Origin of the sequence: Streptomyces sp. NPDC006259, assembly GCF_042870975.1 — a bacterium.
Lineage (GTDB): Bacteria > Actinomycetota > Actinomycetes > Streptomycetales > Streptomycetaceae > Streptomyces.
Genome location: NZ_JBIAHY010000006.1, coordinates 227107 through 341149, shown reverse-complemented (window position 1 = coordinate 341149; position 114043 = coordinate 227107). Strand labels below are relative to the sequence as shown.

The window sequence follows — 114043 nt, the reverse complement described above, 5'->3', positions numbered from 1 at the left end:
GCGCGGACTGGTGGTGGGCGAGGTCGGCCGGGGAACCTTCGTGCGGGCGGCACCGTCCCTCCCCCAGGGGCGTGCCCTGGTCGAACCGGCCACCGCCGCGCCGGTCAACCTCGAACTCAACTACCCGACCGCGCCGGGGCAGTCGGAGCTGCTCGCGTCCGGACTCGCGCCGCTGCTGCGGGCCGACGTGCTGTCCGAGGCGATGCGCCCCGCCGCGGCCGACGGCACCGCCGTCGCCCGCGCCGCCGCGGCCCGGCTGCTCGCCGTTCCCGGCTGGCGCCCGGAGCCCGCCCAGCTCTTCTTCACGGGCAACGCCCGCCAGGCCATCGCCGCAGCGCTCGCCTCCCTGGCCCGGCCCGGTGGCCGCGTCGGCGTGGAGGAGCTGACGTATCCGCTGGTCAAGGAGATCGCCGGGCGGCTGGGGATCGTGCTCGTGCCGGTCGCCGGCGACGGCGAGGGGCTGCGGCCGGACGCCCTGCGCGCCGCGCACCGCGCCGCTCCCCTCTCCGCCCTGTACGTCCAGCCGGTCCTGCACAACCCGACCTCGCTGACCATGACCGGGACCCGCGCGCACGAACTGGCCCGTACGGTGGTGGACCTGGCGCTGCCCGTCGTCGAGGACCGCATCTGGTCCTTCCTCCGGCCGGACGCCACCCCGCTCGCCGCCCACGCGCCCGGCCTGGCCCACGTCGTCGACGGCCTGTCCAAGCGGGTCGCGCCGGGGCTGACGGCCGGCTTCCTCGTCGTACCGCCGGACCGGGTGGAGGCGGTGGCCGACGCCGTGCGGTCCGGGGGGTGGAGCGCGGGGAGGTTCGCGCTGGAGGCGGCCGTGCGGTGGGCCGGGGACGGGACGGTGGAGCGGCTGGTGGCGGCGAAGCGGGCGGACGCCGCCCGGCGGCAGCGGATCCTCGCGGCCCACCTGGGCGGGTTCTCCCTACGGACCGACCCGCACGCCTATTTCGCCTGGTGGGAACTGCCGGCACCGTGGCGGGCCGACACCTTCACGGCCGCTGCCGCCGCGCACGGCATCGCCGTCACCCCCGGCACCGCCTTCACCGTCGACCCGCACCGCACCCCGGACGCGGTCAGACTCGGCCTGGCGTCCGCGGCGGAGGGGGAGTTGGAGCGGGCGCTGCGGCGACTGGCGTGGCTGGCAGGGGAGTCGGAGCCGCCCGGCGGCGGATCAGGCGGCCCACCCGCACGTACCGGGTGAGCCACATCCCCGCGGCCACCGCCAGGCCGACGCCCAGCAGGAACCAGGACGCCGTGCGCAGGGTGGCCGTCAGGGCGTCGTAGACGGCGGCCGCGGCGGGGCGGCGGGACGGGTCGCGCAGGTCCGTGAGGGTGAGGTGGCGGGCGACGGCGATCGCGAGGCCGAGGAACGCGCCGCCCAGGGCCGTGCCCAGTGCCGCCGCGGTGAGGGCGCGGCGGCGGCACGCCGCGACGGCGATGCCGGACACGGCCAGGACGACGGCGGCCAGGGGCAGCCAGAAACCGGCGAGGTCGAGCACGTGACAGCCCTTCCGGAGGGTGGCCAGTTCATCGGCCGGGAGCAGTGCGACGCGGGTGTGCGCGAGCGGGACCCGGTCGGCGAACGGCACCCGGTCGGCGACCAGCTGGGCGCGGACACGGGCGGCCACCGGTGCCAGGTCGACGGTGACCTCGTGGGCGCGGTCGTCGCGCAGGGCCGACATCACGGCGGTGTGCGCGGCCTCGTTGCCCGCGTCCCACGCGGTGCGGTAGGCGCGGGTGTGGGTGAAGGAGCGCAGCGCGTCCCGCACGAAGGGGGCGATCTCGGGCGGCAGCGGGCCGCGTTCGACCGCCGCCCTGCGCAGGATGCCGTCGCCGACCGTGTCGACCACGGCGTCCCGTACGGCCGGGTCGGCGGCGAGCGGCGCCATGGCGGTGACGTACCGGCCGGTGTCCGTGAGGCCGTACGCCGCCCACGCCGCCAGTGCGCCGAAGGGCATCAGGAGGCAGGACAGGGCGATCAGGGCGGCCGACACGGCGGTCCGCGGACGTCGGGACACGCCTCCAGGCAAGGGCGTACGGGCCGGACGCGCGAGCGGGGACGGCCAGTCGGGTGGCGGTGGGCGGGCGGGTGGCGATGGCCAGTCGGGTGGCGATGGGCGGGCGGGCCGAGTGGGGACGGTCAGTGGGGTGGTGGTGGGCGGGCGGGCCGAGCGGGACGGTCGGTCGGGTGGTGGTGGGCGGGCGGGGCCCGGATGTTCCGGGATCAGGAGAGCCGTGGGCCCCGGCGACCATCGCCGGGGCCCACGCGCGGCAGGGGGCGGAGCTACCCGGCGCGGTGTCCCGCCGCTTCACCGTGCGTGGAGTAGCGGTAGAACATCGCCGCGAAGAGGCCCGCCGCGGCCGCCAGCGAGACGCTCGCGGAGTACAGCACGCTCGCCCCGCTCTGGTTGACGAGGAAACCGATCGCGCAGCCGGCGAACAGCGCCCACAGCAGGGCGTGCGCTTCCCGCCGCAGACGCGGGGCCACCGCGCGGATCGCGACGTACAGCGCGGCGAACGCGAGCGCCGCCACGAAGCCGAACAGGATGTTCCAGCCGGTGACGGGACCGCCGCTGCGCCGGTTGGCAGCCGCCCAGTAGCCGTAGACGAGCCCGAGCGTGACGGGCACCGCCCACCTCGCGACCAGGTGGGTCCGTTCGTCGAAGACGTCGGGCAGGTGGTCCGTACCGGATCCGGTCAGGGCCGGTGTCCGCATGCCCGGTGTGGGTGCCGCGTGAGCCATGGGAGCACTCCTCTCTCCTCGACCCCCGCTTCCAGGGCACACCTGGCCACGGGCGGCGGCAAGTCGGTGGGGGGTGGCCCGTGCGGGGCGTGGACCGGGATGCGGCCCGTGTGCGGGCGTGTTTGGCTGGGACGGTGAGCGACCGAGGGGGCCAGGGGCTGCTCGCGCGAGACCCGCGCGCCCGGCGCCGGGACGTGCCGGAGCGCCAGAAGCTGCTTCAGTTCCGCGGCCACAGCGTGACCTGGCTGGTGCCGCTGCTGACGCTGGTCACCATCGCCGTCGTCGACTTCAACACCAGCGGAGAGTTCCGCATCGTCTCCTGGTGCGTGTTCGTCGCCGCGCTCGCCGCGGCGCTGTGCGGGGTGTGGGTGACGGTCCTGTTCGCCGTGCTGGCGCTCGTCACCTACGTCGGCGCGGACGCCGCCTGGCCCTCGCAGTACCGGGAGGGTCCGGCCGACTTCGTCCTCGTCCTGGTCGGCGGGGTGCTCTCCGTCCTGGCCGCCGCGCTCCGGGTGCGCGGCGAGCGGCGGATGCTGCACATGCGGCACATCGCCGAGACCACCCGCCGCACGGTGCTGCGTCCGCTGCCGCCCGGCTGGGGCGGCCTCGACCACGCCGCGGTCTACCTGGCCGCCGACGCCGACGCCCGCGTCGGCGGCGACTTCTACGACATCCAGCCCGGACCGCACGGCACCCGCGTGCTCCTCGGCGACGTACAGGGCAAGGGGCTGGGCGCGGTGGAGGCGGCGGCCGCGCTCCTCGGCACCTTCCGGGAGGCCGCCTACCACGAGGCGGACCTCGCGACGGTCGCCGAACGGCTGGAGATCCGCATGCGGCGCCACCGCGTCCACACCGTCGCCCTCGGCCGCGCCGACGGGGACCGGTTCGCCACGGCGGTCCTGCTGGGCTTCCCCGACGGCGGGAACGGGGTGGTCGAGGTCGTCGGGTTCGGACACGAGGCGCCGCTCGCCGTCGGTCCGGGCGGGGTACGGGCGCTGCCGCACGGCGGCGGACTCCCGCTCGGCCTCGCCGAACTCGCCCCCGGCGGCCCGCCGCCGGTGCTGCGCGCCGCCGTCGGCCCCGAGGAGACGCTGCTGCTCGTCACCGACGGCGTCACCGAGGCGCGGGACTGCGCCGGCGTCTTCTATCCGCTCGCCGACGACGTCGCCGACGGCCTGGCCCGCGACCCGCGCATCGTCGAACCCGGCCGCCTGGTCGGATACGTCCGGGACCGCACCCTGCGGCACTGCGACGGCCGCCTCATCGACGACACGACGGTCTTCGCGGTACGGCGGCGGCGGGCGGGGAGCGGGTGGAGCGCCGCCGGGAGTGCCGGTGGCGCGGGGCGTGCGGAGGGCGGGACGTGCGCAGGGCGGGACCGGCCCGGACGGGACCGGCCCGGACGGTGACGAAGGGCCCGTACGGGGACGTTTGCGGGCCTGAGGTCCCCGTCCGCGGCGGCAGCGGTTACCGTGCTGACGTACGTGATCGACAGGGGGAGGGACCATGCCCGGAACCGTGCTGCTCCTCGCGGCCTCACCCGTGGGCAAGGGGTGCCTGGTGGACGCGGCCTCCGTGCTCCCCGTGCTCGCAGCCGTGCCGCCCGCCGTCCTGGCCGGCACCGACACGGCGAACGTCGTCGAACTCGCCGATCCGCTGGAGCCGCAGGCCGTGCTGACCCGGCTGCGGGCCGCCGCGGCGGCCCCCGGACCGCTGACCGTGTTCATCACCGGTCAGGTCCAGCTCGACCGCAAGCAGCGGCTGCCGCATCTGGCGCTGGCCCGCACGACCCCGTCGACCGTCCGCTACACCGGTTTCCCCTGGCACTGGTTCCGTGAGGAGCTGCGGCTGCGGGCCGCCGGGACGACGACGCTGCTGCTCGACCTGCACGCGGACGCCGAGGCGTGGGGGTGGCTGCGCGGGCGGGGGCTGGAGTGCGGGGCGGGGGTCGCCGTGTACGGGCGGATCGCGCCTCCGGTGGGGCGGCGGCGGATGGCGGCGCCCACGTACATGAAGGCGGTCGCGACCGTGTTGCGGAGCGGGGGACGGCCGGGGCTGGAGCAGTTGCATCAGATGGCGCTGGCGCGGATCGCGGGAGAGGGGGAGGTGGGGGATCTGGTGCTGTCGGGTGCGGGTGCGGGTGCGGGTGCCGGTGCCGGTGCCCGTGTCGGGGATGTGCGCTCGGGTGCCGGTGTGACCGGTGTGACCGGTGTGACCGGTGTGACCGGTGTGACCGGTGTGGCCGGTGTGGCCGGTGTGCCGCTGGGTGCTGGGGCCCCGAGGGGTTTCGTCCCCGCCGCTCCCTTCCCTCCCCTCCCTCCCGCCCCCGGTGGTGCCCCAGGGCCCCCGCTCGTGGCCCCGGACGGGCCTCGTCCGCAGGCTCCCCGGCAGCGGGCGCACCAGGACGGGCGGGCGGACGACCCCCACGCGAGTATCACGGCGGCCGTCCAGGCCGGTGATCACCGCGCCGCCGACGCTCTCGCCGCCCGCTGGGAGCAGGCCGCGCTGGTCGCCCACGGGGACGGGTCGGAGGAGGCCCTGCACTGGTCCGAGGTGCGGGCGGACCTGGCGATGTTCGCGGGGGACGCCGAGCGCAGCTGCCGTACGTGGATGGCGGTCGCGGCGGCCCGGCTGGCCGCGGGGCAACCGGTCGACGCGGTGCCGGTCGAGGCGGCCGTGGACCGGGCCCACCACCAGTGGGGGCGCATCGCGGACCGGAGCAGGGCCCGCGATCTCGGGCCGGCGCTCGCGGATCTGCGCGGCCGGGTCCCGGGCCGTCGGCAGGGCGCCCTGGACCACGTCCGCGAGCAGCTCCGCCAACTCCAGACGCAGGGCTGAGGGTCGTCCCGTCATCCCTGCCGGGGCCGGTCCCGCGATCCCTGCCGGGCCATGGCACAACCCTCAGGGTCTCCCGTCCCCGCCTCGGGGCGCCCGGCCGTCCGGCGCGCGCCCGCCCGTCACCGGCCGGTCCGCTCCACGCCGGCCGACGGGCGGGGGGTGTCCGTGGCGCGGGCCGGGACCGCGTTGGCGGCGGTGATCAGCGCCGCCACCGCGATGACGGCCGCCGTCACGGCTCTCGCGTACCGCGGGGAGGGGCGCCCGTAGGGTGCGGATGGGCGTTCCTGCACGGCGACCTCGCAACGTTCGGCGGCGACAGCGGTCCGAAGTGACGGCGGACACGGAATGACGGTGGACACGGAATGACGGTGGACGCGATGACACTGGACCCGAAGTGACACTGGACCCGAAGTGACACTGGACCCGAAGTGACACTGGACCCGAAGTGACAGTGGACAAAAAGCGACAACGTCGGCGGCCATGACGTCAACGGTGTATTAAGCATGCTTAACACGCCGTTTAACCTAGAGGCTCCGCGAGCCGAACGGCAAGGGGCTCAGGGGGAGTTGGGGTGTTGCGGGCCGTGGGTGAGCGGGACGAACCGGAGGTCATCGGGCGCCGGGTGCAGCGGATGCGGACGGAACAGGGGCTGACCCAGCGCCAGTTGGCCGAGCCGACCTACACCCCCGCCTATGTCTCGACCCTGGAGGCCGGCCGGGTGCGGCCCTCCGATGAGGCGCTCAAGCACATCGCGGAGCGGCTCGGCGTGGACTTCGAGGAGCTGGCCACCGGCCGCTCCGCCCGGCTCGTCACCGCTCTGCGGCTACGCCTCACCGAGGCCCAGCGTGCCCTGGCCACCGGGGAGGCCGAGCAGGCGGCACGGCAGTACGCGGAGCTGCTCGCGGAGGCCGAGGAACACGGCCTCGTGGAGGAGCAGGCCACCGCCCTGCTGGGGCTCGGGGAGTGCGGCATCGACACCGGTGAGCTGGAGACGGCCCGCCGGCACTTCGAGCGGGCGGAGCGGTGCCTCGCGCACGCGCCGCTCCCGGCCCGCGTCCCCGCCCTCCGCGGCCGGGCCGTCGCCCACTACCTCACGGGAGAACTCCGGTACGCCGTCTACCTGCTGGAGTCCACCCTCGACGAGCTGAACCGCGGTGGCCTGCACGACCCCGACGCGCTCCTGCTGCTCTACGCCTCCGTCATCGGCCCCTACATGGACATGGGTGCCCAGGCCCGTGCCGCCCAGGCCGCCGAGTTCGCCCTCGCCCTCGCGCCCCAGGTCGGCGATCCGGCTCTCGTCGCCCGGATGCACCGCTCGGTGGCCCGCACCCTCCTCGCGGAGGGCCGCCTCGCCGAGGCCGACGCCTCCCTCGCCAAGGCCGCCGAGCTGTACCGCCAGCTCCATCTGCGCACCGAACTCGCCAACTGCCACTGGATGCGCGGGTACGTCTACGCCCAGAACAACCAACTGGAGCGTGCCGAGGACGAGTTGCGGCAGGCCCAGGCCATGCTCTCGGCCCAGCGCGCTGCCCTCTACATCAGCCAGGTCGCCGTCGAGCTGGCCGACGTCCTGCACCGCCGCGGCAAGTCCGAGGAGGCCGCCGCCCTGCTGCACGGGGTGCTCGGCGACCTCTCCTCGGAGCGCGGCGCCATGCACGCGGCCGGCGCCCACCGCCTGCTCGGCATCATCGCCGAGGACGCCCGCGACACCGACTCCGCCGAGGAGCACTACGTCCGGGCCCTGAGCCTGCTGGAGCGTGCGGGCGCCGTCGGCGACCTCGCCGACCTGTGCCGCCTCCTCGGCGACCTGCTGCGCCGCACCGGCCGGGTGGAGGCCGCGCTGGACGCGTACCGCACGGGCCTGGGCCACCGTACGGCGCCGGGTACGACGACCCTGGGGCCGGCACCCGCGCAGCCACCGCTGTAGCGGCCACCGTTTCAGCGGCCGCGTGGGGCGTGGGACCGGCCTCGTCACCCACGCCGCCGACGGCACCTGGTGTGTCACCCGGCTCGCCGGCTCGCCCGACCCGCGGCCGACGGCGCCGCCGGGGCCGGGATCGGCCGGGGGCCGGGTCCGCGAGGCGTACCCGTCGCCCGCCGACACGCGGGCGACGGTGACCGGCCTCCGGCTCCCCGAAGGGCCCCCGGCCCGCGGATTCGGGCCGGCCGTCGGTTCCGGACGCGCTGACGGTCCCGCGGGCCGAGCAGCCCGCGGGCCCGTACGAGAAGGCGTGGGCCCGGCCGGTTTCCGGTGGCCGCGAGGGCGGTACCCGGCGGGCCAGGAGGGATCCGACACCCGCGGACGGAGGTGATCGCCATGACCGACCGGAACCGGGAACGGGCTGCCGAGGTGATCGCCCAGGAAGTGCGCGGGGCGGAACCCCGGGACGTACCCGAGCGGCTGTGCTCGGCGGCGGTACGGCTGCTGCCGGTGATCGGCGCCAGCGTGTCGCTGCGCGGCGAGGGGATGCCCGTACCGGTGAGCGCGAGCAGCGAGCGGGCCGCGCACCTGATGGAGATGCAGGCCACCCTGGGTGACGGACCCTGCCTGTGGGCCGCGGAGACGGGTGCGCCGGTGTTCGCGGCCGACCTCACGGCGGGCCGGGACGCGTCGCGCTGGCCGGTGTTCGCCCAGCAGGCGGCCGCCGCCGGGGTCCGGGCGGTGTACGCGCTGCCGCTGGGCGACCGGGCGGTGTGCGTGGGCACCCTGGACCTCTACCGGGACGTCCCCGGGGAGCTGGCCGCCGACGACGTCCGCACGGCACGGCTGGTGGCGGACGTGGTGACGGTGGCCATCATGGCCCTGCCCCGCGGCGAGGACGCCGGCCGGTACGGCGACGACGTCTGGCTGAGCCCGCTGGCCACCGGCCACGACGGCGTGCACCAGGCGATCGGCATGGTCATGGCCCAGCGGGGAGTCCACCCCGACGAGGCCCTCGCCCTCCTCCGCGCCCACGCCTTCGCGGAGGGGCGCACGGTCACGGACATGGCCCGGGAGATCGTCGGCGGCACGACCCGGTTCGACCCGGACTGAAGAACACCCGCCGCCCCTCTCCGAGCGCCCCCGAACCACCACGACCGACCCACCCCGGCCCCCGCCCTCCCTGCGACCACCCGGCCGGGCAGGGGGGGCGAGGCGGGGCCTCCGTCGTGGTCGCCACCCTCGGATGGGCTTCCCGCCCCCGGACGGAACCGGCCGCCCGCCTCCGCCCCTGGGTCACCCGCCCGGCGGGGCGCGTGACCGGGCAGGGGCGCGTGACCCGTCGAAGCGTCGGGCGGGGCGTGGTCGCCCGCCCCGGCCCTGGCGGCGGGCCGGCGCGAGGTCGGCCGACCGGCCGCGTCCCTACACCTGCACCCGCCCCTGCTTGCGTACCTCCGTGAGGCGTTGCACGCCCAGTTGGACCGCTGCCTGGGTGGCCTCGTTGGGGACGTCGGTGAGGCCGCCGTTGGTGAGGGTGAAGGTGTCCTGGCCCGCGCGGACGGTGGCGACGTCGAGGGCGAGGGCCACCGGGTCGCCGTCGGTGTTCCAGTTGGTGAGGACGACGCGCAGGCCCTGGCGGACGTCGCCCACCTCGGGCAGCGGCTGCTCGGTGACGGTGGCGTCGAGGACCGTGCCGTCCGGGGCCTTGGCGGTGAAGCGGGCGCACTCGCGCGGCAGCGTCTTCAGCCAGGCGAGGGTGCGGTCGACGTCGGCGGGCCGCCGGTCGGTGAGCTGGTAGCGGAGCTGGGCGCCGGTGTCGGCGTCGTCGAGGGCGACGACCGCGCGGGGCGGGGCGCCGAGCAGTTCGTCGCTGTAGAGGCCGTCGAGGAGTTTCTGGCAGTCCGCGATCGTCGCGGTGGCCTTGAGCATGCCGTCCCGCCAGGTGGCGAGGGAGCGGGTCGGGGTCCAGGGTTCGCCGAGGTCGGTGTCGGTGATGAGCGCGGCGTGCGCCTGCGCGTCGGTGAGGACGGGGGAGGCGACCGGCGCGGTGGGCCGGGCCGAGGACCGCTCGACGGTGGGCGGGGCGGGCCGGGCGGTCGGCGGGTGCTCCAGTCCGAGGGTGGCGCAGGAGCTGGCGGCGACCAGTCCGGTGACGGCGAGGGCGGAGGCGAGGAGGGGACGGCGGGTCATCGGAGGTGCCTCCTGGAGTGGCCGGTGCGCACCGGATCGGGTCCGCGGGGCGGGGTGCGGCCGGGTGCGAGGGCGTCCCGGATCCCGGCACCGCGGAGGTGCGTGCTCCCTCTCACGGCACCACCGCCACCGCCGGCCGACCAGCGCGGCGGTCCGTCCGGGTTAATCGCCACCCCGCCGGCCCTGCCCACCGGGCCGCGCGGCCGGTGCCGTACCAGGCGGTGATCGGGGAGCGGGAGGCGGAGGGCGCGGTGGTGGCCGTACGGCTGCGGGGCGGGAGGCGTCCGGGGGCGGTGCCGGTGGCGGAGCTGCTGGACCGGATCGCCGCCCGTGCCGCGGATCACGGAGCCGAACTGTGGCCCGCTGCGTAAGGTCACAGAAGCAACAGCCCGCACAGACGCAGAGGAGCGCCGCCGTGACCGGTCAGCCCATCCCGGTGATCATCGACTGCGACACCGGGGTCGACGACGCCCTGGCCCTGCTGTTCGCCGTACGGCATCCGGGGCTGGACGTGCGGGCGATCACCTGCGTGGCCGGGAACACCGACGTGGACGGTGTCGTCCGCAACACCCTGACCGTGCTGGAGCAGGCCGGCGCCGGTGACATCCCGGTGGCGCGGGGTGCCGAGCGCCCGCTGATCGAGCCGGTGCGCACGGCACGGCATGTGCACGGGCAGGACGGGATGGGCGACCTCGGGCTGCCCGCGCCCACCCGCCGTCCGGTCGACGTGGACGCGGTGACCCTGCTGCGCCGGGAGATCCTCGCCTCGCCGAGGCCGGTGACCCTGATCCCGATGGCGCCCCTGACGAACATCGCCCTGTTGCTGCGCACGCACCCGGAGGTGGTGGGCAACATCGAGCGGATCGTGTTCATGGGCGGCGCGGTGGCGACCGGCAACGCGACGGCGGTCGCGGAGTTCAACGTGTGGCACGACCCGGAGGCGGCCGCGATCCTCCTCACGGCCGGGGTGCCGATCACGATGTACGGCCTGGACGTCTTCAAGGAGGTCCTGGTGCCGGCCGCCGACGTCCAGCGGCTGCGGGCCAGTTCGGAGCCGCGCCTGCGGCTGGCGGGCGAACTCCTCGCCCACCGTGATCCGGCGACCTCGGGCGACCCCACCCCCACGGGCGGCCTCGGGGACGCGGGCGCGGTCTGCGCGGTCGTCGACCCGGACGGCCTGACCACCGAACGCCTCCCGGTCGAGGTGAGCCTGGCCCCGGGAGCCACCCGGGGCCAGACCGTCGTCGACCGCCGCCCCCGCCCCGGCGAGTCCGAGATCCACCACGGTCCGCGCGAGCAGGCCCTGGTGGACGTCGGACTGGGGGTCGACGTGGAGCGGTACGTGAGCCTGTGGCTGACGACGGTGGAGAAGCCGTAGCCGATCCCCCGCGCGGGTGACGACGGCTCACCGGGCCCTCGACCCCCGCGCGGCTGGCACGCCCCTACGAGGCTGGGCGCCGCTACGACGCCTGGCCGCCCCTGCGGCGCCGGGTCGCGACGACGATCGCCGCGCCGCCCAGCAGCAGAGCCGCCGCGCCGCCCGCGATGACGGGCGTGTTGCTGTCGGCGCCGGTCTCGGCGAGGTCGCCGCCGCCACCGCCGTGGGGGGTGGGGGCCGCGGCCGGGGTGGACCGGGAGGCGGAGGGGGCCGGGGCGGAGGTCGACGGGGCCGCCGCGGGAGTGGTTTCGGAGGGGCTCTCCGGCGGCGCCTCGGTGGACGGCGTCGAGGAGGTCTCCGACGGAGTGGACGGGGAGGCCGGGGGCTGCTCGGCCGGCGGCTGCTCGGCGGGGGGCTGTTCGGCCGGCGGCTGCTCGGCCGGGGTACAGTCCTTCGCGCCGCCGTTCCAGGCGGCGATCAGCTTGTCCTTGATGACCGGGCGGTCCGGCCCCTTGGGCAGGTCGCCGTGGTCGAAGCCGTCCTGGGCGTCGAGCCTGCCGTCGAACTTCACGGCGCCCCGGTAGAGGTCGAGCTGCGCGTAGCAGCCCGCGTCGGGCACGGCGATGTCGAGGGTGTCGGTCGCGCCGGGCCTGACCGTCACGGTGTCGAAGTCGACGAAGACCTGCTCGCCCGAGGTCCGGAAGTCGGGGCCGTGCGCCAGGTAGGAGGCGAGCGAGGCGGTGCAGGTGGTGGCCTTGTCGGCGGTCCGCACGGTGAGGTGGATCCGGCCGTCGGCGGTCGGCTTCAAGTTCTGGTCGTCGATCCTGACGGAGCCCTGGAAGTGCGTGCCGTCGAGCGAGAACTGGCAGCCGTCGGTCTCCGTCTCGGTGCCCGCCCCGGTGCCCGGCTGGTACTGGCCGCCGGACTTCCAGCCGTCTCCGCCGGGTGTTCCGGTGCCGGCCCAGGCCCCGGAGGCGGCGGCGACGGACGCGGCGCACAGGGCGAGTGACGCGGTGCCCGTCCCCAGCAGGCGGCGTACGGAAACACGTCTCGCTATGGACATGCGATTCCCATCTTGGCGAGTGCGAGTGCGAGTGCCCATCACGGCGGCGTCGCGACATGGCGATGCCCGGGTGATGGTGCGGTTCAGAAGAGACACCGGGCCCATTGGTCACGTGCGCCACGGTGCGGGCTCATCGTGGTTCGACAGGCAGATACCTGTCAACCTGCGGCGAAACCAAGGGAGTTCAAGATCCCGTCACATCTCGCCCACGTGCGGAATGATCCCTTCCGGAAGGTGCGGACGTTCCCCTTCCCGGCAAAGTGGACAAGCTTGTGTGCGTGACCGACTTCGTGCCCGCATCCGAGACAGACCAGCCGTCCGCCCCCGACTTCTCCACCCGCGACCCCGACTGGTGGCGGCAGGCCGTCGTCTACCAGATCTATCCGCGCAGCTTCGCCGACGCCGACGGCGACGGCCTCGGCGACCTGAGGGGGATCACCGAGCGCCTCCCGTACCTCGGCGCGCTCGGCGTCGACGCCCTCTGGCTGAGCCCCTTCTACCCGTCCGAGCTGGCCGACGGCGGCTACGACGTCATCGACCCCCGTGACGTCGACCCGCGCCTGGGCAGCCTGCGCGACGTCGACGCGCTGGTCGCCGAAGCGCACCGCCTCGGACTGAAGGTGATCGTCGACATCGTCCCCAACCACACCTCGCACCGCCACGTGTGGTTCGAGGAGGCCCTGGCCGCCGGCCCCGGCTCCCCGGCCCGCGACCGCTACGTCTTCCGGGACGGACGCGGCGCGCACGGCGAACTCCCGCCCACCGACTGGCAGTCGGTGTTCGGCGGCAGCGCCTGGCAGCGCGTCGCGGACGGCCAGTGGTACCTCCATCTCTTCGCCCGCGAGCAGCCGGACCTGAACTGGGACCACGACGAGGTCCGTGAGGACTTCCGCACCACGTTGCGTTTCTGGTCCGACCGGGGCGTGGACGGTTTCCGCGTGGACGTGGCCCACGCCCTGGTCAAGGACCTGAGCGAGCCGCTGCGCGACCTCGGCGCGGTGGGGCTGAGCGGTGAGGACGCGCTCACCGCCCTCGCCCCCGGCACCCACCCCTTCTACGACCGCGACGAGGTCCACGAGATCTACCGCGACTGGCGCCGTCTGCTGGACGCCTACACCCCGCCCCGGACGGCGGTCGCCGAGGCGTGGGTGCCGGGCGCCCGCCGCGCGCTGTACGCCCGCCCGGACGAACTGAACCAGGCCTTCAACTTCGAGTACCTGCAAGCGCCGTGGGACACCGAGGCGATCCGCGAGGTCATCACGGCGTCCCTGGCCACGGCCCGCGCCGTCGGCGCCTCCGCCACCTGGGTGCTCTCCAACCACGACGTCGTACGCCACGCCTCCCGCCTGATGCTTCCGCCCGGCACGGACCAGAACGCCTGGCTGCTGTCCGACGGCCACGCCCCGCACGTCGACGGGGAGGCCGGCCTGCGCCGGGCCCGCGCCGCCACGCTGCTGATGCTGGCGCTGCCGGGATCGTCGTACGTCTACCAGGGCGAGGAACTCGGCCTGCCGGAGGTCGCCGACCTGCCCGTGGAGGTCCTCCAGGACCCGCTGTGGGAACAGACGGGCCGGGTCCGCAAGGGCCGCGACGGCTGCCGGGTGCCGCTGCCGTGGACGACCACGGGCCCGTCGTACGGCTTCGGCGCGGGCGGCGCGTGGCTGCCGCAGCCGGAGTCCTTCGCGCGGTACGCCGTCGAGGCGCAGGACGGCACGGACGCCTCGACCCTGGAGCTGTACCGCACGGCCCTGCGCCTGCGCCGCAAGCTGCTGGACGGTGAGGACCTCACCTGGGCGCAGGACACCCCGCCCGGTGTGCTGGCCTTCGCCCGCTCGGACGGCTGGCGGTGTGTCGCCAACCTGTCGGACGCGCCGGTGCCGCGCCCGCCGGGCGAGGTGCTGCTGAGCAGCGCCCCGCTGGACGGCGACGGCCGGATCGGCCCGGACACGACGGTCTGGCTGGCGTAGCGAACGCCTCGGGGCGGCCGGACTCACCCCGTCGGCGTGGGGGCGGGTGCCGGAGCGGGCCCGCCTCCCGCCGCCGCGGCGTCGATGTCCACAGGTGTGGACGTGGCGGTGGGCGGCGGGGTGAGGACGACCAGCGGCTGCCCCACGGGCGGGGGCGGCGGGGTCAGGTCCGACTGGGGGAGCTTCGGCGGAGTGGTCTGCTGGAAGAGCGTCTGGTCGAAGTCGACCATGCCGGTCTTCTCCATCACCGTGATGTGGTCCAGGACGGTGTCGTTGGCCTGGTCGGCCAGGGCCCGGATGAGGGTGTTCTTGGTGGTGGAGCGGACCTTCGCGATGGTGTTGAAGATCGAACCGTGCGTCATGCGGAGGATGTTCGCGAACTCGACGTCGAAGTCCTTGCCCGTCTTCGCGTTGATCGTGTTGACGAACGCCACCTGCTGCGGGCTGGCCACGTTGGGCAGGGTGATGTTCAGCATGGGCGCGAGTTTGCGGCAGGTCGTGTCGAGGGAGGCGTGACCGTCGATCAGGTGCTCGCTGGCGGTCTTGACCGCCGGACTCTGCCCCTTCTGAAGACCGATCACGCCGAGGGGGTACTCCCAGAGCCCGGCCGCCCGCACCTTGACCACGAAGTCGCGGTCGCCCTCCGTCAAGGGCCCCCATTGGGTGTTGGCGATGATCCGGTCGTTCGAGGTGGACACCGTGTCCAGTCCCAGCATCGACGGATAGGCCAGAGCCGCGAGGGTCAAGCTCAGGGCGCCGCCCACGAAGGCAGTTCCCATCGCGTTCCGCGAAAAGCGCACCGTTCCTCCTGCCTGATCGGGGACACCGCCCGTGCTCGTCCGTGCCCGGCGGGGTCCAACACACAGGAGTACGGACGAACGCCCGCCGCAACTCATCACGTGCGGCAAAACTTGTCGTATCAGCTGACGGGGCAAGACGGGGGAAGGGGAACCGCGGTGTCGGAACGGGCGAGGGTCACGGAGCTGACGTACTACCCGGTGAAGGGTTGCGCCGGAATCACGGTGCCGGAGGCGCGGATCACGCCCGACGGGCTGCCGCACGACCGGGCGTACGTGATCGTCGACGAGGCGGGGGAGCTGCGCTGGCAGTGGGGCGACCCCGGCCTGGCGCTGATCACCCCCCACTCGGTGGGCCACCGGGGGGACTTGACCCTGCGGGCGCCGGACCGGGACGACCTGAGGGTGGCCGGGAAGGAGGAGGCCCAGGAGGTCATGGACCTGCCGGGACAGCCGTACGGCGCCGTCGACCAGGGCGAGGCGGCCGCCGCGTGGGTGACGGGGGTTCTGGGCCGCCCGAGCCGGCTGCTGCGCGTACGCAAGACCCCCGGCGGCACGGCGGCCAACCACAGCCGCCTGCACGTGGTCTCACGAGCGAGCCTGGACCGGCTCAACGGCCACCTGACCGAACGGGGCGTCGCCCCGCTCCCCGTGAACCGCTTCCGCCCCAACATCGTCGTGGACGGCTGGGACACCCCCCACACCGAGGACACGGCCGCCCGCCTGTCGGTCGGCTCCACGGAACTCGCCCTCACCGAACCGACGGTCCGCTGCGCGATCACGATGGTCGACCAGGAGACGGGCCGCCGGGCGGGCCCCGAACCGCTGCGCACCCTGGCGGACTACCGCAAGGCGCAGGACGGAATCGTGTTCGGCGCGTACTTCACCGTCGTACGGGAGGGGAAGGTGACGGTGGGAGACGGGGTGGAGGTCGTGGAGGCCGTGGACGTCTGACCCACACGCTCGAAAAACGGTGGAGGTGCGCCGCCCCGCACCACTACCGTGCTCCCGGACCACGCCCCCCAGCCAAGGACATGCCGTTGTACACCGTGTGAGACCCCCCGAGCGCTGAATCGTCGCGCGTCGCGCCTGTCGCGCCGCGCTCCTTCTTGCTGCGGACTTCTCACACTGGAACCGGTGTATCTCTGTGCTGCTCGAAAACTGGGTGGTCGCTCCCACCTGCCTGCCCGTCGTTCTCCGCCGCTGCCACACGTGCGCGTCCGAGCGCTTCCGGGCCAACGGCAAATTCCGCGTCAACGCCCATCACAAGCTCCTCGACGCCTGGCTCCTCGTCCTCTGCACCGCCTGCGGGGCGACGGCGAAGCTCACGGTCCTGGAGCGGATGAACGTGCGCTCCGTACGGCCCGAGCTGCTGGACCGGCTGCACGACAACGACCCCGGTCTGGCGGCCGAGTTGCTCCAGGACCCGGCCCTACGGCGCCGTAACCGCATCGCCCTCGACTGGGACGACGCCTGGCGTCTCTCCACGGGCGGCTCGGATCACCTCGACCGCGAGGTGATCGACATCTCGGTCCGCTTCACGGCACGGATACCCGTCCGTCCGGTGCGGCTGATCGCTGAGGGATGCGGCCTTTCGCGGGCCGAGGTCGAGAAACTGATCGAGGAGGGGAAGCTCGTCTCGGCGGTCCGCCTGACCGGCAAGGTCACCGGCGACTTCACCTTCACGCTCAAACGCTGATCGCTCCGCGGGATCGGGGGCCTGCCCGGCTGGACCCATCTGGGCAGGCCCTGCCCCGGCCGCCCCGCGGGCCCCTCCCTCAGAGAACGTGGGCGCGTATGGCGTCGAGGAGGTGGGTGAGGGGGGCGGGGGTGGTGGTGAGGACGGTGGCGGGGGTGTCGCTCTCACGGAGGTGGAGGGTGGTGGGGGTGGAGGCGAGTTCGAGGCAGTTGGAGCCGTCCCCGCCGCCGGAGAAGGATGACTTCTGCCAGGTGTCGGGGGTGGTCATTGGCTGCCTCACAGTTCCTTAGCAAGTCGGTGGATGAAGTCACGCGAACGGTCGGGCGTGAGTGATGCTGCCTCGATTTTACGGAAGAGCGTTCTAAAGGAACTGAGTTGAGCCTCGGAGTCCACGAAGGCTGTGCCGTTGGCGGTGACGTCGCGCACGACCGTGTCCAGCTTGGGGACCGGGCCACCGGCATACATCATCGTGCTCCACGCGCCGCCGAATCCATCGAGGTCGAAGGGGATGACGCGGACGGTGACGTTGTCGGCTTCCGACAGTTCCAGGAGACGGGTGAGTTGAGCGCGTGCGGCAGCGCGGTCGCCGACTCTGATACGAAGAGCGGCCTCGTGAATCACCGCCTCGTACGGGATGGGTGCGGATCCTTCGAGGACCGCTCTGCGCTGCATGCGGTGCTGCACGCGCAACTCCGTCTCCTGCGCTGGGAGTTCAGGGACCCGGTACGAGAACACCGCCTGAGCGTAGTTCTCGGTTTGGAGAAGTCCTGGGATGTTCAGGAACTCCATGTCCAGCCGGTACGCCGCGTGGTGTTCCAGTTCGGCGATATCGAGAAACGGAGTCGGTAGCTTGCCTCTGTACTCCTCCCACCAGCCAACAGTCCGATCTGTGGCCATGGCCACCAGCGCTTCGATCAGAGCGTTGTCCGTGCACGAGTAGTGCGCTGCAAGCCGTCGTACGCGGGCCTCGCTGACTCCTGCGGTCCCGAACTCGATCTGACTCATCTGGGCAGAGTCCGTGCCGAGGAGGGCGGCGGCCTCACGTCCTTTCAGCCCGGCGGCTTCGCGAAGCTTCCGTAGCTCAGCACCCAATCGGGCCTGGCGGGCAGTTACATGGGATCTGCGGGCCACGACTTCCTCCTTGCCTCGTTCGGGGAGCAGATTACGCAACGGCTTGCGCGGTCCCAAATTGTGGCTCTACCGTCGGTGATGCGTTGAACACCCTGCGGAAGCGCACCGCACCGTCCTGCCATGGCGGTCGCGGCAATGCCACCGCGCCTTCACTCACCCACCCCCCACCTGGAGCTGACGCATGCCCGAATCCACTTCCGGCGCCTGGGAGTACTCCCTCTCCCTGCCCAACGACCTCAGAGCCGTCCCGATCTGCCGTCGCACCCTGCGTCTGATCCTGACCATGTACGGGCTCATCCACCTGGTGGACACCGCGGAGCTGATCGCTTCGGAGCTGGTGTCCAACGCCGTTCTGCACACCAAGGGGCCGGCGGTCCTGCGTGTCAGCTGGGCGGACGGGGTTCTGCGGATCGGCGCGTGGGACGCGAACCCGGCACCTCCCGACCCGCCGGACGACCTGGCGGATCTCGCGAACGCCGAGAACGGGCGCGGCACCGCCCTGGTCCGGGCCTGCGCCGACGTGTGGGGCTGGCACCCGCTGTCCCGGTTCGGGCACCGGGGCAAGTACGTGTGGTGCGACCTGGCGGCGGCGTGAGGCGGGCGGAGCCGTGCGACGCCGGCCGGACTTCGCGGTGCGCGGTGAGGGAGTGATGCCGCGGTCGGGCCGGGCGTACGGCTCAGCGGGGGGTCAGCCCGTGCAGCAGGACGCGGACCAGGTCGTCGGTCATGGCGAGGACCGCCGTCTCGTCGAGCATGCCGCCCGCCGTCAGGGCGGCGAGGCCGTGGAGGGCGGCGCCCGTGAAGAGGGTGAGCTGCTCCGGGTCGCCGTCGATGATCTCGCCGTGCCGCTGCGCGTCCGCGATGACCCGCTCCAGGGCGCCCACCGTACGGTCCACCCCGGCGGCCATCTGCTCGGCGGCCTCGGGTTCGTGCTTGCGGGCGTACATCAGGGCCAGGAGTTCGGCGTTCTCGGTGGCGAAGGTGAGGTAGGCGCGGGCGAGGGCGGTGAGGCGGGGCTGGAGCGGGAGCGCGGGGGCGTGGGCGGTGTCCAGGGCCTTGGCCATCCGGTCGTAGCCGACCAGGGCCAGGGCGTCGAGCAGGGCCTGCTTGTCCTTGAAGTGACGGCCGGGGGCGGCATGGCTGACGCCGGTCTCACGCGCCAGTTCGCGCAGCGACAGGGAGCCGACACCCTTCTCCCGCAGGGTGCGCTCGGCGCTCTCCAGGAGGGCGGCGCGCAGGTCACCGTGGTGGTAGGGGCGGCTTTCGGGCATGGCGGTCATCGTATCCCGATGTTGTCGCTGCCACTTTTGTTGGCAGCGACACCATTGTAGGCATTGTCATCATTGTTGGCGGCGTCTACATTGAGGTCATGGCAACTGACGTGAACAAGCGAGGGAACGCGACCCGCCTGCCCGACCTCACCGGCCGCACGGCCGTCGTGACCGGCGCCAACAGCGGCATCGGGCTCACCGCGGCGGACGCCCTGGCCCGCGCGGGCGCACACGTGGTGTTCGCCGTGCGGGACCTGGACCGCGGCCGTGCGGCGGCGGCGACCCTCACCGGCAGCACGGAGGTGCGCCGCCTCGACCTGGCGGACCTGTCCTCCGTGCGCGACTTCGCGGACGCCTGGCAGGGCCGCCCGCTGGACCTGCTGATCAACAACGCCGGCGTGATGATGCTCCCGCGGCGACGCACGCGGGACGGCTTCGAGATGCAGTTCGGCACCAACCACCTCGGCCACTTCGCGCTGACGAACCTGCTCCTGCCGTACGTCACCGACCGCGTCGTCACCGTCTCCTCCGGTGCGCATCGCTGGGGCAGGGCGACGATCCGCTTCGACGACCTGAACCTGGACGCGGACTACACGCCGCGCGCCGCCTACGCGCAGTCCAAACTGGCCAACCTCCTCTTCACCCTCGAACTCCAGCGCCGCCTCACGGAGTCGGGCTCCCGCGTCCGCGCCCTGGCCGCCCACCCGGGATACGCGGCCACCAACCTCCAGAGCCACGCGGCGAACCCCGTCGCCCGCGCCTTCATGCGCCTCGGCAACCGGTTCGTCGCCCAGGACGACCGGGCGGGCGCGCTGCCCACCCTGTACGCGGCGACGGCGGACCTCCCCGGCGCCGGCTACGTCGGCCCCGACGGCACGGCGGAGCTGCGGGGCGGCCCGACGCTGGTGGGACGTACGGCGGCGGCGAGCGACCCGGAGGCGGCGCGGCGGCTGTGGACGGTGTCGGAGGAACTGACGAAGGTCACCTTCCCGGCGGTACCCGCGGCTCGCTGACCGGGCGGGGCGCGAGCGTCGGCCCCGGCGGGGTCACCCGCCCGAGCCGACACCGGGATCCGACCTCAGTGGTACTGGCCCACCACGTAGTCCCCCGCCGGCTGCCGCGTCATCACGTTGCCGCGGTTGAAGGCGTTGATGAGGGCGATCTGGGCGACCAGCACGGCGAGTTGCTCCTCGTCGTAGTGCTTGGCGGCATTGGCCCAGACCTCGTCGGGGACGCCACCGGCCGCGTCGGCGATGCGCGTGCCCTCCTCCGCCAGTTCGAGGGCCGCGCGCTCGGCCTCCGTGAAGACCTTCGCCTCGCGCCAGGCCGCCACCAGGTGGAGGCGCTGCGCGGTCTCCCCGGCCGCCGCGGCGTCCTTGGTGTGCATGTCGATGCAGCCGGCGCAGCCGTTGATCTGGCTGGCGCGGAGCATCACCAGTTCGCGGGTCGCGGCGGGCACCGTCGACTCCCCGAGGGTCATGGCGGCGGCGACGATGTGCTTCATGACCTTGGCCGTGACGGGGCTGGCCATGAGGTTCAACCGGGCTTCCATGGTGGGCTCCTGTGTCGTCATGGGTGCGGTGCGTGTGCCCGCACCTCCTTGACCGGACAGCCCCCGCGATCCTGACATCAGGGACCGTGACCTAGGTCACCCGGTACGGAACGTGCGCCGGTACGTGTCCGGCGGGACGCCGATCGTGCGGTTGAAGTGCCGTCGCAGGGTCGCCGCCGTGCCCATGCCGGTGGCGGCGGCGATGGCGTCGACGCCGTGGTCCGTGGTCTCCAGCAACTCCTGGGCGCGTCGGATGCGTTGGGTGAGGAGCCACTGCAACGGGCTGGTGCCGGTCGCCGTACGGAAGTGCCGGCCGAGGTGCCGGGAACTCATCCCGGCCTGGCGGGCCAGGTCCTCCACGGTGAGCGGCCGGTCGAGGCGGTCGACGATCCAGGGGAGCAGCGCGGAGAGGGGATGGTCGTCCCGGTCGGGCACGGGCGCGGCGACGAACTGGGCCTGGCCGCCCGCCCGGTGGGGCGGTACGACGAGCCGGCGGGCCACCGAGTTGGCGACCGACGAGCCGTGGTCGAGGCGGACCAGGTGCAGGCACAGGTCGAGCGCGGCGGCCTTGCCGGCGGAGGTGAGGACGGTGCCGTTGTCGACGTAGAGGACGTCCGGGTCGACCTCGACCCGCGGGTGACGGGCGGCGAGGACGTCGGTGTGCGCCCAGTGGGTCGTGGCCCGCCTGCCGTCCAGGAGACCGGCCGCGGCCAGCACGAACGCCCCCGTGCACAGGGAGGCCACACGGGCCCCGGCCTCGTGGGCGGACCGCACCGCGTCGACCAGTTCCGCGGGCGGGGCCACGTCGACGTCCGCCCAGCCGGGCACGATCACGAGATCGGCGTACGGCAGCCGGTCGAGGCCCGCGTCGGGATCCAGCCGGAACCGGCCGACCCGCACCGCGTCCGTTCCGCACACCGAGAGGTCGTACCAGGGGACGGTCACGTCGACGGGCGCGAAGCCGAACACCTCGTAGGCGATGGCGACCTCGAAGTGCAGCATGCCGTCGGTGACGGCCAGCGCGACGGTGCCGCCGGGCCGCGACGCCTTCCCCACGTCCATGTCCGGAAGTGTACGGGGTGTGTCGTTCCGGACACTCGTGCGCCGGTCACCCGCGGGCGACGATGTGGGCACGGCACGGGGCGACGCGGAGAACGCCGCGGAGAACGGGGAGACTCATGGGATCGGCTCACACGGTGACGGTGTTCGGGGCGTACGGACACACCGGGCGGTTCGTGGTGGCGGAGCTGCTGGACCGGGGCTTCGTCCCGGTGCTCGCCGGCCGGGACGCCGCCAGGCTGCGGGAACTGGCGGCCTCGTCGCCCACCGGACTCGAGGTCCGCCCCGCCTCCGCCGAGGACCCGGCCTCGCTCGACCGCGCGCTGGCCGGTGCGGCGGCCGTCGTCAACTGCGCCGGGCCGTTCGCCACGACCGCCGGGCCGGTCGTCGAGGCGGCCCTGCGCGCAGGCGTCCCCTACGTCGACGTGGCGGCGGAGATCGAGGCCAACGTGGACACCTTCGCGCGGTACGGGGACCGCGCCCGCGCCGAGGGAGCGGTGATCCTCCCCGCGATGGCCTTCTTCGGCGGCCTCGGCGACCTGCTCGCCACCACCGCCATGGGCGACTGGACGGAGGCCGACGAGGCGCGCGTCGCCTACGGCCTCAGCGACTGGCACCCCACCGCCGGCACCCGCACCGCCGGGCAGGTCTCCCGTGCGCGCCGCGACGGCCGCCACGTCCGCTTCACGGGCGGGAGGCTGGAGTACCACGACGATGAACAGCCCTTGCTGGACTGGGAGTTCCCCGCCCCACTGGGGCGAAGGACCGTCGTCGACGAGTTCACCATGGCCGACGTCGTCACCCTCCCCAGCCACCTCCGCATCCCCGAGGTGCGCACCGCGATGGCGCTGGACGCGGCCAGGGACCTGGCGTCCCCGGACACCCCGGCGCCGACCGCCGTCGACGAGCGCGGCCGGTCCGCGCAGACCTTCCTCGTCGACGTCGTCGTCCGCTCCGGCACCACCGAGCGGCGGGCCGTGGCGGGCGGCCAGGACATCTACGCCGTCACCGCCCCGCTCGTGGTGGAGGCGGTGCACCGCATCCTCACCGGCCGCACCAGGACGACCGGCGTCGCCTCCGCCGGCGCCCTCTTCGACGCCGCCGACCTGCTGCGATCCCTGTCGGCGCACCTCACCCTCGACGTGGGCGAGAGGGCCGTGCCCGCCACGGGCCAGGTCCGCGTCGCCGGGCGCGCCCAGGGAGAGTGGTGAACGCGCCGGACAGGCGTTCGTCGAGGACCGGGACCAGCACGGTCGCTTCCGGGGCGGCAGGTGGCGGCCGGTCAGCCCGGGGCGGGAGGTGGCGGCCGGTGGGCTCGCGGCGGCAGGTGGCGGCCGGTCAGCCCGGGGCGGCCGGTGGGCTCGCGGCGGGAAGTGGCGGCCGGGCGGCCGGTGAGCCCGGGACGCGACGTGGCGGCCGGTCAGTCCGCAGCGGCAAGTGGCGGCCGGTGGGCTTGCGGCGGGAGGTGGCCGGTCAGCGCAGCAGCAGGTCGATCACGCCCGTCAGGCCCTCCTCGCCGCTGCCCTGGGCCAGACGGCGCCGCATCAGCTCGAAGTAGGGGCTGAGCAGTTCCGCGCTGACCCCCTGCTGCTCCGCGGTGCTCAGGAAGGTCGGAATGCCGGCCACCTGCATGCCGAGGTGGGAGACGACACCCTCGGTGTAGTCACCGCTGCGCAGTTGGCCGGCGGTCTGGTGAACGGCCGGAGCCATCGCGGTGAGCCAGTCGCCGAGCAGCGAGGCGAACGCCGCGGGGTCGATGTCCTCCTTGCGGATCAGGGCGAAGGCGTGCGCGGACCCGGCGAACATCCCGTACATGGCGCTGAGCAGGGCCACGTCGTGCAGGGCCGCGAAACCCGCGTCCTCGCCGACGTAGGTGGTGCCGACCGGGACGCCCAGGGTCCGCCGGTGCCGCTCGAACAGCTCCGGCGATCCGCTGTAGAGGATGTGGCCGCCGGCCTCCGGGACTCCGACCATCACAGGCACGGCCATGATCCCGCCGTCCAGGTAGCGGGCGCCGCGCTCCCGGGCCCACTCGGCGCGGGCGCGGGCCTGGGCGGGGGTGCTGGTGGTCAGGTTGACCAGGTCCCGGCCGGTCAGGTCGGCGTCGGCCAGCACATCGCCGACCGAGGCGTCGTCCAACAGACAGACGACTACCAGGGTGTTCGCCGCGACCGCCTCAGCGGCGGTGTCCGCGGCCACGGCCCCCTCGGCGGCGAGCGCCGTGGCGCGGGCCGGGGTGCGGTTCCAGACGGTGAGCGGGTGGCCGGCGGCAAGCCAGGTACGGGCCAGGGCGGTCCCCATCGCGCCGAGCCCCAGCAGGGTGACGGGGGTCTTCTCAACAGTGTCGTGTGCCATGTCGCTTAGGCTGGTCACCAGTCCGGGGATGATCAAGTACGCACTTGGCAGTGGGTGGTTACCCCCGGGTGAGTGAGCACGTCGGGAGGGTGGGGCATGACGACGCTGAACCGACCGGGCACATCGGACGGACACGTCTGCGGGATCGACACCGCGATGGAGGTGATCGGCGGCAAGTGGAAGGTGCTGATCCTCTGGGCGCTCCACGAGCACCCCTGCCGTCGCTTCGGCGAGCTGCGCCGGCTGGTGCCGGGGATCACCGAGAAGGTGCTGGCCTCCCACCTGCGTGAGCTGGAGGCGGACGGTGTCGTGCACCGCGTCTCCTACGACGAGGTACCGCCCCGCGTCGAGTACTCACTGACCGAGGACGGCAAGCGCCTCAACGACGCGCTCCAGCCGCTGGCCGACTGGGGTCGCGAGCGGCCGACCGGTCCCGGACGGGAGCGGGAGGCAGGCCGGGGCCTGTCGTGAACGTGCCGGCCACGGCCGTTCGCCGAGGGCCGCGACCACCGCGCGTCCGTCAGGCCTGCACGAGCCGCGGCGCCCGACCGTCCACACCCAGGATCCACTGGCAGAACTGACCTCAGGCCATCCAGCCGACCTCAGGCCATCCAGAAGAAGACGGCCGTCATCCGCTTCTCCTCCAGGGTCGTCCCGCAGTAACCGGTGGCGCTGTGCACGAGGTTGGCGTTGTAGAGCAGCAGCCGGTTGTACCTGTGCGGCACGCGTACGTCCTCCTCGAAGGCGTCGGGTGCGACGAAGCGGGTGCCGAGCGCGTCGACGAGGCTGTTGTGCGGGGCCCCCACGACGTTCCCGCCGAGCCGGCCGCCGGGCAGGGACTGGCGGTAGAAGCTGGTCCCGCAGTCCTTGGGGGCGGCCGGGTTCAGATACAGCACGGCGGCGTACCGGCACAGGGAGCGGGAGTCGGTGTGCGGACGGGGCGTGCTCTCGCCCTCCCCCACGACCTGCACGCAGTTGTGGTTGAGGGTGCCACCGCCGGGCGTGCGCCGCACCCACAGTTCCCTGGCGCCGGTCGCCTCCCTCACCGCCCGTTCCACGCGGGCGAGTTCGGCCGGTTCGAGGCCCGGCATGGCCCGCAGTCCCGGCCAGGCCTGCGAGGTGTACGGATACCCCCGCACCCAGTCGTCCTTGCCCAGGCACCGCTCACGCACGGCGTCGACGTCGGGCAGGACGTCGTCGATCAGCCAGTAGTCGCGCCCCTTGACGGGCTTGCGGTAGGGCAGCACGGGAAGCGGGGCCCGCACGGGCTGTGCCGGCCGCTGTGGCATGGACATGCACCCGAATCTAGGCCGGGTCCGGGTCAGGACTCGCCCGCGAAGCGGTATGGACTGAGACGGCAACCGGTCAACGCGCGGTCAACGACCAGGGGTGCGCCGAGACGCCTCAGTACCGCACCGCCCGCGCCACCTCCGCCTTCACCTCGCCCGGGAGCCGGTGGCCGCTGCGGGCCGTCGCCGTACCGGATGCTCCGGCCGGGACGTCGGAGACGGTGACGAGGACGGTGTCCAGCCGTGTGCCGTCCTGGTCGGTGAAATCGACCTGGACGGAGAAGGACCTCGTCGTGGAGTCGGTGTTGGTGGCGGTCACCTCGGTCGTGGTGCGGTCGCCGTCCGTCTTCGCTCCACCAACCTTCACGTCGTCCGCCGCCTCGGTCCCGCCCTTGATCCCGTCGAGCCTGCGGCCCGCCTCCGCGGTCGCCGAGGCCAAGCCCTCCGTGGCCCGCGAGGCGAGGGAGGACGCGGCGGCGGTGGCCCGGTCGCGGGCCGATTCCGCCGCGGACGCGGCCCGGCTCGCCACGCCCGACGGGCTGTCCCCGTCCGAGCAGCCGGTGAGAAGGGTGAGAGCGACGAGCGCGGCGGCACAAGCCGTGGCCGGCACGGCTGCTCCGGACGGGCGGGTGCGGTGGACGGGCATGGTGCCTCCGGCATCGGGGGTCTGGGCTCGGCGGTCAGGGCGTCTGGCTCGGCGGTCAGGGGCAGGTCGGGGGCGGGAGAAGTCGGGTGCCGGGGATCGGCGGGTCCTGCCTCCAGTGAAGGTGCGTCCGTCGGGCCGCGCACGCCGGCTCACCCGCACGGCCCAGTTCCCGTGGTGGTGACCGTCATCCGGACGGAAGGTCGGAGGAACGCAACACTCGGCAGAGAGGCGGGGTACGGACATGACTGACGCGTCGCAGCCCGGTAATCGGGAGGGCTCCCCCGTCTGGGACCCCTCGCACCAGGGCACCGGCCCCTCCCGTCCGGCCGGCCGGTCACCGGGACCATCCGCCCACGGCGGCTGGGTCGCCGGCGGAACCACCTTCGCGGGCGTGCTGATGCTGGTCAACGGCATCCTCGCCATCCTCCAGGGCATCGCCGCGATCTCCGAGGACGACGTGTACGGCCGGATCGGCGACTACGTCTACAAGATCAACCTGACCGGCTGGGGCTGGATCCTGCTGATCGTCGGAGTGGTGGCCGCGGTGGCCGGCTGGGGCATCCTCCAGGGTGCGGCCTGGGCCCGTGTCACCGGCATCCTCCTCGCCTCCGTCAGCCTCATCCTCCAGTTCCTGTTCCTGCCGTACGCCCCCGTCTGGTCGATCGTCCTGATCGCGATCGACGTCTTCGTCATCTGGGCCCTGGCGGCACACCGGCCGACGGCCGCGGAGCACGGGGCGTGACGGAGGTCCCGGCGGTCGCGGGGCCGTGGCGCGCCCTTCTCCCGCGTACGGCCGACGGGCGGGCACGGCGGCGGCGGCCGTCACCCGCCGACCTCGACCGACTTCCTCCGCAGCCACGGCAGGGGTGACACCGCCGACCCCATGTACGGCGTGATGCGCACCTCGAAGTGGAGGTGGGGGCCGGTGACGTTCCCGGTCGCGCCGGCGAGGCCGAGGCGCTGTCCCGCCGCGACCCGTCCGCCCTTGCGGACGTCGATGCGGGACAGGTGGGCGTACTGCGTGAAGTAACCGTCGGGGTGGCGCACGACGACCTGGTTGCCGAAGCCGTCGCCGCAGGTCGTGGCGCGGACGGTGCCGGGTCCGACGGCGTACACGGGGGTCCCGCTGGGCACGGCGAAGTCCTGGCCGGTGTGCCGGTGGGACCAGTGCGCGCCGCGCGCCGCGTAGCCGGCGGAGAGCCGGTAGCGGCGGGTCGGCGCCGTCCAGACCCCGCCGCGGCCCTCGGGCGCGCGGGCGCGGGCGCGGGCGGCCGGGCAGCGGCCCGCGCGTCCGAAGGGGTCGACGGCGACGGGATCGCCCGCGTCCCGGGCCACCGCCCACAGGGCGTCCCACAGCCCGGCGCGGATGGCTTTGCGGCGGCGTTCGGCGGCTCTGACCTCGGTGGAACGGGCGTCCCGCGCGCGCAGCCGGTCGACGCGGGCACGGGCCTTCTCATGGGCCCGGACGGCCCGAGCGGTCTCCTTGCGGAACGCGTCGCTCCGGGCCCTGGCGGGGGTCGCGGAGTGCAGGTGGGTGTGGTTCCCGGCCCTGGCGGGGGTCGCGGTGTGCGGATGGGCACGGTTCCCGGCTCCGGCGGGTGTCGCGGTGTTCGGATGGGTCCGGTTCCCGGCTCCGGCGGGCATCGCCGTGAGCGCGACCAGTACGCCCGCGATCAGTACCGCCGCCAGGGCGGAGGGGAGGGCGGCCAAGGACTTCCGCGCGGGAGCGAGGCACGTCCGCGGGAGGCGCGCGTGGTGTTCTCGTCGCATCCTGGGATCATCGGACCGGCGGTCGCGGCAGCCGGGACGGCACGCCCGGGGCAGAGCCGGTTCAGCCGAACGGACCTGCCACCACCGGGCCACCGCCCTGGGCTACCACCAGGCCACCACCCCGGGCTACCACCGGGCCACCGCTTTGGGCTACCACCGGCCGACCACCCCGGCCCCCCGCCCTGAGCCACTACCGGGCCCCCTGGCCCACCGCTCAGGCCACCGCCCCCGGTGGAGGGGACCTGCCGCCGCACCACCGCCGTCCGGTGAACCGCCGGCCCGCTACCGTGCGACGGCCGCCCGGTAGACGGCCGACGCCCGCGGGTTGTCCCGGCACCGCCACACGCCGTGCGGGCAGTAGTCGGTGATGGTCTGGTACAGCGGCCGCTGCCGTGCGAACCAGCCGAGCATGCCCCGCACATAGGCGGCGTTGTCGCCGTTGCGGAACAGCCCCCACTCCGGGTACGACACCGGCTTGGCGTGTTCCGCCGCGAACCGCACGTGCGCCGCGAGCCCGTACGGCTCGGCGACCTGCTCCTCGAACGACATGCCCGCGGGCTGGTCGTAGGCGTCCATGCCGACGATGTCGACGTGGGCGTCACCGGGGTAGCAGTCCGGCCACGGGACGGCGTCGCGCCCCCGGCTCGGCGTGAACTCGAACCGGAACCGCTGCCCCGGCACCGACCGCATCGCCGTCACGATCCGCGCCCAGTACGCCTTCCAGGCGCCGGGATCGGGCCCGCAGCGGTGGGTGTAGGTGATCCCGTTCATCTCCCAGCCGACGACGAGCACCGTGTCCGGCACGCCGAGGCCGACCAGCCGTCGCCCGAGCGCCCGGAAGTGGCCGTCGTACGCGCCGCGCGCACCCGCGCGCAGCTCCTCCCGCACGACGCCGTCGGGCAGACGCTCCTCGGTGCGCTCCAGCATCGGCACGTTCAGCACGAACATCCGGTCCGCGCGGTCCGTCCGCCACCGCGCCCAGTGGTCCAGATATCCGGGCGCCCCCTCGATGTTGCTCCAGCGGTCCCCGGGCAGGTACGCCCGCCCGACCCGGGGCGTCGCGGCCCCCAGCCACCCGTCCAGTCCCGCGATCCGCCGCACCCCGCCGGCGTCGTACCCGACGTACGCCCCGAACGCCCCCACGGGCACCGGCGGCCCGCCCCCGAGCGGCACGCAGGCGGGCCAGGCGACCAGAGCGACGGCGGTGAGGACCGCGCCGAGAACCACACGAAGGAGCCGAGACACCGGCTCATGATGACGACCGCGGCCGCACCGGCGGGCGGAACCCGCCACGCGGCACCCGGACGGGGACGGAGCCGGAGAGCAGTTCGGGCGTCAGCGCCGGATCCCGGCCGGCTCCCGCACCAGGAACACGTCGACGGCATCCTCCCGCTCCAGCACGAACCCGTGCCGCTCGTAGAGCCGGCGGGCCGGGCTGCCCCGCAGGACGTCGAGGCGCAGCCGGACGGAGTCACGGTCGGCCTCGCCGAGGAACCGGCCGAGCACGGCCGAACCGATACCGCGTCCCTGCGCGTGCGGCGCGAGATAGAAGTGCTCCAGCCGGCGCGCGTCGCCCTCCGGCCGCAACGCCACACACCCGGCGAAGACGCCATCGACCTCGATGACCCACGTGTGCGCGGCGACGAACCCGTCCCGCAACCGCCGGCGCACCCGCCGCTCGTCGAACCGCCCCAGCCGCTCCAGATCCGCCCGCAACACCACGGCCCGCAACTCGGCGACGGCCTCGACATCCGCCCGGACGGCGGGCCGCAGACTCCACTCGTGCACACGCCGATGCTATGACCGCCCCGGTGACCGGGTGATCCGCAGCTCACCCGGCGGCGCCCGGCGGGCGTGCGGCACCGCCCGCCCTCGCGGGGGCCTTTCCGGGGGATCGCCCCTCAGTGCGCCTTTCGGCACTACAGTTCCCCCTGCGATGCACTGTGTCGCACGTCACGCAGGTGGGGCGTGGTGGGCGGGCGAAAGGGCTTTCGAGCGCTCGCCGCCCGTGGGCTGGGGGGTTTCATGCACGAGATGGTCAAAGGCGCCAACGTAGGGCTGTCGGCGCTCAGCGAGGACGTCGACGCGGTGATCGTGAGCCTGGGGTGGGCGAGCCCGACCGGCGAAGGGGACGCGGACGTGTCGGTCCTCCTGCTCGACGGGCACGGGAAGGTCCGCAGCGACGCCGACTTCTACTTCTACAACAACCCCGTCGCCGCGGACGGAAGCGTGCAGTTGCTGGGCAAGGCGCCGGCCGGTGAGGGCAGCGAGGACCGGATCGGCTTCGACCTGACGGCGATCCCGGCCGACGTGGAACGGGTCGTCGTCGCCGCGAGCCGCTACGAGGGCGCCCGCTTCGGCGAGCTGGACGACCTCCGGGTCATCCTGACCGACGGGTCCGGGGAGCACCTCCTCCGGTTCGCGATCGACGACGCCGGCTCGGTGAGCGCGTTCATCTTCGGAGAGCTGTACCGGCGCGCGGAGGAATGGAAGTTCCGGGCGGTCGGACAGGGCTACGACTCCGGGCTGGCCGGGCTCGCGGCCGACTTCGGCGTCGACATCGACGACGCCTCCGACGACGCCCTCGATGAGGCCTCCGACGACGACGCCGCCGACCGGGACGCGGCCGACGAGGTCCCCGACGGCGCGACGGCGACCGGCGTGGCCCCGGCCGCTCCGGCCGCCCCGGCCCTCCCGGTCGCCGTCGAGAGGGTGCCGGATACCGATACCGCCCTCCCCGCGGTGCCCGCTCCGCGCCGGGCCGCGGACGACGCGGAGCCGGGCAAGGCCCTCGCGCGGCCCCGTACGGCCAAGAAGAAGGTCACGCTGCCGAAGGCGGTGAAAAAGTCCCTCGCGGAGAACGAGTCCTGGAAGCAGGCCCGCCTCTTCCCGGTGTCCGCGCTCAAGAGCGACCGCGACCGTGAGACGCGGGCGACGTCCGTGCTGCTCTCGGTGATGGCGCAGGTTCCGGAGTTCGGCAGACGCCTCACCGCGGGCTTCGGCGCCCCGGCCGGCCGCATGGAGACGTTCACCGAGGTGTCGCTGCCGCACGGCGACAACCCGCGCCGCCCGGACGGCGTGATCAGGGTCGAGCGGGCGGGCAGGCTCTGGACCGCGCTGGTCGAGACGAAGACCAACGGCAACGCGCTCAGGTCCGAACAGGTGCAGGCCTACATGGACATCGCCGCGCGGCGCGGCTACGAGGCCGTCATCACGCTCTCCAACGACGTCGCGCTCGAAGGCAGCCCGCTGGTGGACGTCAAGATCGACGGACGGCGTAAGCACAAGGTGGCGCTCCGCCATCTCTCCTGGGCCGAGGTGGCCCACCACGCACAGCTGCTCATCCGGCACGAGGGTGTCGGCAACAGGGCGCACGCCTGGCTTCTCGAGGAGCTGCTGCACTACCTCCAGCACGACAACTCGGGCTGCCACGGCTTCCAGAACATGGGCTCGGCCTGGGTGCCCGTACGCAGGGGCATCGACGACGAGACCCTCTGCCAGGGCGACCCGCGGGCGCTGGAGGTCGTGGAGAGCTGGGAGCGGCTGATCCGCCAGGTGTCGCTGGGGCTCGGCGGCGACCTGGGCCAGAAGGTGCTGCCCGTCCAGCGCGCCCGGCGCGGCACCGACCCCGCGGACCGGCGGGCCAGGATGGCCGAACAGCTCTGCGCAGAGGGGAAGTTGGAGGCGGAGCTGCGCATCGAGGAGGCGCCGGGGGCGCTGGTCGTCGGCGCCGACCTGCGGACCGGCAGGCTGCGCACGTCCATCGAGGTCCCGGCGCCCACGCAGGGCTATCCGCTGACCTGGGCCAAGCGGCTCGTGCGGCGGATGGCGGAGGCACCGGCCGACCTCCATGTGGAGACCCTGGTCGAGGACGGGGCGGGCGGCCCACGCGGCACCCTGGAGAAGCTCCGCCCGGAACCGGCGGACCTCCTGCCCAGGAACGGCGCGAAGATCACCGGCTTCCGCCTCACCCTCATCAAGAGCATGGGCAGCGGGCGCGGCAACGCGGAGTCCGGCTTCATCCGCAGTGTCGACGACGCCGTGCAGCGCTTCCACGGCACGGTCGTCGTCCACCTGGAACGCCCGGCCTCGCGTACGGCCCCCGCGACGGAGGGCGCGGTCACGGGCTGACCGGGCGACCGGACGAGCCGAAGGGAGAGGTCGACAGGCCGACGGGTCGACAGGTCGGATGGGACGGACAGACGGACTGACCCAACCGACGGACCGGCCGGGCAGGTCCGGAAGGTCGCCGGTCCGGCCGGTCGCCGGTTCGGGTGAAGTTCCGATCAACAGGCAACCTGCGTAACGGGTTTACCTCTCTCACAGGGTGCTCACAGGCTTTCCCGGGACGCGTGGGGTGCGTTCGCACGGTGGGTGGGCCCGCGGGTTGTCCAGTCCGATGCCACTGACCATGGCACTCGCAGACGAGGAACCGATGACCAGTCAGCCAGACCGCAGGAATCTGAAGCGCGCGGCGTTCGCCGCGGGGGCCGCGCTCGCCGTCGTCGCCGTCGCCGGGGCCGCTCCCGGCGCCGGCGCCGCACCGCAGGCGAAGCCCGGGGTGCCGCAGCTCAAGCTGATCGCCGCGTCGAAGTCCGTGACGCTCGACCGGTGGGACTGGGAGGGGGAGCCCCCCGGGGTCCACCTGGACCTGGGCACCTACATCCAGGTGGAGAACGCGCCGCTGGAACTCAAGGTGACGCGCAAGTCGTACAGCACGCCCGTCGTGGCGCAGCAGATCCTGCGCGACGGGACGAAGGTGACGACCAAGGCGCTGCCCGCCGGGCTCGTGCAGGACTTCAGCGGGCTGCCCGGCTTCCTGGAGGTGTCCGTCACGGACGCCGCGGGGAAGGAGGTGGTCGCCACCAAGGGCAACTTCTGCCCCAACAACGCCTCCGGCCGGGTCCGTCCGGACGCCCCGGCCACCTCGCACTATCCGGAGAGCTGCCCCACCAACCCCTTCACCCTGGGATCGGTGTGGGGTGTCGAGAAGGGCTGGGCCGCCAACTCCAGCACCGTCGACTACGACAAGCCCGTCGACCTCCCGGCGGGCGAGTACACCGCCAAGGTGGCGGTGGCGAAGAAGTACAGGGACCTGTTCGGCATCCCCGACGAGCGGCCGACCGTGAAGGTGACGGTCCGCCAGCAGACCGGCGGGGGCGGTGAGGGCGGCGGCGCCGGGCTGCGGTCCTCCGCCGCACACGGGCAGCACTCCGGGCACGGGGGAGACTCCGCGCACGGGGAGCACGCGGCCCACGCCTCCGGCGGGCACCACTACGGTCCCCGCGGCGCCGACGCCCCCACCCCGCCCGCCCTCTCCCACGCCATGGAGGACCGGGGCCTCGCCCACCACCTCGGTGACGGCGCCGGACACACCGACGGCTCCCGTGTCGCGCCCGCGCTCACGCCCAACGCCAAGGCGCCCACCGGCCGCGCGAGCGTCCCGGCGAACGTGCCCAAGCCCGACCTGCGCTCCCTGCCGGCCTGGGACATCGCCGTCACCGACGGCGAGGACGGCGACGTGGCGGGCAAGGACTACCTCGCCTTCAGCGCGAACGTCTGGAACGCCGGGCCCGCCCCGCTCGTCGTCGACGGCTTCCGCAGCCCCGGCGAGGACCTCATGGACGCCTACCAGTACTTCTACGACGCCGACGGCAAGCAGGTCGGCTACACCCCCACCGGCACCATGGAGTGGGACCCGCGCATCGGCCACGAGCACTGGCACTTCACCGACTTCGCCAGCTACCGGCTGCTCAGCGCGGACAGGTCCAAGGAGGTCCGCAGCGGCAAGGAGGCGTTCTGCCTCGCCAACACCGACGCCGTCGACTACACGGTGAAGAACGCCAACTGGCACCCCTTCAACACCGACCTGTCGACCGCCTGCGGCCAGCAGAACTCCATCTCCGTGCGCGAGGTCCTCGACGTCGGCTCCGGTGACACGTACACCCAGTACCGTCCCGGCCAGTCCTTCGACATCACCGACCTGGCGAACGGCACGTACTACATCGAGGTCCTCGCCAACCCGGCCAACCGCCTCCAGGAGACGAACCTCAAGAACAACGTCTCCCTGCGCAAGGTCGTCCTCGGCGGTACCCCCGGCGCCCGCACGGTGTCGGTCCCGCCGTACGAGCTGATCAACACCCCGTAGCCGAAAAGGCGTTGGCGGTCGCTCCCCCGTGATGGGCATGATCCGGTCATGAGCCTGACCCGGGGGACCACGACACCATGACGACCGCCACACCTGGCGTCGGCGCCTACGACCGGCCGCCCTACCGCCTGCCCGACGCCCCGGCCCGTGCGAACGGGCCGGGAGCGTGGGCGCTCGACGTGCTCCTGCCGTGGCGCCTCGCCCAGCGGATCTACGGACCGTTCCGCGTGTTCCGCTTCAGCGCGGCCGACGCCGTCGGGCTCGCCGCACCCGGTCAGCCGGTCGCCACCGTCCTGGCCGAGCAGGCCGCCGACCCGCTCATCGAGCGGCTGATGCTGCCACGCGCGCTGCTCGGCCTGGGCGCCCTCTTCCTCGTCATCCGCCTGTTCACCGGGGGCGGTCTCTTCGAACCGCTCGGGCAGGCCCTCGGCGACAGCGTGCTGATGCTGGCCACCGGCCCCGTCGCCCTGCTCCTGGCCTGCGTGCCGCTCGTCGCCGTCGCCCACCCCGGCACCCGCCTGACGGTGGCACGCCTGTGCGCCCGGCCCCTGCTGACCGCGCTCGTCACGACCGCCTTCTGCGGCCTCTTCGTGCTCTGGGCGGTCCACGGCTACGACTACCGACCGGACCGGACCGGCTGGCTGGTCCTGGCGGTGCTGTTCGGACCGTGGCTGACGGTGTTCTTCGGTTCCGTGCTCTTCCTGATCCACCGCAACGCCTTCGGCGTCGGCGGCCATCCCCTCGTCCGCCCCCTGACCTGCGTGCCGCTCGTCTGGCTCACGGCGATCGCGCACTCCGTCCTCATCGACGCCGTCGAGGCCTACCCGGGCGCCCGGCCCACCCCGGCCTACCTCGTCGCCCTGTTCGCGGGCCCGGTCGGCGTGACCGTCACCGCCGCCGTCGAGGTCGTCCTGCTGCGCCGCCGCCACGGGGTCGGCTTCCGCGGCCCCCTCCCGCACCGGCGGCCCCCGGCGCCGCGCCCGCCCACGCTCCCCCCGGCCCTCGTCGCCCGGCTGCGGGCCGACCTGACGCACGGCCTCGCCCACCACTGGCCGCGGTACGTCGACCGCGAAGGCGTCGTCTGGGCCCTGACGCCGGCCGTGCACGAGGGCCATCGGGTGCTGTGGCCGTACGTGCCCGCCTTCACCGAGCGGACCCGGCCCGCGCCCTGGCCGGAGGTCGAGGCCGCGGCGGGGCCGCTGCGGCCGAGGTGACACCGCCGGCCGCGTTCACCGCCCGTCCGCATCCCGTCCGCGTCGGAGGACCCCGGCGCGGGGGCCGGGGCGCGGGGGCCGGGGCGCTCCTGGGCGGGCCGCGCGAGTCCTCCGCGAGCGGGAGGCAGCCCCGCCGCCTCGGACTCGGCGACCCTGAGATCCGCGCCCGCCGGAGCGCTCAGGTGCGGCTCGCGGCCGTTCGGACGGCGACCGGTATCACCCTTCCGGAAAGGGGAGTTACCCGGCGAGCGGGCCGGGGCCGAGGTGATCGCCGCGCCGGACCGGGCCGGTTGACCAGGGCAGGCCGACTCCGCCCGCGCCGTCGACGACCAACGCGCCCCGCGGGCACCGCGATACCGGCCCCTCACAAGTCCACGGTCCACGGCTGCCGTGGCCGGCCGACCGCCGCACTCACGGGGACTGCCGGGCGACGGGCACGTCGGCCACGTCGGGCAGGACGGGCAACCCTTGGGCCCTCCCGTGAGTCTGGTGAGTCGTCAGGGGTCTCCGGGACGTATGTCTACCTGCATGTAGGGTTTCGTCGTCCACGGACGATCCAGCACCGGACGATCCGAGCACGGTGTACGGGGTGAAGAACGGCCGAGGCGGAGGCGAGCGCCGGTGAGCGGGACGAGAAGGCGTGGACGTACTCCGGTGGAGGCGACCGGCCGCGGTGGCAGGGTGAGGCAGGGCGGCGGCAGGGGCGGAGCCCCCGGCAGGACGCGGCTCACACGGCGCGGACGGTTCCTCGTCTGGGGCGCCGGGGTGACCTCCGTGGTCGTCCTCGGCATCGGCGGTGTCGGCGCCTGGGTCTACAACGACCTGAACAACAACATCGACTCCGCCGACGTGGACGACAAGCTGGGCGGCGACCGGCCGGAGAACCTCAGTCCGGGTTCGAAGAACATCATGGTCGTCGGCTCCGACAGCCGGGACGGCGCGAACGCCAAGTACGGCAAGGACCTGACCACCATGCAGTCGGACACGCTGATGGTGCTGCACATCCCGGCCAACCGGAAATGGGCCGCGGTGGTGTCCTTCCCGCGCGACTCCTGGGTGGACATACCCTCCTGCGAGATGGGCGACGGCAAGACGTCCACCCCGCACAAGGCCAAGATCAACGAGGCGTTCGCCATCGGCGGCAGCAGCGGCAAGGTCGCCGAGGCCGCCGCGTGCAGCATCAAGACCGTCGAGGCCCACACCGGCCTGCGCATCGACCACTTCATGTCGGTCGACTTCTCCGGCTTCAAGGGCATGGTCGACGCCCTGGGCGGCATCGAGGTCTGCCCGAAGGAGCCCATCAAGTCCGACAAGGCCAAGCTGGAGATGGACGCCGGCTGCCAGAACGTCGGCGGCGAGAAGGCCCTCGGCTACGTCCGCGTCCGCTACGGCGTGGGCGACAACTCCGACATCGGCCGCATCGGCCGCCAGCAGGAGTTCATGAACGCCCTCGCGGAGAAGGCGCAGTCGAAGCTGACCAGCCCCGACGCCCTGTACGGCTTCCTCCAGTCCGCCACCAAGTCGCTGACCACGGACCCGGATCTGGCGGGCATCAAGCAGATCTACGGGCTGGCCGACGAACTCAAGGGCATCCCCAGCGACCGGCTGGCCTTCCTCACCGTGCCCAACTACCCGCGTGAGGCGGACGTCCCCGCGGACCGGGCCAACGTCGTCTGGCAGTACCCGCAGGCCGCGAACCTGTTCACCGCCCTGGCCAGGGACAAGGAGACGACCAAGGCCCAGCTCCAGGCCGCCGCCAAGGATCTGGTCTACGCCTCCCAGGTCAGCGTCCGGGTGCTCAACGGCACGGGACGGTCCGGGCGCGCCGCCGCCGTCGCCGAGAAACTGCGCACCATGGGCTTCACGGTGAGCGGTACCGGCAACGCCCCGGCCACGGTGACCAGTACGTCCGTCAGCTACCCGGCCGGGCTGGAGAAGCAGGCGGCGGTACTGTCCTCACGGCTGCCGAAGACACGGTCGGCCGCGGCGGCGGACGCGCAGGCGGGTGTCGTCACGCTGGTCGTCGGACCGGACCTGGACGTCGACGAGATGGGCTGACGGAGCCCGCACCGGGCCGAGTTGGCGAGGCGCGGGTCTCCGTGTAGCATTGATCTTGAGCTGGTCGCCACAACAGCGGCGAATCGGTTCTGCGTTGGTCGTCCAAGGAAAGACGCCCCACTTCCTGTGGGGAGATGCAGGTGCAAGGCCTGCCCGGCGCTCCAGCGAACGAGTCCCATCCCGCGTCGAGCGGGGTGGGACTCGTTCTTTTGCCGGCCTGATGTCGGCCTGCCGTCGGCCGAGAAGAGGATCGGGGCGGGCGCCCGCGAGGTGGCCGCCCCCTACGCCGCTCCCAACGCCGTCCGGAAGCGCTCCGCCGGCGCTCGTCGGCCGCCGGACCCGCTCCCCGCGACGCCCGCTCGCCCGCTCGCCCGCCGAGGCGCCGTACGCCGCCGCCGGGGGCGAACGGAGTGAACCGGGCCTCCCCGCCCCGCCGGGACGGAGCACCCACCCTCCGCCGGCCACCCGCGCCCCCTCGGCGCACGGTGTCCACACCCTGTGGACGAGCGAGGCCGCGGCCCCCGACCCGAACGGGCGACCGCCCGCCCGCCCCGCGCGGCGCCCTGGAGGCCGTCCCGCGCCTTCCCGCCCACGCCTCGCCGCCCGCTCTCCCCGCCCCGCGCGGCGCTCCGGAGGCCGTCCCGCGCCTCCCCGTCCCGCGTCCCCCGGCCCCGCGTCCCCCGGCCCCGCGTCCCAGGCCGGTGGGCACGCGTCGCGCCCGGCAGCGGGCGGGGCGGGTGTCGCCGTGACCGGCCGACGGCCGGCCGACGTGGCGCTGTCGGCTTCCACGGTTGTTCGACGCCGATTACCTCATCGTCGAACGCGCGGAAATCTATGGTGGCCGGAGTAGACATTGGGTCGTGGGGTGGTTATGGTTTCTCTCGTAGCCAAGAGGAACCGAAGGGCCCGGCAGACATGAACTGCCGGGCGGCAGTACCGCAGTTGCAGTGCGCAGGACGGTTCGGTGGTGGAGTTTCGAAGCCAGGCTTGTTGCAGGACGGCGACGGGACTGACGACCGGACCGGGTGGCCCGCAGTGATCAGGGGCCGCCGTGAGCAGGACCGCGATGGACGCGGTGCAGTACCCAGCAGTGAAGTGAGTGAGCGGTACCTCGGTGAAGGCGTCGGCTGCGGGCGCGCGCACCGGGAGGTCCGGCAGTGGGGTTCCAAGCCAGAGCAGACGCAGGACGGGCGACGGGGCTGGCTGTCGGAGAGTAAAAGTGGCGCTGTCACAGGCCACCAGCGGTTCGCAGTACAAGAAGTACCAGCAGTACGCATCACCAGCAGTTCGCATCACCAGCAGTTCGCAGTACAGCAGTACCAGCAGTACGCAGTCCCCCGTTTGGCAAGTAGTTGATCACTGAGGGATGAACGGAGGAGCCGAAGCGCCATCAGGATCGCCCGGGGCGGAAGTACAGGACCCGGGTACCGCAGGACATCGATAGTGAGGTGGTCTCCGGTCGAGCAACCGCGATCCCAGCATCCCCGACAGCATTCCGGTCGGGTCTGCGGAAACAGAAGGCCGGCGCAGCATGAGGGCCGGCAGATGGTGTAGTAGTTCCTTCGGGCCCTGGCGCCGCACGGCGCCAGGGCCCTCCACGCGTTCCGTAGAGAGGTGCAAGTGACAGCAGACGATTCGTACGACCGTCTCGACGACGACGACTATCCCGCCTACACCATGGGCCGGGCCGCCGAGATGCTCGGCACCACCCAGGGCTTCCTGCGCGCCATCGGGGAAGCCCGCCTCATCACCCCGCTGCGCTCCGCGGGCGGACACCGCCGCTACTCCCGGTACCAGCTGCGCATCGCCGCCCGCGCCCGGGAACTCGTCGACCGCGGCACCCCCATCGAGGCCGCCTGCCGCATCATCATCCTCGAGGACCAGCTCGAAGACGCCCAGCGCATCAACGCCGAATACCGCCGCACCGCATCCCGGCACGCGGCGGGCATCTGACGCACAGGCCGCGGCGCCGCGCCGGGCCGCCATCCACCGCCGAGACCCCAGAATACGAGCGCATGATCGCCGAAGATTCTCAGCCGCCGTCACCAGGACGGGAGTCCCAGACCCGCTCCGGCACCACCTCCGCCCCCGCGCACGCCCCGGCGGACGATGTGCCCGCCGGCACGACCGGCCGGCTGACCGCGGCGGCCGGCCTGGAGAGCGGGGTGGAGCGCGCGGCGGCCGCGCTGAAGCCGAGGATGCGCGGCTGGCTGCACGCCGGCGTGTTCCCCCTCGCGCTGGTCGGTGGCATCGTCCTGATCGCCCTCTCCCGCTCGACCGCGGCGGTGCTGGCCTGCTCGGTGTACGCGGTCTCGGCCTGCCTGCTGTTCGGCACCAGCGCGGTCTACCACCGCGGAACGTGGGGGCCGCGCGGTGAGGCGGTCCTGCGGCGGATGGACCACGCCAACATCTTCCTGATCATCGCCGGCACCTACACCCCGCTGGCGGTACTGCTGCTGTCCGCGGGCCAGCAACGGCTCCTGTTGGCCGCGGTGTGGGCCGGGGCACTGGCCGGCATCGCCTTCCGCATCCTGTGGATCGGGGCCCCCCGGTGGCTGTACACCCCCTGCTACATCGCGCTGGGCTGGGTGGCCGTCTTCTACCTGCCCGAGTTCGCCCGCACCGGCGGCACCGCGGTCGCCGTACTCGTCATCGCCGGCGGTCTGCTCTACACCGCGGGCGCCGTCGTCTACGGACTCAAGCGCCCCGACCCCTCACCGGCCTGGTTCGGCTTCCACGAGGTCTTCCACGCCATGACCATCGCCGCCTTCGCCGCGCACTACACGGCCATCCTCCTGGCGGCCGGCTGACCGCGTCCAGGGCCTGAGCGCGGGACGCGGCGCGCCGCGTCGCCCGTCCCGCGCCGCCCACGTCCGGGGAGGGACATGACCGCCCACCGAAGCGGGACCGAGCTCGGCCACAGCGGCCCCGACGGCACGGTCCGGACCGCCGGCGCGGGCCGCCGTACGGGCCCCGCCCGCCGTGTCCTCGCGCCACTGCTGGTGAACCTGCTCATCGGCGTACCGACAGCCGTCCTCGTGGCCTGCGCCCGCTGGTACGCCGAGCACGGGCACTGCGAGTACGCGGACCTGGGCCGCCGCGACCTGGACCAGTGCACGTACGACCAGATCGAGAGCAGTGGCTTCGTGCTGTTCGGCCTGATCACCTCGGCCCTGCTGGTGGTGGGCCTGATCGTGGTCCTCGACGTGGTGAGACCACTGACGGCCGGCCGCCCGGTCACGTACCGCCTGCTGACCCTCCCCGCGGCGCTGCTGCCGTACGCGCTGCTCCTGACGGCCGCATGAGCGGGCCGGGTCCGGCCGGCCGGCCGCCGGGATATAACCGAACGATGATCTATCACCTCGTGCCGAAGGCGGTCTGGGACGTCCGCCCCGACCGCCCCTACGCGCCCGCCTCCCTCGACCAGGACGGCTTCACGCACTGTTCGCCCGACGAGGAGACGACGCTGGCCGTCGCCAACGCCTTCTACCGCACGGCCCCCCGGCCGCTGCTGGCGATCCTCCTCGACGAGAACCGCCTGACCGCCCGCTGCGCGTGGGAGGCGGCGGCCCCGGCCCCGCCCCCCGGCGTCCCCGACTCCACCCTGTTCCCCCACGTCTACGGCCCCCTCGACCGCACCGCGGTCACCCGGGTCCTGGAGGTCCACTGGGACGAGGACGGCCGGGCGAGGGGACTGGCCCCGTCGGAAACGCGCCCCTGAGCACCGCGGGCACGCCCGGCGCCACCACCCACGGCACCGGCGTCCCGCCGGTGCCCCGAACGCCCTCCGCGGGGCGGGACGTCGGCTCGACGCAGCCGTGTCTCAGCGGTCGTGCGGATCGTCGCGCGGCACCAGCGTGACGCGGTGCAGGTTGCACGTGGAGGGGGACGGCGCGGGGGCAAGGACCGGGCCCTGGGACAGGTGGGCCTTGAGGGCGACGCTGACCAGGCTCATCAGCAGGTCCACGTCGGTGTCGCAGTCGAGGTGGACGGTGACCCAGCGGGAACCGGGCACCACCCGCACCGCGGTCGACTCCATCAGGTCCGCGTGGATCCGCCGGATGGCCGGGACGGTCAGGTGCAGGTCCGCGTCCCGGCCGGAGTGGAAGTGGAGTATCTCGCTGTGGGCGGAGCGCAACGCCCGTCCCGCGCCGCAACTGGCCTGCCCCGTGCTGAGGTCGGGCCAGACTTCCAGTCGCTCCATGGCGCGCTCGGCCAGAGTCATGCGGCCATGGTCGCTCGCACACCGCCCGGCCACCAGGGGTTGAGGGAAACGTAACCGGGGCGTGAGAAGACCCCCGCGCGCCGTACGTTCCCTGTGACGCTCCGTCACCCCAGGTGCGCCGACCGACCGCCGGTACGCGCCGGCCGCGACCCGGACGGCACCCTCGCCGACCGTGTCGGACGCGCCGGAGGGTTCCTCGGGGACGCGCTCCGGCTCGGGGGGACCCAGGACCTCCGGGGCCCGCCGGGGACGGACACCTGGGAACGGCGGCCGCCCGGCAGGACGGCGGCCGGGAGCGTGACGTGACCGGACGGCGCGCCGGACCCGCGCGAGCGGTCGCGACGCCCCCTGGACGGGCCGCCGCCCCCGGCGGTGACCCCGCTCGCCGGGATCGCGGCGGCCGGAGACCGAGGCGACCCGGCCGCGCCACGCGGGACCCCGCACTGGTGCGGCACGCGCCGCCGCGGCCCACCGCCCCGGCCGGTCCGCCGGCCGCCCCGCCCGATCCCTTCCCACGGGAGGCGCGGGTGCGGGCGGCCACCGGCCCGCGTACGCCGGGCGGCGCCAGCCTCCGGGACACCCTCGCGGGCGAACCGGGCGAACCGGGCGAACCGGGCGACAAGGTGCGGAAGGCGGTGGACGGGGCGGAGGCGGTGGACGCGGTGGAGGCGTGACGAGGGGAGCGGGCGACAGGCGCCAGGGGGCCTGCCGCCTCTCACCACGTCCTCACTGGTCCGAATACCCGATGTCCCCGACCGTCCACGCGCTCACGTCCTCCAGGGCGACGCGGTACATGCCGCCCGTGTCGGGGATGCCGAAGTTCCCCTGGAGGATCCGTGCGACGTGGAAATGCAGATGGGTGGGCCGGCCGGCCCGCGGTTCGGGTGGTGTGCCGGTGTCCTCCGGGCGGGTGAACACCGAGGAGAACGCCCCGAGTTGATCGGAGGCCTCGAGTACCTCCGCAACCCTCTGCTTCCACAGCGTCTCCGGTGCGAGCCGGCCCGTGATCACGGCTCCGGGAATCACCACGGTGAGGGACATCCGACTGTTGTGCTCCGACTCCACCCTTGCGGCGATGTCGACGAGCAGGTCATCAGCGTGCGCCATGAGTGAGGAGCCTACTCGGTGCCGGCTCCGCTCTGCCCGGGAGCCGCCTGCTGGACCACCTCGAAGGACCACAGCGTGGCACCCGAAGCGGCTGGTTTCGGCCGTTCGGCGCCCTCTGCACCGCCGCCTCCGTGAGCCGCCCGCCCCTGTCCGGACACCCAGTTCTGGAAGTCCTCCTCGGTGCGCCAGCGCGTGTAGACGAGGTAGGTGTCGGTGCCCTCCACCGGGCGCAGCAGCTCGAACCACTCGAACCCGTCCGAGTTCTCGACCGCGCCCGCCCGCGCGGCGAACCGCTTCTCCAACGTCTCGCGCTGCTCCTCGGGGACGGTCAGCACATTGATCTTGACGATGCTCATGCGCCCATTGTCCGCCGTCCACGGAGTGGACGCGCACCGGCCGGACGACCCCGGCCGGTCACGGAAGCGACACCGTCTTCGTACGGCTGCGGCGGCTCAGGGGCCGGCCTGCGCCTGGAACTGCTCGTGCCGATGATCACGGAGGTCGTGGCACCGCCGTACCACCGGGCCCTCCGCGACGGCACCGACTCCCGCCGGCCTCGGACGTCACCGGCCGCGTCCTCGCCGACGAACGGACAGCGCCACGTGCCCTTCCGCTGCGAGCGGCCGCGCACCTGCCGCGCGGAGCCGCCCCGCCCGACCCGGCGCGCCCCGTGATGGCGTCCCGGCGGCTGCTCCCGCTCGCGGCCTCGCTGGTCGTCGCCGCCGACCGAGGGCCGGGACTGCGCCGGCTCGGCCTCGGACACCGGCGCTTCGTGGCGGACGTCATGGCCCCACCCGACGAGGTGGTCTGCGCGGTGCTCGCACCGGTCAGCCGGAACCCCGGCCCGAACCGGAACCCGCGTGCGAAGCCGCGTGGGAGTCCCCGCGGGAATGCGCGCGGGAGTGGGCAGGCGCATCCGCGGGCGAACCGGCATACGCATCCGCAGCCGAACCCGCCGGGGAGTCCGGCACATCGCTCGCGGCCCGGCGGAACTCGGCGTTGATCCGCCGGGCCTCCTCGAGCTGGTCCTCCAGGATGACGATGCGGCACGCGGCATCGATCGGGGTGCCCTTGTCGACCAGCTCGCGGGCGCGGGCGGCGATCCGCAGCTGGTAGCGCGAGTACCGGCGGTGCCCGCCCTCCGAGCGGAGCGGACTGATCAGGCGGGCCTCCCCGATGGCCCGGAGGAAACCGGGGGTGGTGCCGAGCATCTCGGCCGCCCGGCCCATCGAGTACGCCGGGTAGTCGTCGTCGTCCAGACGACCGCTGAGCGGGTTGTCTGCTGTCATGTCACCTCGTTGATCGCGCGTAGCGGGGACCCTGCCGCCGTCCGGCACCCGGGCCCCTGAGGAGATTCAACACTGTCCGCGGGTGTTCCCGCCGTCCCGGTCCGCCGTTACGGGTACCCCGCCCGCCTGTCGCCCGCGTCGCACCACCCCCGGCCCGGCATGCGGAAGGGCCCCGCCGGCATCCGTCGACGGGGCCCTTCTTCCCAGGTGGGGGGCGGTTTCCCGACCCCCACCCGGACACGCTTCGGAGCGTGGTCCTGCCGGGTTCGCTAGGCCGCCGAACCGAAAGCGGTGCGACGCTGGGTACGGCCGCGCGAGGACGAGGCGTCACCGCTGGAACGGCCGCGCTCGCCGCCGCGCTCACTCCGCTCGCCACCGCCACCGCCGCCACCGCGACCACGGCGGCCGCGGGAGGACGAGCCGCCGGAGGAGGCGGAGCGCCTGGGGCGCTCAGTGACCGGCGCGGTGATCACGACGGGCACACCGGACGGGGCCTGGGCGCCGGTGATGCGGGTCAGCTCCTCCTCGCCCGAGCGGACCGAGGTGACCTGCGCGGTGACACCGGCCGCGGCCGTCAGCCGGCTCATGGCGCGGCGCTGGTCGGGGGTGACGAGGGTGACGACACTGCCGGACTCGCCCGCACGGGCCGTACGGCCGCCGCGGTGCAGGTAGTCCTTGGGGTCGGTCGGCGGGTCCACGTTGACCACCAGGTCGAGGCTGTCGACGTGGATGCCGCGCGCGGCCACGTTGGTCGCGACGAGCACGGTCACATGGCCCGTCTTGAACTGGTCCAGCGTCCGGGTGCGCTGCGGCTGGGACTTGCCGCCGTGCAGGGCCCCGGCGCGCACGCCGTTGTTCAGCAGGTGCTTGGTCAGCCGGTCCACCGCGTGCTTGGTGTCCAGGAACATGATCACGCGGCCTTCGCGGGCCGCGATCTCCGTGGTCGTGCGCTGCTTGTCCGTGTCCTGCACGTGCAGGACGTGGTGCTCCATCGTGGTGACCGCGCCGGCCGACGGGTCGACGGAGTGGACGACCGGGTCGGAGAGGTAGCGGCGGACCAGCCGGTCCACGTTGCGGTCCAGGGTGGCCGAGAACAGCATGCGCTGCCCGTCCGGCTTGACCTGGTCGAGCAGCGCGGTGACCTGGGGCATGAAGCCCATGTCGGCCATCTGGTCGGCCTCGTCGAGGACGGTGATGCGGACCTCGTCGAGGCGGCAGTCGCCCCGGTCGATGAGGTCCTTCAGGCGTCCCGGCGTGGCGACGACGACCTCGGCGCCGCCCCGCAGGGCGCTCGCCTGACGGCCGATCGACATGCCGCCGACCACCGTGGCCAGCCGCAGCCGCACGGCGCGGGCGTACGGCGTCAGCGCGTCGGTGACCTGCTGGGCCAGCTCGCGGGTCGGCACCAGGACGAGCGCGAGAGGCTGACGCGGCTCGGCCCGCAGGCCCGCCGTGCGGGCCAGGACGGCGAGACCGAACGCGAGGGTCTTGCCGGAGCCGGTACGGCCACGCCCGAGGACGTCACGGCCGGCCAGGGAGTTCGGCAGGGTCGCGCCCTGGATCGGGAACGGGACACTCATGCCCTCGCTGACCAGCGCGGCCGACAGCGGCGCGGGCAGGCCCAGGTCGCCGAAGGACTCGACGGCGGGCAGCGGCGGCGTGATCGTCTCCGGCAGCGCGAACTCGCCCTGCTGCGCCATCGGCCGGCGGCCGGAGCCGCCCTGCGAACGACGGGGCGCGGAGGAGCGGTTGCCGGAGGAGCGCTGCGGGGCGCCGCCTCCGGAGCGACCGTACGAGCGGGCGCTGGAACGTGCATGGTTCATGTGGGGACCTTCCTTGATGCGGCACGTATCAAGGAATTCCCGGAGCACATGAAAGGCGCGGAGAATTGCGAGAACGAGCCGGAGTGGGTGGGGCCGAAACAGGTGGACGGGAATCACGTCACCGTCCTGCGGGAAATCAGGTCATCCCGCGCGGCACCCGGAAAAGCGGCGAAGCCGAGGCCCGCACCCCATGGTGCGGGCCCCGGCTGCGACGTTACGCGTCAGGCAGGGTCAGGCGGGAACGATGTTCTCCGCCGTCGGGCCCTTCTGGCCCTGAGCGATGTCGAACGACACCTTCTGGCCTTCCTGGAGCTCACGGAAGCCCTGGGTCGCAATGTTCGAGTAGTGAGCGAAGACGTCGGGACCGCCGCCGTCCTGCTCAATGAAGCCGAAACCCTTTTCGGCGTTGAACCACTTCACGGTGCCACTGGCCATTTTATTCTCCTTCGAGGAACGGTTCGGAGTCACCCTGTGTGCCTCCGGTCGCCGTGATGATCACCCCGACGGAAAAACCTTCTGGCAACCACAACTGCAACTGATGAAGACAGTAGCACGGTGCGTTCGGCCGAGTGCGCTGGACTATTTCGCCTGGTGAGCCGGTTGCGGGAATATTCATCGGGGGCTGCGGCAATTTCTCACCTGACGACCACAGATATTGCTCCGCGGACGCTTCCGCATTCCTGCCGGAGTCACCGACCACACCTCCGTGACCTCGTGTGACGGCGCTCGGACGCCTCTCCCCGCACGAAACCCGCGAAGGCCCGAAACGGTTCCACTGCGACGTAGGACACATCGCGGAGGAACACGCGTCCGACGGTGCGGCCCGTCCGTCCCGTAGTCCCACCGGTGGATACGGGGCGCCGCCGTACTGCGTTCTCAGTAGGGCGGATCGACGGCAGGCGAACGACGACAGCCGGGGGGTGGCACGGCGAGTCTGGGCGGACAGTCGGCATCAGATGCGGAGACCTCCTGTCGTGGCTACTTTCCTCTATCGCGTGGGCCGCCTGGCCTTCCGGCGGCGCTGGTACGTCGCCCTGGTCTGGGCGGCGGTCCTCGCCGCCGTCGGGCTGGGCGCCCTCAAGGCCCCCGGCGCGGCCGACGAGCAGTTCTCGATGCCGGGAATCGAGTCCCAGAAGGCGTTCGACTTGATGGAGCAGCGCTTCCCCGGGGCCTCGGCCGACGGCGCCACCGCGCGGGTCGTCTTCGTGGCGCCGGGCGGCCAGAAGGTGACCGCGGCGCAGAACAGGCGGGCCGTCGAGGACACGGTCGCCGAACTGGCCGACGGACCGCAGGTGGCGAGCGCCGCCGACCCGTTCCGGACCCGGGCGGTGAGCGAGGACGGCTCGACGGCGTACGCGACCGTCACCTACAAGGTCGCGGCGAGCGACCTCACCGACGACAGCAGGTCCCGGCTGGAACGGGCGCTCGCGGACGCCCGCGGCGCCGGGCTGACCGTCGAGGTCGGCGGGAACACCCTGGAGGGCGGTGGCGGGCCGGGCGGCGTCGCCGAGATCATCGGCATCTCGATCGCCGCGGTCGTCCTGCTCGTCACCTTCGGTTCCCTGGCCGCCGCCGGGTTGCCGCTGCTGACCGCGATCATCGGCATCGGCGTCAGCATGGCCACGATCATGGCGCTCTCCGACGCCCTCGGCCTGTCGACCACGACCGGCACCCTGGCGATGATGCTCGGCCTGGCCGTCGGCATCGACTACGCCCTGTTCGTCGTCTCCCGCTACCGGGAGGAACGGGCCCGCGGCCGTACGCCCGAGGAGGCGACCGGTCTCGCGGTCGGCACCGCCGGGTCCGCGGTCGTCTTCGCGGGCCTCACCGTCGTCATCGCCCTGGCCGGACTCGCCGTCGTCGGCATCCCGATGCTCACCAAGATGGGCCTCGCCGCGGCGGGCGCGGTCGTCGTCGCCGTACTGATCGCGCTGACGCTGGTGCCGGCGTTCCTCGGGTTCTGGCCGAACGCCGTGCTGGCGCGCAGGACACGCAGGAGCGGCCGGGTGGCCGAGGGCGCCGGGGACAACGGCGGCACCCGCTGGGCCCGGTTCGTGCTGCGCCGCCCGCTGCCCGTGCTGCTGCTCGGCGTGGTGGGCCTCGGCGCCCTCGCGCTGCCGGTGGCCGATCTGCGACTGGGCATGCCCGGTGCCGAGGCGAAACCCACCTCCACCACCGAACGCCGGGCCTACGACGCGCTCGCCGACGGCTTCGGTCCCGGCTTCAACGGGCCGCTCACCATCGTCGTCGACGCGCGGGGCGACTCCGACCCGAAGGCGGCCACGCGGGCCGTCGCCGACGAGATCGGCGGCACCGAAGGTGTCGTCTCCGTCTCCCCGGCCCGCTTCAACGAGGCCGGTGACACCGCCGTCTTCTCGGTCGTGCCGTCCACCGCGCCGACCGACGAGCGCACCAAGGACCTGGTGAAGACGATCCGGGGCGAGCGGCCCGGCGTCGAGGCCGCGACCGGTGCGACCTTCGAGGTCACCGGCAGCACCGCGCTGAACATCGACCTCTCCGGGAAGGTCCAGGCCGCGCTGATCCCGTACCTGGTCGTCGTGGTCGGCCTGGCCATCCTGCTGCTGATGGTGGTGTTCCGGTCGCTGCTCGTCCCGCTGAAGGCGGCTCTGGGGTTCCTGCTGTCGGTGCTGGCCTCCCTCGGCGCGGTCGTCGTGGTCTTCCAGCAGGGCCACGGCGCCGATCTCCTCGGTGTGGAACAGACCGGTCCGATCATGAGCCTGATGCCGATCTTCCTGGTGGGCATCGTGTTCGGCCTGGCCATGGACTACGAGGTCTTCCTGGTCTCCCGGATGCGCGAGGCGTACGTCCACGGCGAGCGGCCCGGCCAGGCGGTCACGTCCGGCTTCCGGCACAGCGCACGGGTGGTCGTGGCCGCCGCTCTGATCATGATCGCGGTCTTCGCCGGGTTCATCGGCGAGAGCGACTCCATGATCAAGATGATCGGGTTCGGGCTGGCCGGAGCCGTCCTCTTCGACGCCTTCGTGGTCCGGATGGCGATCGTGCCGGCCGTGCTCGCGCTGCTCGGCGACAAGGCCTGGTGGCTGCCGAAGTGGCTGGACCGGATCCTGCCGCGCGTCGACGTGGAGGGTGAGGCGCTCACCCGGCGGGCCGGTCCCGAGGACCGGCAGCGGGTCGGCGAGCCGGACAGGGCCGATCTGGAGCCGACCCGCACCTGAGCCGGTCCCGCCCCCGCCGACGGGGACCGTCCGTGGTGAACGACACGGGCGGTCCCCGTCGCCCGTCCAGGGCGCGGACGTCACGATGGACCCAGCACCACCGACCGGGGAGCCGATGCCCGATGAGCAGCAACCTCGAGCGCTACGCGGACCGTCTCGAGAAGTATTCGGAACGCGTCGAGCAGTACGCGGACCGTCATCCGCGCCTCATCGACCTGGCGGTGATCCCTACGCTGATGGGCTGCGTGCTTCTCGGCAGCTCCCTCACCCTGCCCGGCGTCGCCCCGCCCGACCACGGGGGGACCGGCGCCGCCCTCATGGGCGTCTCCTGCCTGGCCCTGCTGACGTATCGCAGCCACCCGCGCACCGCGGTCGTGGTGACCGCGCTCTGCACGGTGATCGCGGTCGTGCTGGGGTACCTGGTGACGCCGCTGCTGCTGGCCCCGGTCATGGCGGCGCTCTACTGGCTGGCCACGATCACCGACCCCGCGACCACGCGCCTCTTCGGTGCCACCGCGATCGTGGCGGTGGTGGCCGCGTCCGTCCTCGCCGACAGCATGGGCGACCTCTCGCTGCTGATCCGGACGATCGGCCCGGTCTTCTGGCTGATGCTGCCGATCGTCGGCGGCAGCATGGCCCGGCTGCGCCGCGCCTACCTCCGGGCGGTCCAGGCCCGCGCCGAGCACGCCGAACGCACCAGGGAGGAGGAGGCCCGGCTGCGCGTCACGGAGGAGCGCATGCGCATCGCCCGCGAACTGCACGACGTCGTCGCACACCACCTGGCGCTGGCCAACGCCCAGGCGGGCACCGCCGCCCATCTCGCTCTCACCCGTCCGGAGCAGACGAAGAGGATCCTGACCGACCTGACCGGCACCACGTCCTCCGCGCTGCGCGAGCTGAAGGCCACGCTGGGGCTGCTGCGCCAGAACGACGACCCGACCGCCGACCCGCTGGAACCGGCCCCGGGCCTGGCCCGCCTGCCCGAGCTGGTCGCGGCCTGCGAGTCCGCCGGGCTCGGCGTCTCGGTGACCACCGAGGGGGAGCCCCGGCCGCTGTCACCGGGAGCGGATCTGACCGCGTTCCGGATCGTGCAGGAGGCGCTCACCAACGTCACCAAGCACGCGGGCAGCCATTACGCGCGCGTACGGCTGGTGTACTCCGGCTCCCGGCTGGTGATCACGGTCAGCGACGACGGCCCGGCCACCACGCCGCCGCCCGCGGCGGCGCCGGGCCGCGGCTTCGGCATCCTGGGCATGCGCGAACGCGCCCACTCCATCGGCGGCGAACTCCGCCTGGGCCCCCGCCCGGAGGGCGGCTTCGAGGTCACGACGGCACTGCCCCTGATCCCCGAGGCATGAGCCCTGCGGGCCTGCGGTGTGCGAGCCTGCGGCTGTTCGGGCCTGCGGCGTGCGCCACGCAGTTCTGCGGGCACGCGGGCAGGTGTACTTGAGCCAGGCGGCCCTGCGGCGTGCGGCCCTTGAGCCCTGCGGCCACGCGGTCGTGCGGCCAGGCGGTTTTGGGCCCCGCGGGCACGAGCCGGTCCACGGGGGTGGGCGGTCCGGACCCGTCAATTCCATCGGGCGGGGCGCTGCGGCCAGGCGGCCTTGAGTTCTCCGGTCACGCGGTCACGCGGGCGTGCCTTCTCCCGCCCTGCGGCCAGGCGGCCTTGAGCCCTGTGACCACGTGCCGTCCACGAGGGGTGGGCGTTCCGGACCGCTAAGCCCACTGGGCAGGGCCACGCGGCCACCCGCCCTGCGGCCAGGCGGTTTTGAGCCCTGTGGCCACCTGCCGTCCACGAGGGATGGTGGCCCAGGCCCGCTGAGTTCACTGGGCGGGGCGCTGCGGCCAGGCAGTCCTGGGCTGTCCAGCCTCGCGGCTCTGTGCTGTCAGGTCTCGCGGCCTCGCGCCACCCGCCCTGCGGCCAGGCGGTTTTGAGCCCTGCGGCCACCTGCCGTCCACGAGGGATGGCGGCCCAGGCCCGCTGAGTTCACTGGGCGGGGCCACGCGGCCAGGCAGTCCTGGGCTGTCCGGCCTCGCGGCCCTGTGCTGTCCGGCCTCGCGGCCCTGTGCTGTCAGGTCTCGCGGCCTCGCGGCCTCGCGGCCTCGCGCCCTCCGCCACCCGCCCTGTGCGGCCAGGCGGTCTTGAGCCCTGTGGCCACGTGCCGTCCACGAGGGATGGCGGCCCAGACCCGCTAAGTCCACCGGGCAGCGCCAGGCGGCCACCCGCCCTGCGACCAAGCGGTCTGGAGTCCTGTGGCCACCGACCGGATCACGAGGGGGGGCGGCCACCGCTGAGCCCACGGGGCGGAGTCTGCGGCCCAGTGGCCACGCCGCCCTGAGCGTTGCGGTCGCGTGGCTCTCAGCCCCGTCGTCCTAGAGCCCGAACTCCTGTGCCGACAGGCCGAGGACCGAGCACGCCTCGCGCAGGACCTGCTCCTCGGCCGGCGCGACATACCCGTCCGCACCCGCGACGACGAACCCCGTCTGGACGACGGCTCTGGCCTCCGTCGGCTTCTTCGCGGCCTTGGCGATCTCCTGGAGAACCTCGGCCTTGCCCTGGGGGAAGTCGAACGCCAGCCGGTCCACATGCTTGTTGAAGCGCTGGCGCAGCTGCTCGGGCGGGAAGTTCTGCAGGACGTCGTTGTTCATGATGAGCGACTCCACGTGTTGTCGCTCGGCCGGGTCGACATGTCCGTCGGCGGCGGCGACCAGCGCGCACATGGCCATGCTGGCGTCGCGGTAGGCACCGCTCTTCAACTCGGTCTTGAGCGAGGTGAGCTGGGACTTGAGCGTGCTCACCAGCTGGGCGCGTGAACCGCCCGAGCCGGTGGCGCCCGGCCGCCCGTGGCCACCGGTGCCCCGCGCTCCCTGCGCCTGCTGGAGCCCCTTGGCCTGGTCCTTGATCCGATCCCACATCGCCACGCGTGCCACCCTCGGCTTCAGCCCTGTCGTTCCGGTCCGACGCGCGTGTCGCACGCGTCATCCTGGCAACGGCTGCCGGACCGGCGAAGTTCCGCGGCTGCCCGGCCGTCGGACGGGGCTGTGCCCAGGGCGTCGGCGCCGGCGCGGGCCGTGGGGCCACGACGCCGGCGTGGTGGGTCGTCCGTCCTACAGGTCCCGGGGGGCGGGACCGCCGAGCATCTCCGACGCGGACTGCATGGGGGAGAGGGCGCCGGCGCTCACGGCCGCGGCCTCCTCGGGCAGACCGTGGCAGGTGAAGCCGAGGCGGCGCATGGCGCGGACGACCTCGCCGCTGCTGAAGTCACGGCGGTCCTGCCGGGTGACGATCTCGCCGACCTGCTTGACCGGGTAGCGGCGGCGGCCGATGGTGACGGACTCGCCGGTGACCAGCTCGGGAGTGACTCCCGCCATCGAGGCCAGCACCCCGCTCTTGGTCAGGTCGAACGGGTACCGGGCGATGACACAGCGCATGTTGCCTCACAGAGCGAAGAGAGGGGGAGTGACCCGGGAGACGGGGAACCAGGGGGGAGGGTGAGCGGTGAGGGAGTGGTGGTGCGTGCCGCATCCCCCGTATACAGCGACTGGGGCCCGCACCCCAAGGTGCGGGCCCCAGCTGCGAAGTGCGGGTCGGTGCCGGTACCGGGCGGTGACGGCAACTGAAATCGACAGTAGCACGGGCCGATCGGGCCCGGCCGGTCCGAGATTTCACCCACTCGGGCGACTGTGGGGCGGGGTGTCCACCGACCGATGATCGAATAGAAGTTCGATATTTGGAGTGGGCGGAAACGGGCTGGAGTACCGTGAAGGGGTTGGGAGTATCTCGCGCACCGGCCTCCTGCCGCTGCCGTTCCCGGTGACCGACGACGCCGGACCGGATCCGTCCGTGCCCGGAGCAGGGCTCGCCTCATGACCGTGACAGTGCCCGGCCGGCCGACGACCCCGGAGCCCGCGTGGCCCGGCGTCCACCGGTGGACCCCCGAAGCGACACCCGACCGCAGGGCGGTCCGGACACAGCGCGACCAGGACCCGTCCCCCTGGGAGGCCGACCGCGTTCGCGCGCTGAGCCGGAGTCAGGTCGAGGACCGGCTGGGGGAACTGGGCGATCTCTACGCCGACACCGCCGGCGGCAAGCCGTGCGGCCGGGAGCGGGACCGGGACGCGTTCCTGCGCGGGCTCGCCGGCGACGTACGACGGCCGGGGTTCGCGCTGCTGGTAGCCGAGACCACCCTCCTCACCGGCTGCGCCTACGGCTTTCCGGTGGACGACCGCGGGGCCTGGTGGCGGGGTGTGAGCCCCGACGGGCACCTGTCGGCGGACCTGCGCCGCCTCGCCGCCTCCGGGCAGCTGTTCGCGGTCTCCCGGATCGTCGTCCAGCCCGCCGTGCGCACCCGGCACCAGGGCCGGGACTGGAACCTGGCCCGGCGTCTCCAGCGGCGGCTGCTCGCCGACCACGACGCCGCGGCCGGGATCACGCTGGTGAGCCGTACCGACGCCGGGACGCTGAAGGCGCTGCTGTCCTGGGGGTGGCGGTACGCGGAGGGCGACGCCGGCGACGGGCCGCTTCCCGCGGCCGCCCGGCACGCGCTGATCCTCGACGCGTGAGGAGGGGCCCTCACACCTCGTCGGTGTGCGCGGGGCCCTCCGAGGACGAGGCGCTGGCCGACAGCCAGGACCGTGCGGGCCCGGCGGTCTGCGCGGTGTCGATGGTGAGGTGGAGCCGGGTGCCGCCGCCCAGGCCGGCCGGATAACTGCGCTGCTCGGCCGAGGCGAAGCAGTGGCGCAGCACCTCGGCGACGCGGCGCGCGACATCCGGCGTCGCCGCGACGATACGAACCTCCGCGAAACCCTCCGCGGGCAACGGTTCCTGATCCACCGGACCTCCTGTGCATAGCTGCCGGCCCGCTCGTCGACGTACGGCCCGCTGCTCGAAGACTATGCCCCGCTCCGCGGCCCCCGGCCCCGCGTCACACCCGTATCCACCTGGCCCCCTCTCCTCGCGGCCGGTGCGGGCTAGGATCCTGGGTCATGGTCCTGACCGTGAACGACGTGGAACGGTTCGAGACCTTCAGGCCCCGCCTGGAGGTCGTCGCCTACCGCCTGCTCGGCTCGGCGAGCGAGGCCGAGGACGCCGTACAGGAGACGTTCCTGCGTTGGCAGGCCGCCGATGTCGACCGCATCGAGGTGCCCGAGGCCTGGCTGACGAAGGTCCTCACCAACCTGTGCCTCAACCAGCTCACCTCGGCCCGCGCCCGGCGCGAGACCTACGTGGGCCAGTGGCTCCCCGAGCCGTTGCTCGCCGGGGACCCGATGCTCGGCCCCGCCGACACCGTCGAACAGCGCGAGTCGGTGTCGTACGCGGTCCTCACGCTGCTGGAGCGTCTGTCGCCCAACGAGCGCGCGGTGTACGTGCTGCGGGAGGCCTTCGACTACGCGCACCGGGAGATCGCCGACATCCTCGACATCACGGAGGCCGCCAGCCAGCAGCTGTTCCACCGCGCGAAGAAGCACGTGGCGCAGGGCCAGGCCCGCACCGAGATCGACGAGGCCGAAGCCCGGCGGATCGTCGACGAGTTCCTCGCCGCCGCCATCAGCGGCCGTACCGAGCCGCTCGTACGGCTGCTCACCGGTGACGCCGTCTCGATCGGCGACGGTGGCGGCAAGGTCCCGGCCCGTGCCAGGGCGGTCGAGGGCACGCTCGCGGTCGCGAAGTTCATGCGCGGCCTGTTCAAGCCCGGCAAGGCCAAGCGCGACCTGGTCGGCGGCACGCCCGAGATGTACGCCGCGAGCGCCAACGGCGAACCCGCGGTCGTCGTCGTCGTGGACGGCCGCGTCATCGGCGTCATGTGCCTGGAGATCACCCCCGAGGGCATCGCCGCGTTCCGCACCCAGGTCAACCCGGACAAACTCGAACGCGCGACGCGGCTGTGGGCGGCCACCGACCACGGTGAGCCGCTCGTCGTTCCGCTCTGACGCCTGTGTGAGCTGCTTCACATCGTGTTCCTGTCAGGAAACGGGAGGCCGCCCGGTTCAAGTGGCGAACCCCAAGACAGGAGCATGGAGATGGAGCACCGCATCATCGTCCTCGGAGCCGGATACGCCGGAGCCGTCGCCGCCGGGCGCCTCGCCAAGCGGCTGCACCGGGAAGACGTCGCCATCACCCTCGTCAACGCCGAGCCCGACTTCGTCGAGCGCGTGCGGATGCACCAGCTCGCGGTCGGACAGGACCTCAGGCCCCGGCCCTTCCGCGAGATGTTCGCGGGCACCGGCGTGGAGCTGAGGTTCGCGAAGGTCACCGCCGTGGACGCCGACAGCAAGACGGTCACCGTCACCGGCACCGACGCCGGCGCGGACGGTGTCGAGGAGCTGGAGTACGACACCCTCGTGTACGCCCTCGGCAGCGCCTGGAACGACCAGGGCGTCCCCGGCACCGCCGAGCACGCCCACGAGATCTCCGGCCGCCCCGGCGCACTCCGGCTGCGCGAGCGTCTGGCCCGCCTGGACGCCGGACAGCCCGTGGTCGTGATCGGCGGCGGACTCACCGGCGTGGAGGCCGCGACGGAGATCGCCGAGGCCCGCCCGGACCTGGACGTCGCCCTCGCCGCCCGCGGCACCCTCGGCGACTGGCTCTCGCCCAAGGGCCGCCGGCACCTGCGGAAGGTCTGCGACGACCTCGGCGTCACCGTGCACGAGAACGCCACCGTCACCGCCGTCGGCGCCGACCACGTCACCACCGCCGACGGCACGTCCGTACCGGCCGCCGTCACCGTGTGGACCACCGGCTTCGCCGTCCACCCCATCGCTCGGGCCACCACCCTGGAGGTCACCGACACCGGCCAAATCGTGGTCGACCGGACCATGCGCTCGACCTCCCACCCGGACGTGTACGCCATCGGCGACGCGGCCAGTGTGCCGGGCCCCGGCGACAAGCCCCTGCGCATGTCGTGCGCCTCGGGCGTGCCCACCGCCTGGCAGGCGGCCGACGCCATCGCCGCCCGCCTGACCGGCACGAAGATCCCCGAAGTGCCCATCCGCTACTTCAACCAGTGCATCTCGCTGGGCCGCAGGCAGGGCCTCATCCAGTACGTCACCGCGGACGACCGGGCCGTCCGCGCGGCCCTCACCGGACGCGCCGCCGCCCTCTACAAGGAACTGATCTGCAAGGGCGCCGCCTGGGGAGTGGCCAACCCCACCATCCTCCCGACCCGCCGCCGCCGAGTACCGAAGGACGCGGCACGGCCCGGAACCGCGCTGCGGTCGGTCGCCTGACGGCGGACCGAGCCGGTGTGACGGCGGGCCGAGCCGGTGTGACGGGGAACCGACCCGTCCTGACGGCGACCGAGCCGTCCTGACGGCGGACCCAGGCGTCTCGACCACCGCCGGCCCCCGGCAGCGGGCCGGCGGCGCCGCCTGCGGGCGGGACCGGCGAGAGTCCGCTGTGGCGGGCGGCACGCACGGGTTCGACTGTGAGGGGCGGCACCCAGGGTTCGACGGCTGGTTCGGTCGCGCCGAGGCGCCGGAGGAGACGGAGACGGGGCCCTCCCGGAGGGTGCCGGAGCCGGCGGCGGTCGGCGGCGGTCGGCGGTCGCCCCGCCGCTGAGACTGCGGCCGTCGCCCGGACGGCCTGATCCCTCCGCCGCCCGGCACTTTCCCGGCCTCGGGGGCCTGCCCCACGCACTCCGCGGCGCGCGGGCCGGTACCGGTGACACCGGCGACCGGCCCCTGCCCACGGTGCCCGCGGGTTCGCTCCACGGCGAGCACCGCGGGACGGCGTGCACCGCAGGACGGCGTGCACCGCGGGACGCGACAGCGCAACAGCTCCTCCCGAAGACTCCGCCGGAACACTCCTCGCGCGAACTCCTCCCGGAGGCTTCTCGTGCAGACACCCGCACCACTCCGAGGGAACCTGGTGGTCCGCCGTACCGCGACCGCGCGCGGACGGACCCCCAGGCTCCGGGAAGGTGCACGATGAGCGCTTCTGCCAGGGACAAGGACGACGCCGGGACCACGCCCGAGGCGGCCCGGCGTGAACGGACACTGCGGGCAGCCGTGCGGCAGGGACTCCTGGACCCGGAGTCCGCGCTGCTGGCCGCCTTCGTCGACCTCGACGGCGTGGACTCCACCGTCGCCTCCCTGCGGAGCGCGTTCCCCGACTCCCTACGGGTCCTGCACGCCTTCGCGGCCAAGGCGAACTGCCTGGTCCCGGTGCTGGAGGCACTGCGCCTGAACGGCATGGGCTGCGAGGTGGCGAGCGCCGGCGAGCTGGCCCAGGCGCTGGCGGCCGGCTTCGACCCGGCCCGCATCGTGTTCGACTCCCCGGCCAAGACCCGCGCGGAACTGGTCCGCGCACTGAGCCTGGGCGTCGCCGTGAACGCGGACGGCTTCCAGGAACTGGCGCGCATCGACGACATCCTGGCGACCCGCGCCTCCGGCTCGCGCATCGGCGTACGGATCAACCCCCAGGTCGGCGGCGGCTCGATCAGCGCCATGAGCACGGCCACGGCGACCTCGAAGTTCGGCGTCCCCCTGGCGGACGAGGGCAACCGGCGGCGCCTGCTCCAGGCGTACCGGGACCGTCCCTGGCTCACCTGGGTGCACACGCACGTCGGCTCGCAGGGCTGCCCCCTGGACCTGATCGCCGGGGGTGTCGCGAAGGCGGTGGAGTTCGCCGAGGAGGTCAACTCCCACCTCGGCCGCCGGCAGGTCACCGGCATCGACATCGGCGGCGGGCTGCCGGTCAACTTCGACAGCGACGAGACGACCCCCGGCTTCGACGCCTACGTGGACCGGCTGCGCGAGCACGCGCCCGCCCTGTTCTCCGGCGCGTACGAGATCGTCACCGAGTTCGGCCGCTCGGTTCTCGCCAAGAACGGGTTCATGGCGGCGTACGTCGAGTACACCAAGACCGTCGGCGGCCGACCCGTCGCCATCACCCACGCCGGCGCCCAGGTCGCCACCCGTACCGTGTTCGCCCCCGGCGCCTGGCCGCTGCGGATCGAGGCCCACGACCCGGACGGCGGCGCCAAGGGCGGTCCGCCCGTGGTCCAGGACATCGCGGGCCCGTGCTGCTTCGCCGGCGACCTGCTGGCCCGCGAGCGGGCGCTGCCCCTCCTGGACGCCGGTGACCTCGTCGTCGTACCGGACACCGGCGCCTACTACTTCTCCACGCCGTTCCACTACAACAGCCTCCCCGAGCCCGCCGTCCACGGCGTCCGGATCGACGCCGGCGGGCGCGTCACCTTCCGCCCGCTCCGCCCCGCCCGGACCGTCGACCCGGGCGCACCGTTCCTCACGGACCGATGACCGTCTCACCGAGACGCCATGACCAACCCGGTGCGGCCCGATGCGGCGCGGTGCGGCCCGGCGGCCCGATGCGGCGCGGAACGGCCTCGACCCTGCCCGGCGCCGCCGTTCCCCACCTGGACACCGCGGCACCGGCCGGCGCCACCCCCCTACCGGGCGCGGGTCTACGGCGAGGACGGCGACACCGCCGGGCAGACCGGCCAGGGAGCGGTCCCCGGCACCCGCCCGGCGACACCCGCCTCCAGCTGACGAGCATCGAGGTGACGATCCGTCACCCGGCTGTTCAGGGGCGCCCGTTGCTCTACATGCGGCCGGCCGTGGCGGAGCATCGGCGTTTCCTCTGCCCACCGTGATATTTCGCTCTCAATTGTCACTGGCATGCCATACGCTTCTTTCCTCGGCAGCGTCCACACACCCGTCGCGGTGTGAGGGGGGACGCGCGGCCGACTCATCTCCGCCCGGCCACCGCCGGGCTGCTTCTGTGGGGGTTCACATCACTGTGCGCAGGCGCACCATCTCGACCGCGACCGCACTCGCGGTCGTCTTCAGCTCCGCGGTCCTCGCCGTGGGCACCGCGGGACCGGCCACGGCCGACTCCGCCCACACCCTTCCGGTGAAGTCGGTCGGCGACATCGTCGTGGACGGCGCCCACCAGCGCGTCTACGTCTCCGACCCGACCGGCGGCAAGATCGTCGTCACCGACTACGCGGGCGCCGTGAAGGCGACGCTGACCGGGCTCTCCGGCGTGAGCGGCCTCGCGCTGTCCGCCGACTCCGGGCAGGTGTACGCGGCCGTGACGAACGGCGACCGGATCGTATCGGTGGAGACGGGGACGTACACCGAGACCGCGAGCTACCCGGTCGGCACGGCCCCCGGCGACCTGGAGGTGGTGGACGGCCGCGTCTGGTTCGCCCACGGCACCGACTTCGGCTCGCTCGACGTCTCCGGCGCCGAACCCGTCGTCCACCTCGCCGAGCGGGGCGACGTCGAGTTCCACGGCGCCTTCGGGATGTTCCTCGCCTCCGATCCGGCCGTCCCCGGCGTCCTGGTGGCGGGCAACGGCGGCGCGCTCGCCGTGTACGACGTCACGGCCGACGGAGCCACGCTGCGGGTCAAGGGCGACATGGACACCGCCGTGAAGCAGTTGGACCTGACGCCCGACGGCGGCCAGGTGCTCACCTCCTGGGGCAGCCCCGACTTCGGCTACGGCATCGGCGCCTACTCGACCGCCGACCTCACCGAGACGGCGGGTTACCCCACCGACGCGTACCCGAACGCCGTGCGGGTCGCCCCCAACGGCAGCGTCGCGGGCGGCAGCTTCTCCTGGTACGACCCCGACGTGCACATCCACCGGCCCGGTGACCCGACGCCGACGCGCGAGTACGACTTCCCCAACACCGGCAACAGCAGCGGCGCCGACACCCTCGTGGACGGAGCGCTCGCCTGGGCGCCGGACGCGAGCCGCGTCTTCGCCGTCTCCGTGAACACCTACGGCACGTACACCCTGCGCGCCCTGACCGACCCGACCAAGGAACTGCCCACCCTCACGGTGGCCGCCCCCGCCACGGCGGAACGGGCCAAGAAGCTCACCGCCACCGGCAGGCTGACCTCGAAGGCACCCCTCCCCGCGGGCACCGTCCTGAAGGTGATCCGCACGGACGTGGAGTCGCCGAGCGGCAAGGCCCTCGCCGCCGTGAGGACCAAGGCCGACGGCACCTTCTCCTTCACGGACGTCCCGCCCGCCGGCGGCAAGGTCACCTACAAGGTGTCCTACGCCGGCGACGCCACGCACGCCCCCGCCGCCGGCTACGACGCGGTGCAGGTGTCGCGCAAGGCGACCGCGCTCACCCTGAACAACAACGGCAAGCTGTACGCGTACGGCAAGGACGTCACCTTCACCGCGCACCTCGGCGCGACGTACAAGAACCGCACCGTCTCCCTCTACGCGGACCCCTTCGGCTCCGACAAGCCGAGGAAGCTGCTGAAGAAGGCGAAGGTCAACTCCAGCGGCAACCTGTCGGCGATCGTCGACATGACCCGTGACACCGCCGTCACCGCCGTCTTCGACGGTGACGCCCGGTACGCGTCCAAGACCGTGAAGTCGACCGCGTACGCCAACGCCAAGGTCTCCACCGCCGTCTCCAGGCACTACAAGACGGGCAAGATCGGCTCCACGACGTACTACTACTTCCACAAGAACACCGACCCGGTGTTCACCACGACGATGAACTACTACGCGGGCCGCCAGCAGCGGTTCCAGCTCCAGGTCTATTACCAGGGCTCGTGGTACGACTCCGGGTCCGAGTACTTCGCCCTGGCCACCAACGGCAAGTCGGCCGTGCGCCTGGAAGCGCCGGGCGACTCCGGCATCCGGGCCAGGATGCGCTCGTCGTACATCAACGGCTCCTCCGGCGACTCCGTCAACTCCACGACCCACGGCGCCTGGAAGTACTTCGTCTTCACCAGGTGACCTCGCGTCGCACCCTGTGGACCACACCCCCGGCTCCCTGAGCCGGGGGTGTTGCCGCTACCGGGCCTGCGCGGCCCGGCCCGTCAGGAACCCTCCGCGAGGCCGCCTCCCACGGCACTCCCCGTGGCGCCTCCCGTCCCGCCCCCGGCCTCGCCCCCGGTTTTGGCCCCGGTTTTGGCCGGCGTCCTGGCCCTGCCCGGCGTCCCGCCCTTCGTGACAGCCGCCCAGAGCCCCGAGGCCACCCGTTGTGCGAACTCGGTCGGCGGCGGCTCGTTCGGCAGCCGCGCGGGCACCGTCGCACCCTTCCCGCCGCCTGCCCGGTCGGCGAACAGCGCGACCGTCAGGGCGAGCCGGCCGTCGTACCCGGTGGCCCACACGGTCCGCCGGGCGGTCCCGCCACCCGCCCCGGCGGTGGCGAACGTCTTCCCCTGCGCCGAGCCGTCGGCGACGGGCGTCGGCTCGGCCCCCGCACGCGCGCCCACCGTCATCGCCTCCTCCTCGTCCAGCAGCCGCCGCACGTCGGGACGCGCCCGGTAGACGGTGCGGCCGTCCTGGGTGATGCGCGCGACGGTGTAGGGGGTGGCGTACCTGCCGTCCGCCGCCACCGTCGCGTACGCCGACGCCAGGTTCAGCGGAGTCGGCGCCGCCGTCCTCAGCAGTTCGCCCAGCGGCTCGCCCGCCCGCCTCACGTCGCCGAAGGGTTCGAGGGCCGTGCCCGACTCCACCGCCCCGCTCACCGCGTCGTTGAAGGGCTGTCGCGCGTAGTCCGAGCCCCCGTAGAGCAGCCGTACCGCCCCGTCGCCGGGCACCATGCCCACGACGGCGGTGTGCACCCGGACGCCCTCGCCGCCGGGATACTCCTCGACCAGTTGCGTGGCGCGGTCCTGCGCCGCCAGGTCGAACGTGGTCGTCACGCTGTAACCACCGCTCGCCAGCCGGTCCTCGGCGATGCCGAGCCGGTCGGCCGCCTCCTTGGCCGCGACGTCGATCAGATACTGCCGCTGCCCCTCCGTCTCACCCGGCGGATAGAACCGGAACGCCGGGAACCGCGCCGCGGCCCGCTGCCCGTCCGTGATGCTGCCGCTCGCCGCCATCGCGTCGAGCACCCACTCCCAGCGGTTCTCCAGCTTCGCGGTCACCCCCGGATCGGAGCCCGCCTTCTCGTAGTACGAGGGGATGTTGAGGATGGACGCCAGCGCGGCGCCCTGGGCGACCGTCAGGCTCCTCGCGTCCACCCCGAAGTAGTTGCGCGCGGCGGACTGGACGCCGGCGGCGCCCCGCCCGAAGTACACGGTGTTGAGATAGCCCTCCAGGATCTCGTCCTTGGTGCGGGTGCGGTCCAGCTTGATCGCGATGAGCGCCTCACGGACCTTGCGGGACAGCGATCGCTCCGGGCTCAGCAGCGCGTTCTTCACGTACTGCTGGGTGATGGTGGAGCCGCCCTGCGGGTCGCCGCCGGTCAGCGTCGCCAGCGTGGCCCGTGCGATGGCCTGCGGCGAGACTCCGCTGTCCGTGCGGAAGGAGCGGTTCTCCGCGGCGATCACCGCTTCCCGCACATGCGCGGGGACCGCGGACAGCGGGACGTCCTGCCGGTCGACCGGGCCCCGCCGGCCCAGATAGGCGCCGCCCGAGTCGAGGAACACGGTGCTCTGGCTGACGGTCTCCGGGTGCGGCTCCGGAACGGCCGTCAGGTGGTACGCCACGACCGCCGCCGCACAGAGCGTCGCGATCAGCGTGAGGAAGGCCTGGAACAGCCGGCGGAGGCGCCGGCCCCGGGTGCGCCGGTACCGGACCCGGAGCGGCGTACGGCTTCCGCGCCGGGACACCGACATCCCCCCCTTCCGCGATCGCCGTGCCGTTCGCGCGGGCGGTGCTGCCGGTGCCGTTCGTGCTGTTCGTGCTGTTCGTGGTGCGGTGGTCCCGTCGGTCCCGGGGTCCCCGTCGTGCGTGTGGCTCCCGTCCGTGCCGTCGTGCGGGTGCTTCTCGTCGGTCCCGTCGGTCCCGTCGGTCCGGTGCATGGCCGTCACCACTCGCTGTCCGACCGTGCGGCGAGCCTGCCGGAGGCGTCGTACACCGTGACGATCCGCTCGTCCCCTCCCGCGTCGAAGAGCATCCGCATGTCCCGCTCGGGGACCGGTGCGCTCGCGTACCAGATGCCCCAGCCCGGGCTTCCGGCCAGGACGAGGACCTTCGCGGTGGTCGTGCCGGCGCCGGCGCTCACCTCGACGCGGCCCGGCTCGCCGCTCAGGCCGTGGAAGAGACCCGACAGGAAGAAGCCGTCGTCCACGCTGTCCACCCGTACGGAGACGCCGGGCTCGTCGAGGGGGCGGTCGCTGTTGTCCCCCGGCAGATCCATGGGCACCGACCAGTGCCCACCGTCCGCCGTCAGCCACACCCGCACCCCCGGCCCGACGGTCACCCGCTCACCCGGCGCCACGACCCGTACCGGGCTCGTCGCCGAACGGGCGCCACCCCCGGTCCGCGCTCCGGCCGCTCCGTCCCGCGCACTCCCGGCCCCGGCACGGTCGACCGCGATCACGGCGACGGGCACGAGCAACGCCGCGCAGGCCGCCGAGGCCACGGTCAGCCGTCGGCGTCGCCGGACGCGGCCCCCCGCCCGGAGACCGGCCAGCGGCACCTCGGACGGGACGACGTCCTGGGCGGCACGGGCGTACGCCTCGCGCAGCCGCCCGGGATCGGCGCCGGCCGCTGCCAGACCGCGCCGGGCACGGACACGCACCGCGGCCACCGAGCAGTCCAGCAACTGGGCGATCTCCACGTCCGCCAGCCCTTCCCAGAACCGCAGCACCAGGACGGCCCGCCGCCGCGCCGCCCGCCGTCCACGCGGCCGGCGCAGGTGGCCCCGCACCAGACAGCGCAACACGTGGAAGTCCATGTCGTCGCGGGGAACGCGCCGCCACCGCGCGCACATCCGCACCAACGTCGTCCGCACCAGTCCCTCCGCCGCGCCGGCGTCGTCGGTGAGCAGCCGCGCGGTCACGATCAGCCGGGACCAGTGCGTCCGGGCGTACGTGGCGAAGTCGTGGCCGTCGGGGGGCACATCGTGGGTGGGTGGCACGTGGAGGTCCTTAGGCTCGGGAACTCGGTCGTGGCCGGACGTGCGGGCGTCCGTCCTGGTCAGGCAACTGCCGAGTCGTGCCGGTAGGTTGGGCAGCCGACGGGCCAACCCCGTGGGGGAGGGAGGGAGCCCGGAACCTCCGCGCGCCGTCTTCCCGGTGGGTTGCGCCTCGCCGGATGCGACTGGCGCGACTACGGGACCTGTACGCACGGCGGAGGCGGCCGGGTTGCAGACAAAGGACAGGAATTCCGGTGGGGGCATGACCGAGGAAGAGTTCGACGCCTTCTACGCGACGGCGTTCCCCCGACTGACCGGACAGCTCTACGCCTTCACCGGAGACCACGGCGAGGCCCAGGACGTCGTTCAGGAGGCGTTCGTACGGGCCTGGGCCCGACGACAGCGGTTCCTCGCGGACAGTGCCCCCGAGGCGTGGATCCGTACGGTGGCCATGCGGCTGGCGGTGAGCCGCTGGCGGCGCTCCAGACGCTGGCTGGAACTGATGCGGCGCACTCCACCGCCCGACTCCGTCCCGGGGCCGAGCCCTGAGTACGCCGCGCTCGTGGCCGCCCTGCGCGAACTGCCCGAAGCACAGCGAATGGCGATCGTCCTGCACCATCTGTGCGACCTGAGCGTGGAGCAGGTAGCCTCCGAAACCCGTGCGCCCGTGGGGACGGTCAAGGCGCGGCTGTCCCGGGGACGGGCGCGGCTGGCGAAGCGTCTCGCGGGCGACGAGGTCGATGGGCGGGTCGAGGAGGCCGGCGTGCGGGTCGACGACACCGGCGGGCGGGTCGACGACACCGGCGGGCGGGTCGACGACACCGGCGGTCGGGTCGAGGAGGCCGGCGGGCGGGTGGAGGAGACCGGCGGGCGGGTGGAGGAGGCCGGCGTGCGGGGCGACGCGACCGGCGGTCGGGTCAGGAAGGGGAGCGGTCGTGGCCGATGAACTCTCCGCGGCGTTGCGCGAGTTGGCCGCGGCACAGGAGACCACCCCGACCGTCGGAGGCCCCGCGACCCGTGCCCGGGCGATGCGCCGCGTGCGCCGCCGCCGTACCGCCGCCGCCCTCGGCGCGGGAACGGCGGCCCTCGCGCTGCTGGCCCTCGCCGTCGGTCTGCACCTCGGCGGGGACCGGCACCAGGACCACCCGGCCGGGCGCCGGCCCCCGGCCGTGGCCGGCCCCCACTCCGCCTCGCCGTCCACGGCCACCCCGACGCCCGTCGCCGGCACACTCGACCTGTCCGGGCGCACCCTCACCTTCGGCGGCCGGGTGATGCCGATCCTCTCGGCATCCGACGACGCCCTGCTCACATCCACGAGCCCGATGACGGTGGTCGCGAAGGCCGACCCGAGACACATGCCCCTCGGCACGTCCACCGAAGGCCCCACCATAGGCCCGACCGAGGTACGCGTCCGGTACGTCGTCGAGCTGCGCGACAGGCGGGGCCGACCGCACTACATCGGCCTCTACACCCCTCAGCTCAAGGCCCTGAGCAGCCACGACGCCGTGGCCGGCTGGATCGGCCTCGGCGCCGAGGACACCGAGTTCTTCTACGCCCAGGTCCGCGTCGGCGACACCTTCCCGGTGACGACCGACCCCGGACCGGCAGCCACCCGCTCGGCCACCGCCACGCCACCGATCGCCACGGCATCCCCGTCCCACAGGGCGGACGGCGCACCTTCCGGCGGCGCGGAGACCGCACCTTCCGGCGGGGCGGAGGCCGCACCTTCCGGCGGGGCGGAGGCCGCACCTTCCGGCGGGGCGGAGGCCGCACCTGCCGGCGGGGCGGGCGTCGCTGCTTCCGGCGGTATCCGTTTCCCGCCGTGACGGGTGGCACGTGTGATCACGGAGGTGTACTGGACCACGTGGAAGGGGCGGAGCCCTGTCGGCATCGGGCTCTGCGACGAGTTCCGCCACGGGCTGTTCCCGCTGCCGTATGGGCGGGCTACGGCGGAGACGCGTAGGGGACCGAGCGCTCACCCGGCCTGCGGCGGTCCGGTTCAGACCTGGCCGAGGTCGATCTCGACTGCGAAGGGGGCGGTGACCTTCAGGGCGCCGGTGAACACGTCCCCGTCGCGGTACGTCCTCGTCGCGGGGTCGAGAATGTATGTGTAGACCAGAGGCGTCCCCGTCGCGGCCTGCTCGATCCGCCAGTAGAAGCCGATGCCTGCCTTGGCGTACTGGTCGACCTTCACGATGCGGTCGGTGGTCTCCGAGCCCGGCGACACCACTTCGACCACCAGCAGTACGTGCTCAGGCCGGGTGGGCGTGATGTCGATCGTGTCCGCGCGGTAGACGATGACGTCGGGACGGCGATTGGTGAGCGGAACGTCCTGCAGACGGACGTCGAAATCCGTATCGGCGTTCCAGTCGGGGCCCGCGGCGGCGTCCAGGGCGTTCGCCAGGACGCGGGCGAGCCGGTTGTGCCGTTTGGACGCGCTGGGGCTCACGACGACCATTCCGTCCACGATCTCGATGCCGGCGCACTGCTCCTCGGACCACGACTCGTATTCCTCCGCCGTGATCTGCTCGTGCATCCACGCCGGGGCCACCATGTCGGCAGTCACCACATGCCTCCCGGACACTGTGCCGCGGGCCCGATCCCGCTCGGACTCAGCGTACTGTCCGCAACGCGTGGGCCGCCTCGCACGGACCTCGGCCAGTTCCGACGCTCACGGTATGCCTGAGGCGGGCGAGCGAGGTCTGTTCGACACCTGCCGGCCTGACTCACTCCGGGCGTCCCGGGGCTGTGGGCCACTCCCCGATCTCTTTCCGCGCTGCTCCTGACGCCTTTGGGCCTGCTGATACTCTCGTGCCGCTGTGCGTGGGGGGCAGTTCGGGGGGCTGGGCATTTTCAGCAGCATCGTTGACGTGCGCCTGATCGGCCGCCGCCGTTCCGTCACGCCCTCTTCTGTCGGAAGGCCCAGGAGGCAACGATGGCCCGTCGTACCACCGCCCGCACCACAGCCCGAGGCATCGCCGCATTGGCGGTCCTCGCCGTCATCGCCGGTCCCGGCCCACTCGCCGTCGCCGTCGACGCGGACGGCGGCGTCCCCGACACCGTTCTCTCGACGGAGAAGGTCTTCCAGGCGGACCGCTACATACCGCGCGGGGACCGGATCCGCACGGCCGGCCCAAGCGGCTATCTGCATGTCCAGGAGGGCCGTTCCGGCTATCTGTGGACGTCGTACGACACCGGCACGACGACCGAGCTGGGCGACCTGGCCCGAGCCGAACTCCCCGCGTACCTGGGAGCCTCGTCCGACGTCGTGACCGATGTGGTCTCGCCCACCCGGAAAGTGGTCCTCAGGGATCTGTCCGCCGGCACCACCACGGACGTCGCCCTCACCCATGGCACGTACCGGGCCACCTTCGGCACCCATGTGCTGACGCTGGCCCAGGACGTCGACGGCAACCGCGTGTTGTGGCTCTACGGCGACGGCGCTCCCGCCGACGGCACCCTTGTCGGCGGATGGCCGACCGGGATCACGACCAACTTCAGCGTGCTGGGCGGCGACAGCGGTACCGCTGTCATCGGTTACAGGCTGGGAACCGGCGAGCGGCGCCTGGCACTCGTGGACCTCGCCACCGCGACGGTCACCGGTGATGTGGCCGTCCCCGTCGCCCCGACGGGGATCGCGCTGAGCGCCGACCGGCTGGTCTGGTGGTCCGACCTCAAGACGGCCCATGTCATGGACCGAGCGGACCTCTCCGCGGCCGAGACGACCGTGACGCTGCCTGGCACGGAGGGCACCCCGTCGGTGGGCATCGCCGGGCGCTGGCTGGTGGTGGCCCGTTCCATCCCGTCGAGCGCGAGTAACTGGGGCGACAAGTCCGGCGAGCGGCTGATGGCGGTCCCCCTCACCGGCGGCGACCCGATCACCCTGCTCCGGCACGCGAACAGCTCCCTCATCCCGGCACCGGACGGCAGTCTGCTGGCCGTCGGCGGCACCGACGCCGGGCACTGGGCGGTACGCAGGGTCACCGATACAGGGTCCGGCACTCCGACGCTGACGGAGCTGACCGCCGTACCGTCGATGGCCGCGAAGATCGACCGGCTGTCGCTGCAGAACGGCACCCTGGCCACCGCCGAGCCCGACAGCAGCTTCCTGGGCGCTTACTACACCCGGCGGATCGCTCCCGACGGGACGCCGGACGCGGCGATCTGGCAGAGCTGGGACGGCCGCGGAGCGGGCCCCTACACCACCGGTGACGGAAAAACGGTGACGTTCATCGCCGACCCGGACCCCGTGGGCTCGCACGTCCAGTCCCTCGACAGCCAGTCGGGCTTCTACCTGCCCTCAGCCTCCGGGACCGTCCTCGACATCACCGGCCGCTACGCGGTCGTCAACGGGTCCTCCCCCGCCAAGCAGTACATCGGCGACCTCGGCGTCTACTCCGACCTCCAGCCTGTCCTCACTCGCTCCGTCACGGCCGCCTCCGTCTGGGGGACCAGCCTGTGGACGCCTGGTTCCGGCACCGGTGTCGTCACCGCCAAGGATCTGAAGACCGGCAAGACCACCGACACCGTCAACACCGGGGCCCCGTGCGTGCCCCAGGAGCTGCAGACGGTGGGTCGTTGGATTTACTGGTCATGCGGCCCGACCGCGACGGCGGGCGTGTACGACCGTACGGCGAAGAAGAGCATCACCGTCCCGTCCGGCGAGGCCCTGCTCGGCGACGGTTATGTCGTCCGGCACGACACCTCGGCCGGGGCGCTGCTCCTCACCGCCATCGCCGACGGCACCGCGACCACCCGCAAGATCGGCGACCTCGCGGCGGGCACCTCCAGCCTGCGCGGGGTGACCTGGACCGTGGACAAGTTCGGCGGACCCGCGGCCTACGTCGACGCCGACAAGCGGATCCACCTCGTTTCCGGCGGAGTCGCCACCCAGAGCCTCTCCGCCGTCGAGTCGGAGGTGACCGACAACGCGTGGGAGAGCAGCGCGGCGAGCAGCCCGTGGTGGCAGTGGCGCGGACTGCTCTCCAAGCCCGCCGGCTCCTGGACGGCCACGCTCACCAGCAAGACCACCGGCGCCGTGGTCCGTACGCTCTCCGGCGGCGAGGTGGAGGGCAATCTGACCGCACGCTGGGACACGCGCGACAGCAAGGGCGCGCTCGTCCCCAACGGCACGTACACCTTCAAGCTGACGGCTCGACCCGCCGACGGATCGGGGTCGGCGCTGACCGTGTCCCGGACGGTGCAGGTGTCCGTGGGAGCCGCGGTACGCCGTGACTTCACCAACGGCGGTACGTGGGCCCCCGACGGGACCGGCGACCTCCTCACTGTCAGCTCGTCCGGTGCCATCGGCTACCGGCCGGGCAACGGGACGGGCGCCTTCGGCAAGGCCATGTCCGCCTCGGGCTGGCCCTCCTCCGTTACGCCGGTCCCCTTCGGCGACCTGAACGGCGACCGCCGCAACGACATCCTCGTCCGGTTCAGCAGCGGCGAACTGCGGGCCTACCGGACCATGCGCGGGCAGGCCTTCATCACGAGCACCCCGCACACCTCGCTCGGCAAGGGCTGGAACCAGTACGACGTGCTGACCTCGCCGGGTGACGTGTCCGGCGACGGCCGCCCGGACCTGGTGGCCCGCAACTCCTCCACGGGGGCCGTCTACCTCTACATGGGGACGAGTTCGGGCAAGCTGTCGTCCCGCGTGAAGCTCTACGACAACTGGAAGACGTACAAGAAGGTCGTGGGCGTCGGGGACCTCAACGGTGACGGCATCGGTGACCTGATCGCCCAGGACAAGTCCAACAACCTGTACCGCTACACCGGCACGGGCAGGGGCACGTTCACGGCCCGAGTGAAGCTGTACTCGGCCTGGGGCGGCTCGTACAACGCAGTCGTCGGCGTCGGGGACGTCACCGGCGACGGCAAGGCGGACATCATCTCCCGCGACACCGCCGGCAACCTGTGGCGCAACAACGGGAACGGAAAGGGGTCATTCGGTTCCAGCGCGAAGATCGCCACAGGGTGGCAGGCGTACAAGCGCGTCTTCTGAGGCCCGACGCGGCACGCAGGGGCCCGGTGAGTCGTCGATCATCGTGACCCAGAGCAGCAGAAGCAGCGGCAACGCCATTTATCTCGACTGATGTGGACCCGCAGGGTGCCGGATTCGCCACCTCGGCACCAGCGGTCGGGAAGACGCTGCACTGGCTCTGGGACGCGAACCCGGCGCGTGGTACGGGTTGGCTTGGGAATCTTCTTCGTGAAGAGAGGCTTTCGGGAGCGGCCGACGCCAGAGATCACCCGAGACGGTTGCCGGTGTTGTTGTCAGTGCCCGGCCCTAGTGTGCACACGTGACATTTCGATCCGGCTTCACGCTCTGGCAACTGGTCCGGACGGCACGGGAACTCACTGAGGATGCGCGCGTCCGGGAGCGCGTCGACGCGGTGCTGCACATCATGGGTGGCCTCGGTGGGACGTACGGCAAGGGCAGGTCCCTGGTGAACGCCTTGGAGGACGTGGCGCAACAGGCCATCCTTCAGGGCGACTTCGCATTCGCCCAGCGCTTTCAGCGCTTTGCCGCCTATGCCGGAGGTGAACTGTTCCTCGACATTCTTGAGAACTACTACGACGACGAAGCCCGACAGCGCAGCGAGAAGCACATGCGCCGGATGGCTGCCTTGGGTGCGGACAGGGCGGTCGCCGCCCTGGACGTCCTGTGCCGCGACAGGCCCGACGCAAGCGCCGCCGACGCCCGTGACCTCTTTCGCGGCATAGCCCAGTCCGTCGACTACTTGGGCCTCGGGGATGGCGAGGGCGGGATCCGGCTCTCCACCAAGGAGGTGAGGCAACTCCAGAAATACGGACACATGGAGATGGTCCTCCGCACCCTGCCCCGACCCGCCTCCGCCGAGACCGCCCGGATGATGAGTGACGTCCTGGCCGATGTCGACGCCGGCATACTGGCCCAGTTGCTCGAACTGCGGGCCAGGCAAGTTGGTCTGGCGGCACTGCGTGCCGCGGTGGAGGACCCGAACAGTTCCGAGAGTGCCCTCCATGGCTGTCTGAAGAACCAGGAGTGGATCTTCGGCGGGGCCTACGTCGCCGAGCTGGCACGTCGGCAGTACACCCCGGACGCCATCCTCGACGTCCCGCTCCTGCGCGGCGACGGCTCCCTGCACGTAGTGGAACTCAAGCGCGCCAACATCAAGGACCTGGTCATACGACGTTCCGGCCACCTCATGCTGGGTGCCCCGGCGCACCGCGCGGTCTCCCAGGCGCAGAACTACCTCCGTGCAATGGACGAGAACCGCCCGAGCATCCTGGCCGAGCACGGAGTCGACACCCGCCGGGCGTCGGCGACGGTCGTGATCGGCCATCCGCGGTACGTGACCGGGGACGTCACGTCCCAGGAGATCGCGGAGACGCTGCGAACCTACAACACGCACCAGGCGCGCATAGAAGTGATCACGTACGAGACCCTGCTGGATTCAGCCTCACGCATGCTGGCTCTGTCATCGGCACGGCAGGACGCAGACCCCGACCCGGACGAGGAGTCCGCCGCATGACCGAGACACCACCCGCGATCGAACCGCTGCTGGCCCGCTTGTGCGGGGGCGAGGTCACCGACAAGGACTACGTCGGATACTTCATGAACGAATACGGAGAGGAACTCGTGTTCGCCCAGCGTCGGGGCGGGAAAACCGCTCGGCTCTGGCACAGCGACGCGGACTGGGAGATGTACCTCGTCAGCGACCATTCCATCCGGCTCGACGGCCCGATGGACGGGATGATCACCGTTGCCGACCTGATCATCAACCGCGAGGAGGCGACATGGCTGTCCTCCTGCCTCGCCGCCTCCCGCCATCTACGGCAGAGACGGACCTGACCACCTCCCTGTGCTGAGGTCTCAACGGATGGGCCTGCCTCAGGGGGGCGGCCGGGCCCCTGTACATGAGCCCTGCTCTGCCCGGATGTCCTCCGCCCCGCTGTCCGTGACTCGGTCGCCTGCGGCCGGAGTGGTCATCGTCTGCACGTACGGCATCGCGGGCAACATCGCCGAGCTTGGTCACGGGCGCGCAAAAACGGCGTGCGGCGTCAGCGTTGTAGCTGCAGTCGCCATGAGGCCGACATCGAAGCGGGCGGGAGGCCGCTCGGGTACTCTCTGGCGACCCGCTCTGATGCAGGCTCCTTCGCGGTCAAGCGCCCGCCTCCGCAAAAAATCGCATCCATTCACGACGGCGTGCAGTGTGGGGCGGGTGTCCGTTTGTCAGGGAACGGCGGGCTGAGGGCTCGAACCGCGCGAACTCTCGCTCAGCTACGTCACAGAGCAGATCAGCACCGTGCTGCGATGCGGGCGGCCTACCGCCTCGAGGAGCTGGTGCCCTCCGCGTGCCCAATCGTCGAGGGCGGGGATCTGGGGGCGTCTCCGGGTAGGGGACCGCTGTTCCCCGTGGCTCCCCGCAGTATCTGGCACGGGTCTGGCACGAGCGCGTTCAGGCGGGTCAGTCAGTCACGCCGCGCCCTCGGCACGCCGATACCGGATCCAAGATCGGTGGAGACGGTCAACGAGTGGGCCGCGGTCCTGAGACTGTTCTCCCATCCTGGGAGTTCGTCCGCGCTCATCCACTCGCTGTAGTCCGCTGCGATGGAGAGGAACTGTGTCTCCTCCGGGGTGCGGGCTGCGACCGTTATCGACAGTTGGTCGACCACATCCTTGGGGCTCAGCTCAGCATTCGCGAGACCTACCGCGAGGCTCACGAGGAGCCGGCGGCCGGCTGTCTCTTCATCGGGAAGGGGTACGCCGAGTTCGTCCAGGGCCTGGACATACAGTTCGCGGATCTCGGCCTCGTCGCTCCTGCGTGGCAGGCCGGCCAGTTCACGCAAGGCGGGGGAATCACGCCCATCGACGAGTGCATGAGCAGCAAGCATCGGGAGTTCCTCGGGTGGGAGTACCTCCGCCACATACCGCCAAGCGCTGCGCTGCAACCGGTCCATGCACACATCGTGAGACTAACGGAGACTTCCTGACCACCTGATTTGTCGATCTGACCTGGGCTTCTGTAGGGAGCGACCTCCTCTTCGTCCCGAAGCAACTTGTGTGGGTCCTCGACCTGGAGTTGGTGTGCCTCTCACCTGTTGTGATGCTCTGCAGACGTCCATGCTTGTTCGCGGTCGTTCATCGGCGCTGTCACACAGTTCGACACTCACCCCGTGCCTCTGCATCACTTCTTACGGCGCTTGCTCGCCTTCTTCTTCTGTTCGACTTGGCCACGCTTCGTCCAGTCGCCTTGGTGGCGGTAGCAGCGCGACGTGCCCTTCATCGTCTTGTTCTGACAACGTCCCCCCGCCGACGTCGGCCAACCGCACTTCCCTTGCTTCCACGCGCCCACCGTCCACCCCCGGTAGTTCGGCTTCAAGGTCGGCACCCAGCGTGCGTCGCCGTGTAGCCATCGGGTAGGGCGCACGGCCGGCGCAGCAAGAGCGTCATGTGCACGCGAGTTGGTACAGGCAGCACCGTCGCACGTGCACGCTTTGCAACTGTGGTGGTGAAGCGCTGGGCTAGGGTCAGGGGCGTTCACCTGCGGTCATGAACGGCTGGCCGTCGGTGCGGGGACGGCTTCGGATCGCCTGAACGTCCCTGTACTGCGCTGAATGAGACGGGGACTGAGACAGGCGTAGGCGTCTAGCCGGTACAGGTGTCGTCGAGCTATAGGCCGCGAAGTGCCTCGTAGAGGTCGCCGTACGCGCTCCAGCAGGTGATGCTGCCGTCGTCGTTGAGACTGCCCATGTACCAGTCGTCATCGTTCACGGCTTTCACCAGGCAGAGCCCGTGGAATCCCAAGACGATCTCGGGGTGGAGCCGCTCACCTTGTGCCGGCCAACCGGTCACAACTCGATCGATGTCGAGAGATGTGGCCTCCCAGTCGCCGGAGACCTTACGGATCTCCTCCAGGGTCCAACCTGCCGGGAGCTGCCTGCCTGTCATCCAATGATGATGACAGCCACCACACGGGCCGAGGGCGGCACGGCTTCTCAGAGCACCGCTTTAGGAGTTCGGTCCGAGTCCGCTCCAGCCGCTGCCGGTAACTGGTGCGACGGCCGGACCGAGCTGCTGCTGTACGCTCCCGTGCGGCGTCGTGATGTCAGCCGTGGATGTCAGAGACCTTCTGATCCGTAGCTCTGGAGAGATTGGTCATCGGAGGTCATACAGGCTGTGGGGAGGGTCGTGGTGGCCGATGTTGGGTGCTGACGGTTGCTGCTGTCCAGCAACGGCTACCAGTCCCGCCAGTTGTCCGTGATCTCAGTGCGGCTGATACCTCGCCTCGCTGCCAGAGCAGGGACGTCGATGCCGTGTTCCGTCAAGGTTTGATCGATGTAGAGGCACAGCTCTTCACGCTCTTCAGTCTCATAGCCGGCGCCGTCGTGGTCCTCGTTGATTGCGTTCAGCACCAGAACGACACGCTTGATCGCTTCGAAGACCTGCTCGTCGTCCTGGTCCCGGAGCGCTTCCACATCCAGCTCGAACGCGCGCAGTGCCTCATCCGTCGCTGCCAAAAGCGACTCAGGGAAGAGCTCCGACAGGAAAGCATCGCTCGGGGCCCGTGTCCCCACGGCGAGCTCCGCTGCCTCTTCGTCCACGCGCGAACGCCAACGTGCTGATGGTCTGATTGCCATGTCCTGGACCGTGAGCCCAGGCTGTGACAATGCCGTTGCTGCGCACGCTGTTCCAACTGTGGTGGTGGAGTGGTGCGCGTTGTTCGTGGGCGTTTACCTGGGTTCATGCGCGGTCGGTCGTCTGAGCGGCTGCCGCCTCCGGTCTCATCTGAATGGCCGCGAACGGCACTGAATGAGACGGAAACTGAGACGGGTCGCGGGGCCGGGCTCGCTAGCGTCTTCGCTGTTGGCGGGGATGCCATGACACTGGTCCGCAAGGGATCACGACGGATCGTCGTTAACGGCGCGGCTTACCGCTGGCGGCTGCGAGGCAGGCCGACCTACTTCCAGGGCTTGACCTGGGGCGCCGTGCACGTTCGCGGTCGAGCACTCAGACACTCCAGGAGTGACGCTCGTGGTCATCACCAACCAGCCGCATTCGAGCAACTGGATCGGACGCGCGGCTGAGCCAGTACAGCCGTCCCGCGTTGCCGCGGCCATTCGGCTCGCCCTGCGTTGAGGCTTGGTTCCCGACGATTCCGGGTTCTGCGTTCCACCTCGACCAGTCCGCTGGCTTCACGCCTGCGTCCTGAACAGCAAAGGAATCGATGAACGTACTGTCGGCCTGAACTGAGTCGGGAGGTAACCGGGGTTGTACGCACATGAGGTGGTCGTGAACGAGCTCGCGCAGGGACTCAGGCCGACGGTCGAGGGTGTCGAGTGGTTCGAGGGTCTCTCGGAGGATGACCAACGCAAGGTCGTGCGTGCTCTGGTGCTGTTCTGCGGGCAGGCCCGCGCCTGCGAGGACAATGTGCCGGAGAGCATCGCGCGTTCTGGCATTCGTCCCACTCACACGCCGGCGGTGATGCTCACGAAGTGGCGCTTCGGGATGGCGGCGCTACCAGCCTATGAACTCACCAAGTCCTTCCGCCTACTCGTCGCCCTCTTCAGCATCGCGGATACCCGCAGGCGGACGCGGCATTGCGCCGATGGGTGCGGACACGAGTGGCACAATCTGTCGGATCCGCTGCGGGATGCAACCTAGATGCCTTCTTGCCCTGGGTCTTGCCAGGGATCTCGGTGATCTGGGTTTTTGCTGGTCGGGAGTGGCGGCCTCGTGCGCCTGGTGGTCGTCGTTGGTCGTCCTTGGCCACTGGTGAGTGACGTCGGACTACCCAGGGACGGCCCAGCGTTGCCGCAGCCAGCTGACGGCCGGCACCCTCGCTACGGCCCGCTCTGCACCTCAGCCGACGACAGTCAGCCACGAGGGCGGGCGCGCCAACCGATCAGGCGCGCGTGTGCCTCGGGGGCGTCCGCGAGTGGCGTGCCGAACGGCTGCGGGCTACGGGCGCCAAGACGATCACCGCCAAGGCGTACCGGCTCCTCAAGGCCGTCATGGAGACGGCCGTGGACGACGAGCTGATCCAGCGCAACCCGTGCCGGATCAAGGGCGCAGGCAAGGAGAAGGCGGCTGAGCGGCGCATCGCCACCGTCGCCCAGGTCGACGCGCTCGCCGAAGCGGTGGGGATGCGGTGGCGGCTGATGGTCTACCTCGGCGCCTACGGTCCGATGCGGCCGGAGGAACTGGCGGGCCTTCGCCGCCGTGACGTCGACCTCGACAACCTCCGCGTCCGCGTCCGCCTCGCCGAGCCGGAACGGATGAACGGGCGACGCGTCCAGGGCGACACCAAGTCGGAGGCCGGGACCCGGACTGTGATCCTTCCCGCATTCCTTCACCGGGAGCTCCGCTGGCACCTGGAGTCGTTCGCCGAGCCGGGGCCCGACGGGCTTCTCTTCGTGGGGGAGAAGGGTGCGCCCTTCCGGCGTAGCACCTTCGGGTGAAGGTGGCGGAAGGCTCGGGAAGTCGTCGGCATGCCAGAGGGCTTCCGCTTCTACGACCTCCGCCACACGGGGCACACGCTGTCCACCCGGTCCGGTGCCACGCTCAAGGACACGATGGTCCGCGCCGGCCAGTCCTCCGAGAAGGCCGCGCTGATCTACCAGCACTCCGACAACGACCGACAGAAGGAAGTCGCAGCCGGCCTCGACGCCACCGTACGGAAGGCGCGGGCCGCCGCAGCCAAGGGAGCACGGGGCGAGCCTTCTGGCACGAATCTGGCACGCGGCGAGTGAACACGGAGGAAAGCAAAAAGGCCCGGGTCATTGACCTGGGCCTTCTTCGTGGAGCGGGTGACGAGAATCGAACTCGCGCTCTCAGCTTGGGAAGCTGATGTTCTACCATTAAACTACACCCGCGTAAGACGCCGGTCGGGCCGGTGTCTGATCGCGCGGTTACTCTACCTCATCCCTGGCCCCCGGTGCTGAAGCCCTGGGGGTCGAGTGCGTTCCAGGGGGTGGGATCCCTCTGTGTGGCGCCGGAGTTGGGGCGTACGGTGGAGGGGTGGGAAGAGGGGCCGCGTGTGGACGGAGTGCCGCTTGGAGGGTCGTCTTGTTCGTCCCGTAATGTGGCTTTCGTCGTCCGGCGAGCAGTAGTCGGACGCGGCTCTTGGGGAAGGGACTCATGGACTTGATGGAGCGCACCGTCGTCCGTTGTGCCGACGGGCACGTGTTCAGCACCGCTTCGTTCCCGATGCAGCAGGCCGAGCGGCTCGGTCCCGGACGGCTCGTCCGGTGTCCTCGGTGTGCCCGGCTCCGCAGTGTGGTGCCCGTCGCCCTCGAGAAGCGGTAGCCGCGAAGAGGCGGTAGCGGCGAGCGGCAGCAGCCGTACAGCAGTACCAGTGCCACCAGCACCAGCACCAGCACCAGCACCAGCAGTCGGCGGCGTGCAGTGGCAGCCGTCGTACCTGTGAGCAGCGAGGCGCGGCCCCCGCACACAGACAGCAGTACCGGCAGCAGCGGCCTGGCGCGCGGAGTCGTCCTGATGGTGGGCGGTCCGCGCGCCTTGCGTATCCTCGGGGCGTGCTTCTCTCTGACAAGGACATCCGGGCCGAGATCGACGCCGGACGGGTACGGATCGATCCCTACGACGAATCCATGGTGCAGCCGTCCAGCGTCGACGTGCGCCTCGACCGCTACTTCCGGGTGTTCGAGAACCACCGGTACCCGCACATCGACCCCTCGGTCGAGCAGGCGGACCTGACGCGGCTCGTCGAACCGGAGGGTGACGAGCCGTTCATCCTGCACCCCGGGGAGTTCGTCCTCGCCTCCACCTACGAGGTCATCACGCTCCCCGACGATCTCGCGTCCCGACTGGAAGGGAAGAGCTCCCTCGGCCGGCTCGGGCTCGTCACGCACTCCACGGCCGGTTTCATCGACCCGGGTTTCTCCGGGCACGTCACCCTGGAGCTGTCCAACCTCGCCACCCTGCCCATCAAGCTCTGGCCGGGCATGAAGATCGGGCAGCTGTGCCTGTTCCGGCTCAGCTCACCCGCCGAGCACCCCTACGGCAGTGAGCGGTACGGGTCCCGGTACCAGGGGCAGCGAGGCCCGACCGCCTCCCGCTCCTTCCTCAACTTCCATCGGAGCCAGGTGTGAGCGGCGTATGAGCGACGTGCGGGAGAACCTCACCTACGAGCGGTTCGGCGTCGCCGTCCGTGAACTCGCCCAGACCATCGCCGACGACGCCTACGAGCCCGACATCGTGCTGAGCATCGCTCGCGGCGGCGTCTTCGTCGCGGGAGGGCTGGCGTACGCCCTCGACTGCAAGAACCTCCATCTGGTGAATGTCGAGTTCTATACGGGCGTAGGCACCACTCTCGAGATGCCCGTCATGCTCGCGCCGGTGCCCAACGCGATCGACTTCTCCGACAAGAAGGTCCTGATCACCGACGACGTCGCCGATACCGGCAAGACGCTCAAGCTGGTGCGGGACTTCTGCCTCGACGCCGTCGCCGAGGTCCGCAGCGCGGTGATCTACGAGAAGTCGCACTCCCTCGTGAAGTGCGAGTACGTCTGGAAGCGCACCGACGACTGGATCAACTTCCCGTGGAGTGTGCTGCCTCCGGTCCACAGGTCCGGGGAAGCGGCCAAGCCGAACAAGGAAGCGCTCTGAACTGCGCGAACGTTCGCTTCCCGCCCAGAAGCGGAAGGAGGGGCCTCGGTGATTCCGAGGCCTTTCGTCATGTCCCGCCTCGCCCTCGCCATGTCCCCGCCTCCCCCTCCTCAGGTCCTGCCTCCCCCTCGGCAAACCGGTTTCGGCCTGCCACTTAACCGGTCCGCGCCGCGCCGCTAACATGTTCGAACTCGCGATGAACGCCCCTATGACCCCTCGTTCACCGGAAAACCATGACATCCGGCGTGATAAGTAACTCGGTCAGCCAAAATCTACTAAATCGGTCAGACAATTGATACCTAAAGCGTCGCGGGTGTTTTCGCGAACAAAAGGCAGAACCGCGTTCCCCGAAGGGCGTCGATCCCGGACGGTTCTCTGGGGCACGGTGAGTGCGGCGGCTCTCGGATTCGTCGTCGCGCTGGAGGGCTTCGCGCGGCACGAGGGCCTGCCCGGGCCGATCACCTGCCAGCTGCGCGAGGTGGTGTTCGCCCCCAAATCGGGATTCCTGCTGTACGCCAGCATGGCGTTGATGATGGTCGTGCTCACCTGGCGGCAACGGTTCGTCGCCGTGGCCGCCGCGATCGGTATCGACATCGCCTTCCTGGCGGGCCGCTGGGCGTTCGGCGTCGAGGTGACCGACGGCCACCCCTTCGGCAACGGCGCGCTGTGGGTGATTCTGGGCTGTGCGGTCATCGCCGTCACGCGCCGGACCGGCCGGGAGCGTGTCCTCCTGCTGAAGGGCGTCGGGCTGGGCCTGCTGCTGGTGGCCGGCCGCAAGGTCGGCGACACCTGGCTGGTCATCACGTCCAAGACCCGCCCCACCGTGCTCGACCAGTACATGGCGACCGCCGATCACGCGCTGGGCAACCCGTCGTGGGTGGCGGGCCGGATCGTCACGGCCACCGGCTCGATCGGCTTCAACCTTCTCGACGTCGTCTACGGCCAGCTCGCGGTGGCCGCCGTCGTCGTCGCGCTGTACCAACTGCGCAACGTGGCGGTCGAGCGCCGCTTCCCGCGCCACCACCTGGTGCGCACGTTCCTGGTGATCGGCCTCCTGGGCCCCGCCGTCTACATGATCTACCCGGTGGTCGGACCGGTCTTCGCCTACGGCACCGGTGCCGCGCACTGGGCGTCGGTCAGCCTGTGGTCGGAGACGCCGCCCAGCGTGCAGTGGGCGGTGGCCGACCTGTGGCCGGACACGCCGCCGCCGCTGACGCCCCCGCACCACATGCCGTTCGACGAGATCACTCCACGCAACTGCATGCCCAGCCTGCACACGGCGTGGGCCACCGCGATCTTCGTGCATTCCCGGAAGGGTCCGCGCGTTCTGCGGTTCGCGGGCACGTTCTGGCTGATCGCCACGCTCTGCGCGACGCTCGGATTCGGCTACCACTACGGCGTGGACCTCATCGCCGGAGTGGTGTTCGTGCTCACGGTCGAGGCCGCGCTGCGCGCGTTCGACCGCGGCTGGGATCGGTCGGGGATCCGGCTGGCCGCTTACGGCGCGGCGGTCTTCGCCGTACTCCTGGTGTCGTACCGCTTTCTGCCGTCGGAGATGGCCGAGTACCCGTGGCTGTCAGGACCGGTTCTCCTGCTGGCGATGGCCTCGGTGGTCTACGGCTATGTACGGACGACCGCACGGTGGGAGACGACGCCCGCACCGGCGCGGCTGCCGGAACCGCAACCCGAACCGATCCGAACCGTGTGACACCTCGACGGGGGTCGCGTCGCGCGCCGACGGCGGTCGCGTCGCGTCCCGCTCGGGGGTCACGCCCCGCACCGGGGGTCGCGCTCTCACGAGGAAGCCGTCATGAGGACGGCCGGCAACAGGGAAGGCCCCCGGCATACGCACCGGGGGCCTGCCTAGCAACGGTCGTGTCGGCCCGTGTCGGTCCGGGTCGGGCTCAGAACGTGCCCAGCTTCACGATCGACAGGATGGCGATCAGCTGGATCGCCGACGCGCCCAGGGCCTTCGGCCAGGGCAGGTCGTGGGAGCGGCTGACCATGAGGGTGAGGAGGGCGCCGGCGGCGACCCAGGTGGCCCAGCCCAGCAGCTGCACGAATGACGCGTCGCCGCCGGCGAACATCGCGACGACCAGGCGCGGGGCGTCCGTGAGGGACATGATCAGCATGGAGAGGCCGACCGTGGGCTGCCAGGCGCCGTCGCCGCCGAGCTGGCGGGCCACGGTGTGGGTGACGACGCCCAGGATGAAGGAGCTGAGCACCATCGCCACGGCCGTCGTCAGGACGATCGGGATGGCGTTGGACAGCGTCGCGTTGATCGTGTCCTGGCGCGTGTCGTCGAAGCCGAACACCGCGAGCAGGCCGTAGAGGAAGGTGACGACGAGGGCGGGGCCCCACATCGTGTAGTCCCGCATCCGGAGGAAGGTCTGGTTGGGGGACACGACGACGCCCCGCAGGAGTTCCTTCCAGTGCAGGCGCGGGCCGGTCGGACCGGCCGGGGCGGCGGCGCCCGCATGGTAGGTCTCGCCCTGGTTGTACTGCTGGTGGTCGTCGATCGAGAACGCCTGGGTGTGACCCGGGTTGTTCGCGGCGTACGGGTCGTGCGGGGGCGCGCCGTAGGGGTCGCCACCGCCGAAGTACTCCGGCTCGCCGCCGCCCTGGCCACCGCCGTTCGACGGGGGCCACTGCTGGCCTCCGCCTCCGCCGCCGTACTGCGGCCGCTGCTGCGGCGGGTACGGCTGCTGCGCCGGCGGGTAGCCGTGCGGGGGCGGCCCCTGGGGCGTCTGCCGCCCGTGGGGAGGGTCATGGGGTCGCGCTTGCGGGGCGCGGCCGTCCCGGCCGCCACGTCCGATCCTGAATCCAGCCACGTCATCGAACGTACCTGGTCCCGCAGAGTGACGTGCGGGGCCCGGCCCTCCGGAGGCGGCTTTGCTGCCGACCTGTGACATCCCCTAAGGGGAGACCCGTACGACCCGTCCGGGGCCCGTGGCGGGAGACCCGCACGACCTCCGGGAGCCGGGTGAGGGAGACCCGTACGACCGCCAGGAGCCCCCCATGGCGCCCGGATCAGCACGGGTGACCAAGGACCTCATGACCAGGACCTCACGGCCCGGGACGCCATGCCCCAGGACCTCACGACCTCATGACCTCGTGGCCCAGGACGCCATGACCCGAGACTTCCTGACCCGAAACCTCATGACCCGAGACCTCATGACCCTGGACCCCCAGGGTCCAGGGCCCGTGGCCCGGCCCCCGCACGACGACGCCCCCCCGTCCGCTCGGGACAGGGGGCGTCGCAACGTGCCGTCGTCGGCGGTCACTTCACCGGCTGGGGCTCCGGCTCGTTCTCCGACTCGGCCGCGCCGGCGGGGGGTTCGTCGTCGACCGGGGTCTTGACGGAGTCGAGGAGGAGCTGGGCGACGTCGACGACCTGGACGGACTCCTTGGCCTTGCCGTCGTTCTTCTTGCCGTTCACGGAGTCCGTGAGCATGACGAGGCAGAACGGGCAGGCGGTGGAGACGATGTCCGGGTTCAGGGACAGGGCTTCGTCGACGCGCTCGTTGTTGATGCGCTTGCCGATCCGCTCCTCCATCCACATCCGCGCGCCACCGGCGCCGCAGCAGAAGCCGCGTTCCTTGTGGCGGTGCATCTCCTGCTGACGCAGGCCCGGCACCGCGGACATGATCTCGCGCGGCGGGGAGTAGATCTTGTTGTGGCGGCCCAGGTAGCAGGGGTCGTGGTAGGTGATGAGGCCGTCGACCGGGGTCACCGGGATCAGCTTGCCCTCGTCGATGAGGTGCTGGAGCAGCTGGGTGTGGTGGATGACCTCGTAGTCGCCGCCGAGCTGCGGGTACTCGTTGCCGATGGTGTTGAGGCAGTGCGGGCAGGTGGCGACGATCTTCTTCGCGGACCGGGGCTTGCGGGACTCCTCGGTGACCTTGCCGTCGTCGTCGGTCTCCTCGCCGAACGCCATGTTCAGCGCCATGACGTTCTCCATGCCGAGTTCCTGGAACAGGGGCTCGTTGCCGAGGCGGCGGGCGGAGTCACCGGTGCACTTCTCGTCGCCGCCCATGATCGCGAACTTGACGCCCGCGATGTGGAGGAGTTCGGCGAAGGCCTTGGTGGTCTTCTTGGCGCGGTCCTCGAGGGCGCCGGCGCAGCCGACCCAGTACAGGTACTCGACCTCGGACAGGTCCTCGATGTCCCTGCCGACGACCGGGATCTCGAAGTCGACTTCCTTCGTCCACTCCAGGCGCTGCTTCTTCGCCAGGCCCCAGGGGTTGCCCTTCTTCTCCAGGTTCTTGAGCATCGTGCCCGCCTCGGAGGGGAACGACGACTCGATCATCACCTGGTAGCGGCGCATGTCGACGATGTGGTCGACGTGCTCGATGTCGACCGGGCACTGCTCGACGCAGGCGCCGCAGGTGGTGCAGGACCACAGGACGTCCGGGTCGATCACGCCGTTCTCCTCGGCGGTGCCGATGAGGGGGCGCTCGGCCTCGGCGAGAGCGGCCGCGGGGACGTCCTTGAGGGCCTCGGCGGACGCCTTCTCCTCGCCCTCCATCGTCTTGCCGCCGCCCGCCAGCAGGTAGGGCGCCTTTGCGTGCGCGTGGTCGCGCAGGGACATGATCAGGAGCTTGGGGGAGAGCGGCTTGCCGGTGTTCCAGGCGGGGCACTGCGACTGGCAACGCCCGCACTCGGTGCAGGTGGAGAAGTCCAGCAGGCCCTTCCAGGAGAACTGTTCGACCTGGGAGACGCCGAAGACGTCGTCGTCGCCGGGGTCGGTGAAGTCGATCGGCTTGCCGCCGGACGTCATCGGCGGGAGGGCGCCGAGAGCCGTGCCGCCGGAGGCCTCGCGCTTGAACCAGATGTTCGGGAAGGCGAGGAAGCGGTGCCAGGCGACACCCATGTTGGTGTTCAGCGAGACGACGATCATCCAGACGAAGGACGTCCCGATCTTGATCATCGCGGTGAGGTAGACGAGGTTCTGCAGCGCGCCGACCGACAGGCCCTTGAAGGCGAGCACCAGGGGGTACGAGGCGAAGTAGCCGGCCTCGTAGTGCTCGACGTGGTGCAGTGCGCCCTCGAGGCCGCGCAGCACGTAGATGGCGAGGCCGATGGTGAGGATCACGTACTCGACGAAGTACGCCTGACCGGCCTTGGAGCCGGCGAAGCGGGACTTGCGGCCGGGCCGCGTGGGCAGGCTCAGCAGGCGGATCACGATGAGCACGGCGATGCCGAGGATCGTCATCACGCCGATGAACTCGATGTACAGCTCGAACGGCAGGAACTCGCCGATGAGCGGCAGCGTCCAGTCGGCCTGGAACAGCTGGCCGAACGCCTGCGCCAGGGTGGGCGGCAGCGTCAGGAAGCCGACGGCCACGAACCAGTGGGCGAAGCCGACGATGCCCCAACGGTTCATGCGCGTGTGGCCGAGGAACTCGCGTACGAGTGTCACGCTGCGCTGGTAGGGGTTGTCGGTCCGGGTGCCGGCCGGGACCGGCTGGCCCAGCTTGAAGTACCGGACGAACTGGCCGATGGCGCGGGCGAGCAGGGCGACGCCGACCACGGTCAGGGCCAGCGACACGATGATCGCGGCGAGTTGCATGGGGGCTCCTCGGGCCTGCGAGGTTTGCGGGGTTTCGTCGGCGGCGCCGACATTACTAAGCGGTAACTTATGCAGTCCGTCTGAGAGTACCCCTATCTTGCGCCGCACTGTAGCCGGGCGCGGGGTGATCTGGATCGCTCAGGGTCACCTCAGGAATAGGGGAAATCTGACCGTGTTATTCGTACCAAATTGCTACATTCATGACTAATTTATATCCGTGCTCTACGGGATCGTCGCCGCCACCACCGCCCTGCTCCTCGCCGCCGTCCTCGCCGCGCTGCTGCGCGTCCCCGCCCTGCGCCTCGGACTGCTCGACCGGCGGCAGCGGCAGCGACGCGTTCCGCTGTCCGGGGGCGTCGCCGTCGTCCTCGCCACCTGCCTCGTCGTCGTCGGCGGCGACCGCACCGGATTCGCGCCGCTCGGCGAGGGCATGGGCACGCTCCTCGCCGCCGGGGCCGGCGCCGCCGCCCTCGGCCTGGTCGCGGACGCCTGGCGACTGAAGACACGTTTCCTCGTGGGCGGTACGGCGGTGGCGGCGGCCTTCGTCGTCCCGTACGGCGACACCGGTTCGCTCGCCGGAGTCGCCGCCGTCGGCTGGATCGCCTGCGTGGCCCTCGCCTTCCGGGCGCTCGACCACGCCGACGGGGTGGCCGGCACCGTCGGGGTCGTCACCGCCTTCGGCGTGGCCGCCTGCGCCGCGGCCGAGGTGATGGACGGTCTCGCGGTGCTGCTGAGCGTGCTCGCCGCCGCGCTGACGGGCTTCCTCATGCACAACTGGCCTCCCGCGCGCGTGGCCCTCGGCGGCTGCGGCGCCATGTTCACCGGCTTCCTGCTCGCCGCCGCCGCCGTCACCACGCGCGCGGGACAGGACACGGCCGTCGGGGCGGGCGTGCTGTTCGCGCTCACCGCGGTCGCCGTCGCCGACGCCCTTCTCGTCCTGTTGATCCGGCGCACGGCCGGGCGCCCGCCGCTGCGCCGTGGACCCGATCACCTCGCCCACCGGCTGCGGCGGCTCGGCCTCACGGCCGCGGGGGCGGCGGTCAGCCTCGGGGTGGCCGCCTTCGCGGGGGTGGCCGTGGGGGTGCTGGTCCACACGGGGCTGCTGGGCGCGCGGGCCGTGCTCTGGGTGGCGGGGGGTGTGCCGGTCGTCGTCCTGGTGCTGTGGCGCGTACGCGCGCGCGTGCCGGGACAGGTGTCCGCGGGCCGGGATCCGCGGACGGGCCACGCGGTGCCGGTGGGGCGCGCGGTCCCGTCGCGGCACCCCCCGGGCGACCGTCCGAGGCCTCGACGACAGTCCGTGTCGGCGGTCCAGCCCCCTCGGGAGTCGGTGGAATCACCCCCACGGGCAGCTCGCCGTAAGGCGTCCTCGCAGGTCAGCGGAGTCTTGCGTGTAAGGAACGGATAAGAGTTGAGTCTGCCTGACTCATGTCTGTTGACCCAGGGGTGAGTGTCGTGCACACTTGAGCCTGTTCCACTCAAGTCAGCTGGAGGAGAATCACCATGGCACGTGCGGTCGGCATCGACCTGGGCACAACCAACTCCGTCGTCAGCGTTCTGGAGGGCGGCGAGCCCACCGTCATCACCAACGCCGAGGGTGCCAGGACCACGCCGTCCGTCGTCGCCTTCGCCAAGAACGGCGAGGTGCTGGTCGGCGAGGTGGCCAAGCGCCAGGCGGTCACGAACGTGGACCGGACCATCCGCTCGGTGAAGCGCCACATGGGCACCGACTGGAAGATCCAGCTCGACGGCAAGGACTTCAACCCGCAGCAGATCTCCGCGTTCATCCTGCAGAAGCTGAAGCGGGACGCCGAGGCCTACCTGGGCGAGAAGGTGGCCGACGCGGTCATCACCGTCCCGGCGTACTTCAACGACTCCGAGCGCCAGGCGACGAAGGAAGCCGGTGAGATCGCCGGTCTCAACGTCCTTCGCATCGTCAACGAGCCCACCGCGGCCGCGCTCGCCTACGGCCTCGACAAGGACGACCAGACGATCCTCGTCTTCGACCTCGGTGGCGGCACCTTCGACGTGTCCCTCCTGGAGATCGGTGACGGCGTCGTCGAGGTGAAGGCCACCAACGGTGACAACCACCTCGGTGGTGACGACTGGGACCAGCGCGTCGTCGACTACCTGGTGCAGCAGTTCAAGTCCGGTCACGGCGTGGACCTCGCCAAGGACAAGATGGCCCTCCAGCGCCTCCGTGAGGCCGCCGAGAAGGCCAAGATCGAGCTGTCCTCGTCCACCGAGACCTCGATCAACCTGCCCTACATCACGGCGTCCGCCGAAGGCCCGCTGCACCTGGACGAGAAGCTCACGCGCGCCCAGTTCCAGCAGCTGACCGCGGACCTGCTGGAGCGCTGCAAGACGCCGTTCCACAACGTCATCAAGGACGCCGGCATCAACCTCTCCGAGATCGACCACGTCGTTCTCGTCGGCGGCTCCACCCGTATGCCCGCCGTGGCCGAGCTGGTCAAGGAGCTGACCGGCGGCCAGGACGCCAACAAGGGTGTGAACCCGGACGAGGTCGTCGCCATCGGCGCCGCCCTCCAGGCCGGTGTCCTCAAGGGTGAGGTCAAGGACGTCCTGCTCCTCGACGTGACCCCGCTGTCCCTCGGCATCGAGACCAAGGGAGGGATCATGACCAAGCTCATCGAGCGCAACACCACGATCCCGACCAAGCGGTCCGAGATCTTCACGACGGCCGAGGACAACCAGCCGTCCGTGCAGATCCAGGTCTACCAGGGCGAGCGCGAGATCGCGGCGTACAACAAGAAGCTCGGGATGTTCGAGCTGACCGGTCTGCCGCCGGCCCCGCGCGGCGTGCCGCAGATCGAGGTCGCCTTCGACATCGACGCCAACGGCATCATGCACGTGACCGCGAAGGACCTCGGCACGGGCAAGGAGCAGAAGATGACCGTCACCGGTGGCTCCTCGCTGCCGAAGGACGAGGTCGACCGCATGCGCCAGGAGGCCGAGCAGTACGCGGACGAGGACCACCGTCGCCGCGAGGCCGCCGAGGCCCGCAACCAGGGCGAGCAGCTCGTCTACCAGACGGAGAAGTTCCTCAAGGACAACGAGGACAAGGTCCCGGGCGAGATCAAGACCGAGGTCGAGAGCGCGATCGGCGAGCTGAAGGAAGCTCTCAAGGGCGAGGACACCGCCGAGATCCGTACCGCCACCGAGAAGGTCGCGGCCGTCTCCCAGAAGCTCGGCCAGGCCATGTACGCCGACGCCCAGGCCGGTCAGGCCGCCGGCGGCGAGGCTCCGGGCGAGGGCGCCAAGGCCGCCGACGACGACGTGGTGGACGCCGAGATCGTGGACGACGAGCGCAAGGACGGTGCCGCGTGACGGAGGAGACCCCGGGCTTCGAGGAGAAGCCCGACGTCCCCTCCGGCGCCACCCCTGAAGACGCCGAGCCGAAGGCCGACTCCTCCGCCGCGGCGGAAGAGGCGGCCCCGGCAGGGGACGCGAACCAGACCGTGGCACTGGTGGCCCAGCTGGACCAGGCCCGCAAGGCGCTCGACGAGCGCACGGCGGACCTCCAGCGGCTCCAGGCCGAGTTCCAGAACTACCGTCGCCGGGTCGAGCGGGACCGGGTCGCGGTCAAGGAGATCGCCAACGCGAACCTCCTGACCGAACTCCTGCCCGTGCTCGACGACATCGGCCGCGCCCGGGAACACGGCGAACTCGTCGGCGGGTTCAAGTCCGTCGCCGAGTCCCTGGAAACCGTCGCGGCGAAGATGGGCCTCCAGCAGTTCGGCAAGGAGGGCGAGCCCTTCGACCCGACGATCCACGAGGCCCTCATGCACAGTTACGCCCCGGACGTCACCGAGACGACGTGCGTGGCTATTCTCCAGCCCGGGTACCGGATCGGCGAGCGCACCATCCGACCCGCGCGCGTGGCGGTCGCCGAGCCCCAGCCCGGCGCGCAGGCCGGCAAGGGGGACGAGGCGGAGGCCGGCGACGACAAGGAGAGCGGTGGCCCGGACGAGGGCTGAGCTTGACAGGCGGACGAGGAAGGAGGGACGTCGAGGATGAGCACCAAGGACTTCATCGAGAAGGACTACTACAAGGTTCTCGGCGTCCCCAAGGACGCCACCGAGGCCGAGATCAAGAAGGCGTACCGCAAGCTCGCCCGCGAGTTCCACCCGGACGCCAACAAGGGCAACGCCAAGGCCGAGGAGCGCTTCAAGGAGATCTCCGAGGCGAACGACGTCCTCGGCGACCCCAAGAAGCGCAAGGAGTACGACGAGGCGCGCGCCCTCTTCGGCAACGGCGGCTTCCGTCCGGGGCCGGGCGCGGGCGGCGGCTCCTTCAACTTCGACCTGGGCGACCTCTTCGGGGGAGCCCAGGGCGGCGGCCAGGGAGCCGGCGGCTTCGGCGGCGGACTCGGTGACGTCTTCGGGGGCCTGTTCAACCGCGGCGGCCCGGGCGCGGGCACGGGCACCCGTACCCAGCCCCGGCGCGGCCAGGACATCGACACCGAGGTCACCCTCACCTTCACGGAAGCCATCGAGGGTGCGACGGTTCCGCTGCGCATGTCCTCGCAGTCCCCGTGCAAGGCCTGCTCCGGCACCGGCGACAAGAACGGCACGCCGCGCGTGTGCCCGACCTGCGTCGGCACCGGCCAGGTGGCGCGGGGCTCGGGCGGCGGGTTCTCCCTGACGGACCCCTGCCCGGACTGCAAGGGGCGCGGCCTGATCGCCGAGCACCCCTGCATGGAGTGCAAGGGCAGCGGCCGTGCCAAGTCCTCCCGCACCATGCAGGTCCGCATCCCGGCGGCCGTCACCGACGGGCAGCGCATCCGGCTGCGCGGCAAGGGCGCGCCCGGTGAGCGGGGCGGCCCGGCCGGCGACCTGTACGTGCTCGTCCATGTCGACGCGCACCCGGTCTTCGGCCGCAAGGACGACAACCTCACGGTGACCGTGCCGGTGACGTTCGCGGAGGCGGCGCTCGGCGGCGAGGTCAAGGTGCCCACGCTGGGCGGCCCGTCGCTCACGCTGAAGCTGCCGCCCGGCACGCCCAACGGGCGCACCATGCGGGCGCGCGGCAAGGGCGCGGTCCGCAAGGACGGCACCCGCGGCGATCTGCTGGTCACCGTGGAGGTAAGTGTTCCGAAGGACCTCTCGGGGAAGGCTCGTGACGCACTGGAGGCGTATCGCGAGGCGACCGCGGGTGAGGACCCGCGGGCGGAGCTGTTCGAGGCAGCGAAGGGAGCTTGAGAGTGATGGACGGCCGTCGGCGCAATCCGTATGAACTGACCGAGGAGACCCCGGTCTACGTCATCTCGGTGGCGGCCCAGCTCTCCGGCCTGCACCCGCAGACACTGCGCCAGTACGACCGCCTGGGCCTGGTGTCCCCGGACCGCACTGCCGGCCGGGGCCGCCGTTACTCGGCCCGCGACATCGAACTGCTGCGCACCGTCCAGCAGTTGTCGCAGGACGAGGGCATCAACCTGGCGGGCATCAAGCGGATCATCGAGCTGGAGAACCAGGTCCTGGCCCTCCAGTCCCGCATGGCGGAACTCGAGGCGGCGCTGGACGGCGCGGCGGCGGCGATGCGGCAGCGCGAGGCCGCGGTGCACGCCTCCTACCGGCGCGATCTGGTGCCGTACCAGGAGGTCCAGCAGAGCAGCGCGCTGGTGGTGTGGCGGCCGAAGCGCCAGCAGCCGTCGGACTGACGGTTCATCAAGGTGTGCGAGGGGCCCGGAGGTTGATTCCTCCGGGCCCCTCGGCGTGCGGTACGGGTGGATCGGCCTCCCGGCGGCGCTGCCGTCCGCTCGGGACGCCCCCTGAAGGCGGTGTCCGCACGCGGGCCTCCCCGCGCGGTCCTCACGGCCGCACCTGCACGGCGCACGGGCGAGACACGGATGGCCGCCGCGCGGGGCGGACGCGGTGACACCGGTGGGGACGCCGCGGGTCGCGGCGAGGACGGCCGTCGCGAGGTGGCCGACTTCGTGCGGACTTCTGTTCGGGTGAGGGCGGCCGGGCGTCCGTTCGCTCTCGTGGAGGCGGCCGGACGCTCCGTCGCGGTCACGGCCCGTGAGGAACGAACGGGGTCGCGCGTTCGTCTGTCGGGGTGTGAACTCGCGTTGCGTGGAGGGTCCGTGAAGGCCGCCGGGAGAGGTTTCCGTCTCGTCTCCATGCGTCTTCACGTGGTGAGCGGAGCGTGATGTTGTCACTTCGTTAAGTAGTACGGCTTGACGCCGACGGTGGCCGCCGCGTTGGCTTTTGAGCCACCTGGGTCAACATGTCGCACCCATGTCCGGAACGCACCTGAAGTGAGCCCTCGAATGCGTCGTATCGCCATAGCCGTGGCTGCCTCCACGATGTCCCTCTCGCTCGCCGGATGCGGGATGCTGAGCGCGACGGAGGACAGTGGCGAAGCGACCCCGACGAAGAGCAACGACATCACCGTCGGCGTGCTGATGCCGGAGAAGACGAACACCCGGTACGAGGAGTTCGACTACCCCATCATCAAGGCGAAGGTCGCCTCCCTCACCAACAACAAGGGCAAGACCGAGTACGCCAACGCGGATGCCAAGAGCGCGACGCAGGTGACCCAGATGGAGCGGATGATCGACGAGAAGGTCGACATCATCCTGCTCGACGCCGTCGACTCGCACGCCGTCGCGGACACCGTGCAGAAGGCCAAGGACGCCGGCATCCCGGTCATCGCCTACGACCGTCTCGCCGAGGGCCCGATCGACGCGTACGTCTCCTTCGACAACGAGCTGGTCGGCGAGGTGCAGGGCCGCACCCTCGTCGAGTCGCTCGACGCGCCCAGCACCGCCGACAAGATCGTCATGATGAACGGCTCGCCCACCGACCCGAACGCCAAGCAGTTCAAGAGCGGCGCGATGTCGGAGCTGAGCGGGCGGGTGACGATCGCCGAGTCCTTCGACACCAAGGACTGGAGCCCGGAGGTCGCCCAGTCCAACATGGCCGAGGCGATCAAGAACATCGGCAAGGGCAACATCGCGGCCGTCTACTCCGCCAACGACGCCATGGCCGGCGGCATCATCAAGGCCCTGCGCGCCGCGGGCGTCGAGGACCTGCCGCCGATCACCGGCCAGGACGCCGAGCTGCCCGCGGTGCAGCGGATCCTCAGCGGCGAGCAGTACATGAGCGTGTACAAGCCCTACCCGCAGATGGCGGAGGCGGCCGCGGAGATGGCCGTCGCCAAGGTGCAGGGCCGCGACATCGAGTTCGACGCCCTGACCCGCGACAAGATCGACAGCCCCACCAACAAGGAGATCCCGGCCCAGCTGGTCACCGTGGTGGCGCTGACGAAGAAGAACATCAAGGAGACCGTCATCGCGGACGGCATCTACAAGGCGTCCGACATCTGCACGGCCAAGTACGCCGCCGCCTGCCAGGCCCTCAAGCTGAACTGACCGGCGCGAGTGGCGGCGGACGGCGGCGGACGGCGGCACCCGCCCGGTGCTCGTCGTCCGCGGCGAGCGGGGCGAGCGGGACGCCCCGGAGCACCGCCGGCGCCGCCGTGCTGCGGGAGGTCGGCGGAAGGTCGGCGGAAGGCCGTATGCCGGACCGCTCGGCCACGGCCGCCGGGGCGAAGCCGTCCGTGTGCCGTCCACGTGCCGTGGGTTCGACGGCGGAACGGGCGTACGACCTCCGCCCACGACCGGAGCAGGCGGGGCTCGCCGGCGGGCGAGCCGGACCCGGATCCGGATCCGGATCCGCGGGGCGTTGGTGCCCGTGCGGCGACTCCACCGGAACGTCGGCGTCACACCCTCGTCGCCGAGGAGTCCCACCACATCATTCGGCCACGACCGCGTCGGCCGGAACGAGCCCTCGGCCTCAGCGCCCCTGAGGGGCTCCTGTGCGGCGTTCGCGCCACCGGATGGACTCCACCGTCGCCTCCGGCGGGCCGCCCGTCACACCCCCGGTGAGCGCCCTTGTGGGGGCAGCGCCACAGGTCCCCCGGCCGAATTCCCCGGCCGAGCCCCCTGACGCGGGACCCGTCGGTGCGGGTGCGGGTGGGGTGGACCGGTGGGGGCGGGGTCCACCGGCGACCGCGCCGCGGGTGTCGCTCGCACTGCCCGTGCTGCCGGTGGCGGCGTCCACGCGCGCTTGCCGCCGTGCCTTCCTGCCGCCGCTGCCCCGTACGCCGTGCCGCGCGCGTGGCGTCCGCGCCGCCATGCCGCCCGTGCTCGGGTCGCCGGTGCCGCGCCCTGGGCCGTCCGTTGGGCCTGCGCCCCGTCCCGCGCCCCCGATTTCGCGCTGTCGGTGCCGTCTGCCGCCTGTGCCGTCTGCCGCCTGCCGTCTGCCGTCTGCCGTCTGCCGTCTGCCGCCTGTGCCGCCTGTGCCGCCTGCGCGGCCGGTTGTCGGTGCCGCGCCCACGCGCGTGGGCCGCCGTGCCTCTCGTGTCGCCCGTGCCTGGTATGCCGTGCCGCGCGCGTGGCGTCCGCGCCGCCATGCCGCCCGTGCTCGGGTCGCCGGTGCCGCGCCCTGGGCCGTCCGTTCGGCCTGTGCCCCGTCCCGCCCCCGACTGCGTGCTGTCGGCGCCGTGTCCCGCCCGTTGCTCCAGGGCTTCCGGCCCTCCCCGCCCCCCGCCACTCAAGCCGCCAGATATGTCCGCGCTGCCGGTCGCCGTTACCGTCTCGCCGCTTGTGCCGCCCGTGCTCTCCCTTCCCGCTCCCACGCGGTCCTGGCCCCACCTGGCCACCCGGCCCTCTCCTCGCCCGCATCGACCGGTCCGCGTACCAGGCCTGCCCGCCCACCCCGCCCGCCATTGAGAGGGCGTCAGAACCCCGACACCCTGCGGCGGTCGCTCGGCCGGTCGGCGCGGTGGCGGCCGTCGGCCGTGGGCCACGCGCGGGTGCGGCGGTCGTGCGGCGGGCTCCGGGATCGCGCGGGCGTACAGGTCGCGAGGGCCTGGACGGATTGCCGGGCGCGTGCGGGAGCATCAGCTTGTTGCAAGGGGGAGGGGCGGAGGCCGGGAGGAACCAGCGCAGATGGGCGGAAATCCAGGAGGTCGGCGGGAGGAGCCGTGTTGCGGAGCCGGACCGGGGCCGCGCATAGTTGCGCTGCGGAAAACGGGGAAGACATGCGACACGCGGACAGCGGGGGTGGGATGGGCGATGGCCGGGCACGGGGCGGAGGAGCATCCTCACGGTGCTGACCGACTGTGCGAGGCCGGGGACCGCGTGTACTCCCGGGCCGTACGGCGGGGCCGGGTGCCGCGCCGGGACGCCGAGCCGGTCCCCTGCCTGCTGGACCTCGCCCTGCTGCACCCCGACCCCGACGACATGGACTGGCTGGTCCCGACCTCCCCGCAGGAGGTCATGACCCGGCTGTTGCGCGGACTCCACGACGAGGTGAGCGCCAGCCGGCGGCGGATGGGCTCGGCGGTCGCCGCCTTCGAGTGGTACGCCGGACTCGGCGGGAGCACGCCGGGCACACCGGCCGGGGAGGGAGCGGCGATCCGCGTCCTGGACGGGGCCTCGCGCATCCAGGCGGCCCTGGACGAGGCCACCGAGGTGTGCACGACCGAGGTGCTGACGGTGCAGCCCGGCGGGATCCGGCGCGAGCACGAACTGTCCGAGGGACTGCACCGGGCGCTCGCGCTGCGCGGGCGGGGCGTGCGGATGCGGGATCTCTACAACCACGTGGCCCGGCACGGGCAGGGCCTGCTGAACTACCTGGAGCTGCTGGGCGACGCGGTCGAGGCCCGCACGCTCGACGAGGTCATCGACCGGCTGATCCTCTTCGACCGCACGGTCGCCTTCATCCCGGCCAACGCCGACCGCACGATGGCGCTGGAACTGCGCCACCCGGCCCTGGTCGCCTACCTGGGCACCGTCTTCGACCGGCTCTGGCGGCTGGCGGTCCCGCTCACCGCGGCGCTGCCCGACACCCGTGTCGAGGGCGTCTCCCACCGCGAGCAGTCCATCGCGGCGCTGCTCGCCGAGGGGCACCAGGACGCGGTGATAGCCGAACGCCTGGGCATCAGCGTGCGTACCTGCCGCGCGCACATCGCCCGCCTCTCGGAGACGCTCGGGGCGGCCAGCCGTACCCAACTCGGCGTGCGGATCGCACAGGTGGGCCTGGACGTGCCGCTCGGCGCGGACTCCGCTCAGCCCTCCGGGTCGAGGATCCCCGAGCGCCCGATGAGGTAGCCGAGCTGTGCGCGGCTCTCGCTGCCGAGGGTGGCGGCGAGTTTGGCGATGTGCACCCGGGCCGTACGGACGTTCATGCCGAGGCGGTCGGCTATGACGGCGTCGGTGTGGCCCTCCACGAGGAGCGCGGCGATGGCGCGCTGGCGGGGGGTGACGCCGTTGAGGGTGGGCTGGGTGACCGTCTCGGGATACATGGGGGTGGCCAGGCGCCAGAGGCGGTCGAAGACCGTGACCATGAAGGAGATCAGCGAGGGGTGGCGGATCTCGAGCGCGAGGCTGCGGTCGGCGTTGGCGGGGATGAACGCCACCGTCCGGTCGACCACCAGGAGACGGTCGGTGATCTCGTCCAGGGTGCGGGCCTGCGCGTCGCCGCGGAGCTGTTCGTAGCGGGACAGCACGAGGGGCCGGTAGCGCTGTGTGTGCTGGTACAGGGTGCGGATACGGCCGCCCCGGTCCAGGAGCGCCTGGTCGCGCCGCATGGCGACGGCCTGGGCCGCCTCGCCGCGCGCGCCCGCGTGGTGGCTGTTGGGCTGGATGCAGAGGACTTCGAGGGCGGCTTCGCCCATGGCGTCGGTGATGGCCTGGTTGATCTGCTCGGTGCCGCTCAGGATGCGCAGGGACGACGCCTCCGTGTCCGCGGTGCTGCGCCCGTCGATCCGTATCAGCGGCTCGAACGACTCCAGCAGCAGGGTCTCGCGCCGGCGTTCGTCGGCGATGCGCGCCGCCGAGGTGCGCAGCAGGCGGTGCAGCGCGGTCGCCGGGGCGACCGGCCTCAGGAGGCAGGGCTCACCGGGGTCCGGGTGCAGGAGACCGAAGCCGAGCAGGCAGGGGGCCTCCTCCTCGGCGTCCTTCCCGGTGACCTGCCCGTCCCGCAGCGCCCGGGCGTACAGATCCAGGGCGGCGTCGCACAGCTCCTCCACGCCGTGCTCCGGGTGCGGCGGCGTGTTCACCGGGTTCACGGCGTGGTGTCCTCCTGTTTGAGGATCCCGGACTGCGCGAGGAGGAAACCGAGCTGGGCGCGGCTGCCGCTGCCCAACGTCGAGGCGAGTTTGGCGATATGCGCCCGGCAGGTGCGGACGTTCATGCCGAGCCGGCGGGCGATGGCCTCGTCGACATGGCCCTCGACCAGGAGCTTGGCGATGGAGTGCTGGATGTCGGTGATGCCGTCCGGCGCGGGTTCGTACGGGGCGCCGGCGCTCAGGGGGACGGCGCGGCTCCACATGAACTCGAACACTTTGATCAGGTAGCGGACGAGGCCGGGGTGGCGCAGTTCGAGCGCGACCTGCCGGTCGTCCCGGGTGGGGATGAAGGCCACGGTCTCGTCGCAGATGATGAGGCGCTCGACGAGTTCGTCGATGGTGCGGTACTCCACCTTGCCGTCGGTGAACTGGGCCACGTAGGCCAGCGTCTCCGGGCTGTGCCGGGCCGTGTGCTGGTACAGGGTACGGATGCGCACGCCGCGGTCGGTCAGGGGTTTGTCCCGGTCGAGGGCCTGTTCGAGGGTGTGTTCCAGCCGTCGTTGGCCGGGCTGGACGGTGAGCATCTCCGACTGGCACTGTGCGGTGGCGAGGTCGAGGGCCGCGTTGATCCGGTCGAAGCCCTCCAGGACCGTGATGGAGTGGGTGGAGGCCGTCGACTGCGCGCTCAGCGCCATGAAGGGTTCGAAGGCGTCGGCGATCTCGATCGACATCCGCCGGTGTGCGCTGATCTCGCGTTCGATGGGGTTCAGGCGCTGTGCCAGGGCCACCGCCGGCGGTACGGGACGCAGCCAGTCGGCGTCGTCGGGGTCCGGGTGCAGGAGGGCGAATTCCATCAGGCACGGAGCGGGTTCCACGTCCACGCGCGCGATGCGACCGGCGCGGAGGGCATGCGCGTACAGCCGGGCGCCGACCTCACACAATTCGGTCACCGCATGGGGATGTGTCCCTTTAGTCCCGATAGTTGCCAAATTTCCACCCCCCAGGGTCCTGAACATGCAGGAACATGATGCACCGATCGTGTGGCCATGACGTGCCCATATGAGCCATCGTCTTACTCGACGGGGGAAGAGGTGACCATCAAGTGAGGACGAAGCCGACTATGGGCAAGAGAATGCTTCGCTCGGTTCGTGTCGCCGCCTTCTCTGCCGCTGTGGCCTTCGGAGTACTGAGTGGCCTCGCGGGTGCGAAGGGCGACGCCCTGGCGGACAGTAGTTGGGGTCTGAGGCAGTCGACCACCGTTGTCGCCGGCGACAGCAGCTGGGGCGTCGTGGTGCCGGTCGGCGCGGACGACAGCAGTTGGGGCTGACGGGAAGATGACGACACCTCCTGACGACCGCTCCTTCCGACGCGAGATGGCCACGGCCTACCGCTCCGGCTGGCACTTCATCGATCTGGTCACCGCCATCCCCCACAGCGGTGACTCGTTGATGGTGACGGTGTTCGGGGAGCCGGTCGTCGTGACGCGCGACGAGGACGACGACGTGCGCGCGTTCCGGTGTCTGCGGCGGCCTCGGGGGGCGCCACAGCCGGTGCGGTGTGCCATCAGGTACGGAATGATCTTTGTGAACCTCGACCAGCGTGACCACGAGCTGGCGGAGTCGGCGAGTCCGGCGGCCCCCAGCACCATCTCAGCCACCCCCCGCAGTGCCTGACGCGATTCCCCCGTCGTAACAGATCGCGCAGGTGCTTCCCCCCGGCAGCGGCGTCACCGTGACCTGAACACGGTGACGCCGCTGCATTTTGTGGCGACATTTCGGGGTATCGCACCGCGACGGCGTGGCCGGAAACGGCCGTGTGGAACCGGTCACTCCACGGTCGTTCCGTCAGTCGCTTCACCAGTCCTTCCACCAGTCCTTCCACCAGTCGTTCCACCAGTCGTTCCACCAGTCGCTCCACGGGTGGTTCCACGGCTCATCGCGCCGGTCGGTCCACCGGCCCTCCCCGGCCCATGGCCCGCGTCAGCTCGATCTCGATCACCACGCGCGTGGGATTGGGGCGTGGCGTCCGGCCGTACCGCTCCGCGTAACGGCGCTCCGCCTCGGCGACCCGGTCCGGCTCCGCGCGGACGAAGGCCCGGCCCTCCAATGTGGCCCAGCGCCGGCCGTCGACCTGGCAGACCGCCACCCGGGCGCCCTCCGCGCCCGCCGCCAGCACGTTCCCCACCTTCGCGCTCGCCCGGTCCGCGATCACCCGGGCCAGCCGGCCCTCGGGGTCGTACGTCACTCCGACGGGGACCACGTGCGGAGAGCCGTCCGGGCGTGGTGTCGTCAGAGTGCACAGGTGCCTTTCGCGCCAGAAATCGCGGTACGACGCGTCGGGAGCGCCCGGGTCCTGGGGGTATGCGGCCATGGCCTGGAACCTAGCGCCTGAGGGACTCCCGGCGACAACCTTGAGTGGAATAGACTCAAGTTTGTGTACGCTGACAGAGTCAGTGAAGACGGCTGACACGAGGAGGAGACAGCGAACGTGGACGCAGAGCTGACCAACCGGAGCCGGGAAGCCATCCAGACCGCCGGCAACCGGGCCCTGTCCGCAGGGCACCCCGACCTCACCCCGGCACACCTGCTCCTCGCGCTGCTCCAGGGGCAGGAGAACGAGAACATCGTCGACCTGCTGGCCGCCGTCGACGCCGACCGGGCCGCCGTGCGGGCGGGCGTCGAGCAGGTGCTCGGCTCGCTGCCCAGCGTGGCCGGGTCCACCGTCGCGCCCCCGCAGCCCAACCGCGAACTGCTCGCCGTGATCGCGGACGCCCAGGAGCGCGCCAAGGACCTGGGCGACGAGTACCTCTCCACGGAGCACCTGCTGATCGGGATCGCCGCGAAGGGCGGCCGGGCCGGCGAGGTGCTCGACCGGCAGGGAGCCACCGCGAAGAAGCTGCTGGACGCCTTCCGCAAGGCCCGCGGCGGACGCCGGGTGACCAGCGCCGACCCCGAGGGGCAGTACAAGGCGCTGGAGAAGTTCGGCACCGACTTCACCGCCGCCGCCCGCGAGGGCAAGCTCGACCCGGTCATCGGCCGGGACACCGAGATCCGGCGCGTCGTCCAGGTGCTGTCCCGCCGTACGAAGAACAACCCGGTCCTCATCGGCGAGCCCGGCGTCGGCAAGACCGCCGTCGTCGAGGGGCTCGCCCAGCGGATCGTGAAGGGGGACGTGCCCGAGTCCCTCCGGAACAAGCGGCTCGTCTCGCTGGACCTGGGGGCCATGGTCGCCGGCGCCAAGTACCGCGGTGAGTTCGAGGAGCGGCTGAAGACGGTCCTCGCCGAGATCAAGGACTCCGACGGGCAGATCATCACCTTCATCGACGAGCTGCACACCGTGGTGGGCGCCGGCGCGGGCGGCGACTCCGCCATGGACGCGGGCAACATGCTCAAGCCGATGCTCGCCCGCGGTGAACTGCGCATGGTCGGCGCGACGACCCTCGACGAGTACCGCGAGCGGATCGAGAAGGACGCGGCGCTGGAACGGCGCTTCCAGCAGGTGCTGGTCGCCGAGCCGTCCGTCGAGGACACCATCGCGATCCTGCGCGGCCTCAAGGGACGGTACGAGGCCCACCACAAGGTCCAGATCGCCGACAGCGCGCTGGTCGCCGCGGCCACCCTCTCCGACCGGTACATCACCTCCCGCTTCCTGCCCGACAAGGCCATCGACCTCGTCGACGAGGCGGCCTCCCGGCTGCGCATGGAGATCGACTCGTCCCCCGTGGAGATCGACGAACTCCAGCGCGTCGTCGACCGGTTGAAGATGGAGGAGCTGGCCCTCGGCAAGGAGACCGACCCCGCCTCCCGGGAGCGGCTGGAGAAGCTGCGCCGCGATCTCGCCGACAAGGAGGAGGAGTTGCGCGGCCTGACCGCCCGCTGGGAGAAGGAGAAGCAGTCCCTCAACCGGGTCGGTGAGCTGAAGGAGAAGCTCGACGACCTGCGCGGCCAGGCCGAACGGGCCCAGCGCGACGGCGACTTCGACACCGCCAGCAAGCTGCTCTACGGCGAGATCCCGGCCCTGGAGCGCGACCTGGAGGCCGCGTCCGAGGCCGAGGAGGAGGCCTCGAAGGACACCATGGTCAAGGAAGAGGTCGGCTCGGACGACATCGCCGACGTCGTCGCCTCCTGGACCGGCATCCCGGCCGGGCGCCTCCTGGAGGGCGAGACGCAGAAGCTGCTGCGCATGGAGGACGAGCTGGGCAAGCGGCTCATCGGCCAGGGCGAGGCCGTCCGGGCCGTCTCCGACGCCGTACGCCGCTCGCGGGCCGGCATCGCCGACCCCGACCGGCCGACCGGCTCCTTCCTCTTCCTCGGCCCCACCGGTGTCGGCAAGACCGAGCTGGCCAAGGCCCTCGCCGACTTCCTCTTCGACGACGAGCGGGCCATGATCCGCATCGACATGTCGGAGTACGGCGAGAAGCACAGCGTCGCCCGGCTCGTCGGCGCCCCGCCCGGCTACATCGGCTACGAGGAGGGCGGCCAGCTCACCGAGGCGGTGCGGCGCAGGCCGTACAGCGTGGTGCTGCTCGACGAGGTGGAGAAGGCGCACCCGGAGGTCTTCGACATCCTGCTCCAGGTCCTCGACGACGGACGCCTCACCGACGGACAGGGCCGCACGGTCGACTTCCGCAACACCATCCTGGTGCTGACCTCCAACCTGGGCAGCCACTACCTGGTCGACCCGATCTCCACCGAGGCGGAGAAGAAGGAGCAGGTCCTGGAGGTGGTCCGGGCGTCCTTCAAGCCGGAGTTCCTCAACCGGCTCGACGACCTGGTCGTCTTCTCCGCGCTCAACAAGGAGGAACTGGCCCGGATCGCGCGGCTCCAGATCGACCGGCTCGCCAAGCGGCTGGCCGAGCGCAGGCTCACCCTGGAGGTCACCGAGGCGGCCCTCACCTGGCTCGCCGACGAGGGCAACGACCCGGCGTACGGCGCCCGGCCGCTGCGCCGCCTGGTGCAGACCGCCATCGGCGACCGCCTCGCCAAGGAGATCCTCGCGGGTGAGGTCAAGGACGGCGACACGGTCCGGGTGGACGCCTTCGGAGATGGCCTGATCGTGGGTCCCGCGGCCACCGGGAAGACCCTCTGACCGGGGCGTGCGACCCTCCGGCCGCACGCCCTGAGCGGAATTCCGCCAACCGGAGGTGAACCCTGAGGGGCGGGGGTTGCCACCCCCCGCCCCGCATGGGGGAGGATGGCAGGATCCGTACGAAGGGAAAATCACGGTGACCATCGACCCGTCCTCGATTCCGAACTTCGGGGGCCAGCCCGAGCCGCAGCCCCAGGGACCGGCGGGCCCCGTCGTTCCGGATCAGGACCTCGTGAAGCAGCTCCTCGACCAGATGGAGCTGAAGTACGTCGTCGACGACGAGGGCGACCTCGCGGCGCCGTGGGAGGAATTCCGCACGTACTTCATGTTCCGCGGCGAGGGCGACCAGGCGGTCTACTCGGTGCGGACGTTCTTCGACCGGCCCCACCCGATCGACGAGAAGCCCCAGCTGCTCGAGGCCATCGACGACTGGAACCGCCGCACCCTGTGGCCCAAGGTCTACACGCACACCCACGACGACGGCACCGTCCGTCTCATCGGCGAGACGCAGATGCTGATCGGCGCCGGCGTCAACCTCGAGTTCTTCGTCTCCTCGACGGTGAGCTGGGTGCGCGCCGCGATCGAGTTCGACAAGTGGCTCGTCGAGCAGCTGGGTCTGGAGCCGTCGTCGGCCGAGGACGCGGACAAGCCCGCCGACGACGAGTAGCCGATCGCCGCACTCGACACGCCGCACCTCAGGCGAGGGAGAGCCCGGCCAGGGCCGCGACCGCATGACGGTCGCGAGCCAGGGCCGGGCTCTCGCCGTTCCGGGCCCGGCCCCTCCGTTGTCCACAGCCTGTGGACGGGCGCGGCGCACGGGACGACGGGAGCGCCTCGGCACGCGCGGTGGCCGAGCGCTGACGACCGAGCCGTTGGCTCGGCGGCTCCGAACACCGGCGGAACCCGGGGCGGAACCCCGGCGGCGCCGCCTCGGCCGCGACCGGGTGTTCCGCACGGCGGGACACGGCCGCCGCCGCGACCGCCGGGCGCGGAACGAACTCGGCGCGAACTCGGTGCGACCGGCGCGCGGCACATAGGTCGGGCCCTGTTCCCGCGCTTCCGTCTGGCGCGCTTTCTCAGCGAGTCAGCCGCCCGAGGCGTTCTACCGCCTCTTGCAGAACCGCCGTCCGCTTGCAGAACGCGAACCGTACGAACGGCGCGCCCGCCTCCCGGTGGTCGTAGAAGACGGCGTTGGGGATGGCGACGACGCCCGCTCGTTCCGGCAGGGCCCGGCAGAAGGCGAAGCCGTCGCCCTTCTCCGACAGCGCGTCGCCGAGCGGGCGGATGTCGGTGGTGATGAAGTAGGTGCCCGCCGGCCGGTAGACGGCGAAGCCCGCCTCCGTGAGGCCCGCCGCCAGCAGGTCCCGCTTGGCGAGCATGTCCGCGCGGAAGGCGTCGAAGTAGGTGTCGGGCAGGGCCAGCGCCTCGGCGACGGCGTACTGGAACGGGCCGGACGAGACGTACGTCAGGAACTGCTTCGCCGAGCGCACCGCCGACACCAGCGCGGGCGCCGCCGTCACCCAGCCGACCTTCCATCCGGTGAACGAGAACGTCTTGCCGGCGCTGCCCAGAGTGACCGTGCGCTCCCGCATCCCCGGGAGCGTGGCCAGCGGCACGTGCTCGGCGTCGTCGAAGACCAGGTGCTCGTACACCTCGTCGGTGACGACCAGCAGGTCCCGCTCCACCGCCAGCTCGGCGATGGCGGTCAACTCCTCGCGGGTGAGGACCGTGCCGGTCGGGTTGTGCGGAGTGTTGATCAGCAGGAGACGCGTGCGGTCCGTCACCGCGTCGCGCAGCTCGTCGAGGTCGAGGCGGAACCGGGCCTGTCCGGGATCCGGCCGGAGCGTCACCGGCACCCGCGCCGCGCCGGCCATGGCGATGCAGGCCGCGTAGGAGTCGTAGTACGGCTCCAGCGCGACGACCTCGTCCCCCGGCTCCAGCAGTGCCAGCAGGGTGGCCGCGATCGCCTCGGTGGCGCCCGCGGTGACGAGGACCTCCGTGTCCGGGTCGAACGACAGGCCGTAGCGGCGGAGCTGGTGCTCGGCGATCGCCGTCCGCAGCTCGGGGACGCCGGGACCCGGCGGGTACTGGTTGCCGCGCCCGTCCCGCAGCGCCCGTACGGCCGCCTCGCGGACCTCCTCGGGTCCGTCCGTGTCCGGGAACCCCTGACCGAGGTTGATGGACCCGGTCCGCGCGGCCAGCGCGGACATCTCGGCGAAGATCGTCGTCCCGAACTCGGCGAGACGGCGGTTGAGGATGGGGCGTGCGGTGGAGGTCATGCCGGTCATCCTGCGCCGAAGCTCTGGACTTCCTCAAGTGTGCTTTGGCGCGTGTGACAGGCGGGCATCCCCCGTTCACGCACCGGTCACACCGGTAGGCGAGGCGCCCACGGGGGGCCGCTTCGGGGGATTCGGAAGGAGGGTGGAGCCATGGCAGTCGGCATCATCCTGGCGGTATTCGCAGTCGTCGTCCTGCTGGTGGTCGTCATCGTCGCGGCCGTCCGCAGGAGCACCGCCGGATACCGGGGAGCGTCCCGGCCCGGCTCCCGGTCACGCCGGGGAGGCGGGGGCGGTGGCAGCGGCAGCGGGGACAGCGGCAGCTGGTGGGTCGCCGGCGGCGGAGCCGCCGTGGCGTGCAGCTCCTCCTCGGGCAGCGACGGCGGCGGTCACTCGGGCGGCGGTCACTCCTGCGGCGGCGGATCCTCGTCGTCCTGCGGCGGCGGCTCGTCCTGCGGGGGAGGAGGCGGCGGATGCGGCGGAGGCAGCTGACACGGGGCAGCTGAGCTTCCCGGGGGAAGCCGCATCCGGACCGCGGGGCCGTCCCCTGACCGAGGGCGCCCCGCGGTCGCACCATGTCCGGGGTGCGAGGCGGGCCCGAGGGGCGTGCGGGAGCCAGTACGGGCCGCACGGCGTACGCCGAGGTTGAACAGTTGAGCTGGGGAGCCCTCTGAGGGATGGAAACCCCACGAGGTTGGGTAAAAACGCTGTGTCGTCGCCACAGTTCATGATTCCCTCTACAACACCAACGCAGCCCCTCGGACCCTCGGACGTCCCGCGCGGACGCCCTCTCCATGCCGGGCCGGCCGGGGCGCATCCCCCCGGAGTCACCGGGCGCGCCGAACCCTTCCTCTTCTTTGCGTTCTAGCGGAGCCGAGTCATGCTCACGACCCTGAACACCTCCTACACCGACACGTGCGCGGCCGACCTGGCCTGGACCCTGGGGCGCGAGCCGCTGCCCGCCCTGGCCACGCTCGACCTCCAACTGTCGGGCGCCCAAGTCCAGTTGAGGCTGCTCGGTGCTTCGCACCAGGTACTGCTGGAAGAAGAGGAGGGCTTCTGCTCCGAGACGGTCGCGTGCATCCCCGGCAGCAGCGCCCCGCTCCCGCTCGGCCTGGCCAAACGGGTGGGCGGCTGGGAGTACGAGTTCGCGGCCCGCGTCGAGGTGCTGACGCCGGGCCAGTTCGCGGGCCGGGCGCAGGAGCTGCTGGCCCTCGTCGCCGACCATCCGCACGGCCTCGCGGGCGTCTTTCCGGGCAGTCCGCACGCCTTCACGGCCCTGCTCGCCCAGCGCCAGGACGGCTATGTGCACTGGCGGACCTGGCACGCCTACCCGCAGGACGGGCAGCTGGTGGCGACGAGGACGCGGGTGGGCGCGCCGACGCAGACGGACTGAACGGCGGGCGCGAGTGCGGCGAGGGGGACGGACCGGGTAAGCACCGGTGAGGGGCGCGGGCCGGGTGGGCACCGGTGAGGAACTTGGATCGGGTGAACGCCGGCGAGCGGCCCGGGCCGGGTGGGCACCGGTGGGCGGCGCGGGCCGGGTGGGCACCGGTGGGCGGCGCGGACCCGTCGAGTGCCGGTGAGGGGCACCGGATGGGCGACCGGCCGACCGCCCGAACCTCGCCTCAAACACACGGCGTCTGATCGACGCGGAGTTCCACACGTGTGGGTGACGAAGCGTCCCGTACTCGTGACGTAACGTCGCAGTCGTGATCGAACCGCTCGCACCGGCCCAGCCCGGCGTACCGCCCGGCGTACCGCCCCGGCGCGGTCCCGCGCGGCTGCCCGTCCGGACGGGCACCGGACGGTTCCTGGTCCTCGCGTGCGTGTTCGTCTGCGCGGCCTGTGGCCTGGTGTACGAACTCGAACTCGTCGCCCTGGCGTCGTACTTGACGGGCGACTCGGTCACCCAGGCCTCCGTCGTGCTGTCCGTCATGGTCTTCGCGATGGGCATCGGCTCCCTCGCCGCCAAACGGCTGCGCGGCCTCGCCGCGGCCGGTTTCGCCGCCGTCGAGGTGGCCCTCGCCCTGATCGGCGGTTGCAGTGCGATGGCCCTGTACGCCGTCTTCGCCTGGACCGGCGACTGGGGCGGCACGTGGGCGAACGGCCCGCGCGTCCTCCTCGTCGCCTTCTGCCTCGCGATCGGACTTCTCATCGGCGCCGAGGTCCCCCTGCTGATGGAGCTGATCCAGCGCGTCCGCCGCCAGGACGCGGGCGGCGCGGTCGCCGACCTGTTCGCCGCGGACTACGTGGGCGCGCTGGTCGGCGGCCTGGCCTTCCCCTTCCTGCTGCTGCCCTTCCTGGGCCAGCTGACCAGCTCCCTGCTGACCGGCGCGGTCAACGTGGCGGCCGGCGGCGCCCTGGTCCTCGGCCTGTTCCGCCGCGACCTGACCCCCCGCGCCCGCCGGCTCCTCCTCGCCGCCACCGTCGCCGTCCTCGCCGTCCTCGCCTCCGCCGCCGTCCTCGTCGACGACTTCGAACGGGCGGCACGCCACACGGTCTACGGGGACGACGTCCGGGTCGCCCTGCACACCGGCGTCCAGGAGGTCGTCCTCACCGGCGGTACCCACGGCCGCCCCCTCGCCCTCTACCTGGACGGCCGGCTCCGCGGCGGCGGCCGCGACCAGATCCGCTACCACCAGGCCCTGGCCCGCCCCGCGATGAGGGGTCCCCACGCGCGCGTGCTCGTCCTCGGCGGCGGCGACGGACTGACCGTCCGGGAGGTCCTCGGCCGCCCCGGCACCCACCGCGTCGACGTCCTCGACCGCGACCCCGCCCTCGTCCGGCTGGCCCGCACCGATCCCGGGCTCTCCCGCCTCAACGGTCACGCCATCGACGACCCGCGCGTCCGCGTCACCGTCGGCGACGCCTTCCGCCAGCTGCGCGCGACCCCGCCGGGCACCTACGACGTGGTCATCACCGACCTGCCCGACCCCCGCATGACCGCCGGCACGAAGATGTACTCCCAGGAGTTCTACGGCCTCGCCCGCCGCGCCCTGCGCCCCGGCGGCCGGCTCGCGGTCCACGCCGGCCCGGTCGACACCCGGCCGCACACCTTCTGGACGGTCGAGACGACGATGCGCGCGGCGGGTCTGCGCACCGCCCCCTACCGGGCGAGCGGCGACCGGGGCTTCGTCCTGGCCGCCACCGCCGCCCGCCCCGGCCGGTGGCTCGGTCCCGGCGAGAGGGCGCTGCGCGCCGGGCCGACGGGCCTGCCGGCCTCCACGCTGGTGCACCCCCGGTACTGAGCGCGCAGGGTACGCCTCGCCGGTGCGCGGGCGCCGGCGATCCAGGTTTCGGCGGGTGCTTTTGCGGACCCGCTGGGTAGGCTCCGCCCTTATGGAGCATGAGGTGTTCGTTCCGGTTCCGACAGAGCGGCTGCGGGCGGCCCTCGCCGACCCCGCGCAGGTGGCCCGAGCACTCCCCGGCTTCCAGCAGGACGCGGGCGCCGAGCCCGTCGCGGGCCGGCTGAAGCTGCGCGTCGGCGGCCACACCATCACCTACCGCGGTTCCCTGCGCGTCACCGCCCGCCAGGACGGCGGGTACGCCGTCGAGGGTGACGCCACCGAGGTTCGTGGCTCCGGCACGGTCGGGCTGGCGCTCACGCTGGGGCTGCGGGACACGGACGGGGCGGTCACGCTCCGCTTCGCGGGTACGGCGACCGCGGACGGCCGTATCGCGGAACTCCCGTCGGACGCGGTGGACGCGGCGGTCGTACGCCTGCTGGACCGGTGGGCGGAGAACCTCGGGGCGGAGGCGGTGGCCGACGAGCCGCCCGCCGCGGCCGCCGTCGTCGAGACCGGAATCCTGCCGCCGGGACCCGACGACCTCACCGGCCTCGACTCCGTGAACGGCTCGCCCGACGCGGACGACCTGGACGACCTGGACGACGCGGACGCGGTGGACGACGCGGACGCGGTGGGCGACATCGGCGACATCGCCCACGTCCACGACCTGCACGCGGCGGACGCCGTCGCCGGGTTCCCCGACCCCGGTGTGCCCCCGGCGGAGGCGGCGCACGCGCGCCGCACGATGATCGGGCGCAGTGCCGAGGAGGTGGACCACGCCCCGCCGCGCGGCCGGTACGCCCCGGTCCCGGCCCCGCAGACCTTGGTCCGGGACAACGCCCTGCGCTGGGCGGCCCCCGCTGCCGCGCTCGCGGTGGCGTCGGCGATCGTGGTCGGGCGGGCGCTGCGGCGCCGCCGGTGACCCGAAGGCCCCGGTGAACCCGACGCCCTCTTGATCACCTCGATAGGGTCGTCCCGTGAGTGACGAAGACTTCACGCTGACCGCGGGAGACGCGGAGGTGACCGTCCAGCCGGGCAACGGCGGACGGATCGGAGGGCTGCGCGTCGGCGGAGCCGAACTGCTCCGGCAGGGAGAACGCTTCGGCTGCTTCCCGATGGTGCCCTGGTGCGGGCGGATCAGGGACGGCCGCTTCCGGGACGGGGCGCTCGTCCGCCAGATGCCGCTCAACTCCCCGCCGCACGCCATCCACGGCACCGTCCGCGACGGCGCCTGGAAGGTGGCCCGCAGGTCGGCCGACGAGGCGGTCCTGACGTACGACCTGGTCGACCCCTGGCCGTATCCCGGGCGGGTGACGCAGATCGTCGCGTTGACCGGGGACGCGCTGACGCTGTCCATGGCGGTGGAGACGCACGGTTCGTCGTTCCCGGCGCAGATCGGCTGGCACCCCTGGTTCAACCGCGACCTCGGGGGTGAGGGCGTGCGGGTCGCCTTCGACCCCGCCTGGCAGGAGGAGCGCGGCGAGGACCACCTGCCGACCGGCAACCGGATCGAGCCCGGACCGGGCCCGTGGGACGACTGCTTCGGCATGCCCGACGGCGTCTCGGTCTCCCTCACCTGGCCGGGCCGGCTCCGGCTGGACGTGACCAGCCCGCAGAAGTGGGTCGTCGTCTACGACGAGCAGGAGGCCGCCGTGTGCGTGGAACCGCAGACCGGCCCGCCCAACGGCCTGAACACCCTCCCGCGCCTGGTCACGCCCCTGGAACCGCTGGAGGCCACCACCACCTGGGCCTGGACCCGCCTCTAAGCTGAGGGGCATGACGGACGACGTACGCGGCGCACTGCTGCAGCAGATCAAGGACAAGGCCGTGGTGCACGGCAAGGTGACCCTCTCCTCGGGTCTGGAGGCCGACTACTACGTCGACCTGCGCCGCGTCACCCTCGACGGCGAGGCCGCCCCGCTGGTCGGGCAGGTGCTGCTCGACCTCACCGCCGAGCTGGACTTCGACGCCGTGGGCGGGCTGACCATGGGCGCCGACCCGGTGGCCGGCGCCATGCTGCACGCCGCCGCCGCGCGCGGCCGCAGGCTGGACGCCTTCGTCGTCCGCAAGGCGGCGAAGGCGCACGGGATGCAGCGGCGCGTCGAGGGCCCGGACATCAAGGGCCGCCGGGTCCTGGTCGTCGAGGACACCTCGACCACCGGCGGGTCGCCGCTGACCGCCGTGGAGGCCGTGCGGGAGGCGGGCGCCGAGGTGGTGGGCGTCGCGACCATCGTGGACCGGGCGACCGGTGCCGCGGAGAAGATCGAGGAGGGTGCGGGAGTTCCGTACCTGTTCGCCTTCTCGAAGGACGAACTGGGCCTGGACTGACGAGGCGGTACGACCCGGACCTGACCGGCGCACGGACCGATCGCGCATGTCTGGAAAGATGGGGACGACGATGACGTCGCACCCAAGGTCTAGGTCAGGGCCGTAAGACTCAGAACGCCAACCCGCACACCCAAGGAGCGGACGAATGCCCATCGCAACCCCCGAGGTCTACAACGAGATGCTCGACCGGGCGAAGGCAGGCAAGTTCGCCTACCCGGCCATCAACGTCACCTCGACCCAGACCCTGCACGCGGCACTGCGCGGCTTCGCCGAGGCGGAGAGCGACGGCATCATCCAGATCTCCACGGGTGGCGCCGAGTTCCTGGGCGGCCAGTACAGCAAGGACATGGTGACCGGCGCCGTCGCCCTGGCGGAGTTCGCGCACATCGTCGCCGAGAAGTACCCGGTCACGGTCGCCCTGCACACCGACCACTGCCCGAAGGACAAGCTCGACGGGTACGTACGTCCGCTGCTGGAGATCTCCCGCAAGCGCGTCGAGGCCGGTCTGGGCCCGCTGTTCCAGTCCCACATGTGGGACGGCTCCGCCGAGACCCTCGCCGACAACCTCTCCATCGCGCAGGAGCTGCTGGAGAAGGCGCGCGCCGCGAACATCGTCCTCGAGGTCGAGATCACCCCGACCGGCGGTGAGGAGGACGGCGTCTCGCACGAGATCAACGACTCCCTGTACACGACGGTCGACGACGCGCTCCGCACCGCCGAGGCCCTCGGTCTGGGCGAGAAGGGCCGCTACCTGCTCGCCGCGTCCTTCGGCAACGTGCACGGCGTGTACAAGCCGGGCAACGTCGTGCTCCGCCCCGACCTGCTCAAGGAGCTGAACGACGGCGTCGCCGCCAAGTACGGTCAGCCGGCCGGCAGCAAGCCGTTCGACTTCGTCTTCCACGGCGGCTCCGGCTCCTCCGCCGAGGAGATCGCGACCGCCCTGGAGAACGGCGTCGTCAAGATGAACCTCGACACGGACACGCAGTACGCCTTCACGCGTCCCGTCGTCGACCACGTGTTCCGCAACTACGACGGCGTCCTCAAGGTCGACGGCGAGGTCGGCTCCAAGAAGACCTACGACCCGCGGACCTGGGGCAAGCTGGCCGAGGCGGGCATGGCCGCGCGCGTCGTCGAGGCCACGCAGCACCTGCGGTCGGCGGGTACGAAGATCAAGTAACGGCCGCCGGCCGGGTGATCCCCGGCCGGCGACGACCGCTCACCGCGAGCCCGGCGCTTCGGCGCCGGGCTCGCGGCGCACCCGGATCCATGCCCGACGTCCGGCCGGCCTCGCCCGGGGGCTGTCTCCGGCGACCCCGTCGGCGCGGACCGCGGCGGGTCCCCCAGACTGGACCCATGTCCATTCACGAAAACCTTCTCGGGGGACCGGCCCCGACCCATCTCCCCGACGACCCCGCGCCCCGCGAGCTGCTCGCGGCCGGCACGGCCCCCGCCGACGTCGCCGCGAAGTACCCCACGTCCTCGCTGGCCTGGGCCCAGCTGGCCGACGACGCGTTCGAACGCGGCAGCGTCGTCGAGTCGTACGCCTACGCCCGTACCGGCTACCACCGCGGACTGGACAGCCTGCGCCGCAGCGGCTGGAAGGGCCACGGCCCGGTGCCCTGGGAGCACGAGCCGAACCGCGGCTTCCTGCGTGCCCTGCACGCCCTCGCCCGCGCCGCCGGATCGATCGGGGAGCAGGAGGAGTACGAGCGCTGCACGCAGTTCTTGAAGGACTCCTCGCCGGCGGCGGCCCAGACGCTGGGCTAATGCGGGAGCGGGAGCGGCCGCGGGAGCCGAGGCCGGGGCTGGGGCCGGGGCAGGGGCCGGGCCTCGGCTCGACCTGGGCCCGGTCCCCGGGTGCTCCCCTGCCCGTCCCCGGTCGGCGCCGGAGGCGGAGACGGCACCAGGTAGTGCTTTCGGGCTAAGGGCCCGCCCGATGTGATCGGGCGGGCCTTGCACTTTCGGGTGACGATTGCGGAGGATGCCTCCTGGGGACCGGGGCCCCCGTGTCGGTAACGGCAGGGGCGGACCGCTACCCGGAGTACATATCAGGAGACAGCGATGTCCCACGAGGCTCACGAGCCCGAGACCCCGCATCTCGACTTCGCAGGCACGACGCCGTACGAGGACTACGTCAAGGCGGACGTGCTCACCCACCTCCAGCACACCCTCTCCGACGATCCCGGAGAGATGGTCTTCCTGGTCACGACCCAGGTCATGGAGTTGTGGTTCACCGTCATCGTCCACGAGTGGGAGACCGCGGCCGGCGCCCTGCGCAGGGACGACGTGCCGACGGCCGTCGCCGCGCTGAAGCGTTCCGTGCGGGAACTGGAGGCGCTGAACGCCTCCTGGAAGCCCCTCGGACAGCTCACGCCGGCCCAGTTCAACTCGTACCGCAGCGCACTCGGCGAGGGCTCCGGCTTCCAGTCCGCGATGTACCGCCGCATGGAGTTCCTGCTCGGCGACAAGTCCGCGTCGATGCTCGTCCCGCACCGCGGCGCACCGCGCGTCCACGCCGAGCTGGAGAAGGCGCTCCACGAGCCGAGCCTCTACGACGAGGTCCTGCGGCTGCTCGCCCGGCGCGGGCATCCCGTCCCGGAGGCCGTACTGACGCGCGACGTCTCCCGGCGCTACGAGCCGTCGCCGGAGGTCGAGGCGGTGTGGACCGCGCTGTACGCCGGCGACGAGTCCGACGAACTCGCCCGCCTCGGCGAGGCGTTGACCGACGTCGCCGAGCTGGTGTGGCGATGGCGCAACGACCACCTCGTCGCCACCCGCCGCGCGATGGGCGCGAAGACGGGCACGGGCGGTTCGGCCGGCGTGGCCTGGCTGGAGAAGCGCGCGCAGAAGAACGTCTTCCCCGAGCTGTGGACGGCGCGCTCCCATGTCTGACCTCCCCCTCATAGCCCGGGAGCTGGACTCCGCCGACGAACTGGCCGTCAAGCGCAAGGAGTTCGTCCTCGACGAGGTCGTCTACCTGGACGGCAACTCGCTGGGCGCGCTGCCCGTGTCCGTCCCCGGCCGCCTGGACGACGTCGTCCGCCGCGAGTGGGGCGAGCTGCGCATCCGCTCCTGGGACGAGAGCGGCTGGTGGACCGCGCCCGAGCGGATCGGCGACCGGATCGCCCCGCTGGTGGGCGCGGACGCCGGACAGATCGTCGTGGGCGACTCCACCAGTGTCAACGTCCTCAAGGCGGTCGTGGGCGCGGTGCGGTTGGCGGGGGAGGGGCGGGACGAGATCCTCGTCGACGCGACCACCTTCCCCACGGACGGCTACATCGCCGAGTCGGCGGCCCGGCTGACCGGCCGCACGCTGCGGCCGGTGACCCCGGCGGAGGTGCCGGCGGCCCTGTCGGACCGTACGGCCGCGGTGCTGCTCAACCACGTCGACTACCGCACCGGACGGCTGCACGACCTGCCCGCGCTCACCGCCGCCGTACGCGCGGCGGGCGCGATCGCCGTCTGGGACCTGTGCCACAGCGCGGGCGCGCTGCCGGTGGGCCTCGACGAGCACGGCGTGGACCTCGCGGTCGGCTGCACCTACAAGTACCTGAACGGCGGCCCCGGATCACCGGCGTACCTGTACGTACGGCGTGACCACCAGGACCGCTTCGACTCCCCGCTGCCCGGCTGGAACTCGCACGCCCAGCCCTTCGGCATGCGCTCCGGCTACGAGCCCGCGCCGGGCGCCCTGCGCGGGCGGGTCGGCACCCCCGACATCCTGTCGATGCTCGCCCTGGAGGCGGCGCTGGACGTCTGGCAGGGCGTGTCCGTCGACGCCGTCCGCGCCAAGTCCCTCGCCCTGACGGACTTCTTCCTGGAGTGCGTCGCCGCCTACGTGCCCGACGGCGAGGTGGAGTGCCTCACCCCGCTCCCCCACGACCGGCGCGGCAGCCAGATCGCCCTGCGCTGCGACCGCGCGGGCGAGGTGATGCGCCGCCTGATCGAACGCGGGGTGGTCGGCGACTTCCGCCACCCGGACGTGCTCCGCTTCGGCTTCACCCCGCTGTACGTCGGCTTCGGGGACGTGGAGCGGGCGGGGAGGGTGCTGGGGGAGGTGCTGGGGGGCTAGGCGCTGGGGGGGGGCGGCCGCTCGGGGGCCCGGCCGTGGGGGTCTGTCGCAGGGCCCCGGCCGTTCCGGTGCGCGGTCATTCCGGCGCTGGGCATGCCGTGCCGGTCGTCGCGGTGCCGGTCCTCCTGGTGGTCGGTGGCCGGTGGTCGGTGGCCGGTGGTCGCGGTGCCGGTCCTCCCGGTGGCCGGTGGCCGGTGGTCGCGGTGCCGGGGCGACTCGGCGCACGGTCGGCTCGGGGTGCGGTCATTTCGGTGCCGGTCTCCCCGGTGGTCGGTCGTCGCGACGCCTGTCACCTCGGTGCCGGTCACCGCGACGCCTGTCACCTCGGTGCCGGTCACCGCGACGCCTGTCACCGCGGCGCCGGTCACCGCGACGCCGGTCACCTCGGTGCACGGTCACCGCTGACGGACGTAGACCCCCGCCACGGCGGCGGCGCAAGCCGCGCGCGCGGCCCGCTCCGCGGCGGGGGCGTCCGGCACCACCCCCGCGGTCAGCCACTCGTAGTACAGCGGCGCCGAGACCGCCCGCACCACCGCCCCCGCGTCGGTCCCCACGGGCAACTCCCCCCGCGCGACCGCCTGCTCCACGCACGGCGCCCACTCGGCGACCCGCACCTCGTAGAACCGCCGCAACGCCTCCCGCGTACGCGGGTCACAGGCCGCCGCCGCGATCACCGCCCGGAACAACGCCCCCTGCCGGACGTCGGCCAACGTCCGCTGTACGAGCCCCGCGTTGGCCAGCAGATCGGTCAGCACCGCCCCGGTGTCCTCACGGGGCGACGACGTCTCCGCCATCTCGGCCAGGAGATCGGCGACCAGCCCCGTCACGGACCCCCACCGCCGGTACACGGTCGTCTTGCCGACCTCCGCGCGCCGCGCGACGTCCGCGAGATCGAGCCGGTCGAACCCCTCCTCGACCAGTACGTCCCCGGCCGCCCGCAGTACGGCGGCACGCACACGAGCGGTACGTCCTCCGGGACGCACGGTGCCGGGCTCGGCGGACATAACGGCCTCCTTGGTGCGCGTCGGGCTCCATCCCGACCAGGACGTCAGCGTAACGAAACAGCAGAACCGTTTAACCCTTACCGAGCGTGACATCCGCGTGTCCGCGCACGTCACGGGCCTGATACCGTCCCCGCCAACGGCCGAATCCCCACCGGGTCCGCCAGAACCGTTCCGCCCAATTCCGTTTTGCCGCTGAGAGGTTGGAGCATGCCGGACGACGTCGTCGCAGCCCGGGCCGCCGCCGAGGAGGAGTCGGCCTTCTCCCATCCCGCGGTCGAGCCCGACGCCACCGCCGCCTACGGCGACCATCCCGACCAGCTGATCGACTTCTACGCCCCGCGCGGCGCGACCGGCCCCGTGCCGCTGGTGGTGGTCCTGCACGGAGGAGCGTGGCGGGCGCCGTACGACCGCAGGCACATCACGCCGTTCGCGGGCTTCCTGGCCCGTCGGGGCTTCGCCGTGGCCAACGTGGAGTACCGGCGGGGCGCGGAGGTTCCCGGGGGTGAGCCCGAGGGTCCGGACGGCGGGGCGCCGGCCGCCGGTCGCTGGCCCGAGACCTTCGACGACGTCGCCGCCGCGCTGGACGCGCTGCCCGTCCTCGTCCGGGGGGCCCTGCCGCAGGCGGACGTGCGCCGCACGGTGCTCACCGGGCACTCGGCGGGCGGCCACCTGGCGCTGTGGGCCGCGGCCCGGCACCTCCTGCCGACCGGCGCCCCCTGGCGCGTCGACGGCCCGCCGCCGCTGCGCGGCGTCGTCGCCCTCGCCCCGATCGCCGACTTCGAGGTGGCGCAGAAGCTGGACGTGTGCGGTGGTGCGGCGCGTCAACTGCTCGGCGGGCAGGCGTACTTCGACGAGCGACGGCCGTACGTCGATCCCGTGCTGCTGCTGCCGACCGGCATCGCGACGACCCTGGTCCAGGGCCGCACCGACCTGGTCGTCCCGGAGGCCGTCGCCGAGTCGTACGCGGACGCGGCGGCGAAGGCCGGCGAGGTGGTGGGCCTGACCCTGCTGGAGGATGTCGGCCACTTCCCGCTGATCGACCCGGTGGCGGACGCGTGTGCGGTGGTGGCGGAGGAGATCGCCCAGTTGGCTTGGTGAGTGAGTGAGTGGTGGTCGGGTCGTGAGTGGTGGTGGGCGGTGGGTGCTG

At 72.2% G+C, this 114043-nt stretch carries 95 protein-coding genes, 1 tRNA gene and 5 pseudogenes (1 of these 101 cut by a window edge); 63 read left to right on the top strand and 38 right to left on the bottom strand.

Annotated elements, in window-relative coordinates:
* Positions 1–1213 carry the 3' portion of a PLP-dependent aminotransferase family protein gene (locus ACFYO5_RS26055; RefSeq protein ID WP_388712998.1) on the top strand. It extends 155 nt beyond the left edge of the window, so the window shows 1213 of its 1368 coding nt (coding positions 156–1368); its start codon lies beyond the left edge, outside the window; the stop codon is at positions 1211–1213.
* Between the two features lie 1083 nt (positions 1214–2296).
* Here ACFYO5_RS26055 and ACFYO5_RS26050 read toward each other — a convergent pair.
* Positions 2297–2755, bottom strand: a complete 459-nt coding sequence (locus tag ACFYO5_RS26050; protein WP_388712995.1) for a hypothetical protein — start codon at positions 2753–2755, stop codon at positions 2297–2299.
* Between the two features lie 134 nt (positions 2756–2889).
* Between ACFYO5_RS26050 and ACFYO5_RS26045 the strand changes: the two genes are divergently transcribed.
* The 4 genes from ACFYO5_RS26045 to ACFYO5_RS26030 all read left to right on the top strand — a co-directional run bounded on the left by ACFYO5_RS26045 (position 2890) and on the right by ACFYO5_RS26030 (position 8627).
* Complete coding sequence (locus tag ACFYO5_RS26045; RefSeq protein WP_388712992.1) at positions 2890–4164, top strand: PP2C family protein-serine/threonine phosphatase; 1275 nt, start codon at positions 2890–2892, stop codon at positions 4162–4164.
* A 97-nt stretch (positions 4165–4261) separates the two neighbouring features.
* The gene (locus ACFYO5_RS26040; protein WP_388712989.1) at positions 4262–5593 is read left to right on the top strand and encodes a hypothetical protein; all 1332 of its coding nucleotides are present in this window, start codon (positions 4262–4264) and stop codon (positions 5591–5593) included.
* Between the two features lie 583 nt (positions 5594–6176).
* Positions 6177–7520 carry a helix-turn-helix domain-containing protein gene (locus tag ACFYO5_RS26035; protein ID WP_388712986.1) on the top strand — a complete coding sequence of 448 codons (1344 nt, stop codon included), beginning with the start codon at positions 6177–6179 and terminating at the stop codon, positions 7518–7520.
* A 390-nt stretch (positions 7521–7910) separates the two neighbouring features.
* Positions 7911–8627: a GAF and ANTAR domain-containing protein gene (locus ACFYO5_RS26030; RefSeq protein ID WP_388712983.1), complete on the top strand. Its 717-nt coding sequence runs from the start codon at positions 7911–7913 to the stop codon at positions 8625–8627.
* A 309-nt stretch (positions 8628–8936) separates the two neighbouring features.
* Here the strand turns inward: ACFYO5_RS26030 and ACFYO5_RS26025 are convergent, their stop codons facing one another.
* Positions 8937–9704 (bottom strand): hypothetical protein, encoded by a 768-nt coding sequence (locus ACFYO5_RS26025; RefSeq protein ID WP_388712981.1) that lies wholly within the window; start codon positions 9702–9704, stop codon positions 8937–8939.
* A 179-nt stretch (positions 9705–9883) separates the two neighbouring features.
* Here ACFYO5_RS26025 and ACFYO5_RS26020 point away from each other — a divergent pair.
* Both ACFYO5_RS26020 and ACFYO5_RS26015 read left to right on the top strand, forming a co-directional pair.
* A pseudogene (locus ACFYO5_RS26020) lies at positions 9884–10075 on the top strand (His/Gly/Thr/Pro-type tRNA ligase C-terminal domain-containing protein); the annotation flags it as partial.
* A 44-nt stretch (positions 10076–10119) separates the two neighbouring features.
* Positions 10120–11082, top strand: coding sequence for a nucleoside hydrolase (locus ACFYO5_RS26015; RefSeq protein ID WP_388712978.1), 963 nt, complete (start codon positions 10120–10122; stop codon positions 11080–11082).
* Positions 11083–11164: 82 nt separating this feature from the next.
* Here the strand turns inward: ACFYO5_RS26015 and ACFYO5_RS26010 are convergent, their stop codons facing one another.
* Positions 11165–12145 carry an LAETG motif-containing sortase-dependent surface protein gene (locus ACFYO5_RS26010; protein ID WP_388712975.1) on the bottom strand — a complete coding sequence of 327 codons (981 nt, stop codon included), beginning with the start codon at positions 12143–12145 and terminating at the stop codon, positions 11165–11167.
* 278 nt (positions 12146–12423) lie between these two features.
* Here ACFYO5_RS26010 and ACFYO5_RS26005 point away from each other — a divergent pair, with 278 nt between their 5' ends.
* Positions 12424–14112 (top strand): glycoside hydrolase family 13 protein, encoded by a 1689-nt coding sequence (locus tag ACFYO5_RS26005; RefSeq protein WP_388712972.1) that lies wholly within the window; start codon positions 12424–12426, stop codon positions 14110–14112.
* Between the two features lie 23 nt (positions 14113–14135).
* Here ACFYO5_RS26005 and ACFYO5_RS26000 read toward each other — a convergent pair whose 3' ends face one another.
* Positions 14136–14891: a DUF4142 domain-containing protein gene (locus ACFYO5_RS26000; RefSeq protein WP_388713675.1), complete on the bottom strand. Its 756-nt coding sequence runs from the start codon at positions 14889–14891 to the stop codon at positions 14136–14138.
* Between the two features lie 177 nt (positions 14892–15068).
* Between ACFYO5_RS26000 and ACFYO5_RS25995 the strand changes: the two genes are divergently transcribed.
* Together ACFYO5_RS25995 and ACFYO5_RS25990 are read left to right on the top strand one after the other, a co-directional pair.
* Positions 15069–15863: an MOSC domain-containing protein gene (locus ACFYO5_RS25995; protein ID WP_388712969.1), complete on the top strand. Its 795-nt coding sequence runs from the start codon at positions 15069–15071 to the stop codon at positions 15861–15863.
* Between the two features lie 196 nt (positions 15864–16059).
* Positions 16060–16608, top strand: coding sequence for a DUF1062 domain-containing protein (locus tag ACFYO5_RS25990; RefSeq protein WP_388713672.1), 549 nt, complete (start codon positions 16060–16062; stop codon positions 16606–16608).
* A 79-nt stretch (positions 16609–16687) separates the two neighbouring features.
* Here the strand turns inward: ACFYO5_RS25990 and ACFYO5_RS25985 are convergent, their stop codons facing one another.
* Together ACFYO5_RS25985 and ACFYO5_RS25980 are read right to left on the bottom strand one after the other, a co-directional pair.
* Entirely contained in the window at positions 16688–16876 is a 189-nt protein-coding gene (locus ACFYO5_RS25985; protein ID WP_388712966.1) for a DUF397 domain-containing protein, read from the bottom strand.
* A gap of 8 nt (positions 16877–16884) precedes the next feature.
* The gene (locus ACFYO5_RS25980) at positions 16885–17739 is read right to left on the bottom strand and encodes a helix-turn-helix domain-containing protein (RefSeq protein ID WP_388712963.1); all 855 of its coding nucleotides are present in this window, start codon (positions 17737–17739) and stop codon (positions 16885–16887) included.
* Positions 17740–17920: 181 nt separating this feature from the next.
* Between ACFYO5_RS25980 and ACFYO5_RS25975 the strand changes: the two genes are divergently transcribed.
* Positions 17921–18334 carry an ATP-binding protein gene (locus ACFYO5_RS25975; protein ID WP_388712960.1) on the top strand — a complete coding sequence of 138 codons (414 nt, stop codon included), beginning with the start codon at positions 17921–17923 and terminating at the stop codon, positions 18332–18334.
* 82 nt (positions 18335–18416) lie between these two features.
* On the opposite strand, the gene ACFYO5_RS25970 is transcribed toward ACFYO5_RS25975, so the two are convergent.
* The gene (locus ACFYO5_RS25970; protein ID WP_388712957.1) at positions 18417–19019 is read right to left on the bottom strand and encodes a TetR/AcrR family transcriptional regulator; all 603 of its coding nucleotides are present in this window, start codon (positions 19017–19019) and stop codon (positions 18417–18419) included.
* An 89-nt stretch (positions 19020–19108) separates the two neighbouring features.
* On the opposite strand from ACFYO5_RS25970, the gene ACFYO5_RS25965 reads away from it, so the two are divergent.
* Entirely contained in the window at positions 19109–20023 is a 915-nt protein-coding gene (locus ACFYO5_RS25965; protein ID WP_388712954.1) for an oxidoreductase, read from the top strand.
* Positions 20024–20088: 65 nt separating this feature from the next.
* Here the strand turns inward: ACFYO5_RS25965 and ACFYO5_RS25960 are convergent, their stop codons facing one another.
* Both ACFYO5_RS25960 and ACFYO5_RS25955 read right to left on the bottom strand, forming a co-directional pair.
* A complete protein-coding gene (locus ACFYO5_RS25960; RefSeq protein ID WP_356560909.1) occupies positions 20089–20562 on the bottom strand; it encodes a carboxymuconolactone decarboxylase family protein in 474 nt (157 codons plus the stop codon).
* Positions 20563–20658: 96 nt separating this feature from the next.
* Positions 20659–21624, bottom strand: a complete 966-nt coding sequence (locus ACFYO5_RS25955; RefSeq protein WP_388712951.1) for a helix-turn-helix domain-containing protein — start codon at positions 21622–21624, stop codon at positions 20659–20661.
* Between the two features lie 116 nt (positions 21625–21740).
* On the opposite strand from ACFYO5_RS25955, the gene ACFYO5_RS25950 reads away from it, so the two are divergent.
* A complete protein-coding gene (locus tag ACFYO5_RS25950) occupies positions 21741–22832 on the top strand; it encodes a saccharopine dehydrogenase family protein (RefSeq protein ID WP_388712948.1) in 1092 nt (363 codons plus the stop codon).
* A 262-nt stretch (positions 22833–23094) separates the two neighbouring features.
* Here the strand turns inward: ACFYO5_RS25950 and ACFYO5_RS25945 are convergent, their stop codons facing one another.
* Entirely contained in the window at positions 23095–23976 is an 882-nt protein-coding gene (locus tag ACFYO5_RS25945) for an NAD(P)-dependent oxidoreductase (RefSeq protein ID WP_388712945.1), read from the bottom strand.
* 96 nt (positions 23977–24072) lie between these two features.
* Between ACFYO5_RS25945 and ACFYO5_RS25940 the strand changes: the two genes are divergently transcribed.
* Complete coding sequence (locus ACFYO5_RS25940) at positions 24073–24447, top strand: helix-turn-helix domain-containing protein (protein ID WP_356560901.1); 375 nt, start codon at positions 24073–24075, stop codon at positions 24445–24447.
* A gap of 131 nt (positions 24448–24578) precedes the next feature.
* Here the strand turns inward: ACFYO5_RS25940 and ACFYO5_RS25935 are convergent, their stop codons facing one another.
* Positions 24579–25271: a DUF6445 family protein gene (locus ACFYO5_RS25935; RefSeq protein ID WP_356560899.1), complete on the bottom strand. Its 693-nt coding sequence runs from the start codon at positions 25269–25271 to the stop codon at positions 24579–24581.
* Positions 25272–25380: 109 nt separating this feature from the next.
* Positions 25381–25911, bottom strand: a complete 531-nt coding sequence (locus ACFYO5_RS25930) for an FxLYD domain-containing protein (protein WP_388712941.1) — start codon at positions 25909–25911, stop codon at positions 25381–25383.
* Between the two features lie 241 nt (positions 25912–26152).
* Here ACFYO5_RS25930 and ACFYO5_RS25925 point away from each other — a divergent pair, with 241 nt between their 5' ends.
* On the top strand, positions 26153–26653 hold the full coding sequence (locus tag ACFYO5_RS25925) for a hypothetical protein (RefSeq protein WP_356560895.1): 501 nt from the start codon (positions 26153–26155) through the stop codon (positions 26651–26653).
* 80 nt (positions 26654–26733) lie between these two features.
* Here ACFYO5_RS25925 and ACFYO5_RS25920 read toward each other — a convergent pair whose 3' ends face one another.
* The 3 genes from ACFYO5_RS25920 to ACFYO5_RS25910 form a co-directional block, all read right to left on the bottom strand.
* Positions 26734–27681, bottom strand: a complete 948-nt coding sequence (locus tag ACFYO5_RS25920; RefSeq protein ID WP_388712938.1) for a M23 family metallopeptidase — start codon at positions 27679–27681, stop codon at positions 26734–26736.
* 282 nt (positions 27682–27963) lie between these two features.
* Positions 27964–28926 carry a glycoside hydrolase family 26 protein gene (locus ACFYO5_RS25915; RefSeq protein ID WP_388712935.1) on the bottom strand — a complete coding sequence of 321 codons (963 nt, stop codon included), beginning with the start codon at positions 28924–28926 and terminating at the stop codon, positions 27964–27966.
* A gap of 90 nt (positions 28927–29016) precedes the next feature.
* Positions 29017–29469 (bottom strand): GNAT family N-acetyltransferase, encoded by a 453-nt coding sequence (locus tag ACFYO5_RS25910; protein WP_388712932.1) that lies wholly within the window; start codon positions 29467–29469, stop codon positions 29017–29019.
* 237 nt (positions 29470–29706) lie between these two features.
* On the opposite strand from ACFYO5_RS25910, the gene ACFYO5_RS25905 reads away from it, so the two are divergent.
* From ACFYO5_RS25905 to ACFYO5_RS25870, 8 genes are all read left to right on the top strand, one after another.
* Positions 29707–31812: a TerD family protein gene (locus ACFYO5_RS25905; protein WP_388712929.1), complete on the top strand. Its 2106-nt coding sequence runs from the start codon at positions 29707–29709 to the stop codon at positions 31810–31812.
* A gap of 304 nt (positions 31813–32116) precedes the next feature.
* Positions 32117–33829, top strand: a complete 1713-nt coding sequence (locus tag ACFYO5_RS25900; protein ID WP_388712926.1) for a lysyl oxidase family protein — start codon at positions 32117–32119, stop codon at positions 33827–33829.
* A 77-nt stretch (positions 33830–33906) separates the two neighbouring features.
* Positions 33907–35043 (top strand): hypothetical protein, encoded by a 1137-nt coding sequence (locus tag ACFYO5_RS25895; protein WP_388712923.1) that lies wholly within the window; start codon positions 33907–33909, stop codon positions 35041–35043.
* 765 nt (positions 35044–35808) lie between these two features.
* Positions 35809–37101: an LCP family protein gene (locus tag ACFYO5_RS25890; protein WP_388712920.1), complete on the top strand. Its 1293-nt coding sequence runs from the start codon at positions 35809–35811 to the stop codon at positions 37099–37101.
* A 1620-nt stretch (positions 37102–38721) separates the two neighbouring features.
* The gene (locus tag ACFYO5_RS25885; protein ID WP_356560883.1) at positions 38722–39054 is read left to right on the top strand and encodes a MerR family transcriptional regulator; all 333 of its coding nucleotides are present in this window, start codon (positions 38722–38724) and stop codon (positions 39052–39054) included.
* A gap of 62 nt (positions 39055–39116) precedes the next feature.
* Positions 39117–39911, top strand: coding sequence for a hemolysin III family protein (locus ACFYO5_RS25880; RefSeq protein ID WP_388712916.1), 795 nt, complete (start codon positions 39117–39119; stop codon positions 39909–39911).
* 75 nt (positions 39912–39986) lie between these two features.
* Positions 39987–40406 carry a hypothetical protein gene (locus ACFYO5_RS25875; protein WP_388712914.1) on the top strand — a complete coding sequence of 140 codons (420 nt, stop codon included), beginning with the start codon at positions 39987–39989 and terminating at the stop codon, positions 40404–40406.
* 44 nt (positions 40407–40450) lie between these two features.
* On the top strand, positions 40451–40822 hold the full coding sequence (locus tag ACFYO5_RS25870; protein ID WP_388712911.1) for a DUF952 domain-containing protein: 372 nt from the start codon (positions 40451–40453) through the stop codon (positions 40820–40822).
* Between the two features lie 102 nt (positions 40823–40924).
* Here the strand turns inward: ACFYO5_RS25870 and ACFYO5_RS25865 are convergent, their stop codons facing one another.
* Positions 40925–41326 (bottom strand): luciferase family protein, encoded by a 402-nt coding sequence (locus tag ACFYO5_RS25865; RefSeq protein ID WP_388712908.1) that lies wholly within the window; start codon positions 41324–41326, stop codon positions 40925–40927.
* A gap of 527 nt (positions 41327–41853) precedes the next feature.
* On the opposite strand from ACFYO5_RS25865, the gene ACFYO5_RS25860 reads away from it, so the two are divergent.
* Positions 41854–42000 carry a hypothetical protein gene (locus ACFYO5_RS25860; protein WP_388712905.1) on the top strand — a complete coding sequence of 49 codons (147 nt, stop codon included), beginning with the start codon at positions 41854–41856 and terminating at the stop codon, positions 41998–42000.
* A 52-nt stretch (positions 42001–42052) separates the two neighbouring features.
* Here the strand turns inward: ACFYO5_RS25860 and ACFYO5_RS25855 are convergent, their stop codons facing one another.
* The 5 genes and pseudogenes from ACFYO5_RS25855 to ACFYO5_RS25835 all read right to left on the bottom strand — a co-directional run bounded on the left by ACFYO5_RS25855 (position 42053) and on the right by ACFYO5_RS25835 (position 45980).
* A complete protein-coding gene (locus tag ACFYO5_RS25855) occupies positions 42053–42433 on the bottom strand; it encodes a hypothetical protein (protein WP_356560873.1) in 381 nt (126 codons plus the stop codon).
* 11 nt (positions 42434–42444) lie between these two features.
* Positions 42445–42789 (bottom strand): antibiotic biosynthesis monooxygenase, encoded by a 345-nt coding sequence (locus ACFYO5_RS25850; protein WP_356560871.1) that lies wholly within the window; start codon positions 42787–42789, stop codon positions 42445–42447.
* A gap of 588 nt (positions 42790–43377) precedes the next feature.
* Positions 43378–43722 (bottom strand): annotated as a pseudogene (locus tag ACFYO5_RS25845) (MerR family transcriptional regulator); the annotation flags it as partial.
* Positions 43723–43991: 269 nt separating this feature from the next.
* The gene (locus tag ACFYO5_RS25840; protein WP_388712901.1) at positions 43992–45545 is read right to left on the bottom strand and encodes a DEAD/DEAH box helicase; all 1554 of its coding nucleotides are present in this window, start codon (positions 45543–45545) and stop codon (positions 43992–43994) included.
* A 231-nt stretch (positions 45546–45776) separates the two neighbouring features.
* Positions 45777–45980 carry a cold-shock protein gene (locus ACFYO5_RS25835; RefSeq protein WP_073493870.1) on the bottom strand — a complete coding sequence of 68 codons (204 nt, stop codon included), beginning with the start codon at positions 45978–45980 and terminating at the stop codon, positions 45777–45779.
* Between the two features lie 539 nt (positions 45981–46519).
* Between ACFYO5_RS25835 and ACFYO5_RS25830 the strand changes: the two genes are divergently transcribed.
* Together ACFYO5_RS25830 and ACFYO5_RS25825 are read left to right on the top strand one after the other, a co-directional pair.
* Positions 46520–48742, top strand: coding sequence for an MMPL family transporter (locus ACFYO5_RS25830; protein WP_388712897.1), 2223 nt, complete (start codon positions 46520–46522; stop codon positions 48740–48742).
* A gap of 122 nt (positions 48743–48864) precedes the next feature.
* Complete coding sequence (locus tag ACFYO5_RS25825; RefSeq protein WP_388712894.1) at positions 48865–50100, top strand: sensor histidine kinase; 1236 nt, start codon at positions 48865–48867, stop codon at positions 50098–50100.
* 1015 nt (positions 50101–51115) lie between these two features.
* Here ACFYO5_RS25825 and ACFYO5_RS25820 read toward each other — a convergent pair.
* Both ACFYO5_RS25820 and ACFYO5_RS25815 read right to left on the bottom strand, forming a co-directional pair.
* A complete protein-coding gene (locus ACFYO5_RS25820; RefSeq protein ID WP_356560864.1) occupies positions 51116–51664 on the bottom strand; it encodes a tellurite resistance TerB family protein in 549 nt (182 codons plus the stop codon).
* A gap of 186 nt (positions 51665–51850) precedes the next feature.
* A complete protein-coding gene (locus tag ACFYO5_RS25815) occupies positions 51851–52174 on the bottom strand; it encodes an SCO5918 family protein (protein WP_356560862.1) in 324 nt (107 codons plus the stop codon).
* A 435-nt stretch (positions 52175–52609) separates the two neighbouring features.
* Between ACFYO5_RS25815 and ACFYO5_RS25810 the strand changes: the two genes are divergently transcribed.
* Entirely contained in the window at positions 52610–53305 is a 696-nt protein-coding gene (locus ACFYO5_RS25810) for a hypothetical protein (RefSeq protein WP_356560860.1), read from the top strand.
* 10 nt (positions 53306–53315) lie between these two features.
* Here the strand turns inward: ACFYO5_RS25810 and ACFYO5_RS25805 are convergent, their stop codons facing one another.
* Positions 53316–53576, bottom strand: coding sequence for a hypothetical protein (locus tag ACFYO5_RS25805; RefSeq protein ID WP_356560858.1), 261 nt, complete (start codon positions 53574–53576; stop codon positions 53316–53318).
* Positions 53577–53728: 152 nt separating this feature from the next.
* Here ACFYO5_RS25805 and ACFYO5_RS25800 point away from each other — a divergent pair, with 152 nt between their 5' ends.
* From ACFYO5_RS25800 to ACFYO5_RS25785, 4 genes are all read left to right on the top strand, one after another.
* Positions 53729–54673, top strand: coding sequence for an RNA polymerase sigma-70 factor (locus ACFYO5_RS25800; protein WP_388712889.1), 945 nt, complete (start codon positions 53729–53731; stop codon positions 54671–54673).
* A 90-nt stretch (positions 54674–54763) separates the two neighbouring features.
* A complete protein-coding gene (locus ACFYO5_RS25795) occupies positions 54764–55969 on the top strand; it encodes an NAD(P)/FAD-dependent oxidoreductase (RefSeq protein ID WP_388712886.1) in 1206 nt (401 codons plus the stop codon).
* Positions 55970–56668: 699 nt separating this feature from the next.
* Complete coding sequence (locus tag ACFYO5_RS25790; RefSeq protein ID WP_388712884.1) at positions 56669–58003, top strand: diaminopimelate decarboxylase; 1335 nt, start codon at positions 56669–56671, stop codon at positions 58001–58003.
* Between the two features lie 499 nt (positions 58004–58502).
* Entirely contained in the window at positions 58503–60473 is a 1971-nt protein-coding gene (locus ACFYO5_RS25785) for a YncE family protein (protein ID WP_388712881.1), read from the top strand.
* An 83-nt stretch (positions 60474–60556) separates the two neighbouring features.
* On the opposite strand, the gene ACFYO5_RS25780 is transcribed toward ACFYO5_RS25785, so the two are convergent.
* Both ACFYO5_RS25780 and ACFYO5_RS25775 read right to left on the bottom strand, forming a co-directional pair.
* Complete coding sequence (locus ACFYO5_RS25780; RefSeq protein ID WP_388712878.1) at positions 60557–62305, bottom strand: transglycosylase domain-containing protein; 1749 nt, start codon at positions 62303–62305, stop codon at positions 60557–60559.
* A gap of 191 nt (positions 62306–62496) precedes the next feature.
* On the bottom strand, positions 62497–63552 hold the full coding sequence (locus tag ACFYO5_RS25775) for a sigma factor-like helix-turn-helix DNA-binding protein (protein WP_388712875.1): 1056 nt from the start codon (positions 63550–63552) through the stop codon (positions 62497–62499).
* A gap of 259 nt (positions 63553–63811) precedes the next feature.
* Here ACFYO5_RS25775 and ACFYO5_RS25770 point away from each other — a divergent pair.
* A pseudogene (locus ACFYO5_RS25770) lies at positions 63812–64300 on the top strand (SigE family RNA polymerase sigma factor); the annotation flags it as partial.
* A 184-nt stretch (positions 64301–64484) separates the two neighbouring features.
* Positions 64485–65375: a hypothetical protein gene (locus ACFYO5_RS25765; protein ID WP_388712872.1), complete on the top strand. Its 891-nt coding sequence runs from the start codon at positions 64485–64487 to the stop codon at positions 65373–65375.
* Positions 65376–65548: 173 nt separating this feature from the next.
* On the opposite strand, the gene ACFYO5_RS25760 is transcribed toward ACFYO5_RS25765, so the two are convergent.
* Positions 65549–66115, bottom strand: coding sequence for a Uma2 family endonuclease (locus tag ACFYO5_RS25760; protein ID WP_388712869.1), 567 nt, complete (start codon positions 66113–66115; stop codon positions 65549–65551).
* Positions 66116–66484: 369 nt separating this feature from the next.
* Here ACFYO5_RS25760 and ACFYO5_RS25755 point away from each other — a divergent pair, with 369 nt between their 5' ends.
* From ACFYO5_RS25755 to ACFYO5_RS25745, 3 genes are all read left to right on the top strand, one after another.
* Entirely contained in the window at positions 66485–69556 is a 3072-nt protein-coding gene (locus ACFYO5_RS25755; protein ID WP_388712866.1) for an FG-GAP-like repeat-containing protein, read from the top strand.
* 298 nt (positions 69557–69854) lie between these two features.
* On the top strand, positions 69855–71069 hold the full coding sequence (locus tag ACFYO5_RS25750) for a Shedu anti-phage system protein SduA domain-containing protein (RefSeq protein WP_388712864.1): 1215 nt from the start codon (positions 69855–69857) through the stop codon (positions 71067–71069).
* On the top strand, positions 71066–71389 hold the full coding sequence (locus ACFYO5_RS25745; protein WP_388712861.1) for a hypothetical protein: 324 nt from the start codon (positions 71066–71068) through the stop codon (positions 71387–71389). The genes ACFYO5_RS25750 and ACFYO5_RS25745 overlap by 4 nt, the downstream gene beginning before the upstream one ends.
* Before the next feature lie 620 nt (positions 71390–72009).
* Here ACFYO5_RS25745 and ACFYO5_RS25740 read toward each other — a convergent pair.
* The 3 genes from ACFYO5_RS25740 to ACFYO5_RS25730 all read right to left on the bottom strand — a co-directional run bounded on the left by ACFYO5_RS25740 (position 72010) and on the right by ACFYO5_RS25730 (position 74142).
* On the bottom strand, positions 72010–72498 hold the full coding sequence (locus tag ACFYO5_RS25740) for a hypothetical protein (protein ID WP_388712858.1): 489 nt from the start codon (positions 72496–72498) through the stop codon (positions 72010–72012).
* A gap of 712 nt (positions 72499–73210) precedes the next feature.
* Entirely contained in the window at positions 73211–73489 is a 279-nt protein-coding gene (locus tag ACFYO5_RS25735; RefSeq protein WP_388712855.1) for a hypothetical protein, read from the bottom strand.
* Positions 73490–73776: 287 nt separating this feature from the next.
* On the bottom strand, positions 73777–74142 hold the full coding sequence (locus tag ACFYO5_RS25730; protein WP_388712853.1) for a hypothetical protein: 366 nt from the start codon (positions 74140–74142) through the stop codon (positions 73777–73779).
* Positions 74143–74830: 688 nt separating this feature from the next.
* Here ACFYO5_RS25730 and ACFYO5_RS25725 point away from each other — a divergent pair.
* Both ACFYO5_RS25725 and ACFYO5_RS25720 read left to right on the top strand, forming a co-directional pair.
* A complete protein-coding gene (locus ACFYO5_RS25725; RefSeq protein WP_388712851.1) occupies positions 74831–75202 on the top strand; it encodes a DUF5958 family protein in 372 nt (123 codons plus the stop codon).
* A 266-nt stretch (positions 75203–75468) separates the two neighbouring features.
* Positions 75469–76290 (top strand): annotated as a pseudogene (locus ACFYO5_RS25720) (tyrosine-type recombinase/integrase); the annotation flags it as partial.
* A gap of 49 nt (positions 76291–76339) precedes the next feature.
* Here ACFYO5_RS25720 and ACFYO5_RS25715 read toward each other — a convergent pair.
* A tRNA-Gly gene (locus tag ACFYO5_RS25715) sits at positions 76340–76413 on the bottom strand.
* A 663-nt stretch (positions 76414–77076) separates the two neighbouring features.
* Here ACFYO5_RS25715 and dcd point away from each other — a divergent pair.
* The 3 genes from dcd to ACFYO5_RS25700 all read left to right on the top strand — a co-directional run bounded on the left by dcd (position 77077) and on the right by ACFYO5_RS25700 (position 79877).
* Complete coding sequence (gene dcd / locus ACFYO5_RS25710) at positions 77077–77652, top strand: dCTP deaminase (RefSeq protein ID WP_356560835.1); 576 nt, start codon at positions 77077–77079, stop codon at positions 77650–77652.
* A gap of 7 nt (positions 77653–77659) precedes the next feature.
* Positions 77660–78169 (top strand): phosphoribosyltransferase, encoded by a 510-nt coding sequence (locus ACFYO5_RS25705; protein WP_388712848.1) that lies wholly within the window; start codon positions 77660–77662, stop codon positions 78167–78169.
* 385 nt (positions 78170–78554) lie between these two features.
* A complete protein-coding gene (locus ACFYO5_RS25700) occupies positions 78555–79877 on the top strand; it encodes a phosphatase PAP2 family protein (protein WP_388712845.1) in 1323 nt (440 codons plus the stop codon).
* 196 nt (positions 79878–80073) lie between these two features.
* Here the strand turns inward: ACFYO5_RS25700 and ACFYO5_RS25695 are convergent, their stop codons facing one another.
* Both ACFYO5_RS25695 and ACFYO5_RS25690 read right to left on the bottom strand, forming a co-directional pair.
* Positions 80074–81081 (bottom strand): Yip1 family protein, encoded by a 1008-nt coding sequence (locus ACFYO5_RS25695; RefSeq protein WP_388712842.1) that lies wholly within the window; start codon positions 81079–81081, stop codon positions 80074–80076.
* A gap of 368 nt (positions 81082–81449) precedes the next feature.
* Entirely contained in the window at positions 81450–83741 is a 2292-nt protein-coding gene (locus tag ACFYO5_RS25690) for a heterodisulfide reductase-related iron-sulfur binding cluster (protein WP_356560827.1), read from the bottom strand.
* A 217-nt stretch (positions 83742–83958) separates the two neighbouring features.
* Here ACFYO5_RS25690 and ACFYO5_RS25685 point away from each other — a divergent pair, with 217 nt between their 5' ends.
* The 7 genes and pseudogenes from ACFYO5_RS25685 to ACFYO5_RS25655 all read left to right on the top strand — a co-directional run bounded on the left by ACFYO5_RS25685 (position 83959) and on the right by ACFYO5_RS25655 (position 93874).
* On the top strand, positions 83959–85146 hold the full coding sequence (locus tag ACFYO5_RS25685) for an MraY family glycosyltransferase (protein ID WP_388712838.1): 1188 nt from the start codon (positions 83959–83961) through the stop codon (positions 85144–85146).
* A gap of 95 nt (positions 85147–85241) precedes the next feature.
* Positions 85242–87086, top strand: a complete 1845-nt coding sequence (gene dnaK, locus ACFYO5_RS25680; RefSeq protein WP_388712835.1) for a molecular chaperone DnaK — start codon at positions 85242–85244, stop codon at positions 87084–87086.
* A complete protein-coding gene (gene grpE / locus ACFYO5_RS25675) occupies positions 87083–87736 on the top strand; it encodes a nucleotide exchange factor GrpE (protein ID WP_356560821.1) in 654 nt (217 codons plus the stop codon). Before dnaK ends, grpE begins: the two co-directional genes overlap by 4 nt.
* Positions 87737–87772: 36 nt before the next feature.
* Entirely contained in the window at positions 87773–88960 is a 1188-nt protein-coding gene (dnaJ, locus tag ACFYO5_RS25670; RefSeq protein WP_388712831.1) for a molecular chaperone DnaJ, read from the top strand.
* A gap of 5 nt (positions 88961–88965) precedes the next feature.
* The gene (locus tag ACFYO5_RS25665) at positions 88966–89418 is read left to right on the top strand and encodes a heat shock protein transcriptional repressor HspR (RefSeq protein ID WP_356560817.1); all 453 of its coding nucleotides are present in this window, start codon (positions 88966–88968) and stop codon (positions 89416–89418) included.
* 600 nt (positions 89419–90018) lie between these two features.
* Positions 90019–91134, top strand: coding sequence for a substrate-binding domain-containing protein (locus tag ACFYO5_RS25660; protein ID WP_356560815.1), 1116 nt, complete (start codon positions 90019–90021; stop codon positions 91132–91134).
* 1707 nt (positions 91135–92841) lie between these two features.
* Positions 92842–93874: pseudogene (locus ACFYO5_RS25655) on the top strand (LuxR C-terminal-related transcriptional regulator).
* Here ACFYO5_RS25655 and ACFYO5_RS25650 read toward each other — a convergent pair.
* Entirely contained in the window at positions 93837–94829 is a 993-nt protein-coding gene (locus ACFYO5_RS25650) for a helix-turn-helix transcriptional regulator (protein ID WP_388713669.1), read from the bottom strand. The pseudogene ACFYO5_RS25655 and the gene ACFYO5_RS25650 sit on opposite strands and share 38 nt — an antisense overlap.
* Positions 94830–94834: 5 nt before the next feature.
* On the bottom strand, positions 94835–95854 hold the full coding sequence (locus ACFYO5_RS25645) for a helix-turn-helix transcriptional regulator (protein WP_356560813.1): 1020 nt from the start codon (positions 95852–95854) through the stop codon (positions 94835–94837).
* Between the two features lie 155 nt (positions 95855–96009).
* Between ACFYO5_RS25645 and ACFYO5_RS25640 the strand changes: the two genes are divergently transcribed.
* Both ACFYO5_RS25640 and ACFYO5_RS25635 read left to right on the top strand, forming a co-directional pair.
* Positions 96010–96165: a hypothetical protein gene (locus ACFYO5_RS25640; RefSeq protein WP_356560811.1), complete on the top strand. Its 156-nt coding sequence runs from the start codon at positions 96010–96012 to the stop codon at positions 96163–96165.
* Between the two features lie 7 nt (positions 96166–96172).
* Positions 96173–96511 carry a hypothetical protein gene (locus tag ACFYO5_RS25635; RefSeq protein ID WP_388712826.1) on the top strand — a complete coding sequence of 113 codons (339 nt, stop codon included), beginning with the start codon at positions 96173–96175 and terminating at the stop codon, positions 96509–96511.
* A gap of 259 nt (positions 96512–96770) precedes the next feature.
* Here ACFYO5_RS25635 and ACFYO5_RS25630 read toward each other — a convergent pair whose 3' ends face one another.
* The gene (locus tag ACFYO5_RS25630; protein ID WP_356560807.1) at positions 96771–97208 is read right to left on the bottom strand and encodes a TIGR03618 family F420-dependent PPOX class oxidoreductase; all 438 of its coding nucleotides are present in this window, start codon (positions 97206–97208) and stop codon (positions 96771–96773) included.
* Between the two features lie 117 nt (positions 97209–97325).
* Here ACFYO5_RS25630 and clpB point away from each other — a divergent pair, with 117 nt between their 5' ends.
* Positions 97326–99926, top strand: a complete 2601-nt coding sequence (gene clpB, locus ACFYO5_RS25625) for an ATP-dependent chaperone ClpB (protein WP_356560805.1) — start codon at positions 97326–97328, stop codon at positions 99924–99926.
* Between the two features lie 136 nt (positions 99927–100062).
* A complete protein-coding gene (locus ACFYO5_RS25620; protein ID WP_388712822.1) occupies positions 100063–100593 on the top strand; it encodes a YbjN domain-containing protein in 531 nt (176 codons plus the stop codon).
* Between the two features lie 409 nt (positions 100594–101002).
* Here the strand turns inward: ACFYO5_RS25620 and ACFYO5_RS25615 are convergent, their stop codons facing one another.
* On the bottom strand, positions 101003–102214 hold the full coding sequence (locus tag ACFYO5_RS25615) for a pyridoxal phosphate-dependent aminotransferase (protein ID WP_388712819.1): 1212 nt from the start codon (positions 102212–102214) through the stop codon (positions 101003–101005).
* A gap of 141 nt (positions 102215–102355) precedes the next feature.
* On the opposite strand from ACFYO5_RS25615, the gene ACFYO5_RS25610 reads away from it, so the two are divergent.
* The 10 genes from ACFYO5_RS25610 to kynU all read left to right on the top strand — a co-directional run bounded on the left by ACFYO5_RS25610 (position 102356) and on the right by kynU (position 111892).
* Positions 102356–102694: a hypothetical protein gene (locus ACFYO5_RS25610; protein ID WP_388712816.1), complete on the top strand. Its 339-nt coding sequence runs from the start codon at positions 102356–102358 to the stop codon at positions 102692–102694.
* 388 nt (positions 102695–103082) lie between these two features.
* On the top strand, positions 103083–103598 hold the full coding sequence (locus ACFYO5_RS25605; RefSeq protein WP_388712813.1) for a DUF2617 family protein: 516 nt from the start codon (positions 103083–103085) through the stop codon (positions 103596–103598).
* 316 nt (positions 103599–103914) lie between these two features.
* Positions 103915–105453, top strand: a complete 1539-nt coding sequence (locus tag ACFYO5_RS25600; protein WP_388712810.1) for a polyamine aminopropyltransferase — start codon at positions 103915–103917, stop codon at positions 105451–105453.
* 91 nt (positions 105454–105544) lie between these two features.
* Positions 105545–106414, top strand: a complete 870-nt coding sequence (locus tag ACFYO5_RS25595; protein WP_388712807.1) for an SRPBCC domain-containing protein — start codon at positions 105545–105547, stop codon at positions 106412–106414.
* Positions 106415–106469: 55 nt separating this feature from the next.
* The gene (locus tag ACFYO5_RS25590; protein ID WP_356560791.1) at positions 106470–107258 is read left to right on the top strand and encodes an aldose 1-epimerase; all 789 of its coding nucleotides are present in this window, start codon (positions 106470–106472) and stop codon (positions 107256–107258) included.
* A 10-nt stretch (positions 107259–107268) separates the two neighbouring features.
* Positions 107269–107820, top strand: a complete 552-nt coding sequence (gene pyrE, locus ACFYO5_RS25585) for an orotate phosphoribosyltransferase (protein ID WP_388712804.1) — start codon at positions 107269–107271, stop codon at positions 107818–107820.
* A gap of 145 nt (positions 107821–107965) precedes the next feature.
* Entirely contained in the window at positions 107966–108997 is a 1032-nt protein-coding gene (gene fbaA, locus ACFYO5_RS25580; protein WP_356560788.1) for a class II fructose-bisphosphate aldolase, read from the top strand.
* A gap of 176 nt (positions 108998–109173) precedes the next feature.
* Positions 109174–109587: a DUF3151 domain-containing protein gene (locus ACFYO5_RS25575; protein ID WP_356560786.1), complete on the top strand. Its 414-nt coding sequence runs from the start codon at positions 109174–109176 to the stop codon at positions 109585–109587.
* A 294-nt stretch (positions 109588–109881) separates the two neighbouring features.
* Positions 109882–110712 carry a tryptophan 2,3-dioxygenase family protein gene (locus tag ACFYO5_RS25570; protein ID WP_356560784.1) on the top strand — a complete coding sequence of 277 codons (831 nt, stop codon included), beginning with the start codon at positions 109882–109884 and terminating at the stop codon, positions 110710–110712.
* Positions 110705–111892, top strand: coding sequence for a kynureninase (gene kynU / locus ACFYO5_RS25565; RefSeq protein ID WP_388712799.1), 1188 nt, complete (start codon positions 110705–110707; stop codon positions 111890–111892). Before ACFYO5_RS25570 ends, kynU begins: the two co-directional genes overlap by 8 nt.
* A 395-nt stretch (positions 111893–112287) precedes the next feature.
* Here the strand turns inward: kynU and ACFYO5_RS25560 are convergent, their stop codons facing one another.
* Positions 112288–112896, bottom strand: a complete 609-nt coding sequence (locus tag ACFYO5_RS25560) for a TetR/AcrR family transcriptional regulator (RefSeq protein ID WP_356560781.1) — start codon at positions 112894–112896, stop codon at positions 112288–112290.
* 207 nt (positions 112897–113103) lie between these two features.
* On the opposite strand from ACFYO5_RS25560, the gene ACFYO5_RS25555 reads away from it, so the two are divergent.
* The gene (locus ACFYO5_RS25555; protein ID WP_388712795.1) at positions 113104–113994 is read left to right on the top strand and encodes an alpha/beta hydrolase; all 891 of its coding nucleotides are present in this window, start codon (positions 113104–113106) and stop codon (positions 113992–113994) included.
* The last annotated feature ends 49 nt before the right edge of the window (positions 113995–114043 follow it).

Bases quoted from the DNA above. Each gene is read 5' to 3' on its own strand.
- ACFYO5_RS25975 (WP_388712960.1), top strand. From the start codon at position 17,921: ATGCCCGAATCCACTTCCGGCGCCTGGGAGTACTCCCTCTCCCTGCCC.
- ACFYO5_RS25825 (WP_388712894.1), top strand. From the start codon at position 48,865: ATGAGCAGCAACCTCGAGCGCTACGCGGACCGTCTCGAGAAGTATTCG.
- ACFYO5_RS25705 (WP_388712848.1), top strand. From the start codon at position 77,660: ATGAGCGACGTGCGGGAGAACCTCACCTACGAGCGGTTCGGCGTCGCC.
- ACFYO5_RS25745 (WP_388712861.1), top strand. From the start codon at position 71,066: ATGACCGAGACACCACCCGCGATCGAACCGCTGCTGGCCCGCTTGTGC.
- ACFYO5_RS25790 (WP_388712884.1), top strand. From the start codon at position 56,669: ATGAGCGCTTCTGCCAGGGACAAGGACGACGCCGGGACCACGCCCGAG.
- ACFYO5_RS25735 (WP_388712855.1), bottom strand. From the start codon at position 73,489: ATGACAGGCAGGCAGCTCCCGGCAGGTTGGACCCTGGAGGAGATCCGT.
- ACFYO5_RS25865 (WP_388712908.1), bottom strand. From the start codon at position 41,326: ATGACTCTGGCCGAGCGCGCCATGGAGCGACTGGAAGTCTGGCCCGAC.
- ACFYO5_RS26040 (WP_388712989.1), top strand. From the start codon at position 4,262: ATGCCCGGAACCGTGCTGCTCCTCGCGGCCTCACCCGTGGGCAAGGGG.
- ACFYO5_RS25940 (WP_356560901.1), top strand. From the start codon at position 24,073: ATGACGACGCTGAACCGACCGGGCACATCGGACGGACACGTCTGCGGG.
- ACFYO5_RS25755 (WP_388712866.1), top strand. From the start codon at position 66,485: ATGGCCCGTCGTACCACCGCCCGCACCACAGCCCGAGGCATCGCCGCA.
- ACFYO5_RS26025 (WP_388712981.1), bottom strand. From the start codon at position 9,704: ATGACCCGCCGTCCCCTCCTCGCCTCCGCCCTCGCCGTCACCGGACTG.
- ACFYO5_RS25925 (WP_356560895.1), top strand. From the start codon at position 26,153: ATGACTGACGCGTCGCAGCCCGGTAATCGGGAGGGCTCCCCCGTCTGG.
- ACFYO5_RS25815 (WP_356560862.1), bottom strand. From the start codon at position 52,174: ATGCGCTGTGTCATCGCCCGGTACCCGTTCGACCTGACCAAGAGCGGG.
- ACFYO5_RS25855 (WP_356560873.1), bottom strand. From the start codon at position 42,433: ATGGCGCACGCTGATGACCTGCTCGTCGACATCGCCGCAAGGGTGGAG.
- ACFYO5_RS26050 (WP_388712995.1), bottom strand. From the start codon at position 2,755: ATGGCTCACGCGGCACCCACACCGGGCATGCGGACACCGGCCCTGACC.
- ACFYO5_RS25570 (WP_356560784.1), top strand. From the start codon at position 109,882: ATGTCCCACGAGGCTCACGAGCCCGAGACCCCGCATCTCGACTTCGCA.
- ACFYO5_RS25935 (WP_356560899.1), bottom strand. From the start codon at position 25,271: ATGTCCATGCCACAGCGGCCGGCACAGCCCGTGCGGGCCCCGCTTCCC.
- ACFYO5_RS25665 (WP_356560817.1), top strand. From the start codon at position 88,966: ATGGACGGCCGTCGGCGCAATCCGTATGAACTGACCGAGGAGACCCCG.
- ACFYO5_RS25645 (WP_356560813.1), bottom strand. From the start codon at position 95,854: ATGTTCAGGACCCTGGGGGGTGGAAATTTGGCAACTATCGGGACTAAA.
- ACFYO5_RS26010 (WP_388712975.1), bottom strand. From the start codon at position 12,145: ATGTCCATAGCGAGACGTGTTTCCGTACGCCGCCTGCTGGGGACGGGC.
- dnaK (WP_388712835.1), top strand. From the start codon at position 85,242: ATGGCACGTGCGGTCGGCATCGACCTGGGCACAACCAACTCCGTCGTC.
- ACFYO5_RS25955 (WP_388712951.1), bottom strand. From the start codon at position 21,624: ATGGACGTGGGGAAGGCGTCGCGGCCCGGCGGCACCGTCGCGCTGGCC.
- ACFYO5_RS25950 (WP_388712948.1), top strand. From the start codon at position 21,741: ATGGGATCGGCTCACACGGTGACGGTGTTCGGGGCGTACGGACACACC.
- ACFYO5_RS25840 (WP_388712901.1), bottom strand. From the start codon at position 45,545: ATGAACCATGCACGTTCCAGCGCCCGCTCGTACGGTCGCTCCGGAGGC.
- ACFYO5_RS25920 (WP_388712938.1), bottom strand. From the start codon at position 27,681: ATGCGACGAGAACACCACGCGCGCCTCCCGCGGACGTGCCTCGCTCCC.
- ACFYO5_RS25930 (WP_388712941.1), bottom strand. From the start codon at position 25,911: ATGCCCGTCCACCGCACCCGCCCGTCCGGAGCAGCCGTGCCGGCCACG.
- ACFYO5_RS25985 (WP_388712966.1), bottom strand. From the start codon at position 16,876: ATGACCACCCCCGACACCTGGCAGAAGTCATCCTTCTCCGGCGGCGGG.
- ACFYO5_RS25800 (WP_388712889.1), top strand. From the start codon at position 53,729: ATGGTCCTGACCGTGAACGACGTGGAACGGTTCGAGACCTTCAGGCCC.
- pyrE (WP_388712804.1), top strand. From the start codon at position 107,269: ATGACGGACGACGTACGCGGCGCACTGCTGCAGCAGATCAAGGACAAG.
- ACFYO5_RS25615 (WP_388712819.1), bottom strand. From the start codon at position 102,214: ATGACCGGCATGACCTCCACCGCACGCCCCATCCTCAACCGCCGTCTC.
- ACFYO5_RS25810 (WP_356560860.1), top strand. From the start codon at position 52,610: ATGACCGTGACAGTGCCCGGCCGGCCGACGACCCCGGAGCCCGCGTGG.
- ACFYO5_RS25870 (WP_388712911.1), top strand. From the start codon at position 40,451: ATGATCTATCACCTCGTGCCGAAGGCGGTCTGGGACGTCCGCCCCGAC.
- ACFYO5_RS25610 (WP_388712816.1), top strand. From the start codon at position 102,356: ATGGCAGTCGGCATCATCCTGGCGGTATTCGCAGTCGTCGTCCTGCTG.
- ACFYO5_RS25945 (WP_388712945.1), bottom strand. From the start codon at position 23,976: ATGGCACACGACACTGTTGAGAAGACCCCCGTCACCCTGCTGGGGCTC.
- fbaA (WP_356560788.1), top strand. From the start codon at position 107,966: ATGCCCATCGCAACCCCCGAGGTCTACAACGAGATGCTCGACCGGGCG.
- kynU (WP_388712799.1), top strand. From the start codon at position 110,705: ATGTCTGACCTCCCCCTCATAGCCCGGGAGCTGGACTCCGCCGACGAA.
- ACFYO5_RS25965 (WP_388712954.1), top strand. From the start codon at position 19,109: ATGGCAACTGACGTGAACAAGCGAGGGAACGCGACCCGCCTGCCCGAC.
- ACFYO5_RS25695 (WP_388712842.1), bottom strand. From the start codon at position 81,081: ATGTCACAGGTCGGCAGCAAAGCCGCCTCCGGAGGGCCGGGCCCCGCA.
- ACFYO5_RS25960 (WP_356560909.1), bottom strand. From the start codon at position 20,562: ATGGAAGCCCGGTTGAACCTCATGGCCAGCCCCGTCACGGCCAAGGTC.
- ACFYO5_RS25905 (WP_388712929.1), top strand. From the start codon at position 29,707: ATGCACGAGATGGTCAAAGGCGCCAACGTAGGGCTGTCGGCGCTCAGC.
- ACFYO5_RS25560 (WP_356560781.1), bottom strand. From the start codon at position 112,896: ATGTCCGCCGAGCCCGGCACCGTGCGTCCCGGAGGACGTACCGCTCGT.
- ACFYO5_RS25850 (WP_356560871.1), bottom strand. From the start codon at position 42,789: ATGAGCATCGTCAAGATCAATGTGCTGACCGTCCCCGAGGAGCAGCGC.
- ACFYO5_RS26000 (WP_388713675.1), bottom strand. From the start codon at position 14,891: ATGGGAACTGCCTTCGTGGGCGGCGCCCTGAGCTTGACCCTCGCGGCT.
- ACFYO5_RS25895 (WP_388712923.1), top strand. From the start codon at position 33,907: ATGACGACCGCCACACCTGGCGTCGGCGCCTACGACCGGCCGCCCTAC.
- ACFYO5_RS25970 (WP_388712957.1), bottom strand. From the start codon at position 19,019: ATGACCGCCATGCCCGAAAGCCGCCCCTACCACCACGGTGACCTGCGC.
- ACFYO5_RS25630 (WP_356560807.1), bottom strand. From the start codon at position 97,208: ATGGCCGCATACCCCCAGGACCCGGGCGCTCCCGACGCGTCGTACCGC.
- ACFYO5_RS25835 (WP_073493870.1), bottom strand. From the start codon at position 45,980: ATGGCCAGTGGCACCGTGAAGTGGTTCAACGCCGAAAAGGGTTTCGGC.
- ACFYO5_RS25740 (WP_388712858.1), bottom strand. From the start codon at position 72,498: ATGGACCGGTTGCAGCGCAGCGCTTGGCGGTATGTGGCGGAGGTACTC.
- ACFYO5_RS25555 (WP_388712795.1), top strand. From the start codon at position 113,104: ATGCCGGACGACGTCGTCGCAGCCCGGGCCGCCGCCGAGGAGGAGTCG.
- ACFYO5_RS26030 (WP_388712983.1), top strand. From the start codon at position 7,911: ATGACCGACCGGAACCGGGAACGGGCTGCCGAGGTGATCGCCCAGGAA.
- ACFYO5_RS25875 (WP_388712914.1), top strand. From the start codon at position 39,987: ATGACCGCCCACCGAAGCGGGACCGAGCTCGGCCACAGCGGCCCCGAC.
- ACFYO5_RS25780 (WP_388712878.1), bottom strand. From the start codon at position 62,305: ATGTCGGTGTCCCGGCGCGGAAGCCGTACGCCGCTCCGGGTCCGGTAC.
- ACFYO5_RS25595 (WP_388712807.1), top strand. From the start codon at position 105,545: ATGGAGCATGAGGTGTTCGTTCCGGTTCCGACAGAGCGGCTGCGGGCG.
- ACFYO5_RS25880 (WP_388712916.1), top strand. From the start codon at position 39,117: ATGATCGCCGAAGATTCTCAGCCGCCGTCACCAGGACGGGAGTCCCAG.
- ACFYO5_RS25690 (WP_356560827.1), bottom strand. From the start codon at position 83,741: ATGCAACTCGCCGCGATCATCGTGTCGCTGGCCCTGACCGTGGTCGGC.
- ACFYO5_RS25575 (WP_356560786.1), top strand. From the start codon at position 109,174: ATGTCCATTCACGAAAACCTTCTCGGGGGACCGGCCCCGACCCATCTC.
- ACFYO5_RS25635 (WP_388712826.1), top strand. From the start codon at position 96,173: ATGACGACACCTCCTGACGACCGCTCCTTCCGACGCGAGATGGCCACG.
- dnaJ (WP_388712831.1), top strand. From the start codon at position 87,773: ATGAGCACCAAGGACTTCATCGAGAAGGACTACTACAAGGTTCTCGGC.
- ACFYO5_RS25900 (WP_388712926.1), top strand. From the start codon at position 32,117: ATGACCAGTCAGCCAGACCGCAGGAATCTGAAGCGCGCGGCGTTCGCC.
- ACFYO5_RS25605 (WP_388712813.1), top strand. From the start codon at position 103,083: ATGCTCACGACCCTGAACACCTCCTACACCGACACGTGCGCGGCCGAC.
- ACFYO5_RS25795 (WP_388712886.1), top strand. From the start codon at position 54,764: ATGGAGCACCGCATCATCGTCCTCGGAGCCGGATACGCCGGAGCCGTC.